The sequence below is a fragment of the Winslowiella arboricola genome (genome assembly GCF_025527015.1).
In the GTDB taxonomy this organism is placed as follows: domain Bacteria; phylum Pseudomonadota; class Gammaproteobacteria; order Enterobacterales; family Enterobacteriaceae; genus Erwinia; species Erwinia arboricola.
The window spans coordinates 1-89,770 of the sequence record NZ_JAODIM010000031.1; the positions used below are offsets into that span (position 1 = coordinate 1).

Sequence of the window (89,770 nt, forward strand, 5' to 3'; positions counted from 1 at the left end):
CTACAGCAGGCATCGTAGGGGCGGCGTTCTCGCCGCCCGTGACGATAAATTGCATCGCCACAAGGATTTTATGGCCAATAATTACCTGCGCATTTTCGCTCAACGTAACGCCCTCCTCCTGTTGTTATTAGGTTTCGCTTCCGGATTACCCCTTGCTTTAACCTCCGGCACGCTACAGGCGTGGATGACGGTGGAAAACGTTGATCTGAAAACCATCGGTTTCTTTTCACTGGTCGGCCAGGCTTACGTGTTTAAGTTTCTCTGGGCGCCGATGATGGATCGCTACACGCCGCCGTTGTTTGGCCGTCGTCGTGGCTGGTTATTGATTTCGCAACTGCTGTTGATTGCCGGCATTGTGGCGATGGGCTTTATGGAGCCGTCACGCAACCTGACGCTGCTGGCGGCGCTGGCGGTACTGGTGGCATTTTGCTCCGCCTCGCAGGACATCGTTTTTGATGCATGGAAAACCGACGTGCTGCCACCGGAAGAGCGCGGTAGCGGCGCAGCGATCACCGTCCTGGGCTATCGGCTGGCGATGCTGGTCTCCGGCGGGCTGGCACTATGGCTGGCCGATCGCTATCTCGGCTGGCAGGCGACTTACTGGCTGATGGCGGCAATGATGGTGCCGGGGGTGATTGCCACCCTGTGCGCCAGAGAGCCCACCGATGCGATTCCCAAGCCGCGCAACCTGGAACAGGCGGTAATGGAGCCGCTGCGTGACTTCTTTAACCGCAACAATGCCTGGCTGATTCTTTCTTTAATTGTGCTGTATAAGCTTGGCGATGCCTTTGCCGCCAGCCTGACCACCACGTTTTTGATTCGCGGCGTCGGCTTTGATGCCGGCGAAGTCGGTCTGATTAATAAAACCTTCGGCCTGATCGCGACGATTGTCGGCGCGCTGCTCGGCGGCCTGCTGATGCAGCGAATGACCCTGTTCCGCGCCCTGATGCTGTTTGGTTTGTTGCAGGCGGTGTCGAATCTGGGTTACTGGATACTGTCGGTCACCGATAAACAGATGTTCAGTATGGCCAGCGCGGTGTTTGTCGAAAACCTGTGTGGCGGCATGGGCACCGCGGCCTTTGTCGCGCTACTGATGACGCTATGCAACAAATCGTTTTCCGCGACTCAGTTCGCCCTGCTCTCGGCGTTGTCAGCTGTCGGTCGCGTCTATGTCGGTCCGGCGGCAGGCTGGTTTGTTGAGCTGTGGGGCTGGCCAACCTTTTACGCGTTTTCGGTGGTGGCGGCATTACCGGGACTGCTGCTGCTGGCAGGCTGTAAACGCACGCTGGAATATACTCAGAACACCGACAGCTTTATGCCGCGCACCGCCTGGCCTGGCGGTTACCGCTGGGCGTTACGCGCGCTGACTGTGGGTTGTGTGCTGCTCGGTGTCTGGCTGCTGGTGCTGGCAATGAGTAGCCTGGGCTGGGTAAACAGTGGCGGATTGCTGACGCCGCTGTTTGAACTGGGTATGGCGCTGGCGTTGTGTGGCATTGTGATTGGTTCGCTGCTCGACTACCTCGCGCTGCGAAAATCAGCGATATAAAATAATCATCAGGCGATAAATTGCGCAAATCGTGATTTATCGCTAGTCTGATTTACGGCAAAGAGCAAAATTTCCCCATTCAGGTCAATTTTAAAAAAATAGCACAATAAAGTATCCTGCCTGTTGGCCGATATTACAAACCGGTGAGTAATTAATTTTGTATAATTAATATCTCTCAAATGATGCAGAGTTGTTAAATATTTGAGTCCGGTATTCGCTGTTTATATCAGCGGCGATTTTTCCTCAGAAAAACCAGGTCAATTCTGTTATATTAATGTCAACTCATTGTGCTCGTTAATATTTTGTCATTTTGAGTAACATCTGTGACACCCTTAGCAAAAGGTGTCAACACCGGCCTGACACAACCTTAAGCTGGTTTACAGTGCCGAAACCTTCCCGTAAAATGCCGCCACACTTAAACGACAATAGAGCCCTTGTCATTGAGGTCGTTAAATGAGACTCAGGAAATACAATAAAAGTTTGGGGATTTTGTCATTAATTGCAGGCACTTTATTAGTAAGTGGCTGTGATAGTGCATTGTTAAGTCCCAAAGGACAGGTTGCATTGGAGCAACGTTCGTTGATACTGACCGCCTTCGGTTTGATGATGATCGTCGTTATTCCGGCAGTCCTGATGGCTGTAGTGTTCGCCTGGAAATATCGGGCATCCAACACAAAGGCAAAATACAGTCCTAACTGGTCACACTCGAATAAAGTGGAAGCCGTAGTCTGGACCGTACCGGTTCTGATCATCGTGTTCCTTGGCATTCTGACGTGGAAATCAACCCACGCGCTGGATCCTGCCAAGCCAATTGCTTCTGATGTGAAGCCAATTGAGATCGATGTGGTGGCGCTGGATTGGAAATGGCTGTTTATCTACCCGGAACAGGGTATTGCAACTGTTAACCAGATCGCTTTCCCGGCTAACACGCCGGTGAACTTTAAGATCACCTCCAATTCTGTCATGAACTCCTTCTTCATTCCTACCCTTGGTAGCCAGATTTACGCTATGGCGGGTATGCAGACTAAACTGCACTTAATTGCGAATGAACCTGGCACGTTTGACGGCATCTCTTCCAACTTTAGTGGTAAAGGCTTCTCTGGCATGAAGTTTAAAGCCATCGCCACCGCTAACCAGGCTGACTTTGAGCAGTGGGTAGCGAAAGCGAAACAGTCGCCGAACACATTAACCACGATGGATGAATTTGAAAAAATCGCTGCACCTAGCGAAAACCATCCAGTTGAGTTCTTCTCTACCGCTGATCCTGAATTGTTCAAGCAAGTTATTGGCAAATTCAAGATGAGCCACGGGAAGATGGACATGTCTGAGCACGAAGGCATGGACATGAGCGAAGCATCCCATGCTGGAGCCGAGGAATAAAACGATGTTGGGAAAATTAACCCTGGACGCAGTACCGTTACACGAGCCAATTATCGTGATTACGGTTGCCGCCATCATTCTTGGTGGTCTGGCAGTAGCTGGCGCAATCACTTACTTCGGTAAGTGGAAATACCTGTGGACCGAATGGCTGACGTCTGTTGACCATAAACGTCTCGGTATCATGTATATCATTATGGCTTTCGTCATGTTGCTGCGCGGCTTTGCCGATGCGGTAATGATGCGTAGCCAGCAGGTGCTTGCTTCGGCAGGCGAGGCCGGATTCCTGCCGCCTCATCACTACGACCAGATCTTTACCGCCCACGGCGTGATTATGATCTTCTTCGTAGCGATGCCGTTTGTTGTCGGTCTGATGAACATCGCTGTTCCTCTGCAGATTGGCGCACGCGACGTGGCCTTCCCGTTCCTGAACAACCTCAGCTTCTGGTTTACTGCTGTCGGTGTGGTTCTGGTTAACCTTTCACTGGGTGTGGGCGAATTCGCGCAGACCGGCTGGCTGGCATACCCACCACTCTCCGGGGCAGAATACAGTCCGGGGGTCGGGGTCGATTACTGGATATGGAGTCTGCAGTTATCCGGTATTGGTACGACATTAACCGGGATTAACTTCTTCGTTACTATCCTGAAAATGCGTGCGCCGGGCATGACCATGTTCAAGATGCCAGTCTTTACCTGGGCATCACTCTGCACCAACGTTCTGATTATCGCTTCCTTCCCGGTTCTGACCGTGACGCTGGCGTTGCTGACCCTTGACCGTTATCTGGGCTTCCATTTCTTTACCAATGATATGGGCGGCAACATGATGATGTACGTCAACCTGATTTGGGTTTGGGGTCATCCGGAAGTGTATATTCTGGTTCTGCCGGTCTTTGGTGTGTTCTCCGAAGTGGTTGCAACCTTCTCTAAAAAACGTCTGTTTGGTTACACCTCTCTGGTATGGGCGACAGTAGTCATTACTGTGCTGTCCTTTATCGTATGGCTGCACCACTTCTTCACCATGGGTGCAGGCGCGAACGTTAACGCCTTCTTCGGTATTATGACGATGATTATCGCCATCCCGACCGGTGTTAAAATCTTTAACTGGCTGTTTACCATGTATCAGGGCCGCATTCAGATGCACTCTGCTATGTTGTGGACTGTTGGCTTCCTGGTCACCTTCTCTGTGGGTGGTATGACCGGTGTTCTGCTGGCGGTTCCTGGTGCTGACTTCGTTCTGCACAACAGTCTGTTCCTGATTGCGCACTTCCATAACGTCATTATCGGTGGTGTGGTCTTCGGTTGTTTCGCGGGTGTGACTTACTGGTTCCCGAAAGCATTCGGTTTCACTCTGAACGAAACCTGGGGTATCCGTGCATTCTGGTTCTGGATTATCGGCTTCTTCACCGCCTTTATGCCACTGTACGTGCTGGGCTTTATGGGTATGACCCGTCGCCTGAGCCAGGACATCGATCCTCAGTTCCACCCGATGCTGGTTGTTGCAGCCTTCGGCGCCGCGCTGATTGCATGTGGTGTGGTTTGTCAGCTGATTCAGTTCTACGTCTCTGTACGTGACCGTGAGCAGCTGCGCGATGTGACCGGTGACCCGTGGGGCGGCCGTACTCTGGAGTGGGCAACCTCTTCTCCACCGCCGTTCTATAACTTTGCGGTTATTCCTGAAGTTCACGAACGTGATGCTTTCTGGGAGATCAAAGAGAAAGGTGAAGCGTACAAGCAGCCAGCACATTACGAAGAGATCCACATGCCGAAGAACAGCGGCGCGGGTGTCGTAATTGGTTTCTTTGCTCTGGTCTTTGGTTTCGCTGCTATCTGGCACATCTGGTGGTTAGTCGGTCTGTCGTTCCTCGGTATGATCCTGAGCTGGGTTATTAAGAGCTTCGACGAAGACGTTGACTACTATGTACCGGTTGCAGAAGTCGAGAAAATCGAGAATCAGCACTTTGACGAAATTACCAAAGCAGGCCTGAAATAATGTCAACTGAAACTCTGAAACACCACGACGCCCATGCGGAGCATGGGCATCACGATGCAGGAGCCAATAAAGTCTTTGGCTTCTGGATCTACCTGATGAGTGACTGCATTATCTTCGCAACCTTGTTTGCGACCTATGCAGTAATGGTTAACAGCACCGCGGGCGGCCCGGCTGGCAAGGATATTTTTGAACTGCCATTCGTGCTGGTTGAAACCGCCCTGCTGTTACTGAGCTCCATTACCTATGGCTTTGCCGTTATCAGCATGGGTAAAGGCAGCAAATCAACCGTGATCGGTTGGCTGGCACTGACTTTCCTGTTCGGTCTCGGCTTTATCGGGATGGAAATCTATGAATTCCATCACCTGATTGCTGAAGGCTTTGGTCCGCAGCGCAGTGGTTTCCTGTCAGCGTTCTTTACGCTGGTCGGCACCCACGGTCTGCACGTGACCTCAGGTCTGATCTGGATGCTGGTACTGATGTATCAGATCTCCCGTCGTGGCCTGACCGAAACCAACCGTACACGCATTATGTGTCTGAGCATGTTCTGGCACTTCCTTGACGTGGTATGGATCTGTGTATTTACCATTGTCTATCTGATGGGAGCCATGTAATGAGTCATTCTGTAAACGACCATGGTGCAGCTCACGGTAGCGTGAAGTCTTATATGATCGGCTTTGTTCTGTCGATCATTCTGACCGGTATTCCGTTCTGGATGGTAATGGATGGTGGGGCAACCCACAGTACTATCCTCGCTGTCGTTCTGATTTGTGCGGTAGTTCAGGTGCTGGTGCACCTGGGTTACTTCCTGCATCTGAACACTAAAACCGAAGATGGATGGAACATGATTGCCATTGTGTTTGCGGCACTCATTATCCTGATCGTTGTTGTTGGCTCGATATGGATTATGTGGAACCTCAACTACAATATGATGGTTCACTAAAGAGTCGCCTGTGATGATTAAGCAATACCTGCAAGTAACGAAACCAGGAATTATTTTCGGAAATTTAATTTCTGTCATCGGGGGATTCCTGCTCGCCTCAAAAGGCAGCATCGATTATTCCCTGTTTCTCACCACCCTGGTCGGTGTTTCGCTGGTGGTCGCATCGGGTTGTGTTTATAACAACTTTATCGACCGTGACATCGACAAAAAAATGGAGAGAACGAAAAACCGAGTGATGGTCAAAGGACTTATCTCTCCGACAGTAATCCTGGTGTATGCAACCGTTCTGGGTATTGCTGGCTTTGCGTTGCTGTACCTTGGCGCTAATCCACTGGCCATGTGGCTGGCGGTGATGGGCTTTGTGATTTACGTGGGCGTATACAGTCTGTATATGAAGCGTAACTCAGTGTATGGCACGTTGATCGGTAGCCTTTCCGGCGCAGCGCCGCCGGTTATTGGCTACTGCGCAGTAACCAATGAGTTTGATGCCGGAGCATTGATCCTGCTGGCGATCTTTAGCCTGTGGCAGATGCCGCACTCCTATGCGATTGCCATCTTCCGCTTTAAAGATTACCAGGCAGCCAATATTCCGGTGCTGCCGGTAGTGAAAGGCATCTCTGTGGCGAAACACCATATCACGGTGTATATCATCGCGTTTATGGTCGCCACCCTGATGCTGACGCTGAGCGGTTATGCCGGTTACAAATATCTGGTGGTTGCTGCGGCAGTCAGCGTGTGGTGGTTGGGAATGGCATTACGCGGTTACAAGACGTCGAACGATGGTGTCTGGGCGCGTAAACTGTTTGTCTTCTCAATTGTCGCCATCACGGCTCTTAGCGTGATGATGTCAGTCGACTTTATGGCTCCGGCCTCGAAAGATTTACTGACCTACGTCTGGTAACGGCGGAAAGACATCACTAAGGGCGCGTATTACCCCCGGGTATATCGCGCCCTTTCTTTTTGTTACCTCTTAATGTTTTACCCGCCCTGCGCAGAACCTTAAAATACGGTCGGCAAATTAAGAACCTATACCAACAGGTTATTTCGTAATGCCTGTTGGTATAGACTCTCACTGAGGTTTTAATGAACGATAATAAAATGACTCCGGTCGAGCTACGCGCGACATGGGGTTTAGGAACGGTTTTTTCCCTGCGGATGCTGGGAATGTTTATGGTGTTACCGGTCCTGACCACGTATGGCATGGCATTGCAGGGTGCCAGTGAAACGCTGATTGGCCTCGCGATTGGCATCTATGGTCTGGCGCAGGCACTGTTTCAGATCCCGTTTGGTCTGCTCTCCGATCGTATCGGGCGTAAGCCGCTGATTGTTGGCGGCCTGTTAGTGTTTGTACTTGGCAGTATCATCGCCGCCTGCACCACTTCGATTTGGGGGGTGATTCTTGGCCGCGCATTGCAGGGTTCCGGCGCGATTGCCGCGGCGGTGATGGCGCTGCTGTCCGACTTAACGCGTGAACAGAACCGCACCAAGGCGATGGCGTTTATTGGCATCAGTTTCGGCATTACCTTTGCTATCGCGATGGTCGTCGGGCCGATTGTCACCCATGCCTTTGGATTGCATGCGCTGTTCTGGATGATTGCGCTGCTGGCGACGCTGGGCATTGTGATCACCCTGCTGGTGGTGCCCTCCTCCCCGCATCATGTCTTAAATCGCGAGTCCGGTATGGTCAAAGCCAGTATTCGTGAAGTGCTGGCCAACCCGCGCCTGCTGAAACTGAACTTCGGTATCCTCTGTCTGCATATCCTGCTGATGTCGAGCTTTGTCGCCCTGCCCGGCCAGTTTGAACAGGCGGGCTTTCCGGCTGAGCAGCACTGGAAGGTCTATCTGCTGACCATGCTGGTGGCCTTTGCCGGCGTGATCCCTTTTATCATTTACGCCGAAGTGAAGCGCCGGATGAAGCGGGTATTTATCAGCTGCGTGGCGCTGATTCTGATTGCCGAAATTGTGCTGTGGGGCGCAGGCGGCCACTTCTGGACCTTAGTGGTCGGTCTGCAACTGTTCTTTATCGCCTTTAATCTGATGGAAGCGATTCTGCCCTCCCTGATCAGTAAAGAGTCTCCCGCAGGCTATAAAGGCACGGCAATGGGGGTCTACTCCACCAGCCAGTTTATCGGCGTGGCGATTGGCGGCAGTCTCGGCGGCTGGATCTACGGCAACTTCGATGGACAGAGCGTATTTCTGCTTGGCGCGGTACTGGCGACGCTGTGGTTATTTGTCAGCTTCAGCATGAAAGAGCCGCCGTATGTCAGCAGCCTGCGGATTACGTTGCAGGAAGCGCAGGGTAGTTTTGAAAAAGTGGAGCAGCGTCTGAAGGCGCAACCGGGCGTGAGTGCCGTGTTTATCGTGCCGGAAGAGAAAAGCGCTTATGTGAAGATTGACAGTAAAGTGACGAATCGCGTGGAGTTAGAGGCACTGGTGGCTTCGGCGTAATCGTTACAGTGGGCGGCGATAACGCCGCCCCTACAAGATTTCAGAAAATCCGTCGCCCTTTCTGTTAATCGCGGAAGTTTTTAAACTGGAACGGCTGCCCCAGCTCTCCTTTCTTCACCAGCGCCATCGCGCTCTGCAAGTCATCACGCGACTTACCATTTACCCGTACTTCTTCGCCCTGAATCTGCGACTGCACTTTAATTTTGCTATCTTTAATCAGCTTAACGATTTTTTTTGCCATTTCGGGTTCGATGCCCTGCTTCATTTTGGCTTCGACGCTCCAGGTTTTACCGCTATGCTCAATCTGTTCCGCGACGTCGAGGGAGGCGCCTTCAATGCCACGCTTCAGCAGCTTCTCGCGCAGAATATCCACCAGCTGTTTCACCTGGAAATCCGATTCGCTGATAACTTTGATTGATTCGTTTTTCTCATTCAGCTCATAGCTGGCGGTGACATTACGAAAATCGAAGCGCGTGGACAGCTCACGGTTGGCATTTTCCACCGCATTGCGTACTTCTTGCATGTCGATTTCAGAAACGATATCGAAAGATGGCATGATTTCTTCTCCAGATTCTAAAGTGACATGCATAATACTCGCTTGTGGCGGTCAAATAAAACCGCCAGCGGAGAAAGCTATAATTAAAGCTGTGTGCTGCTAAATGGCACAGCAAAAACCCGCACGCGGGGAGGAAGAATGAAAATTACCGTTCTGGGTTGCGGTGCGTTAGGGCAGATTTGGCTGTCTGCGCTGGATCAACAGGGACATGAGGTACAGGGATGGTTACGCGTTCCACAGCCCTACTGCTCAGTGAACGTTATCGATCTCGACGGCCAGGTGATTAATAAGACCTATATTGCTAACGATCCGCTGTTTCTGGCTGAGAGTGAACTGCTGCTGGTGACGCTGAAAGCCTGGCAGGTATCGGAAGCGGTACGTAATCTGCAAACGCTGCTGCCGCAACACTGCCCGATACTGCTGCTGCATAACGGTATGGGAACCATCGATGAACTGAAAAGTCTGCCGCAGCCAATTCTGCAGGGTATCACTACCCATGCGGCAAAACGTGATGGCACGGTAATCATCCATGTTGCTAACGGTATCACCCATATTGGCCCCGGCACACCGGAGAGCGCCAGCCTGAGTGAGCTGGCCGACACCCTGCATCATGCGTTGCCGGATGTCGCCTGGCATAATCATATGGCCTCCACCAGCTGGCAAAAACTGGCGGTTAACTGCGTGATCAACCCGCTGACGGTGATCTATGACTGCCGCAATGGCGATTTACTGTCGTATCGCGATGAGATCAGCCGTTTATGCGAGGAGATTGCCACGGTCATGGAACGTGAAGGCCAGCACACCTCGCGCGACAGTCTGGTGGACTATGTGCTGGCGATTATCGACAGTACTGCCGCCAATACCTCGTCGATGCTGCAGGATATCCGCAGCCAGCGCCGCACCGAAATTGAATATATTACCGGCTACCTGCTGCGCCGGGCGCGCGCGCAGGGTATTACCACCCCGGAAAACAGTCGTCTGTATGAATTGGTTAAGCGAAAGGAGCAAGATTATGAACGCGAGCGCATCGGTGCTGGTTTGCCTGGCACATGGAACTGAGGAGACGGAAGCGGTCACCACCATCGATTTACTGGTGCGTGGCGGCCTGAAGGTCACTACCGCCAGCGTGGAGAGCAACGGCGAGCGCGAGATTGTCTGTTCCCGTGGCGTACGCCTGCTGGCGGATGCGCCGTTGGTGGAAGTGGCGGATAACGATTTTGCCGCAATTGTGTTGCCAGGCGGGCTGAAAGGCGCAGAAACCTTTCGCGACAGTCCGTTGCTGGTGGAGAGCGTACGCCAGTTTCACCTGTCCGGCAGGATTGTCGCCGCTATCTGTGCCGCCGCCGGTACGGTACTCGTGCCCCATAATCTGTTCCCGGTCGGCAATATGACCGGTTATCCCGGTCTGAAAGAGACCATTCCGCAAGGAAAGTGGATGGATAAGCGTGTGGTGTGGGATCCGCGCGTCAATTTACTTACCAGCCAGGGACCGGGCACCGCGATCGACTTTGCGCTGAAACTGATCGACCTGATTGCAGGTAAAGAGAAAGCCCATGAGGTGGCATCACAACTGGTGCTGGCGGCGGGAATTTTTGATTATCGCGAATGGGTGGAATAACCCAAACGCGCTGGAACATCCCAGGGGAGCCGTTTTCGGCTCCCGTTGCAAACCATCAGCACGGGCGGCGAGAACGCTGTCATTACGGCCTGTGCAAACCATTGGCACGGGCGGCGAGAACGCCGCCCCTACAGTTTACGGGCGATAGACTTTAACGTTATTAAAGCCCTGCTCGTGCAGATAGAGCGCCTGCAGGCGGCTCATCACGCCACGGTCGCAGTAGAGCAACCAGGTTTTACTCTGGTCGAGATCGCCAAACTGGGTGCTGAGTTTGTAGAACGGCAGTGATTTCACTTCCATCCCTTCGATATTCAGCGGCTTGTCGTCCTGCTCGTCAATCGAACGAATATCCAGCACCACGTCATTACCACCGAACGAGGCGACAGTTTCAACTTCAACCACCTCTTCCTGCGCTTTCTCGGCGATTTCGCGAATATCGACATTGTTAGCCTGCTCAATCACCTGATCGAGAATAGCAAAATCGAAATTCAGCTCTTCCGCTTCGATTCTGGCTTTCACCGCTTTCACCGTCGGACTTTTCGAAATCACACCGCAATATTCCGGGATAGTACGGGCAAAATCTTCAGTGCCGATCTGGCGCGCCAGATTGATAATGTGCTCTTTATCATGCGAAATCAGCGGACGCAGGATCAGGGTATCGCTGGCGTTATCAATCAGACGCAGGTTGGTCAGCGTCTGGCTGGAAACCTGCCCCAGCGCTTCGCCAGTGACCAGCGCCTGCACGCCGTAGCGTTCAGCAACGCGTGAAGCCGCACGCACCATCATACGTTTCAGCACCACGCCCATCTGGCCGTCGTCGATTTTTTCGAGGATCTCGCCGACCACGGGTTCAAAGTTGATAGCGACAAAACGCACGCGATGCGAACTGCCAAAACGGTTCCAAAGATAGTGTGCAACCTGACGTACCCCAATTTCATGGGCAGCGCCGCCAAGATTAAAGAAGCAGTAGTGCACACGGCAGCCGCGACGCATCAACATATAGCTGGATACGCCGGAGTCGAAGCCACCGGAGATCAGCGACAGCACATCTTCCTGGGTACCAATCGGGAAACCACCAATACCTTCGTGACGTGCGGTGACCAGAATCAGCCGATCGTCTTCGATTTCGAGGTTAACCGTCACTTCCGGTTTATTCAGCTTCACCTGCGCGGTCGCGACATGCTGATTAAGACCACCGCCGACATAGCGCTCGACATCCTGGGAGCTGAATTCATGCTTGCCACGACGTTTTACGCGCACGCAGAAGGTTTTGCCTTCAATACGTTCACGGTTCATCTCCAGCGTCTGCTCGAAGATATTGTGCACATCGGTGTATTCGCGATCTTCGACCGCCAGGATATGGTGAATGCCTGGGATACGCGTGAGCAGATCGACAATAGTGGCACGACGCTCTTCATGTTTGGAGCGCACTTCAATATGATCCCAGTGACGTACAACGGCGAGGGAATCATCATGGTTTTTAAGAACGTTTCGAATATTCCCCGTCAGAATTTTGATAAAGCGCAAACGCACAGATTGGCTTTTGATCGTGATTTCGGGGAACAATTTAATGATAAACTTCATGGCGGCAAGGGTTCACTGGACAATTAAGTGCTAAAAATCGAAGCACTTAGCTGTTAAAATCAAGAGTATTGCAAAATGGCCTCAGCCCTTTGCATCCGAGGCGCAAAAGTATATCACCTTTGAATGGCGACTGCTTCAGCAACCGCCGCCCACATCATTATTTTGCGAATTAATTTTAGTCGGCTACCATAACCGATTGCATGATGATGAAAAACCACTGAGCAGAGTCGTATTATGCCGAAAAAAGCCGAACAGCCCGCCAGCTTCGAAACTTCACTGCAGCAGCTTGAACAGATTGTTACCCGTCTGGAAAGTGGCGATCTGCCGCTGGAAGAGGCGCTCAATGAATTCGAACGTGGCGTCCAGCTGGCGCGTACCGGTCAGCAGAAATTGCAGCAGGCCGAACAGCGCGTACAAATCTTATTGAGTGACGATAAAGACGCAGAACTGGCCCCTTTTACGCCGGACAGTGAATAATGGATTTCTCCAGGTTACTCAACGCGTATCACGATCGCGTTAATGCCGCGCTGACCCGGCTGTTAGGTCCACTCCCTTTTCAGAGTTCTCCTCTGGTTAATGCCATGGAATATGGGGCATTATTAGGGGGTAAAAGATTACGTCCGTTTCTGGTTTACGCCACCGGCGAAATGTTAAAAGCCGATCCGGCCAGCCTTGATGCACCAGCTGCCGCAGTGGAGTGTATTCACGCCTATTCCCTGATTCACGACGATTTACCGGCGATGGATAACGACAGCCTGCGTCGTGGCCAGCCAACCTGCCATATTAAATTTGGTGAAGACACAGCAATTCTGGCGGGAGACGCCCTGCAGACGCTGGCGTTTTCGATCCTTGCCGATCAACCGATGCCGGGCGTCAGCGCGCAGGATCGTATCGCGATGATTTCCGAACTGGCGCAGGCCAGCGGCGTTGCCGGCATGTGCGGCGGCCAGGCGCTGGATCTGGCGGCTGAAGGTAAACAGATTGATTTAGCGGCGCTGGAACAGATCCATCGCCATAAAACCGGCGCCCTGATCCGTGCCGCCGTGCGTTTAGGCGCACTGACCGCCGGTGAACGCGGACGTCAGGCGCTGCCGGCGCTCGATCGTTACGCCAGCGCCATAGGTTTAGCTTTCCAGGTACAGGACGATATTCTGGATGTTGTGGGTGATACCGCGGTGCTGGGCAAACGCCAGGGCGCCGATCAGGATTTAGGTAAAAGCACCTATCCAGCGTTAATGGGGCTGGAAAATGCCCGTGCAAAAGCCTGGGATCTGTATCAGGAATCCCTCAGCGCTTTAGACACGCTTGCTGCGCAATCTTTAAATACAACGTCATTACAAACGTTAGCAAGCTTCATAATTGAACGCGATAAATAACAGCCACGATGAGTCTCTGATGAGTTTTGATATTGCAAAATACCCAACATTAGCCCTGGCAAATTCGGTACAAGAGTTACGCTTATTACCGAAAGAGAGCCTGCCAAAGCTGTGTGATGAGCTGCGACAATATTTGCTCGCCAGCGTAAGCCGCTCCAGCGGACATTTTGCTTCCGGGCTTGGCGTGGTCGAGCTGACGGTTGCCCTGCATTACGTCTATAACACGCCTTTCGATCACCTGGTGTGGGATGTAGGTCACCAGGCTTATCCGCACAAAATTCTCACTGGCCGCCGTGAACGCATCGGCACCATTCGCCAGAAAAACGGTTTGCACCCTTTCCCGTGGCGTGAAGAGAGTGAATATGACGTGCTGAACGTCGGTCACTCCTCGACATCGATTAGTGCCGGACTGGGTATGGCGGTAGCGGCTGAAAAAGAGGCCAAAGGCCGCCGCACCGCCTGTGTGATTGGCGATGGCGCGATCACTGCCGGTATGGCGTTTGAAGCGATGAACCACGCGGGCGATATCAAACCCGATCTGCTGGTGGTGCTGAACGATAATGAAATGTCGATCTCGGAAAACGTTGGCGCACTGAATAATCGCCTGGCGCAGATCCTCTCCGGTAAAACCTATGCGCGTCTGCGTGAAGGCGGCAAAAAAGTGCTGACTGGCCTGCCGCCAATCAAAGAACTGGTGAAACGCACTGAAGAGCACCTGAAAGGCATGGTGGTGCCGGGTACGCTGTTTGAAGAGCTGGGCTTTAACTATATTGGCCCGGTAGATGGCCATGATGTGCTGGCGCTGGTACAGACGCTGAAGAATATGCGCAGCCTGAAAGGGCCGCAGTTCCTGCATGTGATGACCAAAAAAGGCAAAGGCTACGCCCCGGCCGAGAAAGACCCAATTAGCTGGCACGCGGTGCCGAAATTCGATCCGGCCAGCGGCCTGCTGCCAAAAAGCGCGGAAGGTCTGCCGAGCTACTCGAAAATTTTCGGCAACTGGCTGAGCGAAACCGCCGCCGATGACAGCAAATTAATGGCTGTCACCCCGGCAATGCGTGAAGGTTCCGGTATGGTAGCGTTTTCCCGCGACTATCCGGCGCAATACTTTGATGTGGCGATTGCTGAGCAGCATGCAGTGACCTTTGCCGCCGGCCTGGCGATTGGTGGCTATAAGCCGGTGGTGGCGATCTACTCCACCTTCCTGCAACGTGCCTATGATCAGCTGATCCATGATGTGGCGATCCAGAAGCTGCCGGTACTGTTTGCTATCGATCGTGGCGGCATTGTCGGCGCCGACGGCCAGACCCACCAGGGGGCGTTTGATATCGCCTTCCTGCGCTGTATTCCGGGCATGGTGATTATGACGCCAAGCGATGAAAACGAATGTCGCCAGATGCTGTATACCGGTTATCACTATGCCGACGGCCCGAGTGCGGTGCGCTATCCACGCGGTACCGGCACTGGCGCCACGCTGGAGCCACTGGCGGCGCTGCCGTTAGGCAAAGGCGTGAAGAAACGCGACGGTGACAAACTGGCGATCCTTAACTTTGGCACTCTGCTGCCGGAAGCGGCGGCGGCGGCTGAAGCGCTGAACGCCACGCTGGTCGATATGCGTTTTGTTAAACCACTCGACGAAGCGCTGATTCTGCAACTGGCGGCCAGCCATGAAGCGCTGGTGACGCTGGAAGAAGGCGCCATCATGGGCGGCGCCGGTAGCGGCGTTAATGAGCTGCTGATGGCCAAACGTCGTCCGGTACCGGTGCTGAATATTGGTCTGCCCGACCAGTTTATTCCACAGGGTACCCAGGATGAAGTACGTCATGATTTTCAGCTGGATGCTGAAGGTATTCGTTCACAAATCAGCAACTGGCTGGCGTTGTAGGGGAGTCACTCCCGGCTCCCCTGCCTATACTTTGCACCTCCGGGCGGCGTGAATGCCGCCTCTACGCAAACAGCAGGAGCCATCATAATGAAAACCATCCAGTTAGGCAGTACCGACCTGCAGATTTCCCGTCTCTGTTTAGGTTGCATGACCTTTGGCGAGCCCAATCGCGGCAACCACGCCTGGACACTACCAGAAGAGAGCAGCAAGCCGCTGATTAAGCAGGCGCTGGACGCTGGCATTAACTTTTTTGATACCGCAAACAGCTACTCCGATGGCAGTAGCGAAGAGATTGTTGGCCGGGCGCTACGCGAATACGCTCGTCGCGATGAAATTGTGGTCGCCACCAAAGTCTACTTCCCGCTGAGTAATCTGAGCGGCGGCCTGTCGCGCAAAAACATTCTGCAATCAATCGATGACAGTCTTGGCCGGCTGGGGATGGATCACGTCGATTTGCTACAGATCCACCGCTGGGATTATGACACGCCGCTGGAAGAGACACTGGAAGCGCTGCACGATGTGGTGAAATCCGGTAAAGCACGTTATATCGGCGCCTCGTCGATGCACGCCTGGCAATTTGCTAAAGCGCTCTACACCGCCGATCTGCATGGCTGGACGCGCTTTGTCAGTATGCAGGATCAGTACAATCTGATTCAGCGCGAAGAGGAACGCGAGATGCATCCGCTCTGTCAGGCGGAGAATATTGCGGTGCTGCCATGGAGTCCGTTAGCGCGGGGACGTCTGACCCGTCCATGGGGCGAAACCACGGCGCGCTCGGTATCCGACGAAGTTGGCAAAACCCTGTATAGCCAGAGTGAAGAGAATGACGCAGCTATCGCACAACGGGTAGCGACCATCGCTGACGTGAAAGGTGTCAGTCGTGCGCAGGTGGCGCTGGCGTGGATGCTGAGCAAACCGGCAGTGACCGCGCCGATTATTGGCGCATCGCGTGCCGAACAGCTGGACGATTTGGTCAAAGCGGTAGAGGTTGAACTGAGCAGCGAGGAGATTGCCGAGCTGGAAACGGTGTATCAACCGCACCATGTGGTGGGATTCGAGTAATCAATCCGGGCGGTAAAGTTTTACCGCCCATCTGTTGGCCGGTTAATTAAAAGCTGTAACCGAGGCCTACTGTCCACATATTTAGATCTATGCGTTCATCTTTGGCATCATACCCTTTCTTTTGCGCCAGGCTACCCCGCTCATAACCTGCATCAATGACGAAATGCTTCGCCAGATGCAGCTGTGCTCCAACTCCGCCGCTAAAACCATACAGTCTTTGTTTAGCGGTATAGTCACCCCAGGTATACTTGACCCCGCCGCGGCTCACGCCGACCAACGCGTACAGCGTTACCAAATCTGCCAGCGTTACCGTCGGCCCGGTCGTCACGGAGTAATAGCTGTAGTTATTTTTTGCCCCCATCCCGAGATCATAATCTTTACTGGTCGTGGTAAAAGATCCTGCCCATCCGATGGGAAATTCGCTGTTGCTGTAAAGGTATTTGGCGTTAACGCCCTTAGATTCTAAGAAGTTGCTTTGAACATAACCGGCAGAAAATGTATGGTTACTTTCGGCTTTTACTGATGTTGCAACGACCATCAGAGCAACGAGTGGCAGGATGAATGGGGTTTTGCGCATGCTTTGTCCTTTTATTAAACGATCCATGAGATTCAGAAAAGACGATGATCTTTTTCCGAAGCGCATAATAACCAGATCTGGTAACGCAAGGCAATAGTCACTCAAGTAAACTACCACAAAGGCAGAGACAGGAAAACTAGCGGAAGACTGCGAAAAATCCCCCGCCTGGCAGCAGGGGAGAAAACATCACAATGGCCAGTGATGTCCGAGATAATAGAGAATACCGGCAGAGATAATCCCGGCGATAATATCGTCGACCATAATCCCCATCCCGCCATGCACATTGCGGTCAAACCAGCGAATCGGCCATGGTTTCCACATATCAAGAATGCGGAAAATCACAAAGCCAGCGGCCACCCATTGCCATGCCATCACCGGCAACGCCATCAGGGTGATCCACATGCCGATAAACTCATCCCAGACGATACTGCCGTGATCGTGAACACCCATATCTTTGGCGGTGCGATGGCAGATATAAACCCCGAGCGAAATGCCGAGCATCACCACTAACGAATAGATCTGCAGCGGTAAAAATGTCATCGCCCACCAGAATGGGATCGCCGCCAGCGATCCCCAGGTACCCGGAACCCAGGGAAGCAGGCCGCTACCAAAGCCGGTTGCCAGCAGATGCCAGGGATTACTCATTTTCAGGCGGCTTTTGGCTACGTCTTTATCGCGCGTCAAAATGGTCAAATCCTTTCAGGTTAAACTCCACCGGCTTGCCCTGCTCCATCAGCGTCAGCCCTTCCGAGGCTGGCGCCATCTGACCGATACAGGTATAAGGCACGCCAAGGTGGCCGAGCGCCACATCCAGCGCGCCACGGTTAATTTCCGGTACGGTAAAGCACAACTCATAATCTTCACCACCGGCCAGCGCCCAACGCAGCGCCTGCTCGCGTTCGCTATGTTCCGTCAGGGTGGCGGAAAGTGGCAGCGCATCAAGATTAATACGCGCGCCGCAGTCGCTGGCCTTCAGCACATGGCCAAGGTCGGAGATCAGGCCGTCGGAAATATCGATCGCAGAACTGGCCAAATCACGCAGCGCCTGGCCCTGTAAAATACGCGGCATTGGCCGTAAATGGCGCTTAATCAGCGCCTCACAGGCGGCCGGATCGGCAATGCGGATAGCATGCTGTAATAACGCCAGACCTGCCGCGCTGTCGCCCAGCGTGCCGGTAACAAAAATCCAGTCGCCGGGGCGCGCGCCAGAACGTTTCAATGCCCGTCCGGTCGGCACCAGGCCATGAATACCTAACGTCAGGCTGCGCGGGCCGCGCGTGGTATCACCGCCAATCAGCTGCATATCGTAATAATCCAGCAGCTCAAACAGGCTGTCGCTAAACGCCTTCAGCCAGCTTTCATCAATATCAGGTAAGGTGATCGCCAGCGTTAGCCACGCCGGATCGGCGCCCATAGCCGCCAGATCGCTGAGGTTTACCGCCAGCGCTTTGTAGCCTAAATCGGCCGGATGGATATCACGTAAGAAGTGGACGCCTTCAACCAGCGTGTCGGTACTGATTGCCAGGGTCTTTTTTTCCGGCACATTCAGTAACGCGCAGTCGTCGCCAATGCCTTTTTCCACATCGCGACGAGAGCTTGTCACACGGTTAAAGTAACGCGCGATAAGTTCGAATTCGCCACATGCCATAAATGCGTTCCGCTAAGACGTAAAGAAAAGGCCGGAGAACCGGCCTGAGGTGATTATTTTTTGTTCGGGCGAATATAAGGACCGGCTTTATCCAGTACGCCATTGACGAATTTGTGGCTGTCATCAGCACCAAATACTTTCGCCAGTTCGATACCTTCATTGATGGCCACTTTATACGGCACATCAGCACGCTTGCTCAGTTCAAACAGCGAAATACGCAGGATGGCTCTTTCAATCTGGCCCAGCTCTTCAAGCTGACGCGACAGATAAGGCTTCATCAGACCGTCGAGGTATGCGCTGTTGGTCGCAACGCCGCCCACTAACTCACGGAAATAGTTAATATCAACGTCTTTGACGTCTTGTTCCGCCAGAAACTGGTATTCAACATCAGCGATGTCGTTTTTCGACAGCTGCCAGGAGTAAATCGCCTGGACAGCGCACTCACGGGCACGACGACGTGCAGCAGGTTTCACAAAATTCCCCTTCCAAAAAAAATCAGGCTTTGATGGCTTTCAATACATTAATCATTTCGAGTGCAGTCAGCGCCGCTTCTGCGCCTTTGTTACCCGCTTTGGTGCCCGCACGCTCAATGGCCTGTTCGATGTTTTCGGTCGTCAGAACGCCGAAGGCCACCGGAATGTCGCTGTTCATTGCAACATTCGCCAGACCAGAGCTTGCTTCACCAGCAACATATTCGAAGTGCGCAGTGCCGCCACGGATCACAGTGCCAAGGGCGATAACCGTGTCGTGTTTACCGGCTTTAGCCAGCGCACGCGCAGTCATAGGTAACTCGTAAGCACCCGGAACCCAGACAACAGTGATGTTTTCATCTTTTACCTGGCCGATACGCTTCAGCGCGTCGATGGCGCCGCTCAGCAGGCTTTCGTTGATGAAGTTGTTAAAGCGCGCAATAACAATGGCAACGCGCGCATCAGGAGTGGCAACTGCAGCTTCAATAATCTTCATATTCGTCCTTTCAGGGTTCTGTTTGGCCCCGCAGGGGGGCGGATTCTATCATACTCTTTGTCGGTCTGCTTCCGCTTTTCCGCAGGCCGCTAGCGAGGGGTCAATGTCAGACGTAAGTCTGGCCCAACCTGACGCACATCGCTAAAAGAAAACTCTGGTGCATCAGCCAGTTGCGTTAATCCCGGCAGCTGGCAAAGGCCACGGGCGCTGTCGCCCAATAATTTCGGCGCGAGGTAAATAATGACTTCATCAACCACTCCGGCGCGTAACAGTGCACCCGCCAGGCTGGCGCCCGCTTCCACCCACAGGGTGTTTAGCTGGCGTTTGCCCAGCAGCATCAGCAACGACACCAGGTCCAGCTGCTGATCGATGGCCGGGACTTTCAGCTGCTCGACGCCTTCCGGCCAGCTCAATCCATCCGCCTGCAGGCGCGCCAGAATAGTGCTGCCGGGCTGGCTAACCAGACGATGCTGCGGTGTGACGCGGTTCTGACTGTCAATAATCACCCGCATTGGCTGGCGTAAATCCGCTTGCGCATACGCCGCCTGGCTGGCGCTGTCCAGCTCCGCCCAGCGTACCGTCAGCGCAGGATCATCCGCCAGCACCGTGGCGCTGCTGCTGAGAATTGCCGAGCTTTGCGCACGCAGACGTTGCACGTCACGACGCGCCTGCGGCGAAGTGATCCACTGGCTTTCGCCACTGGCCATCGCGGTGCGGCCATCAAGCGAAGCGCCAAGTTTCAGCTGCACCCAGGGAAAGCCGGTGCGCATCCGTTTTAAAAAGCCGCGATTAATCGCTTCGGCTTCATCCATCATCAGGCTATGACTGACCTCAATTCCGGCCTGTTGTAAACGATACAGTCCCCGTCCGGCGACTTCAGGATTGGGATCCTGCATCGCGGCCACCACCCGCTGCACGCCAGCGTTAATCAGCGCATCGCAACAGGGCGGCGTGCGGCCAAAATGGCTGCAAGGCTCCAGCGTGACATAAGCGGTGGCACCCTTCGCCTGCTCACCGGCCATCCGCAGCGCATGCACTTCCGCGTGCGGTTCACCGGCACGCTGGTGCCAGCCTTCACCGACAATCTTATCGTCGCGCACAATGACGCAGCCGACGTTCGGATTCGGCGTGGTGGTAAACAGCCCACGACGCGCCAGCTCCAGCGCACGGGCCATATAGAATTCATCGCGCATGGTCTAATCCTGTAGTCGGGCGATCTCTTCGCCAAATTCCCGGATATCTTCAAAACTGCGATAAACCGAGGCAAAACGAATATAGGCCACTTTATCCAGCTTCTTCAGCTCGTCCATCACCAGGTTACCGATCATTTTGCTCGGTACTTCACGTTCACCGGTAGCACGCAGCTGGGTTTTGATATGGCTGATAGCATTTTCCACGTCGTCGGAATTCACCGGACGTTTCTCCAGCGCCTTCATCAGGCCGCTGGTCAGCTTATCTTCGTTAAAAGGTTCACGGATATCATTGCTTTTCACCACCCGCGGCATCACCAGCTCTGCCACTTCAAAAGTGGTAAAACGCTCGTGACAGACCAGACACTGGCGGCGGCGACGCACCGAGGTGCCCTCACCGACCAGACGGGAGTCAATCACTTTGGTATCCACTGCAGAACAGAATGGGCAATGCATGACGCTTCCTGATATTCACGAAATTGGTCAACAGTGTAGCGCGAAGTGCCGGTTAACAAAATAACCGCCTGTGGCATTCCGAATCTTTCACTGAAGTTAGCCACAAATGCCAATTACGCGGCACGCTTCAACGGCTTAGCGATAATTTCCGCTATGCTTAACGCTATAAGGCAGTCACACTGTTTTTATCTCAGTGCAGGGAGCTAAACATATGAAAAAGACCACAGTTTTCACCATTAGTATGCTGACATCAGTGCTGCTGCTGTCAGGTTGCGCCGCGCCAAAGCCACCCGCGGTGGATAAGCTGCATAACGAAGTCGGAAAATTAAATCAGCAGATGCGTCAGCTGACCGCTCAGGCCACAGTGCTTGAACAGCAAAATCAGTTAAATAGTGGTGCACCACAGGGAGCCTGGCTGCTGCCGAATGCCAACACCGCCGTATTGCTGCAAAGCAATGTCGGTGAGCTGCGCTTATCGTTAAGCCATGTCGAAGCTGAAGCCAATGGCACCCGCGCGCTGCTGCATATCCGTGCCGCCGGAGAACAGCCGCTGGTGCCGCTAACGGCGTTAATTGAATGGGGTGAACTGGACCCGATCACCGGTAAACCGCTACCCGCTGACCGCCAGTCGCAGAGCATTGAGCTACCCTCCTCGCTGCTGCCAAAAGCCGAAACCACGATATCCCTGCGCTTAAGTGGGATTCAGCCGGAACAGCTGGGTTATGTGCGCGTACATGATATTGTGCCGCAACAGATTACAGGCAAATAAAAAAAGGGGCGGCGAAAACGCTGCCCCTCCGTAGGGGAGCCGTTACCGGCTCCCGCTGTCAATGGCTTAAGGCAGAATCGAAGGCTGATCTGCGCCCTCTTTTTCCACTTTCTGCTGCAACAGGTGCTCACGTTTCATCCCCAGTTTCAACGCCAGTGCGGAAGAAACATAGATGGAAGAAATCGTACCAATAGCCACACCAATCAGCATGGTCAGCGAGAAGCCTTTCAGCAGCGCGCCACCAAAGATAAACAGGATCAGAATCATCACCAGCGTGGTGATTGAGGTGATCAAGGTACGGCTCAGCGTCTGAGTCAGTGACACGTTCGTAATTTCGTAAGAGTTACCGCGGCGGATCTTGCGGAAGTTCTCACGAATACGGTCGGAAACCACAATCTTATCGTTAAGCGAGTAACCAATCACCGACATCAGCGACGCGACAATTGTCAGGTCGATCTCGATGCCGAACAGCGCCAACAGACCGCAGGTGATGATAACGTCATGCGCCAGCGCCAGAACGGTGCCCAGCGCCAGACGCCACTCAAAACGAAAACCGATATAGATCAGAATCGCAATCAGAGCTGACAGCAGCGCCATCGCCCCCGCCTGCGCCAGATCGCTACCGACGGTTGGCCCCACGAACTCGATACGCTTCACGGTGGCGTTTTGCTGGGCAGTCTGGTTAATGACCGTGATCACTTTGTTACCCAGCTCCTGCCCCGCAGGCCCCTCAATCGGCGCCATACGCACCATCACATCACGGCTGCTGCCAAAGTTCTGCACCAGCGGCTCCTGGAAGCCAGCGGTCACCAGCGCTTCACGCAGGGTATCCAGCTCGGCCGGTTTCTCCAGGTTGATCTCAATCACCGTCCCGCCGGTAAAGTCGAGACCCCAGTTAAAGCCCTTCACACCGACGATGACTACGGCCGCCAGAATCAGCAGGCCGGAGATGATAAAGGCCAGTTTGTCCCAGCGCATAAAGTCGATAACTTTACGCCCGTGGTTCAACTGCTCAATACTATATTCCTGTGCCACAACGCACTCCTCAGATAGACAGCTTGTTGATGCGTTTGCCGCCGTACACCAGGTTAACGATGGCACGGGTGCCGACGATAGCGGTAAACATGGAGGTTGCAATACCAATCGCGGTGGTGATCGCAAAGCCTTTAATTGAACCGGTACCGACCGCATAAAGAATGATAACTTTAATCAGCGTGGTGACGTTCGCATCGACGATACTGGAGAAGGCGCCTTTATAACCTTCATGAATCGCCTGCTGCACCGAGCGCCCGTTACGCAACTCTTCTTTAATACGTTCGTTAATCAGTACGTTCGCATCCACTGCTACCGCGAGCGTCAGCACAATACCAGCAATACCCGGCATGGTGAGCGTCGCGCCAGGCAACAGCGACATAATGCCAACAATCAGCACCAGGTTCACCAGCAGCGCACTGGTGGCGATGATGCCGAACTTCTTATAGAACACCAGCATAAAGAGGACAGAAGCGAACAGACCCCACAGGCAAGCTTCCAGACCCTGAGTGATGTTCTGTGCCCCCATGGTTGGACCAATGGTGCGCTCTTCAACAATCTGGATTGGCGCAATCAACGCACCGGCACGCAGCAGCAACGACAGCTGACGGGCTTCATTCGGATTGCTGATGCCGGTAATACGGAAGCTGTTACCCAGACGCGACTGGATATTCGCAACGTTAATCACCTCTTCCTGCTTCGCCAGAATCGCGCGACCGTTGGCATCTTTCTTACCGCTGTCTTTATACTCAACAAACAGCGTCGCCATTGGTTTACCGATATTGTCCTTGGTGAAGTTGGACATCAGGTTACCACCTGCGCCATCCAGTGAAATATTCACCTGCGCCTGGTTGTACTCATCGGTACTGGAAGTGGAATCGGTAATATGGTCGCCGGTCAGGATCACACGCTTGTACAGCACGACAGGCTGGCCTTCACGGGTGTTTTTCACTTCCGAATCACCTGGTACACGGCCACTGGCTGCCGCAGACTGATCGACAGTAGTATTAACCAGACGGAATTCCAGCGTGGCGGTTGCGCCCAGAATCTCTTTCGCACGCGCCGTATCCTGGATACCTGGCAGCTCAACCACGATACGGTCAGTTCCCTGACGCTGCACCAGCGGCTCGGCCACGCCCAGCTGATTGACACGGTTACGTAAGATGGTGATGTTCTGCTGAACCGCATACTCACGCGCTTCACGCAGACGTTCGTCGCTCATGACCGCACGCAACGCATTGCTGCCGCTGCTGCTGATAACCAGATCGCGATGACGGCTGGATAAATAACTCACCGCATTGTCACGGGCAGAAGCGTCACGGAAACGCACTTCAACACCGTAGTTAGCGATTTTAACCACGTTAGTGTAAGGAATAGATTTGTCACGCAGGTCGCTACGCAGGCTATCGGTATTCTGCTCTTGCAGTTTACCCAGCGCGGTATCCATGTCGACTTCCATCAGGAAGTGAACACCACCACGCAGGTCGAGACCGAGTTTCATCGGTTCGGCCGCCAGCATGCTCAACCAGGTTGGCGTTGCTGGTGCGAGGTTAAGTGCGACAACGTAATTCTCGCCAAGAACCTTCATAATTGCTTCACGGGCGCGCAGCTGCACATCGCCGTTGGCAAAACGCGCCATAATGGCACCATTTTCCAGCGCAATCGATTTGCTCTGGATATTGTCTTGTTTTAATGCTTCCTGGATCTGACCCAGCGTTTGTTCACTGGCGGCGACACCGCGCGCACCAGTGACCTGAACAGCCGGATCCTCACCATAAAGGTTGGGAAGTGCGTACAACAGGCCGACGAGGATCACGACGACCAGCATGATGTACTTCCACAAAGGATAACGGTTTAACACGGCAGTTCCCTTAGGGAAAAACTAAAATTACAGCGCCTTCATCGTACCTTTCGGCAGAACGGCAGCCACGAAATCACGTTTGACCACAACTTCCGTCGTATCGTTCAGCGCAATTGCTACATAACCGGTTTCAGCCACTTTGGTCACACGACCAACCAGACCACCGGTGGTCAGCACTTCATCACCTTTGGCGATGGAATCCATCAGCTTCTTGTGCTCTTTCGCACGCTTCTGCTGCGGGCGCAGGATCATAAAGTAGAAAATCAGACCAAACACCACCAGCATGATCACCAGAGAGTAAGGACTTGACTGAGACGGCGCGCCAGCTGCTGCTACTGCGTCAGAAATGAAAAAGCTCATTAAATTTCCCTCATTATTTAATTATCAGACGGTTAAAGGCGGAACTGCCTTGCCCTTCTGTTCATAGAACTCGGTAACAAAGTGCTCTAATTTACCCTCTTCGATAGCCTGGCGTAAACCCGCCATCAGGCGCTGGTAATAGCGCAGGTTATGAATGGTATTCAGACGCGCGCCTAATATTTCGTTACAACGGTCGAGATGATGCAAGTAGGCGCGACTGTAATTGCGACAGGTGTAACAATCACATTGCGCATCCAGCGACGTGGTGTCCGCTTTATACTTCGCATTGCGGATTTTTACGATGCCATCGGTCACAAACAGATGGCCGTTACGCGCGTTACGTGTCGGCATTACACAGTCGAACATATCAACGCCGCGACGCACGCCTTCCACCAGATCTTCTGGCTTGCCGACGCCCATCAGGTAACGTGGTTTATCCGCCGGGATCTGCGGACAGACATGCTCGAGAATGCGGTGCATATCTTCTTTCGGCTCACCGACCGCCAGGCCGCCCACAGCGTACCCATCAAAGCCGATCTCTACCAGCCCTTTGACCGAGACATCACGTAAATCTTCGTAAACACTGCCCTGGATAATGCCGAACAGCGCATTTTTATTGCCCAGAGAATCAAAGCGATCGCGACTGCGGCGCGCCCAGCGCAGTGACATCTCCATCGAACGTTTCGCATAATCCCAGTCGGCCGGGTATGGCGTACATTCGTCGAAGATCATCACGATATCGGAGCCGAGATCGTACTGAATCTCCATCGATTTTTCCGGATCGAGGAAAATCGCATCGCCATTGATTGGGTTGCGGAAATGCACGCCGGCTTCGGTGATCTTGCTCATCGCGCCAAGGCTGAACACCTGGAAGCCGCCGGAATCGGTGAGAATCGGCCCTTTCCACTGCATAAAATCATGCAAATCGCCATGCAGCTTCATGATCTCCTGCCCCGGACGCAGCCAGAGGTGGAAGGTATTGCCAAGAATAATCTGCGCGCCGGTCTCCTGCACTTCTTCCGGCGTCATGCCTTTTACCGTGCCGTACGTCCCGACCGGCATAAAAGCAGGCGTCTCGACCACGCCACGATCAAACACCAGACGGCCACGGCGCGCGCGTCCGTCAGTAGTATCAAGTTCAAACTTCACATTGCTCTCCGAACCAGCAGAGAAACAGTCTGCTGGCGCTAAACATCGCGCAGTGCGCGATTAACCTTGCCGCCAGGCGCATCCCGGCGGCGTACAATTAGTTGCCGACCACTTCCTGTTCGGCTTCAGGGTTACGGCTGATAAACATCGCATCGCCATAACTAAAGAAACGGTACTGCTCCGCCACCGCCTGCTGATAGGCATGCATGGTATGACGGTAACCGGCAAAGGCAGAAACCAGCATAATCAGCGTCGATTCCGGCAAGTGGAAGTTGGTCACCAGCGCATCAATCACCTGATAGTGATAGCCTGGATAGATAAAGATTTTGGTGTCATCGAAGAATGGCGCAATCAGTGCATCCTGACAGGCCTGCGCTGCGCTCTCCAGCGAGCGCACCGAGGTGGTACCGACCGCCACCACGCGATTACCGCGCGCTTTACAGGCCAGCACCGCATCGACAACCTCTTGCGGCACTTCGGCGTACTCCGCATGCATAATATGGTCTTCGATGCTGTCAACGCGCACCGGCTGGAAAGTGCCGGCGCCGACATGCAGCGTGACAAACGCCATCTCCACGCCCTTCTCACGCAGCGCGTCCAGCAGCGGTTCATCAAAGTGCAGACCGGCGGTCGGCGCGGCGACTGCACCTGGGCGCTGACTGTAGACCGTCTGATACAGCTCGCGGTCGGCATCTTCATCCGGGCGATCGATATATGGCGGCAGCGGCATATGGCCGACGGCGTTCAGGATATCCAGCACCGCGCGCTCATCGTCAAACGCAATCTCAAACAGTGCATCATGGCGCGCCACCATCGTAGCTTTGACACTTTCATCTTCACCCAGCAGTAGTTCAGCGCCAGGCTTCGGCGCTTTGGAAGCGCGCACATGAGCCAGCACACGCTTGTCATCGAGCATACGCTCAACCAGCACTTCGATTTTACCGCCGCTGGCTTTACGCCCGAAGACACGCGCCGGGATCACCCGGGTATTATTGAATACCAGCAGGTCGCCCGCATTGAGTTTGCTCAGTAAATCGGTGAACACGCCATGGTTCAGTTCGCCGCTCGGCCCGTCAAGAGAGAGCAGACGACAGCCGCTACGTTGTGGCTGCGGGTAATGGGCAATCAAAGATTCAGGTAACTCAAAAGAAAAATCGGCAACGCGCATGGTAAACATCTTCAGGTATGAAACAGGCGGCATAGTCTAGCCGAAAAGCCCTGAATTCTAAACAACTGGTTGCGGGTCGCGCGAACGCGACCTTTAGAGGATTTTGTAGGGGCGGTGTTTTCGCCGCCCCTGTTAATGGTTAGCAAAATGGTTATACTGCCCGCCATGAACTTCCTTGCACACCTTCATCTGGCCTCACTGGCCGACAGTTCGCTACTGGGCAACCTGATGGCGGATTTTGTCCGCGGTAATCCGCATAATGAATGGCCGCCAGCGGTGGCCAATGGCATCGCGCTGCATCGCCGTATTGACGTGATGACTGATTCGCTGCCTGAAGTGCGCGCCGCCCGGCAATTTTTCCGCCCTGAAACCTACCGTGTGGCGCCGATTACCCTTGATGTTATCTGGGATCATTTTCTCGCCCGACACTGGCAGCAGGTGCAGCCGGAAATTTCCTTGCCAGCTTTTTTAGCCCAGGCGCAATCTGTGATCCAGCCCGAATTACTCGCTACCCCGGAGCGGTTCCAGAATCTTAACCGTTACTTATGGAGCGAGCGCTGGATGGAGAAATACGCCGAGGCGCACTACTTAGAAAATGTCTTGCGCGGAATGGCGGCGCGTCGCCCACGGCTGGCGGCGCTCAGTGACTCCTACGAAGATTTCATCATGAATTATCATCAGTTTGCCACACTGTTCTGGCAGTTTTACCCGCGCATGATGCAGCAAGCCGCTGCGCAGCAGCTGTAAATTAGCCTGATATAACCTGATGCTTGCCCTTTTGGCAAAAAGGGCTATTGTATGAGCACGCCTTAATTATTTTCTGTTTTCGATAGGCACAGCCTATCTGAGTAATCGGTGCTATGCACTGGTTCGCGATGGCATCAAGCCTCTATACTTGCTGGCGTCAAATCACATTAATCTCACACTTTTACAGGAGTGAACATGGTCCTGGTAACTCGTCAAGCCCCTGATTTTACTGCAGCAGCTGTTCTTGGCAGCGGCGAAATCGTAGAAAACTTCAACTTTAAAAAACACACCGCTGGTAAAGCCACCGTTGTGTTCTTTTGGCCAATGGACTTCACCTTTGTATGCCCGTCTGAGCTGATTGCTTTTGACAAGCGTTACGAAGAGTTCCAGAAGCGTGGCGTTGAAGTTGTTGGTGTTTCCTTCGACTCTGAGTTTGTGCATAACGCATGGCGTAAAACTCCGGTTGATAAAGGCGGCATCGGCGAAGTTAAATACGCGATGGTTGCTGACGTTAAGCGCGAAATTCAGAAAGCTTACGGCATCGAACATCCAGACGCAGGCGTTGCGCTGCGCGGTTCATTCCTGATCGACAAAAACGGCGTTGTACGTCACCAGGTGGTGAACGATCTGCCACTGGGTCGTAACATCGACGAAATGGTGCGTATGGTTGACGCACTGCAATTCCACGAAGAGCACGGTGAAGTTTGCCCGGCACAGTGGGAAAAAGGAAAAGAAGGTATGGGCGCATCGCCAGAAGGCGTCGCTAAATACCTGTCTGAAAACGCAATTAACCTGTAATTCAGGCTGATTGTAAAAAAAGCTCGCTGCGGCGGGCTTTTTTTTATCTTTTTTTTACTGCACTATTTCGCCTGATTAAATAAATCCCTGTCTGAACGCTGCACTCCGCGAATGCCGCTTCCCTTTGAAACAAAAAATATTTTTTTAACCAAAAGTCATCATTCAGATCCGCTATTTTATTGGTTTTTTTATTTATCACTGTTGATATAACATTATCTGAAAACCTGCGATTAATCCTCATTTTCAGCGCTTCACTTGGCAGTGGCCAGCCAAAAGAATAAGGTAAAAAACAACGTATCCCTTTTTTAACATTACAGATCCAATATTAAACAAAAAACTTATTCAATAAAAATAACCTGATAAGGGGTAAGTTTATGTCCGTGCAAAAGAAGTTTCCCTACCGGCCAGATATTGATGGACTGCGTGCTATTGCGATATTACTGGTGGTATTGTTTCATTCCGATGTCACCCGCATTAGTGGAGGATTTATTGGTGTTGACGTATTCTTTGTTATCTCCGGTTTTCTTATCGGTGGCATCATCAATAAAGAGATAGCCAGTGGCGAATTCTCATTTTATCGTTTCTATATGCGACGTATTCTGCGTATTGCACCAGCACTATTCTTTATGATGTTCTGCATCAGTGCCATCTGTTACCTGCTACTTTCCCCTCTTGAGTTCCGCGAATACGCAAAATATGCTACCGCCGTTTTCCTTTCCGTGCCTAATATCGCTTTACTTAATGGATGGGATTATTTCAGCTCTGCTGCGGATCTGAATCCGCTATTAATGACCTGGTCATTAGGCATAGAAGAACAGTTCTATTTTATCCTGCCGGTGATCCTGATTTTTGCCAGCTGGCGCAGACTGTCGGCGAAAAAAATAGTGCTGGTGATTATCCTGCTGTCGCTGCTGGCCAGCATTATCCTTACGCCAGCGGATGGCATAAGCTCCTTTTACCTGCTGCATACCCGGGCATGGGAACTGGGCGCAGGTGTGCTGCTGGCGCTCTGGAATCGGCAGCCACTGGCTGGCAGAAGCGGCGACTTGTTGTCGCTAAGCGGTATGCTGATGATCATGTTAGCAGCGTTTATTTATGATCGCAGCAGTCAAACCCCCGGTTATCTGGCGTTACTGCCGGTAGCTGGCGCGGTGCTGGTGATTGCCAGCGCTGGCCGCATTAATCAGCTGATTCTGGCAAACAAACCGATGCGCTTTATCGGCAAGGTATCCTACTCATGGTATTTATGGCACTGGCCGCTGCTCAGCATCGCCCGCATTATTAGTGATACGCCACTGACGACTGCCCAGGGATTGACCCTGAGCGTCGTCGCGCTGTTAATCGCCATATTTTCCTGGCGCTGGATTGAACAGCCTTTTCGCCGCGCGGCCAGCCCGCAGCAAAAAAGGATTATTATTAGTTATTCGGTAATTTGCGCGCTGTCAGCAGGCGCATTATTTACCGTCTGGCTGAATAATGGCTTACAATATCGTTTTAGTGAACAGGTTAATAATAGTGAAAGGCTAAAGGCTATTTCGCAGGATAATCCCTGCCTGCTGGATTTTGGTGCTAATCTGCCGTCTAAGAATATCCAGTGCATGCCTGAATCGACGGCGGCAAGTATTGCTCTGGTGGGCGACAGTCATGCCGCCGCATTAAGATCCGCAATCGAACGTTATGCCAGCCATAAACAAAAACCGCTGTATCAGCTGACCAAAGCCGCCTGCCCTTTTCTGATTGGCGCCACCCGTGTCGCCATTGACCATCCCGACCACGCCGAGCAATGTCGGGTATTTAATCGTTCGGTTATGCAGTTACTGATGAGTAAGAATATTGATGAAGTGATTGTCACCGCCTACTGGTCGGCAGGAATAACGCCGCTCCCAGGCTATGGCTATCAGGCCGACGGGGGGCAAGGGGAAGATAATTATCAGGCGCTAACTACCGGGATGAATAATATGATTACGCGGTTATTAGCGGCAAAGAAAAAAGTGACCATTTTAGAAGATGTACCCAATTTCGATTTCGACCCGATACGAATCTATAATAATCACCATATTCCATTGCGTAAAACGTTAAATAACCTCATCAGCAAATGGAATGGCACACCTGCACTGATCGATCGCACGCCATTTTTTCATCTGACCGATAAGAAAGTGAATCATATCCTCGGCTGGTGGAAACCGCTGGGAGTCAACGTGGTCAGACTGACCGACAATCTGTGCAGCCAGCAGGGTTGCATGATCTTCAGCAACGGCTTGCCAATCTATTTTGATAAGCACCATGTCACCGCCACTGGCAGCACTATCGCCCTTGGCAACCATTTGCATTAGAGATGTGACAAATACGCGCGCTGGGTTAAGCTTTGCAGCAGTTAATCTCAGGAGCGCGTCATGGCTACGGATAAAAATTGGGTCACAGCAGCCGATGTTGCACGCCATGCCGGTGTCTCTCGCTCGGCGGTTTCGCGCACATTTACTGCCGGCGCATCGGTTTCTGATAAAACGCGTCAGCGTGTGCTGGCCGCCGCCAGCGAACTCGGTTATCAGGTCAATATTATTGCCCGCACCATGATAACCGGCAGCAGTAACTTTGTTGGTATTGTTACCGCCGGGTTTGATAACCCGTTTCGCAGCAAGCTGCTGGCGCCGCTGGTGCACCATCTGGCGCTACAGGGTTTTATGCCACTGCTGATGAACGCCGATGATCCACAGCAGCTGGAACCCTCGCTGCGCCAGTTGTTAAGTTATCATGTCGCTGGCGTGATCCTGACTTCCGGTGCGCCACCGCTATCGCTGGCGGAAGAGTATCTGGCGAAAAAGATCCCGGTAACGCTGATCAACCGCCATGCGGAACTGCCGGGAGCCGATCGCGTTGCCAGCGATAATGCTCAGGGGGCACAACTGGCAGCGGCGCATCTGCGGTCTCAGGGCGCGAAAAATATCGCTTTTATCGGTGAAAATGCGACTAACTTCAGTACGCAGCAGCGCTACAAGGCTTTTTGCGCGGCTCAACCTGAGCAGCAGATTGTGGCGTTTTTCTGCGCGACAGCTGGTTATCAGGCGGGCCGCAATGCGGCGGAAGAACTGCTGCGAAACCATCCGCTGTTGGATGCTTTTTTCTGTGCTACCGATATGCTGGCGATGGGAGTGATTGATTATCTGCGTGAGCAGCAAATCCCCTCCGGCCAGATTAAAGTGATGGGTTTTGATGATATTCCGCAGGCGGCATATGGCGCTTACCAGCTCACTACGCTGGCGCAGGATACCGATCTGCTGGCCAGCCATGCCGTTGATTTATTGATAAAACGCATCCAGAACTTTGCGCGCCCTGGGGTACAAATGGCAATCCCGGTACAACTGATTATCCGCCAGTCGGCCTGAATGAAAGATCTGTTTTATGTGGTAACGATCACGGAATATATTTTTCATTAATACCATTATCTCTGCCAGTTACGCCTTTGTGCGTTTTTTTAGCCCGCTTAATGCACACGTGTGCAAAAAATAATGAGGTCACTATGGAAACACTTACGCCACTTGAGATCGACGCGCGTTATCACTTCGCCTGTGAAGTGGCGCAGGCCGCGGCAAATCGCGCTTTTGGCTTTTATCAGCAACGTAATCAGCTGGAAGTCGAGCATAAAGGCCAGGATCTGCAGGACGTGGTCAGCATCGCCGATCGTACCGTGGAAGAGCTGGCGCGCAGTATGATTCGTTCGCGTTTTCCCGATGATGATTTTCTGGGTGAAGAGAGCGGCGGCGGCAATGAAAATGCGCGCTGCACCTGGGTGGTCGATCCGATCGATGGCACCAGCTGCTTTCTGAACGGCCTGCATAACTGGTGCGTATCGATTGGTATTGTCGTCGATGGCGAGCCGGTCATTGGTGTGGTTTACGACCCTAATCATCGTGAACTGTTCCGCGCCCGCGCCGGTCAGGGCGCATATGTAAACGATGCGCCAATGTGCGTGCACAGCGGCGCGGATCTCCGCGCAGGGGTGATGGGGGTAGGCACCTCACATCGCGTAACGCCGGAAACCTTTGTGCCCTTTATCAGCGCACTGCTGCATGAAGGCGGGATGTTTATTCGTAACGGCTCCGGGGCACTGATGACCGCATGGGTCGCCGCCGGACGTCTGATTGGCTATTACGAACCCCATATGAATGCCTGGGACAGCCTGCCGGGAATCGTGCTGGTACGTGAAGCGGGCGGCGTCACCAATGATTTTCTCGCCAACCATGGCCTGCTGAATGGCAATCCGCTGCTAATGGCCAGTAAAACCCTTTATCCACAACTCACCACCATGATCACCCAAAAATTAACCTAACCATCACTGCGGATACGCTTTCAATCTGATTATGTACTCTACACATTAAAACAGTGCGCAAGACACAAACCGTTCAGGGATCAGAACAACATAATTCAGAAAGAGCCTGCCTCCGTGCTAAACGGGAGTTAACACCATGTCTGGAATATTTGGTTTCTTTAAAGCGGCCCGGCCGGTACCGGCCAGCGGTCATTTCAACGAAAAGAAGTTCACTTTTTTACGCTGGCAAACCTTCCTGGCGATGACGCTGGCCTATGTCACCTTCTATGTCTGTCGCCTGTCATTTACCGTAGCTAAAACCGCGCTGGTTGAGATAGGTATTTCCCCCACCGAGTTAGGCATGATTGGCTCTGCGCTATTTTTCAGTTATGCCATCGGCAAGTTAGTGAATGGCTTTATTGCCGACCATGCCAATGTGGTGCGTTTTATGAGTCTTGGCTTACTGATTAGCGCCGGGATGAATTTTATGATGGGCACTACGACCAATGCGCTGCTGCTGACGCTGTTCTGGGGGATTAACGGCTGGGCGCAGTCAATGGGCGTCGGTCCCTGCGTAGTGTCGCTGGCGCGCTGGTATGGGAATAAAGAACGCGGCACTTTTTACGGTATCTGGTCCACTGCACACAATATCGGTGAAGCGGTGACCTATATGGTAATTGCCGCGGTGATCGCCGGTTTTGGCTGGCACTTTGGCTACTTTACCACCGCCATGCTCGGTGTTGTCGGCATCGTGGTCATCCTGCTGTTTATGCAGGATTCTCCGCAGAGCGCGGGCTATCCACCGATCGGTGTTATTCGAAATGACCCGGTGGAGCCGACGGAAAGTGAAGGTTCCGTGTTTAAGAACCAGCTGTTCTCGCTGCGTAACCCGGCACTCTGGACGCTGGCGCTGGCCTCCGCATTTATGTATATCGATCGCTACGCGGTCAACTCATGGGGTATTTTCTTTCTGCAACAGGCCAAGCAGTACAGCACGGTGGAGGCATCGGGCATTATTGGCGTTAACGCCATTGCCGGAATTGTCGGCACCATCCTGGCGGGCTGGCTCTCCGACCGGTTATTCCCGCGCAATCGCAGTATCATGGCCGGGTTTATTAGCCTGCTAAATACTGCCGGTTTTGCGCTGATGATCTGGCTGCCGCGTAATTACTACAGCGATATTATCGCCATGGTGATTTTTGGCGCCACTATCGGCGCGCTTACCTGCTTCCTCGGCGGCTTAATCGCCGTTGATATCTCATCGAAAAAAGCGGCTGGTGCAGCATTAGGCACCATTGGCATTGCCAGCTATGCCGGCGCAGGACTGGGGGAATTTCTTACCGGGGTGATTATTGATAAAACGGCGGTCATTGAAGGCGGAAAAACCCTGTATAACTTTGACAGCCTGTCGGTATTTTGGGTTAGCAGCGGAATAACCTCCGCACTGCTCTGCTTTATTACCGCCGCAATTGTTGCCCGTCGTCATCAGTTACAACAAAAAACCGCGTTAAGTCACTAACGACCAGTACAGCTTAATTATCTTTTAAGGAACTGATTATGTTGATCAATCAGACGGCAGCGCTACGCCTTTTTTTCACTGGATTACTTGTATTGCTGAGCACCAGCGTCGGCGCGCAACCACACTATGTGTTAGAGAAGGTCGTGGAAATCAGTCGCCATGGTGTGCGCCCGCCAACCCCCTCCAATACCCAGGCGATGGCAGCCGGCACCGCGCGCCAGTGGCCGCAATGGCTAACGGCAGATGGCGAACTTACCGGCCATGGCTACAGCGCAGCTGTCATTAAAGGCCAGTATAACGGCAGCTACTATCGTCAGTATGGCCTGCTTACTCGCGGTTGCCCGGACAACGGTACACTGTTTGTCTGGGCCAGCCCGCTACAACGCACAAAGGCGACGGCCAAAGCGTTAACAGACGGTGCATTTCCTGGCTGCGGCGTGCCGATACATTCGATGGTGGCGAAAGACGATCCGCTATTTCAAAGCGATAAAATGGCGCTGGCGAAACTGGATGCAGCAAAAGCCCGCGCCGCGATTTTGCACGCCATGGGCGGCAGCGTCGCAGCAGCAGAGCAACGCTTAGCCGCCGAAACGGCACGTCTGAAACAGGCGGTATGTCAGGCAGCGCAACCTTGCCCGGCATTCGACCAGCCCTGGCAAGTGAAGCAGGAGGATGATGGTCGTTTTACCGTATCGGGACTGAGCACCCTTGCTAATATGGCGGAAACCTTTCGCCTCGCGTGGAGTGAAAATCAGCCGCTGGCGCAGGTTGCTTTTGGTCAGGTGCACTCGGCCAGCGAGATTGCCGCGCTGATGCCGCTGCTGACGGCAAAGTATGACTTCACCAGTGACGTGCCCTATATCGCCCGGCGTGGCGGCTCGATCCTGATGGATCAGATCAGCAAAGCCCTGCAGCAAGGCATTGCGCCACAGCACAATGCGCCGCCAGATGTACGCTGGTTACTGTATGTCGCGCACGATACCAATATTTCATATTTGCGTACCATGCTGAATTTCAGCTGGCAGCTGGGTAACTATCCACGCGGTAATATTCCTCCGGCCAGCAGTCTGGTGTTTGAACGCTGGCGCGACAGCAGCAGCGGGAAACGTTTTATCCGTATCTATTTCCAGGCGCAAACCCTCGACCAGATTCGAACCCTGCAAACAATTGATGTACGACATCCACAACTCAGGCAGGAGTTAACGTTGCAGGGGTGCCAGTTAACCGCTGTGGGAATGCTCTGCCCTTATGACGCAGCGATAAAGCGGATCGCAGGCAGTATCGATCGAACGGCGGTCAGCAAAGTGGATTACAGCGGGGAAGAATAGCAACTGGCCGGGTTTATACCCGGCCAGTAAGTGTTTACTTACGGCTTACGCGCTGTTTAATCACATAACCCGCCAGCAGCAGCACAATCCACACCATACCAACATACAGCGACACGCGGGTATCCGGGAAGTAACCAATCAGGCCAATAATAAACACGAGGAACGCCACACCCACCATCGCAGTAGCCGAACCACCCGGCACCGCGAACTTCAGCGCTTTTGCCTCTTCGCGGCTCAGTTTGCGGCGGAAAGCAATCTGCGAGCAGAGGATCATAATCCACACCCACACCGTGGCAAAGGTCGCCAGTGAAGCGATCACCAGGAACACTTTTTCCGGCATCAGGTAGTTCAGATAGACGGCGACCAGCATCGCCAGCATCATCACTACCACCGTCACCCATGGAATACCACGACGTGATACCTTCATAAACATCTTCGGTGCATGGCCCTGCTCCGCCATGCCGTGCAGCATACGGCCAACGCCAAATACATCGCTGTTAATCGCCGACAGTGACGCGGTGATCACCACAAAGTTAAGGATCGATGCCGCGGCGGCAATTCCCAGATGCTGGAACGTCAGCACAAACGGACTGCCGGAAGTACCGACCTGGTTCCACGGGTAAATCGACATAATCACAAACAGCGTGCCGACGTAGAACACCAGAATGCGCAGTGGCACCGAGTTAATTGCACGCGGGATCGACTTCTCCGGATCTTCCGCTTCCCCGGCGGTGATGCCGATAATTTCAATGCCGCCATACGCAAACATTACCATCTGCAACGACAGCAGCATGCCAACAATACCGTGCGCAAAGAAACCGCCATTGCTCCACAGATTATGGATGCCGGTCGGCTGGCCACCGTTGCCAATGCCCCAGAGAATGATGCCAAAACCGGCAAGGATCATAATAATGATGGTGGCGACTTTAAAGAACGAGAACCAGAACTCCACCTCACCAAACACCCTGACGCTGAGCAAATTGATGCCGCCGATAATCAGCACCACGCTTAGCACCCAGATCCAGTGCGGCACATCAGGGAACCATACCCCCATATAGATACCGAAGGCGGTGACATCCGCAATGGCGACAATCAGGATTTCAAAACAGTAGGTCCAGCCGGTGATATAGCCCGCCAGCGGGCCGAGATAATCCTGGGCATAGCGCGAAAACGAACTGGCTTGCGGATTGTTAACCGACATTTCACCCAGCGCGCGCATAATAATATAGGCAACCGCGCCGCCAATAATGTAGGCCAGCAGCACACTTGGCCCGGCCATTTTTATCGCATCGGCGGAACCGTAAAACAGCCCGGTGCCAATTGCCGATCCCAAAGCCATAAAACGGATATGGCGTGTGCTCAGTCCGCGTTTGAGCTTGTTTGTTTCTTGCATAGCGACTTATCACCTGTGGAAATGAAAAAACCACGGGCAAGCCCGTGGTTACAAAAAAACTGCTGTCTTACTGCTGGTGCGCTGTCACCTGCTGACGTCCCTGCACACGATCATACACCGCGGCCAGAATCAGCATCGCCAGTGACGGCGGCAACCAGGCCAGGCCCTGATCGGCCAGCGGCAGATGCTGGCTCCAGAGTGGCAAAATATCTTTAAAGTTGGTGGTCTTAATCGCATCGATAATCCCGAACAGCAGGCTCACCAGCATGGTCGGGGCAATGATACGGCTGTTTTTATGCCACCAGCTCAGGGTAAAACTTAATACCACCAGCACAATACAGGGCGGATAGATGGCGGTCAGCACCGGAATCGAAATCTGAATCAGATGGCTCAGACCCAGGTTGGAGACCAGCATCGAGAACAGGCCGAGAATAAACACCAGCGTGCGATAAGAGAGCGGCAGATACTGGGCAAAGAACTCGGCGCAGGCGCAGGTCAGGCCCACCGCGGTGACCATACAGGCGACAAAGATCAGCGCAGCAAGGAAGAAGCTGCCCATATCGCCAAAGGTCTGCTGCACATAGGCGTGTAAAATTGCCGCGCCATTTGCATTCTGATCCACCAGACCGGCGCTGCCGGAACCCAGTTTAAACAGGCTGAGATAGACCAGTGTCAGACCAATGCCGGCAATCAGGCCGGCGAGGATGGTGTAGCGCGTCAGCAGGCGGCTGTCACTGACGCCACGTGAGCGTGCGGCATTAACGATGACAATACCAAACACCAGCGCGCCCAGCGTATCCATGGTCAGATAGCCATTAACAAAACCGGTGGAGAATGCAGCGCGCGAATAATCCGCGCTGGCAGGCGCAATCCCACCCGCAGGCCACATCAGCGCGGCGAGGCCCAGCACTGTCAGCGCAACAATCTTCAGCGGCGCCAGAATATGGCCGACAGTGTCGAGCAGTTTGCCCGGATAGAGGGAGATGCCCATCACCAGCACAAAGTAGACCACGCTGTAGATAAACAGCGGCAGCGGACCGTCACCGGTAATTGGCGCAATACCGACTTCAAATGAAACCGTTGCAGTACGCGGAGTGGCGAACAGCGGCCCCACCGCCAGATAGCAGACCGTAGCCAGCAACAGACCCGCCGCTTTCCCGATTGGCGTACTCAGCGCATCAATACCGCCGCCAACACGCGCCAGCGCAACTACGGTAATCACCGGTAAGCCTACCGCGGTAATCAGGAAGCCCAGAGCCGCAACCCAGACGTGTTCACCGGACTGAATGCCGACCATTGGCGGGAAAATAATATTGCCGGCCCCGACAAACAGGGCAAAGGTCATAAAGCCCAGCGCGAGAATATCTTTTGGAGCTAAACGATGTGTCATAAAGCGGTATTGCCTGTAACGAGTGGTGCGTGAAAGTTGTGTTTAAACGTTGCGAATCCGACAGCACGCGGAAAATTAACAATAATTCAGACAACTACAGAGCAATATGCTTACTGAAGGCCTGGCGTGCAGGTGATTTGAGCTGGTTTTCTTCTGTTCACAGGGGATGAATCGACAACGGCGCTAAGTAAAACGTTTATAGCGGGTAAAGGCAATACGGAATCGGAAAAGCAGAGTGATATAGCGGATAAATTCGTAAAAGCAGTGTATCACTTCAGCATATAACTGAACTGCATTACATGATTTGTATTTTTTCTGCACAGCTCGGGGTTAAATTGGTCATTTATCGGATTTTAATGCACAAAAGGCGCGGAATTCCGCGCCTGTCTGCACAAGTTTACGCCAGTTACCAGACGCTTTTAGCGATATCGACTACCAGACGCAGTTTTGCCCACTGCTGCTCTTCCGTCAGGCTGTTGCCCTCTTCGGTAGAAGCAAAGCCACACTGCGGACTCAGGCAGATCTGGCTGCGATCAACAAATTTCGCTGCTTCAGCAATCCGCAGCTTCACGGTTTCCGGATCCTCCAGCTCGCCATTTTTCGTGGTGATCAGTCCCAGCACGACCTGCTGATTGCCCGGCTTGATAAAGCGCAGCGGCTCAAAGCCACCCGAGCGCTCGTTATCATATTCGAGGAAGAAAGCATCCACATTGACTGAGCCAAACAGAATTTCCGCCACCGGCTCGTAACCGCCTTCCGAGATCCAGGTAGAACGGAAGTTACCGCGGCAGACATGCAGACCAATGGTCAAATCGTCTGGTTTACCCTCGATTGCCTGATTCAGCACCCGAGCGTAAGTGCGCGCCAGCTGCTGCGGATCTTCACCGCGTTCACGGATCTGACGTTTCTGATCGTCAGAGCAGAGGTAAGCCCAGACGGTGTCATCCAGTTGCAGATAGCGGCAACCAGCATCGTAAAAGGCTTTGATCGCATCGCGATACGTCTGCGCCAGATCGTCAAAATAGGCGTCCAGTTCAGGATAAACCGTGGCATCAATCGCTTTACGACCGCCACGGAAGTGCAGCACGCTCGGGCTTGGAATCGTCATTTTGGCGACGGCATCACCACTGACGCCTTGCAAATAACGGAAGTCAGCCAGCATCGGATGATCGCCAAAACCCAGTTTGCTGACAACACGGATGCTGTGCGCTTTAGTCTGCACGCCATTAAACTGAATGCCCTGCTCTGACTCATAACGCTCAACCCCTTGCAGGCCGTCGAAAAAGTCAAAGTGCCACCACGCACGGCGAAACTCACCGTCAGTGACCACCTGTAAACCGCAGGCGCGCTGATGAGTCACCACATCACGAATCGCTTCGTCTTCGATGCGACGCAGCGCAGTGGCGTCAATCTCACCGGCGGCAAACTGCTCGCGCGCCTGTTTAATCGCTTGTGGACGCAGGAAACTGCCGACGGTATCGGCACGGAATGGCGCGGTGGATCTTTGCATGTTCATTAACTCCTGGCTTATGCGCGCGGCACATAATTTACCTGTGAAATAGTTTCTCTTGGTTATTCTTAGACTTCTGGATGTCTATATGTCTGAATCAAGAGTGACATGAGCATTCTTCAGGCGCAATAGAGGAAATTTCACGGGTGATGAAGAAAATTCATGATCACACCAAGATTGAGTATGTAGCTTTTCTTGCCGTAGTTATGACTGACCACATAAAAATGAATGCTAATGCGTGTTAAAATAGCGTTGTTGTTTATGGAGTTAACGGAAAATCTCGGTCCAATACCTGATGACCACTACCCAATGGAAGGGGAAAAAGGATGAGTACAAGAAGCGAAATTATTGATGGCAACCTGGCACAAAGAAGTATATACGGATTGATATATACGGAAGTATTGGGCTGGGTGGATCTCGGACATGCGCAGGGTACTGACATCCGCAATTTGTGGGCGCAAATGCTGCGTGGTGAATCCCAAAGCAGGTCAACTTATGATGTTACATATAAACAATCGATGGTTGGCCTTAAACGTCGCCTGACGGTGGGAAAATCAATCACCTGGCGTCTCAAAAAAGGCCTGTCATATCATCAAAAGCAAAGTATTGCTCTTGCCATGATGATTACAGTAGCCCGAAGATTTGAGGGGCTTCAGAGCTCTTTCCCTTTCAACTGGGCTACAGATAGCGGATTCAGCGCTGAAGATCTGGTATCGGACCTGCTCGGCTTTTATCGGGTTATGACGTGTATGAATAACGTGTTCAGCTATCTGAAACCGTTAAGCAAAGAAAAGGCTTTGAAACGGTGGGATCATTACGGAAAAATAGGTTCGTGGAAAAATGAAACTTTCAAACCGCTGCTATTCCCTGACCCGGATCATTCCCCCAACGGCAGACCACACTTTGGGCAATTACCAAACTTCATGAGAACCGTCACTCCTTATAACAGGTGGACATCTGAGGATGTGGGTATTGTTGACCCTAATCGCGGCTTTATCTATTTTGCCAGGGGAGAACCACGGGCATGAAAAAGTCACTAAAAATTACACTGGCCGTTCTGGTGGTATGCGTAATTGGTCTTTTCTATGGCTTGCAATATTTCAAGATGGAATTCGCGGACGGTGCTGATTACACGGAACAGGATAAGCGGAAGTATGATTTTTATACTCCGGAATTGCTGAAAAATATGCCTCGCGTTAGCAACATCTACAGCTTCCATTACAGCAATGTGTCTGGCCCCAACCCCGCACTGATTTATCAGGCGAGTTTTTCCGGCACAACAGATACCAGCAAAATTGACACCTATCTTGAAAAAAACGGGTATAAAAAAGGAGAAATATGCAATACCAGCGGAGATTGCTGGACCGGCAAGGATCCCAATATAACCGTATCGGTGGGCATTGAGGAAAACCCGAGCGCCATACGGGTCGAAATGGTAGATAAGGCGGGATACGATTGACGAGATAAGGCAAGAAATAGTGAAAAATCCAACTAAGTAACCTTCACCAGCCCGGCTGAATCCGGGCAGTTTTTCGATGGCGCGTGACACTCTTTCCCTGTAAGTCGCCTGCAAATCGATTCGTTATCTTACCCTATGATAACAACGGCCTGAATGATTTTAGAGAGTATAAATCATTCAATTAACGCCTGCGCCTGACGCAGTTGCTGATCGGAAAGCGGTAAATAGCCTGCTCGTTTTACCAGTGCCTGCCCCTGCGGCGAAATTGCCTGCAACAGGAAAGCGCGCGTAAGGGGTTCCAGCGGTTTACCGGGAGGTTTGTTGACATAGATATACAGCGGTCGGCTCCAGGGATAACTGCCGTTACGAATATTTTCGATGCTGGGGATCACCGCCGCCGCGCCAGCACGAGATATCGCAAGGGTTTTTACCCCGCTGATATGAAAACCGATACTGGCGTAACCAATCCCATTTAACGTGGTGGCCACCGCCTGCACTACCGCCGCTGAGCCGGGGTATTCACTGACATCACGACGAAAATCGCCGCCACACAGCGCCTGTTGCTTAAAGAAACCCCAGGTGCCCGAGGCAGAGTTACGGCCAAAACGTTGCAATGCACGCTGCTGCCACTCAGGCGATTTTAGCTGCAGGTCGCCCCAGTTTTCCGGCACCGAGGTCGCGCCGCAACGGCGTGTCACCGAAAACAGCGCATCAAGCTGCTGACTGTCGACCGTGGTCAGCGGATTATCCTGATTGACCACCACCACTAGCGCATCCATCGCTACCGGCACCGCCAGCGGCGCATAACCGTATTTATCGGCAAACAACTGACGTTCCCCGGCCTGCATCGGACGGCTCATCGCCCCCAGTTGCGCAGCACCAGCGGCCAGCGCGGTGGGCGCAGTAGAAGAACCGGCTGCCTGGATCTGCACATTGACGCCGGGATACTGACGATTAAAGTTCTCGCCCCACAGCGCCATCAGGTTGCCGAGGGTATCGGATCCGACGCTGGTGAGATTCCCCGCCAGCATCCCCTCTTTGGCCGATGCCGTGGCTGACAGCAGCAGTAGCGCCATCAGAATCAGTTGTTTCATGCTTTGCGCCTGTTAATGGTCAACGCGTAGCATTCTCCGGTAATTCCACCTGAACAATCAACCTCGGCGCCAGCGTAAAGCTAAAGCAGGTCTGAATATCCGGTACGCTGGTAATATCCAGCCGCGAATTGTGGTGGCTTAACGCATGCTTGACGATCGCCAGCCCCAGACCACTGCCGCCGGTATTGCGCGAGCGCGCTTTATCCACGCGATAAAAACGCTCGGTAAGCCGCGGAATATGTTCCGCAGTAATGCCGGGGCCGTTATCTTTCACCGCAAAGTGTGCGCCGCTTTTATCGCGCAACCAGCTGATATCGATGCGGGTGCCGGACGGCGTATGGTTAATTGCGTTATACACCAGGTTGGAAATCGCGCTGCGCAGCTGATCGTCGTTGCCATACACCTGCAGATGCGGGTCGGTATGGAAATGGATCTCCTGACGACCATTGCTGAGGGTTTCCGCTTCGCGTTGCAGCAGACGCAGCATCATCGGCACATCCACTTTCTCCTGCAAATCGATGGCTGGCGCCGCTTCAATGCGCGACAGCGTCAGCAGCTGTTTCACCAGGCTGTCCATGCGTCGCGTCTGCTCCTGCATGGTTTGCAGTGCTTTGGTGCGCGACGGGCCTTCCAGCACCGCGTCGTTCATCATCTCCAGATAACCCTGTAGCACCGTCAGTGGCGTACGCAACTCATGGCTGACGTTGGCAAAGAAGTTACGCCGCGCGCCTTCCAGCTGATGCTTCTGTGTAACATCACGCGCCACCAGCAGCCACTGCCCTTCGCTGTAAGGCATCACGCGAAACTCTAAATGACGATGATTATTCAGTACCAGGGTTAGTGGGCGGGCAAAGTCGCGCTGGCGCAGATAGCGGGAAAACTCGGGATAGCGCAGCAGGTTAAGGATATTCTGGCCATTATCCTCCGGCCAGCGCAGCCCTAAATGTTGTTGCGCTAAGCCGTTACACCAGAAAATATTGCCCTCTTCAGTGGTCAGCACCACCGCATCCGGCAGGGACTCCGCCCCACTACGAAAACGCTTGATCAAATTACCCAGCTCGCGTCGTCGTCGACGGTTACGCAGCTGCATCTGATACAGGCCGTAAAACAGCGGTTCCCAGCTGGCTCGCCCGGCGGGCGGCGTCATGGTGCGGTCAACCCACAACCAGTGTGATAAACGCAGCAGATTATAGAAATGCCAGCCCAGCATCCCCAGCACGGATACTAACAGCCACCACGGCAAATAGCCGAACAGCAGACCCAGTATCAGTGCTGGCAGACAGGCCAGCAACAGCTCCAGCAGTAATCTCTTCCAGGAGAGGCGTTCCAGCACGGTTCAGACTCCGATCAAAAACGAGCGGAGAAACGATAACCCGTTCCGCGCACCGTTTGAACCATTCGATCGTGGCCGGTGACTTCCAGTGCTTTACGTAAACGGCGAATATGCACATCGACAGTGCGATCTTCAACATACACATTGGTGCCCCAGACATGGTTCAGCAGCTGCTCGCGGCTGTAAACACGCTCGGGATGCGTCATAAAGAAATGCAGTAATTTATACTCGGTTGGCCCCATATCCAGCGGCGTGGTTTCGGCCATCACCCGGTGCGAGGAGGGATCAAGGCTTAACCCCTGCATCTCAATCACCTCTTCCACCGCCATCGGCGAAATACGGCGCATCACTGCTTTAATCCGCGCCACTAACTCTTTCGGCGAAAACGGTTTGGTAATGTAATCATCGGCGCCCACTTCCAGCCCACGCACCCGATCTTCTTCTTCGCCGCGCGCCGTCAGCATCATAACCGGAATATCGCGCGTCATCGCTTCGCGCTTCAGATGTTTAATAAATTGAATACCGCTGCCACCAGGTAACATCCAGTCAAGAAGGATCAGATCTGGCCAGGGTTCGATAAGTAAATTCACCGCACTGTCATAATCTTCCGCCTCTATCGGTTGATAGTCATTTTGCTCAAGGACGAAACACAACATCTCACGGATTGGGGCTTCATCTTCGACTACCAGAATGCGCTTAGCCATTATTGCTCCTGCTGATGTGACCGATTTGTCACTGGGATTCGCGGCGTCATTATGCGTCAGTTTTATGACAGATTTATGAAAAATGCACGGGTCAAAATTGCCTTTGTCACAGTTTTTTGACCGCTGACTCAGCATTAGCGCAGCCGATTTTTTTCACTCTGTTTATAATCGGCCTTTCACGTTACCGTTTTATACCCTAAATAATTCGAGTTGCAGGAAGGCGGTAAGCCCGCTTAACCTGGGAGCATAGACAACTATGTGACCAGGGTAAGCGGGAGCGGCCAACGCACCTGCAGCTCGAAGTATGACGGGTATACAGGGAGATTTATGCGCATTATCCACACCGCCGACTGGCACCTCGGCCAGTTCTTCTACACCAAAAGCCGTGCACCGGAACATCAGGCGTTTCTCGACTGGCTGATCCATACGGTAGTAGAACAGCAGATTGATGCGGTGATTGTCGCCGGCGATATCTTTGATACCGGCTCGCCGCCGAGCTATGCGCGTGAACTCTATAACCGTTTTATTGTGCAATTGCAGCAAACCGGCTGCCAGCTGGTGGTGCTGGGCGGCAACCATGATTCGGTGGCGACCCTGAATGAATCGCGCGATCTGCTGGCCTGCCTGAACACACGGGTGATTGCCGCCGCCAGCGAGAATATTGCCGATCAGGTGCTGCTGCTTAATAACCGTCAGGGCCAACCCGGCGCATTGCTTTGCGCCATTCCGTTTCTACGTCCGCGCGATATTCTGCGCAGCCAGGCCGGACAATCGGGTCGTGAGAAGCAGCAAAGTCTGCTGGAAGCGATTAGTGAACACTATCAGCGCTGCTATCAGCATGCAGTGCAGCAGCGCGAAGAGCTGGACCTGCCGCTGCCGATTATCGCCACCGGCCATCTGACCACTATGGGCGTAACCAAAAGCGACGCGGTGCGCGATATCTATATTGGTACGCTGGAGGCTTTTCCGGCGCAGGCGTTTCCGCCCGCTGACTATATTGCCCTCGGACATATTCACCGCGCCCAGCGCATCGCCGACAGCGAGCATATCCGCTACAGCGGTTCACCAATCCCGCTCAGTTTTGATGAAACCGGCAAGGCGAAAAGCGTGTTTCTGGTGGAGTTTGCCGGCCAGCAACGGCTGCGGGTAGAGGCGCTGGAGATCCCGCTGTTTCAGCCGATGAGCATGATTAAAGGCTCGCTGGCGGAAATTGAACAACAGCTGAAGCAGTTTACCGATGCCAGCAGCCCTGTCTGGCTGGATATTGAAATTGTCACCGCAGATTACCTTAACGATATTCAGCGACGCATTCAGGAGCTGACTGCCGATCTGCCGGTGGAAGTGGTGCTGTTACGGCGCAGCAGGGAACAGCGTGACAAGGTTATCGCCCGGCAGAACAACGAAACCCTGAGCGAACTGAGCGTCGAAGAAGTCTTCAACCGACGGCTGGCGCAGGAAGAGAGCAGCGACCCCGAACGACTGCAGCGGGCGCAACAGCTGTTTGCCATTACGCTTGATGCGGTGCGCAATGAGGTACAGCCATGAAAATTCTGACCCTGCGCTTTAAAAACCTCAACTCACTGAAAGGCGAGTGGAAAATTGACTTCACCGCCGAGCCCTTCGCCAGCAATGGCCTGTTTGCGATTACCGGGCCGACTGGCGCGGGCAAAACGACCCTGCTCGATGCTATCTGTCTGGCGCTCTATCATCAGACCTCGCGTCTCGGCGGTATCACCCAGTCGCAGAACGATCTGATTACCCGCGATACCGCGGAATGCCTGGCGGAAGTGGAGTTTGAGGTAAAGGGCGTCGCCTGGCGCGCATTCTGGAGTCAGAACCGCGCACGCGGGGCGGTTGACGGCAACCTGCAGGCGCCACGCGTCGAGCTGGCGCGCTGCGACGACAACCGCATTGTCGCCGATAAAGTGAACGACAAGCTGAAAATCACCGAAACCCTGACCGGCCTCGATTTTAATCGTTTTACTAAATCGATGATGTTGTCGCAGGGCCAGTTCGCCGCCTTCCTTAATGCCAAAGCCAGTGAGCGCGCGGAGTTGCTTGAAGAGCTGACCGGCACCGATATTTATGGCCGCCTGTCGGTAGAAGTCTTTGAACGCTATAAAAGCACCCGTATCACGCTGGATAATTTACGCGCGCAGGCTTCCGGCATGGCGCTGCTGGATGAAGAGACGCGCCAGACACTGCAACAGCAGCTGGAACAGCTGATTGCGCAGGAACAAGTGCTCACTCAATCACTTAATGCGTACCAGCAACAGCATAAGCTGCAACAGGATATTAGTGCGCTGCAGCAACAGCTTACCGACGTGGAAATGCAGCAACAACAGGCCAGCACCCAGCTGCACAGCCTGAGCGAACAGCAGCAACAGGCGGAAAATGCGCGTAAGCAGCTGAATGAGCAGCGCCAGCAGCAGGAAACGCTGATTAACGATCAGGTATTGCCGCTGGATTTGCGCATCGCCGCGCTGGATAAGCAGTGTCAGGATTTCAGTAAAACCCTTACTGAACAGCAAGTTGCCTGTCAACAAAAACAGCAAAACCGGCAACAGCAGCAGCGGGAAATACATACGCTGGAACAGCAGCGCCAGCAGCATCAGCAATGGCGTCAGCAGCATGCCCAGGTCGCCGACTGGGGGCCATCGCTGTTGCAGTGGGGCGATCGTCTGGCTGCGTTACAAAAAAGCGAGCAAGCACTAACTTCGCAGCGAGAGCGTGAGCAGCAACAGCTGGAGAGCATCAACACGCAAAATCAGTCGGTTGTGCAGCAGGAGCAACAACTTGCGCCATTGCAGAAACAAACCGATGCAGCACAGCAGCAGCTGACCCAGGCGCAGCAGGCGCTGGATAGCCTGCAACAGCAGCAGCCCGAGGCGGCGCTGCGTGCATCCTTAGCGCAACTGCAACAGCAGCGTCCGCAGCGCCAACAGCTGGCGCAGATATCTTTGCAGCTGGTACAGCAATATCAGCAACAACACAAAGTGCAGCTGGCAATCCAGACGCTGACGCAGCAACTGGAGCATGATGAGCAACAGCTGACCGTGCTGCGCAATGGCTATAAAGAGAAAAAACAGCATCATCTCGATTTAAAAGCCCGTTGCGATCTGGAGAAACAGATCACCGACCTGGCGCAGCACCGCGCCACGCTGCAACCCGACCAGCCCTGCCCGCTGTGTGGCTCCCGCCAGCATCCGGCGATTGCCGAATATCAGGCGATTGAGCTTTCAGTCAGTCAGCAGCGTCTGCAACAGCTGGAAAACGAGCTGCAACAACTTTCGGAACAAGGCAGCGCTAAAGGCGAGCAGGTGCGGCTGAGTAAACAACAGCGGGAAAAGCAGCAACAAGAGCAGCAGCAGTTACAGGCTGATATCGAACAGCTGCTGCAACGCTGGCAGGCACTTTGTCAGCCGCTGGCGCTAAGCATCGGGCCGCAGGACAATACCGCGCTAAGCGAATGGCTGGCGCAACAGGAACAGCAGGAGAGCGTACAGCAGCAGGCGTTGCAGCAGCGGGATCAGAGCGCTCGCCACTGCCAGCAGGTCAGAGAAAATCTGCATGAAAAACAGCAGGCGCTGCAAAAATTGCAACAGTCATTGCAACTGGCGCGCCAGCAACTCGCTTACGCACAGCAGCATCTGGCGGAGCAGCAAAAACAGCAACAAGCTGATTCCGAACAGACGCAGCAATTACGTGATCAACTCAGCGCTCAGCTGGCGACTTATCACTTCACCCTGCCCGCTCAGCAACAGACCGGGCACTGGTTAGCTGAACGTCAGGCACAGTGGCAACAGTGGCAACAGAGTGAGCAAGCGCTTACTGAACTTGGCCCTAAACTGGCGGCATTACAAAGTCGTCAGGAGAGCGCAGGCAGCGAACTGGCAGAACGCGAACAGCAATTGCGTCGCAGTGAAACTGAGCTTAACACTGCCCGCCAGCAACTGGCGGAACAGCAACAGCAGCGCCAGCAACTGTTTGGCGATCGGCAGATCGCCGCGGTACGCCAGCAGCTGCAACAGCAAGCGGAACAGGCCGATGCGCAGTGCGCCGCAGTACAACAACGCTGGCTGACGGCACAGAACCAGATAAATACCCTGACCGGACAGCATAACTCACTAATTAGCCAGCTCTCGGCACTGCAATTACGCCAGAAAGAGAGTGAAACCGCGCAGAGTATGAAGCTGTCGCCGCCACAGCTCGCGGAAGAGATAGAGGGCTTGCGCCTGCAAATTCGCGACAATGCGCAGCAGCAGGGCCAGGCGCGTCAGCAGTTAACCAGCGATCAGCAGCGGCGTCAGCAGCAGCAAGGACTATTGCAGCAGATTGCCGACGGTGAACAGCAGCTGGCGGACTGGGCATGGCTGAATGAGATGATTGGTTCTGCTAAGGGCGATAAATTCCGGAAATTTGCTCAGGGTCTGACGCTCGACCATCTGGTATGGCTGGCCAATAATCAGCTGGCTCGTCTGCATGGTCGTTATCTGTTAGAGCGTAAATCGCAGGAAGAGCTGGAGTTGCAGGTGATTGACACCTGGCAGGCCGATGCCCAGCGTGATACCCGCACGCTCTCCGGCGGCGAAAGTTTCCTCGTCAGTCTGGCGCTGGCGCTGGCGCTCTCCGATCTGGTCAGTGATAAAACCCGTATCGAATCGCTGTTCCTGGATGAAGGCTTCGGCACGCTGGATGCCGAAACCCTTGATACCGCGCTCGATGCCCTTGATGCGCTGAATGCCAGCGGCAAAACCATTGGCGTCATCAGCCATGTCGAAGCGATGAAAGAGCGCATTCCGGTGCAGATTAAAGTGCGCAAAGTGAATGGCTTAGGTTATAGCAAGCTGGAGTCACCGACGGCCTGAAACCCTGGGGGCGCCGCAATGGCGCCCGTGATATCAGATTTTCGCGGCTTTTGCGCGCGGCCCGGCAAGAATGCCGCCATTAGTATTGGCAGTCAGTAAGCGATTGCTGGTGACAACCGCAACATCATGCGCGCCATCACCAACATTATTGGCAATCTGTTTTACCGCCGCACTGACCAGCATCCCCACCAGTCCCTGATTACCATTATTTTGCTCGTTATTCGTCGCGGTGGCCAGGCCACTCCAGATCTGCTTACCGCTGCGCAGATCGACCAGTCTGGCCGTTGCGCTCACCCGCGTTACGCTGTCGATAACAATATATTTGGTGCCGTAATCGGTGATATCGATATACAGCGCCGCATCGGCGTTAAAGATGCTGCGCAGTTTTTCTGCACTGACGCTGCGAATATCGGTGGCGTTGGTTAAACCATTCTGCTGAAAAGTCTCTTCCACCACCGCCACCGGGAACACATAGTAGCCCGACTCGGCCAGCGGCTGTGTCACCAGCGAGGCGAAACTGTGCGCCGCATTGATATCCGTAGAGTGATTTTCCGCAGGCAGCACCAGAATCGAAGCCGGTTTACTGGCGCGGAAAGCAGAATAATCGTACGGCGTTTTTTTCGCACAGCCGGTCAGGGTGATGGCGGCCAGCACGGCGACGAGGGTAAATATTTTTTTCATTATTTTGCTCCCTGCTTATTACGCATCAGGAAATCCATATAGTGAGAAGACTCAGGAAAAGCGGCTTTCTCCGCGCTAAACTGGCTGAAGGCCAGATCAGGATGACCGGTATTGACATATAACAGACCGAGCTGGGCACGCAGTCCTGGAGCAACCGGTTTATTTTTGGCATTCGCCTGCTGAATAACCGCATTCAGCGTCGCAATCTCTTTTTCCGGCGCCGCGCTATGTTTGTAATAGCTATATAACGACGGCTGATATTCGCCCCAGTAATAGATATTTGCGCTTTTTTCAGCACAGGCGGTTAACAGCAAAGCGGTAGCCGCTGTCAGGGTAGTTTTCAGAACGCGCATATTATTCTCCGTTTATTATTTAACCGCACGCCAGGCGCCGGATTCAATTCCGCTGACCAGATGATTCACCGCTTCGCGAACCGCCAGATCCATCACTTTGCCATTAAGCGTGGAGTCATAACTGGCAGTGCCGCCAAAACCAATCACTTCGCGATTAGAGAGTGCATACTCACCGGCGCCCTGCACTGAATACACGACTTCAGAGGTGGCGACGTCGACAATATTCAGATTGACCTTCGCATAAGCGACCTGCGTTTTACCGCGACCCAGAATGCCCCATAGCTGCTGGTCGCCAACTTCTTTACGGCCAAACTCAGTGATATCGCCAGTCACCACATAATCGGCGCCTTTGATTGACTGCACGCTGCGCTTGTAGCCGGCTTCCGCTTTCAGTTCGTCGAGGTTCGCGCGATCCAGTACGTTAAAACGCCCGGTCTGCTGCAGATGGGTGATCAGAATGGTTTTTGACTGGTTGCCGAGATGATCGACACCATCAGAGAAGATGCCATTCATATAAGCGGAGCGATTATCAAATTTCCCCACGGCAATCGGGCTTTTTACCCCCTGATATACCGGCTGACTGGCGGCGGTAACCTGAGGCGCTTCGATGGTGCGTGAAGATTCGGTGGCGCAACCGCTGAGCACTGCGCAGCTGATTAACGTCAACGTAACAAGGCGATAATAGGTTTTCATTTCTGTTCCATGAATAAATTAAAAAAACCAGCACCGCACGATTAATAACTCAGCAAAACCTGTTTTATAAAAGCCAGAGTCAGCAATAAAACAACTTGGTTTATTAGTGATAATTAAATTAACCAATAATTTATATACGTGACTAACTTATCTGCTTTATTTGCTCTTCCACCGATAAATGGCGGCCGCTGCAAGGCAGCAGAGGAATTATCTGTAAATGGTCTGGCAGTGCTGGAATAACCTGTCAGCAGAACGCTAACCTTGTAAGCTATCGGCTGACATTAAAAAATCTTTAGCTATTTGGGTATAAAATGACATCAGCGAAACAGCGAACAGCGATGATGGCGGGCGGCATAGCCGGAGTGGCACTGATGCTGGCGGGGTGTCAGTCGGCAAATCATAGCAGGCAGGCGACTCCCTCAGCGCCTGACGCCCGTGAAGTGCAGGCCTGGGTGGAAAAACAGTGCGTTAAGCCGTCAGAAGATATGTCACAGCAAGATTGCCGCTATTTTTCGCAGATACAGTACCGGATCCAGCGCAATTTCTACGATGCTGAGCAGTTTGCCGGTCGCGAATGTACGCTGACGATTATCTGGGAACCCCAGGGCCGTTATAACGTATTAAGCGCTGTCGGCGATGAGGAGTTGTGCAAAACGGCGTGGGGCGTGGTCAGCAGCGCCGATAATCTGCCGCCGCCGCCGGATAAACTCGCCAAAAAGTTTTTAATCAGGCTGCGGCCTGGGAGTTAACCGGCCAGTTCATCCTGACGCCACTGGCGCGGGCTGATACCGAACCAGCGGCGGAAGGCGCGCGAAAAGGCGCTGACTTCCGAATATCCCAGCAGCAGCGCCATTTCCGAAATCGGCAGCTGTTTTTGTTGCAGATAGTGAGTGGCCATTTCACAGCGCACTTTATCCACCAGCGCGGTAAAACTCAGCCCTTCATCGCGCAACCGACGCTGCAACGACCAGCTCGACAGTCCCATTTTTTCCGCCACTTCATCCAGTACCGGCTCGCCCTGTAACAGCGCCAGATGCACCTGCGATCGCGCCTGATCAACAATATTCTGCTGCGGCGCGCTACAGTTAAGCCGGCGGATCGCATCCTGCATTACGGTAAGCAGGATCGGATCGCTGTCCGGCATCGCCCGCGCCAGATCGCGTTTCGGGATCACCAGCGAATTAAACGGCTGATCAAAGTAGACCGGCGCATCAAACACTTTACAGTGCTCATGCCACTGTTCCGGGCGTGGATGTTCAAAATGCACTTCACGCGGTGACCAGCTTTTGCCGGTGACATGACGGATCAGATTCATAATCATCCCCAGCGTCAGCTCAGCATCCTGACGACGACAGAGAATCGCGCCATGCCTGACCTGATAGTCAAAGCGCCAGCATTCGCCTCTGTCCACCAGCCGTGTCAGGGTGTCGTGCTGATGAAAGGGAAACGCATTGACCACATTCTGTAGCGCCTGCTCAAGATTCGCCGAGCAGAGGCCGACATAACCAATCAGACCTAATGACTGCGGTTTAAACTGCTTGCCGTAGTGCAAACCGAAGTTATCAAACCCGGACGATCGCGCCGCTTCTTCCAGCACCCGACAGTAGTTGATCAGCCCGAGACTCAGGGTCGGACTGGCCAGCAGTTCAGGATCGATGCCGCTGACGCCGAAAATACGATCGACATCGCCGCCCTTATCACAGATAAAATCCCCCAATCCACTGGCTGCGGCGGCCAGTACACCGCGGTTGCTGGCAAACCCGGCGGCCAGCACGCCAGCCATCTCGGGTTGTCTGGTTATGACATTTTCCATCATCGCCTCGCCTTGCGCTGCAAAATGTAGAGTTATGCTGATACAGCAGCAAGTTTCATACCAATCACAGTAGCGAGGATAATCAGCAGGTTAGCTGAGAGAAATCATCGGCCGGGCACCGCCAATGCGCATCCCTGCCCGATGATAGTGCAGATTCAGGCGCCGACCGGCAGCTGTGTGGTGTCCAGATAGCGGCGGCACAGACGCACTGAATGATCGGCCCATTGCGGCCCGAGGCTTTGCGCCATTTCCGTCTCGGCATGGGAACCGGCCCATGCCAGCAGCTGAATACGCCGCTGCATCAGCAGAGTCGGCACCAGCGCCATATCGGCATCGGAAATATGCGCCACCTGCTCGTAGCCGTGAATCCAGTGATCCACCCACTCGGCGGCACGTGGATGGTGTTCCACAAAGCTGATGGCGGCGGCAAGATCGTGCAAGTACCAGCCGAAACCGCAGTCGTCAAAGTCGATCACCCGCGTTTCACCCTTGTGCAGCAGCAGATTGGTCAGGCGCAGATCGGCATGGATCAGACCGTAACGATCGGCCCCTTTGCCATACTCTGCCAGCTCATCGCCAATCCGCGTAATCGCCTGCTCAACAATGGCGCGATCGGCGGTTTGCAGATTCGGTGCGTCCTGCCAGTGCCCCCAATGGCTGTCGGGACTGACCATGGTGTGGTGATCCCAGATAATGCGCTGAAAACCTGCCGGTCGCTGCCACTGTCGGCTGTGCTGATGCAGACGAGCGGTGATATGGCCCAGCTGGCGGAAGGCGCGTGGATCAACATCGGTGGTTGGCATTTCGCCTTCGATCCAGTGAAACAGTACCACATAACGCTCGCCGCCATCCGGCAGCGTCAGCGTCTGCACCGCTTCGCCCTGACGGTTTAGCACCGCTTGCGGCACCACAACACCGGTATCACGCAAGGCATTCAGCCAGTGCAGCTCACTTTCGATATCCGCTTTCTGATGGTAATCACCGCGATGCAGGCGCAGAGCGTAGCGCTGGCCGTTAGCCACCAGCAGAAAAGTGGCGTTTTCAGATCGACACAGCAGGCTCAGTTCGCCCTGCAGCGCCGCCGGGTATTGTGCGAGGGCAGCGTGCGCCAGCGCGGTCAGCGCAGTGTTATCAAGGGTGTCATATTGTTTGGCACTCATAAGTCAGGCTCCGTGGATAACAAAAGTGTTACCAGCATGTGATGCCTGACATCCGTTCGGCTTGACCGCAGACGACCCAATGTTGACCGCAGCGTACAGCGGGCGCTTTTCCTGCCTCTGAGTTGACTATAGATGACAAAACTTAGTGCGCCAGCGTCAAGTTTTCCCGGCCGCGGCGGCGTCATTATCAAACCCTGTTGGCAAGCGAAAACCGGGGCGAGGCGCTGACCTCGAAATAACAAGATAATAGCGGGGAGTGTAATATGACAGTGACAAGTAAGCTCAAGCCCACTCTGGGCACGATACATCTGTGGGGCATAGCGGTAGGTCTGGTCATTTCCGGCGAGTATTTCGGCTGGAGCTACGGCTGGGGCGTAGCTGGCACTCTGGGGTTTCTGCTCACCACCGCACTGATCGCCACCATGTACACCTGCTTTATCTTCAGCTTTACCGAACTGACTACCGCCATTCCGCATGCTGGCGGACCTTTTGCTTACAGCCGTCGCGCCTTTGGCGAAACCGGTGGCCTGATTGCCGGCATGGCAACGCTGATTGAATTTGTCTTTGCCCCACCGGCGATTGCGATGGCGATTGGCGCCTATCTTAATGTGCAGTTCCCGGAGCTGAATCCGAAATATGCCGCCGTTGGCGCCTATATCGTGTTTATGACGCTTAATATTCTCGGCGTAAAACTGGCGGCGATGTTTGAACTCTGCGTCACAGTGCTGGCGGTAGGTGAGCTGCTGGTGTTTATGGGGGTGGTGGCGCCGGGCTTTAGTATGGCTAATTTTGTCGCCAACGGCTGGTCTGGCGGCGACAGCTTCGGTATGCCTGCGGTATCCGGCATCTTTGCCGCAATTCCGTTTGCTATCTGGTTCTTCCTGGCGATTGAGGGCGCGGCGATGGCCGCCGAAGAGGCGAAAGATCCAAAGCGCACCATTCCGAAAGCCTATATCAGCGGTATTCTGACGCTGGTGGTGCTGGCGATTGGCGTGATGCTGCTGGCGGGCGGCGCGGGCGACTGGCGCACCCTGTCGAATATCAACGATCCGCTGCCGCAGGCGATGAAAATGATTGTCGGCGAAAACTCTGGCTGGATGCATATGCTGGTGTGGATTGGCCTGTTCGGTCTGGTAGCCAGCTTCCACGGCATTATTCTCGGTTATTCACGTCAGTTCTTTGCCCTGTCGCGCGCCGGTTATCTGCCACCCGCGCTGGCAAAACTCTCCCGCTTCCAGACGCCGCACCGCGCGATTATTGCCGGTGGTCTGATTGGCATCGCGGCGATTTTTAGTGACAGCTGGATTAATCTGCAGGGGATGACGCTGACCGCGGCGATGATCACCATGGCGGTATTCGGCGCTATCGTGATGTATCTGATGAGTATGCTGAGCCTGTTCCGTCTGCGTCGTACCGAGCCGCAGATGGCGCGCAGCTTCCGTGCGCCAGGCTATCCAGTTGTACCGGCGATTGCACTGGTGCTGGCGGTAGTCTGTCTGATTGCGATGCTGTGGTTTAACCCCTTAATTGGCGGGATCTTTATCGCGATGATGGCGGCCGGTTATATTTACTTCCTGATGACCAAAACCCAGCGCAGCAATGCGCCAGCGGATGCGATGCTGTCCGGCGTCGAGTAAGGGTTACAGCCCTCTCCTGCTGACGGGAGAGGGCCAGTTTATGCTACAGCGGCCAGAGCCAGGCCGCACCACGCACGCCGCTGGAGTCACCATGCCGCGCCTGCAACACCGGGGTTTCACACTCACCACCAAACACCCAGTTTTTCAGCAACAGCGGTACCGTCTGATACAGCCGCGCAACATTGCTCATCCCGCCGCCCATCACAATCACATCCGGATCGAGAATATTAATCACCTGCCCCAGCGATTTTGCCAGCCGCTGCTCATAGCGACTCATTGCCAGTTCAGCGACAGGATCCTGCTGCTCCAGTAACTGAATAATCTCTGCCCCTTTGCGTGACTGACCGCTGAGGCGCTGATAATCGGTGGCGAAACCGGTGCCGGAAATAAAGGTCTCAATACAGCCCGCTTTACCACAGTAACAGGGCACTTCCAGACGGTAACGCAGTTCATCTTCATCCATCCACGGCAGCGGATTATGGCCCCACTCACCCGCATTACCGTTGCCGCCGATATGCGCCTGACCATTTAACGCCACGCCAGCGCCGCAGCCGGTGCCGATAATCACCGCAAACACCGTCGCTTTGCCCGCCGCCGCGCCATCTACCGCTTCGGACACCGCCAGGCAGTTAGCATCATTGGCCACCCGCACTTCGCGCTGGAGTCGTGCCGCAAGATCTTTATCCAGCGGCTGACCGTTCAGCCAGGTGGAGTTCGCATTTTTTACCTTGCCGCTATACGGTGACAGCGTGCCCGGAATACCGATGCCCACACTGCCCTGTTGCGCGGTCTTTTCTTCTGCAAGGGTCACCAGTCCGACAATGGCGTCGACGGTCTTCTGATAGTCGTCACGCGGCGTGGACACGCGGTGACGAAACAGCTCTTCGCCCTGGTTGGATAACGCAATCACCTCAATTTTGGTGCCGCCTAAATCGATACCTATACGCACGTTTTTGTCCTCATTATGCGACGCAGAGACAGTTACATTAGAAGGGCGCAGCTTGAAAGGCAATGAAACCGCGGCGATGTTTCGCTATCATGCGCGCTGACTTTAAGACTTGCGCGCCAGATCGCGCCCCGGCGAAGGAAAACACCATGTTGTGGTTTAAAAATTTGATGGTTTATCGTCTGAATCGTGACATTCCGCTGTCGACGGACGATATGGAAAAACAACTCGAAGCATTTTCCTTTAGTCCCTGCGGCAGTCAGGATATGGCAAAAACCGGTTGGGTTTCGCCAATGGGTTCGCGCAGCGATGCCCTGACCCACGTAAATAATGGCCAGATCCTGATTTGTGCGCGTAAAGAAGAGAAGATCCTGCCATCGCCGGTGATTAAACAGGCGCTGGAAGCGAAAATCGATAAGCTGGAAAGCGAACAGCAGCGCAAACTAAAAAAGACCGAAAAAGACTCGCTGAAAGATGAAGTGCTGCACAGCCTGCTGCCGCGCGCCTTCAGCCGTTTCAGCCAGACCTTTTTGTGGATTGATACAGTTAACAACCTGATTATGGTCGACTGCGCCAGCGCCAAAAAAGCCGAAGATACGCTGGCGTTGCTGCGCAAAAGCATGGGCTCACTGCCGGTGGTGCCGCTGACGCTGGAAAGCCCGATCGAACTGACGCTGACTGAATGGGTGCGTTCAGGCGATGTCCCGGCCGGTTTTGCGCTGATGGATGAAGCCGAGCTGAAAGCGCTGCTTGAAGATGGCGGCGTGATCCGTTGTAAGAAGCAGGATCTGGTGTGTGACGAGATCGCTAACCATATTGAAGCGGGCAAACTGGTTACCAAACTGGCGCTCGACTGGCAGGAACGTATTCAGCTACTGCTGTCCGACGATGGCTCACTGAAACGCCTGAAGTTTGCCGACACCCTGCGTGAGCAGAACGACGATATTGACCGCGAAGACTTCGCCCTGCGCTTCGACGCTGACTTTATTCTGATGACCAGCGAATTGACCGCTCTGGTCAGTAATCTGGTGGAAGCTCTGGGTGGTGAAGCTCAGCGTTAATCATCCCGGGCGGCGAGAACGCCGCCTCTACATAAGCCTGTGAATTTCTGTAGGGTGGCGTTCTCGCCGCCCATGCCGATGATATGCACCATGGCGAGGCCGAAACGCGTTTAACCCTCCTCAGGGCAGCATTATCAGCTCCCGTTCAAATGGCGGGCACATTGCCCCGACCCAGATTTAAAAACTGCATATTAACGCACTAAGTTGCGCTTCCGATCACGGGCGACATCACGCCTGGCGAGTTATCCTGACCTTAGAAATCTGTTACATCGTTGTTAATTACCTCGATATCAAGGTAGCGGAGCGCGTATGACTAGTCGCAAATCTGATACGGTTGATGTAATTCTGCAACAGTGGCGACGGGAAAGGCCTGATATTGACACCAGTCCGATGGGGCCGATTGGCCGTCTGAAACGATGCAATATGCTGCTGGAGCCGAAGATTGAAGCGGCCTTCACCCCTTTTGGCCTGACGCGCTGGCAGTTCGATATGCTGGCCACCCTGCGCCGCTCCGGTGCGCCTTTTAATCTGTCGCCCACCGCACTATTTTCCACCCTGATGATTACCTCCGGCACCATGACGCATCGCCTGAAATTACTGGAAGCCAGCGAGCTGATTGAGAGACTGCCCAATGCCGATGATGCCCGCAGTATGCTGGTGCAGCTGACGGAAAAAGGCTTATCGCTGATTAATCGCGTAGTGGAAGTGCATGTGATTAACGAGAAAAAACTGCTGGCGTTAATTCCGGAGAACACCCTGGCGGAGCTGGATAATGCGCTGTCGCAACTGATGGTGGCGCTGGAGGAGAATCCGGCGGTTAACGGCAAAAAAACGTAGAAGGGTAAGGCTGGCCGGGGATCTCCGGCCAGTGACAGTTTACAGGTAGCGGCACAGATAGGAGGTCGGTTCGGCAACCTGCAGATGGAACTCGCTGTGCTCAGGAACGTTAAATACCGCCCCCGCCTGATAGAGTTTCCACTCGGTTTCACCTGGCAACAGAACTTTCAGTGAACCACTTACCACTGTCATCTCTTCTGCCTGGGCAGTGCCAAAGTTGTATTCACCTTCCACCATCACGCCAACGCTCGCGCGTCCGGTGCTGGCACTGGTGAAACCAATGGATTTCACTTTTCCGTCAAAGTACTCACTAACGTTGAGCATGCAACTTCCTCGAAACCTAAAAATATGTGAAAAGTCAGTGTAGAGGTTTGTTTAACGCTCTGTCACGCAAAATTGCTACGCAATGTCGCACGCCTCACGCCCTGATTACACCAGCAGTTCAGCAGCCAGTTTCGCCACCAGCACATTCGACAACAGCACCGGAATTTCCAGCAATTTCTGCAGGAAATCACGGTGATACTGGTGATAGCCAATACAGTCCAGCACTACCACATCCGCCCCCTGCTCCTTCAGCGACAACGCCGCTGCGCTGAGGGTGTCATCATCGCTGAGATAAGGACTGGCGACGGCAAAACATGGCACTTTGCTGAGGTGGCGCCATTTACTCGCCTGCTCACGAATCTGTTCCTGCACCGGCACCACAATCCCCACCTGATGGCTGTCGACAATCGATTTAATCAGCGGTGGAATAATGCGATCCGGCTCCAGCAGCAGCGCGTTACTGGCGCGCAGCTGGCCGAACTCACCGGTGCAGAGCAGCAGGATAATCTGGTACCCCTGCTCCTCCAGCGCCAGAATCTTGCTCTGCAGGCCGATCTCAACTTTAGCCGCCGACAGACGCGCCTGTGAACCATCCTGCAAACGCGAAACCAGGATCTTTTCATCAGCTTGCGGCGCAAACTGCTGCTCAACCTCGGCGGCCGTCAGCCCGTCGAGTAATCCGGCATGAGCAATCTGTTCTTCCGGCATATGTTCCAGCAGCAGCGGCAGTATGTCACTACGTGGAGACTGACCAATGGTAAGCGTAACCAGTGTCTGCTTCATGATTATTTCCGCGCGCGAAGATGCCCCAGAGAGCCGTACATTGCCACCAGACGCGCATACTCTTCTGCGTCATAGAACTGGCAGGTACCGCGCCCAAACTCTTTTGCCACTTCTACGGCGAATTTCGCCGTCAGCGCAATATCCACTTCATGGCTTGCACCAGTACCACAGCCTGGCACCACTGATTCAGCACAGATTGCCACGCCTACTACCGGCACATCGGTAGCGGTTGAAGGCTGTAAGATACTGTTCAGATGGTAGATACCGTTGCCGTATGGCGTGATGTCCTGGGTGGTAATCGGGAAAGTCACCGCCGGACGGCCGCTGGTCATCTCCATAATGCGCAGCAGATCTTCTGAAACGCGCAGGATATAGCCCTCTTTCACCGTTGGTGACAGCGCGTAACCTTTGTGATTCAGAATGCGATTTCCCTTGGTAGTATCAATGGAAAGAATAGCATCTGCCTCAGCAATCGCTTCATTGCTGCTCATCGACAGATCGTCGATTGGCGAGTCCATAAAATCGACCGGCTCATGCGGACGGGTTGGCGCATCGGGACAGATATGGGTAGTGATAATCACATCGCCCGCCAGCGGATCGCCTTTGCGCTGCATCTCTGCCAGCTTCAGGGCGCTGGCGACCGCCGCCACTGCGCCATCCGCATCGGAAACCAGACCAATACGCGTCGGACGCGCGCCAATACCGCCGAGACGACCAATAATGCCAAGGGTGGCCGCCTTACCGCCGTTCAGTTTGCCATCGCTACCGTGGATCTCGATACGCACGAAATCGGTGCCGCCTTTCTCGCCATCCACCCGATGGGTGGTGGCTTTCACACCGGCATAACCGGCAAACAGATCGACGATATCCTGACCACTGACCCTGGCGTGGTCCATTAACTCAAAAACCTGCAAAGTTTGTTGCAAACTCATTGTTGAATCCTCGTTTTATTTTTTAGCGCCACTGGCAAAGATCGAGTGGAAGAAGCTGTACAGTGCGTCACCGGCAATAAATCCGGCGGCCATCACTTCCATTGGCGTACGGCCACGCTCGCCCCAGACGCGGCTGATAATCAGACGCAGTACGATACCGGCAATAATTGCCCAACCAGCGGCGGCGTTATTAATCAGCAGGCCGGTTGCCAGCAACACGCCCAGCTGGCGTTTTGGTCCGCCAATTAACTGAATAATCGCCCCCGGAATCGCCCAAATCAGCAGGCTCATGGCAATCCCCGGCTCCGCACCGGCCTGAATGGTTTTGGCATATACCCGCGCCACTGGCGGCAGTAAATCCTGTGCGAAATAGCTGTAATGCGCGTACCACACCACCGGAATCGCCACCACAAAGGCAATCAGTGCGGCAATCAGCTGAATCCGTCGTCCCCACAGCTCTTCCTGCAGATTTTTACCATGACCGCGCAGCACAAAACCGGCTTTCAGATCGTAACCCATATCGGCGAAAGCCGGGCCGGTCGCGGCGGTAAAACCGGTTAACACGCAGAGCGCCAGCGGCGGGAAGCCAATCAGAATACCGATAATCAGCGTAATCAACGCCACGGCAAACGCCGGGAACCAGCCGGAGTGCATCGCGGCAATCCCGACAATCAGCTCATGCACAAAGGCGGCAAACGCGGCATAGACGATAAACAGCAGCAGCATCGGCAGTGACATCTCACTCCATAAACCGGCGGCCAGCGCCAGCAGCGCAGCAATCAGCACATAACCTACCGATCCCAGTCCCAGCGCCTTACGCACTTCGCTGTCCGGGCTGGAGTAGCCGCTGTTATCGGTTTTCTTACTGCGGATCACCTGCACCACCTGAATCAGCGCCACCAGACCCGCGCCAACCATCACGCCATGCGGAATATAGTTAGCATTAATATCGATGCCAGCAATCGGCTCAGAATAAGCACGCAGCAGCAGACCAATACCGAACATACTCAGCGCCCAGATATTGCCGATAAACGCTGTACCAAACGCCGCCATCGGGATTTTCAGCATCGAACCCGCAACGCCGCCGACTATCCCCACCACCAGCAGCCACGCCTGTTTACCACCCTTATCACCGGCTTTAATCGCTTCTGCGGCGGCAACGCCTGGCGGCCATGCATTGCTGGCCGGGAACACGCGCGTATCAAACAGACGATAGAGTAAATACGCATCCAGCAGCATCGCCGCCGAGACACCGACAAACATCGGCAGCACCAGCTGCGGTTGCCCCATCACCCACGGCACCGCGATCGGCATTAACAGGCTATTCGCCGCGCCAAAGGTGGCGGAAGAGATAGCGGTTTGCGCCAGGTTTTGCGTATGCACGGAGCGGTAACGCTGGAAGGCTTTCATTGGCATACGCGCTAATAACATTGCCAGCAGCGCGCCAATAATTGAGGTATTAGGTGTTACACCCAGTGTCGTTAATAATTGCACGCCAATAATAGCGCCGAGAACTGAAAGGAGAATCAGCATCACGACGATGCCAATATCCTTTAATGGATTATCCTGCCGCATAGTTTCCTCGTTGAATTACCCTGTCTGTCGGTTTATTTCATTATTATCGGATTGGTAAATAAGGTTAATTCCCCCTCAGGAACGTTGAGAGGAGAATTACCCGAGTCAGTCTCTGCGGACTTTGCTTACGTTGTTATATTGAAAATAAAGCCTGGTGCTGGCTTTTACTGCACTTTGCTTTCCCTGGTGAGGCGCAAAGTACTCACTGACGACCCGGATATTTTTGCAGCCATACCAGATCGCCAAATTTTTCGGCCAGTTGATGCGCAGTGGTCATCAACGCGGTTAAAACCAGTGGTGAATAACGCTGCTGGCCTTCCGTCGAAGGAAAAGAGAGGCAAACGCCAATCGTTTCATCACGATGTTTATTGCTGACCGCCGTTGCCAGCGAACTGATACCCTGCAGTGTTTCGTTACGGGCCAGCGCCCATCCCTGCTGCCGCACTTGCGCCAGCGCCGCCAGTAACTCATCCAGCGTTTGCGGTGAGTTTGGCGAGCTGACCTGCCAGGTATCCTGATACAGCGCACGAATATAGTCGTCGCTGTGACGCGCCAGAATCGCGCGTCCTACCGAGGTTTCCGCCGCCGGAGAACGGCTGCCCGCAGGCGTGACCACCTGAATAAACTGCCGGCAGTGGAACATGCGCATCACAATAATTTCGCGCCCATCCAGCACCGAGATATAGCCGGTGGCATTGGACTCTGTCGCCAGTCGCGCCATCAGGGGCGAAGCACTGTCGACCAGCGGCGTTGACAGATAGCTGCTGGCTACCGATAGCAATACGCGGCCAATATGGAAACAGCGCGTATCAGGATCACGCTCCAGCAGTCCCTGTGACTCCATGGTCGCCAGCAGCCGTGAAACGGTGCTTTTTGGCAGCCCCAGAGATTCGACCACATCGCTGAATGACAATCCCGGCTGACCTTGCATCACGCCGTAACGGGTAAAAAGTTTTAATACCGCAGCGGCATTTTCCAGGGTGGTCATAAAGATGTTCCGATATATGGAACTAAGTTCCTGTTTGATCTGCATTGAAACTAAGACCGATGTCTTTGCCCGTCAAGTTCTCATTTATCACGATGGGTATTTAGCGCAGCACAATATGCGGGGTAAAACTGAATGAGGGGACAATACACTGCTGTGAAAAGAAAAATATGCGGAGATCGCCAAAGGGGGAAAAAATCCCCCGAAGAATATGCTAAATATTATTTCATTGTCTGGCGGGTAATAAGCAAAAGTTAATCATCTGAGAAAAAGTGTTTTATCTACTCTTTCTCAACATCCTCATAGCGCTGCTTCGCATCCAGCGCTTCCTGTTCGGTTTGATGCTCACTAATCAGCGTATTTTCATGAGGGTGATCGGCGCGCAGCTGATACCAGGTGACGGTCTTGTCTGCCGTGCCCTTCTCAACCGCTTCGATACGCGCTTCGCGTGGATATGGAGGTCTTGTCGCCATAATATGTTCCCTCTTATTGTGGATGATAATGTGATATCCAGAGGTTAAGTATAGACAATGCAGGGGATTTTTCCGTAACACTGCATGAGCGGCGTTCTCACCGCTCGTGTCCGGGATTGGCGCAGGGGAAATTTAGCTGGCGCGGGCCAGTGACAGGGTTTGCAACAGCGTCTGCACCACTTGCTCAGGGGTCTGCATCGCATTGATCACATGATGTGCGGCCTGCTGATAGAGTCTGTCGCGCTGGGCCAGCACTTCCACCATCTCATCGGCAATCGGACGCCCGGTCAGCGTGGGTCGCTGATCCTCTTCAGGATAGGCTTCAAGACGCGAGGCCAGCACCTCGGGGTCGGCTTTCAGATAAACCACCCGGCCATGTTCGCGCATAAAGCGACGGTTCTCTTCCGCCAGCACCATCCCGCCGCCGGTAGCGATCACCGTTGAGGGCGCAGTCACCGCCATCAGCGCTTGTGTTTCACGGCGACGAAAGCCTTCCCATCCTTCAGCCGCCACAATTTCGGCAACGGTCTGTTGCGTCGTCTGTTGCAGGAAATAATCGGTATCGCTGAACGCATAGGCCAGCGCCTGGGAAAGCGCGAGTCCAACGGTAGTTTTGCCGCATCCGCGGGCGCCGATCAGATAGATGGGTAACGACATAAATGGCACATCCTCAGCCGCATTATTGGGGGCAACATACTCACCAACATGGGATTAAAACAGGTCAACTTTGCGTCGCATCATACCGTCAATTTTTTCGCTGAGCCAGACGTTACGTCATTTTTGCAGCCAGACGCACAAAGATCCTGGCTAACCAGCTGATTTACCGGCGTAATTTGATGCACATTTTGTGCATTGCCGCCGTTTTTGGTACTGGCAACATCTCCTTACCCGATGCCGATTTACTTTCCCGATACGATTGCCACAATTAGCCTGTCCCTGTTTACGGAGGTTTACCATGCAGAACGAAGAACAACAATTGATTGAGAGTCTGTTTAGCCGACTGAAGCAGGCCGAATCGCAGTCCGCACCGCGCGATGCGGCGGCGGAAAAACTGATCGCCAGCCAGCTGCAGCAACAACCTGCCGCCCCCTATTATATGGCGCAGGCGATTCTGATTCAGGAAGCGGCAATGAAAAAGCTTAATGAGCGAGTCAGCGAGCTGGAGAGTCGCCTGACGCAGGCGCAACAGCAGCAACCACAACAGAGCAGCGGCGGTTTTCTGTCCGGCCTGTTTGGCGGCGGTAGCCGTCCTGCACAACCGCAACAGCCTGCGCAATCCGCCTGGAACAGCGCGCCTGCGCAACAACAGCAGCAACCGGCGTACAACGCCCCGGCAGCAGGTGCGGCGCGCGGTACCGGTTTTCTCGGTGGCGCGTTGCAGACTGCGGTCGGCGTCGCCGGTGGGGTAGTGATGGCGGATATGCTGACCAGCATGTTCCATCACTCGCAGCCGGAAGAGATTGTGAATATTATCAACGAACCGGCGACGCCGGAGGCGGTCGATACCAGCCTCGACACCTTTAATCAGGGTAGTCAGGATCAGTTTTTGAATCATGATGCCAGTCTGCCGCAGGATAACGCCAATGATTACAGCGATTTCGGCAGCGACGGTTTTGATGATAATGATTTCGGCGATGATGATAGTTTTGTCTGATGCGAAAGCGATATGCATGGGCGGCGAGAACGTCGCCCTATAATTTCTCATTTAATTCAATATGTTGCAGGGAATCTGTTTTCGGCTCCCGTGGTCACGCAGGCGACCGTGATAATGTTTACCCGCGTACTATCCACTTATCCAGTTCATTGGCGAACTGCTGGCGATCTTTCTGGCTCAGCGCGCTCGGGCCGCCGGTCTGAATGCCACTGGAACGCATGGTATCCATAAAGTCACGCATCGTCAGACGTTCACGAATGGTGGCATTGCTGTAGCGCTCACCGCGTGGATTAAGCGCTATCGCCCCTTTCTCCATCACTTCCGCCGCCAGCGGAATATCCGCAGTCACCACCAGATCGCCCTTCTCTGCACGACGGACAATTTCATTGTCAGCGACATCAAAACCGGCAGGAACCTGCAGCGTACGTAAAAAACGCGATGGCGGAACATTCAGTGGCTGATTGGCCACAAAGGTAATCTCGACCTGTGCACGATCGGCGGCGCGATACAGCACCTCTTTAATCACTTTTGGACACGCATCGGCATCCACCCAGATTGGCATAACATTTCCTGTCAGGATTGGGGAACGATGGAGATCTTGCCGTTCTTTTCGAGAATGGCAAATTTTATCTGTGTTTATCTTGCCGGCTAACTCTGTTTTAAGCGTAGCTGAAGCTGGATTAAGGTGGAGAATGTCGTAAGCTGGTCGGCAGTGAATACAGAACGCATTAAGGAAATAAGATGCTGGAGAAAAAGATAGGTTTTATCGGCTGCGGGAATATGTCTAAAGCCATTATTGGTGGTCTGGTGGCCGGTGGACTGCTTAAACCTGAAAATATCTGGGTATTTGATCATAAACCCGCGACCAATCAGGCGATGCAACAACAGTATGGCATCACCCCGGCGCAAAGCGCGGAAGAGGTGGCGAAACAGGCTGATATTCTGTTTGCTGCGGTTAAGCCAAACGTCATCCTGAAAGTGCTGAAAGAGGTGGCCAGCAGCCTGCATAAAGAGACGCTGGTGGTATCGATCGCCGCTGGCGTCACCCTCGATTCACTGGCGATGGCGCTGGGCCATGACCGCAAAATTGTACGCGTGATGCCGAACACTCCGGCGCTGGTGAATGAGGGTATGACTTCAGTGACGCCTAACGCGCTGGTCACGCAGCAAGAGACCGATGAAGTGGTGGCGATTTTCAACAGCTTCGGCAAAGCTGCCGTGGTTGATGAATATCTGATTCACGCGGTGGTTGGCGTCAGCGGATCTGCACCGGCCTACGTGTTTATGTTTATTGAAGCGATGGCCGATGCGGCAGTGCTCGGCGGTATGCCGCGCGCGCAGGCATATCAGTTTGCCGCGCAGGCGGTAAAAGGCTCGGCGCAGATGGTGCTGGAAACCGGCAAGCATCCTGGCGAACTGAAAGATATGGTCTGCTCGCCGGGCGGCACCACCATTGAAGCGGTTAAGGTTCTGGAAGAGAAAGGTTTCCGTGCGGCGGTGATCGAAGCAATGCGCCAGTGTATGGCGAAGTCGGAAGCACTGAGCAAAAAGTCCTGATTACAGCGGGCGGGAAATGCCTCTCCCGCCCCGTATGCCGTTACTGATACTGCTCTGCGAGGCTGATGGCCTGCTCAACCGTCATCGGCTGCTGCATCCGCTTGATCAGCTCTGCGGTCAGGGTGTACATACCGCACGAAGCCACAGCGACCAGTTTTCCCTGCTGACCATAGAACGCGATAAACGTTTTCTCCGCTAACGAGCCAATCAGTTCAAACTGATCCCATTCGCTGGCATGACCCAGATATTCATAGCGCGTACCAAAATGTGCGGTCCAGAAAAACGGTACCCGATCAAACGCCTCCGCCGCTCCCAGCATATTCTTCGCCGCCACGCGCCCCTGCTGGTGCGCTACGCGATAGTGTTCAATACGTAACTCGCCATCTGCGGTTGGGTAAGTCGCAATATCCCCTACTGCCCAGATATTATTACCCACCTGCAATTCGGCATCGGTGTGCAGACTGCCATCATCCAGCAGAGCAATATCATGAATAAAACCGGTCGCGGGCGCGATCCCGGTGGCAAACAGCACTACATCGGCTGGCACCACTTCGCCACTTTTCAGCTGGACACCACTGACATGCTGCTCACCCTGTAGCGCCGCCACTTCGCCCTCCACAAAACGCACACCATTCTCTTCATGCAACTGACGGAAAAACGTGGCGATCTGCTCGCCAAATTGCGCTTTAAACGGCAGCGGCTGGCGGGCGATCACCTGCACATCAATTTTCTTCGCGCGTAGCGCCGAAGCCAGTTCCATGCCGATAAAACTGTTGCCGATAATCACCAGCTTCTGCTGACTGTCGACCTCTTTAAGCAGCGTATCGGCCTGCTCAATGCTGCGTAACAGATGAACGCCAAACAGCGCCTTACCGCTAATATCCGGGCGCTGTGGCACCCCGCCGCTGGCGATCAGTAATTTATCAAAGTGCAGTGTCGAACCATCGGCAAAATAGAGTTGCTGCTCACGACTATCGAGCCGCTCCACATCGCCATACACACGATTGACCTGTTGCAGGAACGCCTTATCCAGCATTGAGGGCACTTCGCTGATTTTCATATTGCCGGAAGGAACAAACTTACTTAATGCGGTGCGGTCATAAGGGGCTTCTGGCTCGCGATCCACCAGAATCAGCTTGCCGTTAAATCCTTCATCACGCAGCGTCCACGCCGCCGCGCTTCCTGCCGCTCCGCTGCCGAGGATAACAAATACCGGCGTTTTATCGCCGCCCTGGTGAGGTTTAGTCGTTGTCAGCGGTTCAGGATCCACCTGCACCATGCCATTTTCAATGCGTAAGGCATATCGCTGCAGATGGCTTAGCGCCAGCGGCTCTGCCAGCGAGCCATCACTCAGATTGAATACTGCTTTATGCCACGGGCAAATCAGCTGGTCGTCACAAATCGCTCCCTGCTCCAGCGGAGCGCCTGCATGCGGGCAGCTCGCCTGGTAAGCATTAACGGATTCCCCGTTACGGATCAGCAAAACATCAGTGTCACCCACCGGGGCTTTTACCGGCTTCATCTGCGGCAGATCCTGCAGGACCATAACATTTTGATAGCTCACGACAGCGCTCCTTATTCAGCATAATGGCCAGACGCGGTGATACCCACATCTTTTATATGAATATTATCAAGCCTGGCAGGAACGGAGCGGGGGAAAAGACAAAACGGCAAAATAACCAGTAACATGATGTTTTAACTGTAAATTAAAGTTTGAGGAAATATTAACCGTCGCGAAATGGCGGCCCGGGGCGGGAAATTCTCCGTGACGTAAATCAGGCTGAGAACCAATGCGTGGATCCGCAGATCCACGTGATCTTTAACTTTTTTTCAGGCAATTGCTCATAAAGGTTTTACGCTCATCACCTTTCAGCGTCTTCTCTCCCGCCTGAGAATTACAGGTTTTCATCTTTACCTGTTGCGGCGTCATCTCACTTATTTTGCTGTCTTTGCGCAAGCACTCGCTCATAAAGTTTTTGCGCGCGTCACCTTTCAGCGTCTGGCTACTGGCATGCTGATTACAGTTGGCCATTTTTTGCTGTTGCGGGGTTTTCTCCGCAGCAGCGGCATAGCCGACGGTCATCAGGCTGGCGACCGTTAATATCAATACCTGCACCTTCATATTCGATCCTTATTTCAATTCACGAAGAGGCCACACTAATGCTTTAAACAGCATTAATGCTAAGTCTGGCAGGTATTCTGTTTTCGGCGACAAATAAAAAACAAATTTATAGCTGGATCTCATTATTACTTTAAGTGAGTAATCATGTTAACAGAGGGTAAACGTTTACACTGACCTGGCAGAAAAGTTTAATAACGTGGATAAGTAAGAAGTCGCTGGATATACCCCTGTAATAAGGAAGCATCTTCCGGGGCGGTGGCTGCATCATCTGCCGCTTTGCGCATCGCAACCTCAATGCCGGCATTCAGTTCCAACCGCTGTGATTCCTCCATCTTACGCAGCATGGCGGTGACCACAATTTCTAAGGCTTCAACCTGAGCGGTTAACTCTTTTGCTTCTTCTTCTTTGGCAGCGAGCTTTAACAATAATTCAGCAATGAGGTTTTTCATGCGAATGTCTCGAATGTCTCAGCAGGTTAAAGCAAGAAGTTAACATTGAGATAATTAAAATGGTAGCGCTTTTTAGCGACTATTTTGGTGTATTAAGAAGCACATGCAGCAGCTGACATCGTCGAAACGTTTCTCTGCCAATAATGATTACCTTCCCGATTCACAGATAAACAAAATACAATGCCGGTAAATGTAATCCTGAGAGAATTTTTTATTGAATGGTCAAAATAATACTCCCCCTCACAGGCCTTAATCATCCAGCGAGGGGGAGTTTTGTGACTTACTGTGGGCCACCCATAAAACCACCGCGTGGGCCGCCACCGCCGCCCCATCCGCCGCCGCCGCCGCCGTGTCCCCCACCACCGCCGCCGCCTGGTCCCCACATCGGGAAGAGACAACCACTCAATGCTGTTACCAGCGCCACAATTGTGACTACCTTAATAATACGACTCATAACCAGAACCTCAGTGTGACGATTTCGCGCCGAGTGTATGCCGGGGAATATCGCCCGACAATGCGGAATACTCTGCATAAGGCTGCTTTTTACCGCAGGTAACCACGCTTAACACTTTCCTGTCAGAATTCCGCAATCAGTCTGCATTAGCGGTTACCTGCCGCGGCTTTTTTGCTTAATCCGGGAACGCGATCGCCGTCGCGGAATCGCCGCTAAACGCTTTACTCTGTGTGTTATTGCAGGCAGTGTGAGCGCATAACATTTAATAAGGATCCATGATGAAAACAGCTGCCATTCATACCCTGTCAGAGATCATTGCGCGCCGCGACTGGGAACAGCCCGGCACCACGCAACTTAATCGCCTGCCCGCGCATCCCGCTTTTTGCAGCTGGCGCGATGCGCAACAGGCACGCAATGATGCGCCATCGGATCGACGTCAGAGTCTCAATGGCAGCTGGCATTTTAGCTACTTTGATCAGCCGGAAGCGGTGCCGCAAAGCTGGCTGTTGCAGGATTTGCCGCAGGCAGACAGCATTCAGGTGCCTTCGAACTGGCAGCTCGCCGGTTATGACAGCCCGATTTATACCAATGTGCAGTATCCAATTCCGGTTACGCCGCCGCAGGTGCCACAGCACAACCCCACCGGGTGCTATTCGCTCACATTTTCTGTCGACGACGAGTGGCGCAGCAGCGGGCAGACGCGCATCGTTTTCGACGGTGTTAACTCTGCCTTTTATCTGTGGTGCAACGGCAACTGGGTCGGTTATTCACAGGACAGTCGTCTGCCAGCGGAGTTTGACCTCAGTGATTATTTGCAGCCGGGCAATAACCGTCTGGCGGTGATGGTGCTGCGCTGGAGCGATGGCAGCTATCTTGAAGATCAGGATATGTGGCGGATGAGCGGTATTTTCCGCGATGTCAGCCTGCTGCATAAGCCGCAGGTGCAGCTGGCTGATATTCAGCTGGAAACGCATCTCAGCCCGGAATTCAGCTCAGCCCGCTTGCAGGCAAAAGTGGTCGCCAGCCTGACGCCGGACAACAGCGCTGACTATCAGCTCAGAGTCGAACTCTGGCGCGGCAGCGAGGCGATCGCCAGTCAGCAACAGTCGTTTGGCAGTGAAATCATTGATGAGCGCGGCCATTACGTTGACCGTACGACCGTTAATCTGCAGGTTGCGCAGCCGTTGTTATGGAGCGCCGAAACGCCGCATCTGTATCGCGCAGTAATTTCGCTGCTTGATAACGCAGGTACGCTAATCGAAGCGGAAGCTTATGATGTTGGCTTCCGTCAGGTCACCATTGAGCAGGGATTGTTAAAGGTCAATGGCAAGGCGCTGCTGATTCGCGGCACTAACCGCCATGAGCATCACCCGGAAACGGGTCAGGTGATGGATGAAGCCACCATGGTGCGCGATATTCAGTTAATGAAGCAGCATAACTTTAATGCGGTGCGCTGCTCCCATTACCCTAACCATCCGCTGTGGTATCGCCTGTGCGATCGTTATGGCCTGTATGTCGTTGATGAAGCCAATATCGAAACTCACGGTATGCAGCCGATGAATCGCCTGTCCGACGATCCGACATGGTTCAATGCCTTTAGCGAACGCGTGACACGCATGGTGCAGCGCGACCGTAATCACCCCTGCATTATTATCTGGTCACTGGGTAATGAATCCGGCCATGGCAGCACCCATGATGCGCTGTATCGCTGGATCAAAAGCAGCGATCCAACGCGTCCGGTGCAGTACGAAGGAGGCGGCGCCAACAGCGACGCTACCGATATTATCTGCCCGATGTATGCGCGTGTGGATCAGGATCAGCCCTTCCCGGCGGTACCAAAATGGTCAGTCAAAAAGTGGATTAGCATGCCGGGCGAAACCCGACCGCTGATCCTGTGCGAATACGCGCACGCCATGGGCAACAGTTTTGGTGGCTTTGATCGTTACTGGCAGGCATTTCGTCAGTTTCCGCGCCTGCAGGGCGGTTTTGTCTGGGACTGGGTCGATCAGAGCCTGACCAAAACAGACGCCGATGGCAGCCGCTGGCAGGCCTACGGCGGTGACTTTGGCGACAAACCCAATGACCGCCAGTTCTGCATGAATGGCCTGGTGTTTGCCGACCGCACGCCGCATCCTTCACTGTATGAAGCGCAGCATGCCCAGCAATTTTTCCAGTTCAGCGCCGATCCCTCTAACCCGCTGGCCTTTACCATCAGCAGTGAATATCTGTTCCGTCACAGCGACAACGAACAGCTGCGCTGGCGCATCGAACAAAATGGCGAAATGGTTGCCAGTGGCGAAATAAACCTGTCGCTGGCGCCAGAGGGCAGCCAGCGTATTGAACTGGATCAGCAACCTGCGTTAAGCGGCGAAGTGTGGCTGAATCTTGAGGTGGTGCAACCACAGGCTACCGCCTGGTCAGCGGCAGATCATCGTGCGGCCTGGTCGCAGTGGCGTCTGCCAGCCACGCTGGCGCTGCCGGCAGAAACTCACCCCGCAGTAGCGCCAACCCTGACCGCTCATCACGATATAATTGAAATTGAACATGGTCAGCAGCGCTGGCAGTTTTCCCGCCGCAGCGGCGAGCTGACGCAGTGGTTGCAACAGGATCGCGCTACGTTGCTGTCACCGCTAAGCGATCTGTTTGTGCGCGCACCGCTGGATAATGATATTGGCATCAGCGAAACCACGCGTATCGATCCAAATGCCTGGGTCGAGCGCTGGAAGCGCGCCGGACTGTATCAGCTGGAAGCCGTCACCCTGCAGTTTAAAGCGGATGCACTACGTGACTCGGTTATCGTCGATACGCTGCATGCCTGGCAGTATCAGCAACAGACGCTGTTCCTCAGTCGCAAGCGTTATGAGGTAAATGCACAGGGGGAACTAAGCGTTGAAGTGAGTGTGGAGATCGCCGCTGGCGTGCCTGCCCCGGCGCGCATTGGCGTACGTTGTCAGCTGGCGGAAGCGCCTGCCGAAGTCAGCTGGCTGGGACTTGGCCCGCATGAAAACTACCCGGACCGCCGCAGCGCGGCACAGTTCTCGCGCTGGCAACTGCCGCTGACGGCACTGCATACGCCTTATGTTTTCCCGAGCGACAACGGATTGCGCGGCGGAACGCGTCAGCTGAAGCTCGGCACACTGCAACTCAGTGGAGATTTCCACTTCTCGCTAAGCCGCTACAGCATGGAGCAGCTGCGTGATACCAGCCATCGCCACTTGCTACGGGAAGAAGCTGGCTGCTGGCTGACGCTGGATGGCTTCCATATGGGCGTCGGCGGTGATGACTCCTGGAGTCCCAGCGTCAATGCCGATTTCTTACTTAGCGAACGGCAATACAGCTATCGCTTTACCCTGCGTCAGCCGTAACTCTGGTGCAAATCAGCGGCACGGGCGGCGAGAACGCCGCCCCTACGTCCGCGGTTTCTGCAATGCTGCACTGGCTGTTTTCTGCTGCCGGTAGAGACGCCGTAATTGCCAGGTATTAATCAGCACCACCAGCGCCGTCGCGATAAACACCCAGCGAAATCCGCCAATCGCCGAGACACCGGCGCCAATCAGCGGCCCGACCACGTTGCCCAGATACATAAAAGACTGGTTATAGCCAAAGATACGTCCGGTGACCTGGTCGCTGGAGTAGCGCAGTAGCAGAGTTTGTACTGCTGGCATCATGGCGCCATCGGCAAAACCCAGCAGAAAGCGCAACACGCCCAGCTGCGTGGCATTGGTGACAAAACCCATCGCCAGAAACAGCACAATCGAAAAAGTCAGCGTGGCGATTAAGATCCGTTCGGTGCCGATGCGGTCGCCAAGTTTACCCAACCATGGTGCGGAGATCAGCGCCGACATGCCGGGGATCGCGGCGATAAAACCGCTGAGAAAAGCAATATTTTGCACATCCGGCGCCAGATCGCGCACAAATAGCGTCAGAATCGGGCTGATAGAGGAATTACTTAGCTGAATCACCAGCGTGGTACAAAACAGCGTGATCACCAGCGCTGGATTGCTAAGTGACTGAAATACCGCGCTGCCGCTGAGTTTGTCCTCTTTCTTCACCGCCTTATGGCCAGTCTCTTTAATCAGAAACAGAGTAATCAGAAAACTGACTAACAGCAGAATCGAGGTAAGAATAAACACGCTACGCAAACCGACCCAGTCCGCCAGCAGCCCTCCCAGCATCGGGCCGGCAATCACGCCGGAAATCTGGCCGGTGGCCACGGTGCTCAATGCCCAGCCGCTGCGCTCACGCGGCACCTGCGAAGCCACCAGCGCCATCGCATTGGGAATATAGCCGGAAGTCAGCCCCATCAGCGCACGCAGCAGAAACAGCTGCCAGACACTGGTGACAAACGCCTGCATCAGAATGACCGCGCCCATACCAAAGGAGGCGCGCAGCAGCATCAGTTTACGCCCTTTGCGATCCGCCAGGCTGCCCCACATCGGCGAAACCACCGCCGAAACCATAAAGGTGACACTGAAAGTCAATCCGGACCAGATGGTTAAAGCGCTATGGGATTCAACACCAAGTTGTTGAATATAGAGAGGAAGAAACGGCAAAATTTGACTGATTGCCAGCCCGGTAAAAAAACAGCCGAACCAGACTGAAATAAGATTGACCTTCCAGGATTCCATAGCGAAGTGCGCGTGGCCTCAAATGCTTAGCTGAGCGTTCAGTCTAGCAAGTTGGGAAATGTGACGAGTGACAAATATTGGCAACAGGACAACTTCAGATTTTTAAGCTGAAACGGCATTCAGCTGGCTCTGCCTCACGCTGCGGACAGGCAGATGGCATTATCTTTATGCTTAAAACAAAAAACCCGCACAAGGCGGGTTTTTATTAGCGTTTCGTCGCTGAAGATAAAACTCTTCAGCCGCGATAAATTCGCTTAGATAGCAGTTACGTTAGCAGCTGCTGGGCCTTTCTGGCCGTTTTCGATGGTGAACTCAACTTTCTGGCCTTCATCGAGGCTTTTGAAGCCATCGTTCTGGATTGCAGAGAAATGTACGAATACATCTTTGCTGCCGTCAGTTGGAGAGATAAAACCGAAGCCTTTCTCAGCGTTGAACCATTTTACTAAACCAGTCATTTTGTTAGACATTTGTCTATCCTTCATTCAATTACAAGCCACATGGGCGAAATGGTTTGTCTACAGAATTTATGAGGCACTCAGGAAGGAGTCAGGAAGAAGAGATATCTAAGATAACGCTTGAACTGAAGACTGCTTTACTAAAACTGCTCGCATATTCGGCTCTGCTTAACAAACCGACGACGCATTTACTCATAGCCGCCCTTCAGATGCAAGTTTTATTTCATTTGCCTTAAATAATCATTTATCGCCGTGGAGATTCGGGCTGGCGTTAGCCGCTGGCTGAGGTAATACTTGCAGCTCTGGGATTATGTGATAAACACCCATTCTGTTAAGGATATCAGCATGCTGGAACTGTTTAAGGCGATTGGCCTCGGTCTGGTGGTGTTACTGCCGCTGGCTAACCCGTTGACCACCGTGGCGCTGTTTTTGGGCCTGGCGGGCGATATGAACTTTAGCGAGCGCAACAAGCAAGCGCGCGACGCCTCGCTGTACGTTTTTATCATAATGACCGTAGCGTATTACGCCGGTAACCTGGTGATGGATACCTTTGGCATCTCGATTCCGGGCCTGCGGATTGCCGGGGGTCTGATTGTCGCTTTTATCGGTTTTCGCATGCTGTTCCCGCATAAACCGGCCGGTCAGTCAGTGGAGGCCGAGCATAAACAGGATGAGCTGAATGAGCATAAAGGGGTCAATATTGCCTTTGTGCCGCTGGCAATGCCCAGCACTGCCGGTCCGGGCACCATCGCGATGATTATCAGTTCCGCCTCCACCATTCGCGACAGCACGCAGTTTTCACCGTGGGTGATCACCGTCGCGCCGGTGCTGACTTTTATCGCGGTCAGTGTAATTTTATGGATCAGCCTGCGCAGCTCCGGCGGCATTATGCGTATCGTCGGCAAAGGCGGTATCGAAGCCATCTCACGCCTGATGGGTTTTTTGCTGGTATGTATGGGCGTGCAATTTATCATTAATGGCGTTTTAGAGGTTGTCAGCACTTATTCGCCTGCTTAATGTCAAAAATATTTCATTTTGTTACTGACAACTCCGCAGACGCGTTCTATGTTTAAAAAATCTCCACCTGTTTAACGTCTGGCAAGTGGCGGGCTAACTGTCCTGGTTGCCCGGATCACAATCATATTTGTCCTGTTTATGATCTCATCGGCTTGCCTTTGTGTGGCCGATTGTGTGGCCGATGGCGCTTTTTCGGAGGTTTTTTATGCGAACACATACACGCGGCGCAGGCCGTGCGATTACCGACTACTTTAACAGTCCAGCCTGGCACGCGCCGCGTGAGGCTGAGTTACTGGCGGCAGTAATGACCGAACTGATGCAATCCGGTAAACCGGCCACCAGCAAAGCGATTATCGCGACGGTGATTAGTAAACTGGAACATGAAGTGGATGAGGCGATGTTACAGGGCTATCGCAACGTACTGGCGCAGCTGATGGATGAGAAAGCGGAGTGAGGGTGCGCCGTTGCAGGCTGTCTGAACCGTTGCTGTTCGTGCCCGGCAAGGTTGTTTATTGCCTTGCTGCGCCATAGCACCGGATAATTATCCAACCAGGTAAACAACTAAACATATTTTGCATCATTGCGTCATATTTTGTTATGTTATCACATAACAATCATTTTGCCGTGCGACGCTATGCTGACCTCTTTATCTCCAGCCCCTGACAGGGTGCTGCAACTGACCAATCTGAATCTCTATATTCACCAGCAGCAAAAACTGCATCAACTCAGTTTTTCCCTGCAACGGGGAGAGTGCGTCTGTCTGCTGGGCGAATCAGGGTGCGGTAAGTCATTAACCGCCAGCGCTATTATCGGCGCAATGCCCGCAGCGGCGCGTTTAAGCGGTGAATTGCACATTGCCGGACAGTCGGTGATCGGCCGCCCGGTTGGCCAGCGCTCCCCCGCTACCCGTGCAGCGATGATTTTTCAGGACTCCGCCAGCGCCCTTAACCCGCTGGTCAGCGTCGGTAAACAGCTACAAATGGCAGTGCAGGCCAGGCAGCCGGTTCCGCGCCATGCGGCGCTGCAGGCGGTCATTGCGCTGCTGGATGAGATGGATTTCGCCGACAGCAAGCGGGTGATGGCCTGCTACCCCGCCGAACTGTCGGGCGGCCAACGTCAGCGCGTCTGCATCGCACTGGCGCTGGCCAGCGAAAGCCCGCTGATTGTCGCCGACGAACCCACCAGTGCGCTGGATGTCGCCACGCAACAGACAGTCATGGCGGCATTTCAGCGCCTGGCGCTGCGTCGCGATGCGCCCGCGCTGCTGTTTATCACCCACGATCTGGTGCTGGCGGCTCAGCTGTGCAGCCGGGCGCTGGTGATGTCAGACGGACGTCTGGTGGAAAACAGCACCATGCAGCAGTTACTGAACCGGCCAAAACATACGGCCAGCCAGCGGCTGGTCAGCGCCGCACGCCATGCGGAACAGATGCTGAATGTCTCTACGCCCCCGCTGCGGGGAATTGCCTGATGTCTTCTGCTGCGTTTCTCGCTACCCACCGTCTGAGCTATCAGCCGCATGGTCAGCCGCGTCCGATTGTCGACGCCGTGTCGTTACAGTTACGCGCCGGTGAACGCGTGGCGCTGATTGGCTCCTCCGGCAGCGGCAAATCAACGCTGCTGAAACTGATACTGGCATTGCAAAGCGCCACTGACGGCGAAGTACGCTGCCAGCAACATCAGGTACGTCCCGCATCGGTGCGGGCGCTGCGCTGGTATCGCCAGCAGGTGCAATATATCGCCCAGGATCCGGCCACGACGCTCGATCCGCGCCGCACGGTGGCTGATGTGCTGGCTGAGCCGCAACGCCAGTTAAAAGGTCTGCAACCCGACCAGCTTCAGCTGGCAGCGATTCTGACGCAGGTCAGGCTCGATGCCAGCCTGTTAACGCAGCGCTGCGCCAGTCTCTCCGGCGGTCAGGCGCAGCGCGTGGCGATTGCCCGGGCGATTGCGCTGCAACCGCGTTTTCTGCTGGCAGACGAACCGGTCAGCGGCCTCGATCTGCCGCTCAGACAGCAAATCAACCATCTGCTGGCCGATATTGCCCGTCAGCAGCAGATGGGCCTGCTGGTGGTGTCACACGATCTGTCATCGATTACCTGTCTGTGTGAACGCGTACTGGTGATGGATAACGGCGCTATCGTCGAGGACGCCCCTGTCCGCCAGCTGTTATGTCACCCGCAGCACCCGGCCAGCCAGCGTTTGCTGGACGCCATCCCCCGTTTACCTTTAGCGAATTAAGGATACCAGGTTAATGAAATCTCGCGCCCTGTGGATACTGAGCGTCACGTTGCTGCTTAGCGGCTGTTTTAACGAAAAGGAGGTCAAATCGGATAGCTCACGCATTCGTCTGGCGATGCTGCAACCGCCACGCTCCGGCTTGTCGCCACTGAGTGACGACGCGTTTAAACTGTCGCGCTGGCAGACCGCCGAAACCCTGGTCAATCTCGATGCGTTGGGCGAAGCCAGACCGGCGCTGGCCACCCGCTGGCAACAGCTTGACGATCGCCGCTGGCGCTTTGAATTACGCGAAAATGTGCATTTCCATGACGGCACGCTGCTGACCGCGGCAACGGTAATCCGCTCACTTAATGCCGCCACTCAGGCGGCGCCTAAGCCACGTATTCTCGATGGCGTCACGCTGGAGATTGCCGCCGACGGCGATCATGCAGTGATTATCAGCAGCGCCGATCCCGATCCGCTGATCCCACAGCGTCTCTCCAGTCCGCAGCTGGCGATTCTGGCGGCTAAAGCTTATGGCGCAAATGGCAGTGTTAATCCGGTCGGTAACGGCAGCGGGCCGTTTATTCTCAGTAAAGTAAATGGCACCAGCAGCGCCAGCTTAAACCGCTTTGCGGATTACTGGGGCGAGAAAGCACAGGCCAGCGGTATTGATGTCAGCTTTGTGCCGGATGGCGCGGCGCGCGCGGCGGCGCTGCGCACCAACAGCGCCGATGTGGTGGAGGCAGTACCGGTCTCACAAGCCGCCCTGCTCAAGCCGGAACAGATTCATGAAGTGCCGATGCCGCGCACCAATACCCTGTATCTCAATAGCCAGCAGGGAGCCTTCCGCGATCCGGCGCTGCGTGCCGCCGTGCGTGAGGCGATCGATCGTCAGCAACTGGTGGATAACGTCTATGAAAAACGCGCGGATATCGCGCAGGGATTGTTAGGCCCGGCACTGCCATGGGCGGCGCAGCTGCGTCAGCCGGTTGCGCATCCGCAGGCGGCAGCCAGAGCCAATGGCCAGCTGATCACCCTCGCCACCTTTAGCGACCGCGCTGAACTGCCGGAAGTGGCGGTCTGGCTGGCGCAACAGCTCTCCGCCGCTGGTTTTCAGGTGAAGCAGGTAGTGCGTGAATATGCCCATATTGAAGCCGATGCGCTGGCGGGCAAATTTGACGCCTTTATCCTGTCGCGCGCGACGGTGCTCGACTCCGGCGATCCGGTCGCCTATATGTACAGCGACTTTGCCTGTAAAGGGTCGTTTAACATTGCTCAGCTATGCCAGCCAGCTATCGATCAGGCGCTGCAACGGGCAGCCGCCACACCAGCCGGTGAAGCGCGCCGTAAGGCGATTATGGCGGCAGAAAATCTGATTCTGGCCAGTGATGCCGCTATCCCGATGCTGCACGAACGGGTGATTCAGGGAGAAAGCCCGGCAGTACGCAATGCCGATCGCGATCCGCGCGAACGTCGCCTGATCTCCAGCCAGACCCATCTGGAGCAATAATGCGCTACTTTGTCGCCCTGCTGCCGCTGTGCTCGCGCCTGACCACCCTTGCGGCAATGGTCATGCTGGTCGGGATTTTGCCCTGGCTGGCCGGAGGCGATCCGGCGCTGGCGCTGCTGCGGGCGCGCTCCGGCGATCAGGAGGCCACACCTGAAACCCTTGACGCGATTCGTCACTCGCTGGGGTTATATCAGGGACCGGATGCCCTGCTGTGGCACTGGCTGAAAAATCTGTTGCAGGGCGATGCCGGTAATTCGTGGATCTCCGGTGCGCCGGTGCTGCCGGGCATGCTGCAGGCAACCGGGGTTTCCCTGACGCTGATGGGCTGCGCACTGCTGGTGGCGCTGGTGCTGCTGAGCCTGATCTGTCTTCCGGTACTGCGTGCCGGTCTGACGGGGGTGGCGCGGCGTCCGGCGGGAACCCTGGCAGCGGCGCTGACCGCACTGCCGGAGTTTCTGCTGGCGGCGCTGCTGTTGCTGGTTGGCGCGGTGTGGCTCGGCTGGTTGCCGCCATATGGCTGGACAGGCTGGCAGCACGCGATACTGCCAGCACTGGCGCTGGGTATTCCGGCGGGGGGGTTACTCGGTCGTCTGTTTTCCGACGCGTTAAGCGCCAGTTTTCAGGAGAAGTGGCTGGTCAGCTGGCAGGCGGCGGGCATCCCACATCATCATCTGGCGCTGGCGCTTATCAGGCGCACGCTACCGGCGATGCTGCCGCAGCTGGCGATGGTAATTATCGGCCTGACTGGCGGAGCGATTGCGGTCGAAAAGGTGTTTGCCATTCCGGGCCTGGGTCGCGCCACGCTGGGCGCCGCTGCCGCCAGCGATCTGCCCGCGCTGCAAAGCGGCATGCTGATTCTGCTGCTGCTTGGCAGTGCCGCCGGTCTGCTGGCCAATCTGTTGCAACGCGCAATACTGGGGCCTGCATTAAAATATGGCGCGCTGCCCGCTGTACCGCCGCTGGCATCGGCCAGCCGCTGCGGCTGGTGGATACCGCTGATCGCCCTGCTGCTGATTTTGTTGCTGATTGCGGCCGGTTTACCGCGCGATGCGTTTAGTTCCGTCTGGCTGCGTCTGCAACCGCCATCATGGTCGCTGCCATTTGGCGCCGACGCCATGGCACGCGATATCCTCGCACGCGTGGCGCAGGGGGCATTGCACACCTGCGCGCTGGCGCTGCTGGTAACGCTCTGCACGCTGCTGATCGGCATGCTGGTTGGGTTGTTTCCGCGCGCGCTGGTGGGGCCGATTGAAGTGGCCAATGCCACACCGCCGGTGATTGCCGGTATGGTCATTGCCGCCATCAACGGCCCAACCAGTGCTGGCGCCGCCTTGGCAGTCATTATTGTCAGCTGGGCGCCGCTGGCGGCGCATACCGCCGCGCTGGTGTCCGAGATCAATGCCCAGCCGCATATCCGCATGTTACCGATGCTGGGGGTCGGCCCGTTGCGGCGCGCCTGGCGCTATTTATTGCCGCCGATGCTGGCGCCATTATTGCGCCATGCAATGTTGCGCTTGCCGGGTAATGCGCTGGCGCTGGCCGGACTGGGTTTTCTCGGCCTTGGGCCGCAGCCACCGGCGGCCGACTGGGGGATTGTGCTGGCGGAAGGGATGCCTTATGTCGAACGTGCGCCATGGGCGGTGGTTGCTCCGGCATTAGCGCTGATTCTGTTATCAGTGCTGGCGGTCACCAGTGCCAGTCTCACGGAGCGCACGCGGCGATTAAAGATTTAGCCATAAGTACCAGAACAGCGCAGTTTCACTGCGCTGTGGATTCAGTGCGCGATACAGGGCACGGTCAATGCCCGCCAGCTCGAAGCCATATTGCTCGTAAAACAGGCAGGCGGGGACGTTATTTGACTGCGTTTCCAGCACCAGCCCCGAGAGGTTTTTCTCGCGCGTCCACTGCACGGCGGCGTCCATCAGCGCGCGGCCACAGCCCAGCTGGCGCGCATGGCGATCAACAGCGATATCTTCCACCAGCGCCAGACCATTCCAGTTGCGGCTTACCGCCAGATAGCCCACCCACTGCTGTTGCCGCTGCGCGATAAACAGCGCGCTATCCGTGCTGTCGATGTAAGTACTAAACTGTTGCGGATCGTTAAAGTAGTGCTTTTCGTAAGCCTCAACCCGTTTCAGGTTCTGGCTGACAGGACGGTCAAATACCGCAACAAACTCTTTGGTGACGCGAAAACCATAATCAAGCTCACTCAGTGAAGTAAGCATCTCCGCGCTGGCTGGCAGGACGGTGATTGCAGCATCAGTTTCAGGCATCTTCTCCATCATCCGTTAAACTATGGCGCTTTAGCCATCAGGCTATCGGCCTCGGTAACTGAAGCGGTTTTTGTGCTGCGCTGATACAGGCACAACTCGCGGCCGCGCTGATTATTCATATGCTTCTGTGGATAACGCCCCTGCAACAGCAGTGCAGAGTAACCAACCCGATCGTCAAACAGCATGATTTTGCCTGCCGGTCTGGCATTTTTTAAACCGCTGGCTTTAACACAGGCCTGCACCATGGCTTTATCCGCCGCCGCCCAGGCTTCACTGCTGGACGCAAAAACGGGTGACGCCAGCAGCATGATTCCTGACAGTAACAAAAGTTGCACCGCTCGCATAATTACTCCTGGTCAATATCCCTCTACAGCGTAGCCGAAAGCGCTAAGCAAATGATCTGTTGTTGAAAAAAACGCAAAAAAAATCCCGCACGCAGCGGGAAGATGTGAAAAGACAAGCATTACCTGTTTTCGTGACGAGGAGAGCACTGCTCCAGGACGCACGTTAAGCTAACCCGACGCTATTGCAGCAATATGACAAGCGGCAGGGATGGGAATCTGGGGGAGAGAGTGGAAAGGGGCGAATATGCCCGCCCCTGTTGGCAGCTTAACCGCAATAGACGCTGCTAATGTTGCCGCTGGCATCGCCCATAAAGTTCAGACGATTAAGATTGAAGTCCATGGTCACCGCCGAGTTATGCGGGATCGCCCGCACCGGGTTGGCGAACTTCACCGTATCCAGTGAAGAAAGGGGTTTACCGATATAGCTCTGATACTGCGAGGCGCCGCAGCGATCATTCTCAGCATCGACCGGCTGCGCGGCTGCATCATGCTTTGGCGCAGTGTTACAAGCGGTTAGCGCAAACACAGCGGCTACCAGCAGGGATTTTGTATAAAACTTCACGTTTCACTCCTCTTCTACGTGTTTCAACTTAACAACAGCTCTCAGACTAGCAGAATGCGTTGGCAGATCAGACGGTTTTTTACCCTTTCGTGCCACCGTTTTACAACAATGTGAAAGTGACACGAATTGCTTAATGTTTAATCAGGTAAGGGATATAATTACCTAAGATAATTCTTAGGAGGAAATCATGGAACTCGCGATTTTTATCTGTTTCGCGGCGTTGATGACCTTTATCGCCATCCGCGTGCGTTAAGCCATTTGCTCTGATTGTCAGAGCCCGGGCCGGGTAATCACCAGGCCCGATCCCCGCTGTTTTTACCCTGCGCTGAAGCCGCTCGACAGTTTTCTAACCGGTTGATAATATTGCCTCTCTTTTCAGCCACGGGCTTAAGATGAACGCCAATACCAACCGGGTGACGCTGACGCTGTTTTATGGCGCGATGTTTGTGCTTTACTACCTGATAACGCTGGTGATTTCGCGCTTCCCGAATGTGGCTGAGCTGCGTAGCAGTGGTCTGCTGGTGCCGGTAGTTTGCCTGTTTGAGTTCGCGGTACTGTTCCCGCTGTATCGTTTTTACTGCACACGTCGTGACGATATTCCACCGGGTAAGCTGCAGTTAAAAACCACCCTGTTGTTTCTGGGCGGCCTGTTGCTGCTGATGCTGCTGCAAATCTTCCTGCTGCAACCTGAAGCCTGGCTGGAGCAGCAGTCACAACAGAGTCGTTCTGCGGTGCTGATTCTGCTGTTTACCGCCGTGGTGCTGGGTCCGGTATTTGAAGAGATTCTGTTTCGCGGCTTTCTGTTGCAGGGATTTCTGCTGTGGGCACCGAAAAGCCCGCTGGCCTGCGTCACTCTCACCTCACTGCTGTTTGCCGCTATGCATACACAGTATGTGCATCTGCAAACGCTGGCGATGTTAACCCTGTTCTCGATGCTACTGTGCTATGCACGGCTGAAATCGCGCGGGCTTAAGCTGCCGATTTTTCTGCATATGTTTAATAACCTGCTGGCGCTGTTACCGGCTCTGTATGCCACGTTGTTAAATGGCTAATCCGAACGGTGCTAAAATTAATCCACCCACAGCCACTATTAATTTCAGCCTGCCATCAATTAATGTTTTATAACCATATCGTTTTACTTAGAACAAAAATACATATCGATAGCCCATAATCTACTATTTAAAAATGCTATGAGTCATTTACACTCGCGACAAAAATTAAGGTAAGGAAACGTCATGAAAAGTATCGTTCCGTCAGTCATCGCTATCGCTCTGGCTGCTTCTTTTACTGCTCAGGCTGCCACACCACCAGACACACTGGTGATTGCCCAGTCAATCGATGATGCCAGCAGCTTTGACCCGGCGCAGGGTTTTGAACTGACCTCGATGCAGGCCTTTACCAATATCTATCAGCGGCTGGTGCAGTCAGATCCCAACAATCCGGTCGATCTGAAGCCAACGCTGGCGACCTCCTGGCAACCCGCCAGTGATAACCGCAGCCTGACCTTTGAACTGCGAGATGGCGCTAAATTCTCCACCGGCAATCCGGTGCGTCCCGAAGATGTGATCTTCTCGCTGTCGCGCGTGATCAAGCTGAATCTGGATCCCTCTTTTATCCTCGCTCAGATGGGCTGGACCAAAGACAATGTTGATGCGCAGCTGAAAAAGATCGATGACAAACACGTTCAGATTAGCTGGAACGCGGATATCAGCCCGGCGTTCGTGTTAAGCCTGCTATCGGCGCCGGTAGCATCGATCGTTGATGAAAAAACCGTGCTGGCTAATCAGCAGAAAAACGATCTCGGCAACCAGTGGTTGGGTACCCACTCTGCCGGTAGCGGTCCGTATCAGATCCGTAAGTATATCCCGCATGAAGTGGTGCTGCTGTCGGCTAACCCGACCTCACCTGCTGGTGCGCCCAGGCTGAAAAATATTCTGATTAAAAACGTCCCGGAACCGGCCGCGCGTCGTCTGCTGCTGGAACAGGGCGACGCCGATATTGCCCGTAACCTTGGCGCTGACCAGATGGCCGCGCTGAAAGGCAAAGCGGGGGTTAAGCCGGTCGCCTATCCAATGGCCTCGCTGTATTACATCCAGTTCAATATTGATGCCTCGCCGGCGCTGAAAAATCCTGCGCTGTGGGAAGCTTCCCGTTACCTGTTTGATTACCACGGTATCGCCGATGATCTGCTGAAAGGCCAGTTCCAGGTGCACCAGTCATTCCTGCCGGAAGGTTTCCTCGGCGCGCTGAATGACAATCCGTACAAATACGATCCGGAAAAAGCCAAAGCGATTCTGCAGAAAGCAGGCCTGACTAATGTCAGCTTTAAACTCTCCGTCAGTAACCAACCGCCGTATCTGGATATCGCCCAGGCGTTGCAGGCCAGCTTTGCCAAAGGCGGCATTAAAGTTGAACTGATCCCGGGACTCAGCACCGAAGTCTCCACTAGCGTAAAAGCGCATAAATATGAAGCGACGCTGAATGCCTGGGGCGCTGACTATTTTGATCCCAACACTAATGCCGCCGCTTTCGCTTACAACCCGGAAGATGGCAGCAAAACCCTCGCATGGCGCTCTAACTGGCATATTCCTGAGCTGAGCAAGCAGACGCTAGCCGCGACCGCCGTCAGTGATAACGCGAAGCGCGTGGAGATGTACCAGAGCATGCAGCGCGAAGTGCAGAAGAACTCACCGTACGTGGTGGGACTGCAGGCGCGTAACCTGATTGCGCTGCGCGACAACCTGCAAGGCTATGTGCAGGGAATCAACCCGGATATGGTGTACTACAACCAGGTCAGTAAGTAATGGCAGTAACTTCTACCGAAGCCGGGTCCGCCCGGCGTTTCTGGCGCGGTGGCGGACGTCTCGCCACCAGCCTGATTTCGTTACTGGTCACGCTGCTCGGCTTGCTGGCGTTTACCTTTATGTTGTCGCATCTGTCGCCGGTCGATCCGGTGTTGCAGATTGCTGGCGATCACGCCAGTGAATCGACCTACGCTCAGGTACGCCGTGATTTGGGCCTCGACCAGCCGGTGCTGATGCAGTTCTGGCACTATCTCGAACACCTGGCGCGTGGTGATTTGGGTGTCTCACGCATTACCAATCAGCCCGTGCTCAGCGATCTGATGCGCACTTTCCCCGCCACTATCGAACTGGCCAGCTGTGCGATGATTTTTGGCGCCTTTTTTGGCATCACGCTGGCGCTGCTGGCGGCATGGAAACCGGGCAGCATTATTGATAACCTGGCGCGCCTGATTTCGCTGCTCGGCTATTCGGTGCCGATTTTCTGGCTCGGGTTACTCGGGCTGCTGCTGTTTTACGCGGTGCTGCACTGGTCGGCCGGGCCCGGCAGGCTGGATGATATTTATGTCTACACCATCGAAACCAAAACCGGTCTGATGCTGATTGATAGCTGGCTCTCCGGCGATGCCGACATGTTCCGCAACGCCATTGCCCACCTGTGGCTGCCGGTGGTGGTGCTGGGAATGCTGTCGATGGCGGGCATCACCCGTCTGCTGCGTGCCGCGCTGCTGGAAGAGAGCAGCAAAGAGTATGTCACTCTTGCGCGCGCCAAAGGCGCCGGACGCGGACGTATTCTGCTGCTGCATATTTTCCCCAATGTCTCCGGTACGCTGATTACCGTGCTGGCGCTCTCCTACGCCACGCTGCTGGAAGGTTCTGTGCTGACCGAAACCGTCTTTGCCTGGCCAGGTGTCGGTCGCTATATGACCACCGCGCTGTTCGCCTCCGATGCACCGGCGATTCTTGGCTCCACGCTGCTGATAGGCGGCTGCTTTATCGTGCTGAACACGCTGGCTGATGCTCTCACCTGGCTTACCGATCCGAGAACCCGATGACGCAAAATTTAACTGATGCTGAAACTGTGGCGCCGCGTCGCTATCGCCGCCGCCGGGTGACTACCCTGGTGACTGGCGGCACGCTGGTGGCCATTCTGCTGCTGACCGCACTGCTTGCGCCGCTGCTGGCACCGTTTGATCCCAATGCCCAGCTGATGTCCGCGCGCCTGCTGCCGCCCTCTGGCGCTCACTGGCTCGGTACTGACGGCTTTGGCCGCGATCTGCTGTCGCGGGTGATTTACGGCACCCGCCCGACACTGCTGCTGGTCTCGCTGATTCTGGTGCTGACCATTCCGGTCGGCATGCTGGTCGGTATCGCTGCTGGTTATCTTGGTGGCTGGACCGAACGGGTGCTGATGCGCATTACCGATATCTTTCTGTCGCTGCCAAATCTGGTGATCGCGCTGGCGCTGGTGGCGATGCTAGGCCCGGGCCTGATGAATGGCGCACTGGCGCTGGCGCTGACCAGCTGGCCGCCCTTTGCCCGTCAGGCACGTGCGGAAACCCTCGCCCTGCGTCGTAGCGATTACCTCGCCGCGGCGCGGATGCAGGGCATTACCGGCCTGCGCCTGATGTTTGGTCATATTCTGCCGCTCTGTATGCCAAGCGCTGTAGTGCGCGCCGCACTCAGCCTCGGCGGGATTATTCTTGCCGCCGCGGGTCTCGGTTTCCTCGGTATGGGCGTTCAGCCGCCAACTGCGGAATGGGGCTCAATGGTCGCCGAAGGCAGTAAGGTGATTTTTGACCAGTGGTGGGTCGCTGCCGCACCAGGTGGCGCGATTCTGTTTGCCAGCCTGGCCTTTAACCTGACAGGCGACGGCCTGCGCGACCGACTGGATACCCGCAATGCCAACTGATTCTTCCGCGCTGATTATCGCTGACCGGCTAAGTATTTCGCTGAATGATGGCGCCACGCTGGTGAAAGATCTCTCTTTTACCCTCGGACGTGAACGTGTGGCGCTGGTGGGTGAGTCCGGTTCCGGAAAATCACTGACCGCCCGCGCGCTGATGGGCCTGTTAGCGCCTTCTTTGCATGTGCAGGCGCGAAGCTTAAGCGTTGCCGGGGAAAATGCCTTAACCCTGACTGAGCGCCGCTGGAGCCAGTTACGCGCCAGTAAACTGGCGATGGTGATGCAGGATCCGAAGTATGCGCTGAACCCTGTGCGCACCATTGGCTGGCAGGTTGAGGAGCCACTTAAGCTGCATCAATCCTTTAGCCGCGCCGAACGCCGTGAAAAGGTGTGCGAGATGCTTGATGCCGTGGGCCTGCCGCAACCGGCTCAGCTGATGACGCGTTATCCGCATCAGCTCTCCGGCGGGATGGGACAGCGCGTTATGCTGGCGATTGCGCTGATTGCCGATCCGCAATTTCTGATTGCCGATGAGCCGACCTCAGCGCTCGATCATGCGATGCGCGACCAGGTGCTGGCGTTAATCCGTCGTCTGGTGGAGCAGCGCAATATGGGCCTGCTGCTGATCAGTCACGATCTGCAACAGGTAGCGGAACATTGCGATCGGGTGATGGTGATGTACAAGGGGGAAGTGCTGGATACCCTGCCTGCCGCTGAATTACCGCGCGCCACCCATCCCTACACCCACACCCTGTGGTCCTGCCGTCCGAGCAAAGCGACCCACGGTCAGCCGCTGCCGGTTCTCGATCGCGCGGCACTGGAGGCGACTCGTGAGCATGATTGATCTGCAACAGCTGAGTGTGGCGCATAAGCAGGGCTATGATCTGCGTACCGTGGTGCATGACGTCAATCTGACGATTGACGCCGGTGAGTGTTTTGGTCTGGTGGGTCCCTCCGGCTGCGGTAAATCGTCGCTGCTTTGGGTGATGGCCGGGCTGAATCCGCACTGGCAGGGCTCTATGCAGCTGGCAGGACATCAGGTGGCCGCTGGCAAAGCCTTTACCGGCACGCTGCGTCGTGAAGTACAGATGGTGTTTCAGGATCCCTATGCCTCACTGCATCCGCGTCACCGTCTGCGTCGAACGCTGGCGGAACCGCTGAAACTGCTGAAGGTGCAGGATATCGACGATCGTATCGATCAGGGATTTCGTCATGTTGGTCTGGATCCGGCGATGGCCGACCGTTATCCGCATCAGCTCTCCGGCGGCCAGCGCCAGCGTGTCGCCATTGTGCGCGCGCTGCTGTTAGAACCCAAAGTACTGCTGCTGGATGAACCTACTTCGGCGCTGGATATGTCGGTGCAGGCCGAGATCCTTAATCTGCTAAACGATCTGAAGCGTCTCGATAATCTGACCATGGTGCTGGTCAGCCACGATCCGGATGTGATCGACCATATGTGCGATCGCGCCGCACAGATGGCTAATGGCCGGATTGTCGGTTAAAACTATCAGCACGGGCGGCGAGAACGCCGCCCCTACGCTGATCTGATGTAGGG

Annotated in this window: 87 protein-coding genes; 44 read left to right on the forward strand and 43 right to left on the reverse strand. The window is 54.3% G+C overall.

Going from position 1 to position 89,770, the window contains the following annotated elements; genetic code table 11:
* The first annotated feature begins 70 nt into the window (after nucleotides 1–70).
* The 7 genes from ampG (at nucleotide 71) to N5923_RS01115 (ending at nucleotide 8,301) form a co-directional block, all read left to right on the forward strand.
* Complete coding sequence (gene ampG / locus N5923_RS01085; RefSeq protein ID WP_267141432.1) at nucleotides 71–1,546, forward strand: muropeptide MFS transporter AmpG; 1,476 nt, start codon at nucleotides 71–73, stop codon at nucleotides 1,544–1,546.
* A 453-nt stretch (nucleotides 1,547–1,999) separates the two neighbouring features.
* A complete protein-coding gene (gene cyoA / locus N5923_RS01090; RefSeq protein WP_026111672.1) occupies nucleotides 2,000–2,926 on the forward strand; it encodes a cytochrome o ubiquinol oxidase subunit II in 927 nt (308 codons plus the stop codon).
* Nucleotides 2,927–2,930: 4 nt separating this feature from the next.
* Entirely contained in the window at nucleotides 2,931–4,913 is a 1,983-nt protein-coding gene (gene cyoB / locus N5923_RS01095; protein WP_267141433.1) for a cytochrome o ubiquinol oxidase subunit I, read from the forward strand.
* The gene (locus tag N5923_RS01100) at nucleotides 4,913–5,524 is read left to right on the forward strand and encodes a cytochrome o ubiquinol oxidase subunit III (protein ID WP_267141434.1); all 612 of its coding nucleotides are present in this window, start codon (nucleotides 4,913–4,915) and stop codon (nucleotides 5,522–5,524) included. Before cyoB ends, N5923_RS01100 begins: the two co-directional genes overlap by 1 nt.
* A complete protein-coding gene (locus tag N5923_RS01105) occupies nucleotides 5,524–5,853 on the forward strand; it encodes a cytochrome o ubiquinol oxidase subunit IV (protein WP_267141435.1) in 330 nt (109 codons plus the stop codon). Before N5923_RS01100 ends, N5923_RS01105 begins: the two co-directional genes overlap by 1 nt.
* Before the next feature lie 13 nt (nucleotides 5,854–5,866).
* Complete coding sequence (gene cyoE, locus N5923_RS01110) at nucleotides 5,867–6,754, forward strand: heme o synthase (protein WP_017800929.1); 888 nt, start codon at nucleotides 5,867–5,869, stop codon at nucleotides 6,752–6,754.
* A 182-nt stretch (nucleotides 6,755–6,936) separates the two neighbouring features.
* Entirely contained in the window at nucleotides 6,937–8,301 is a 1,365-nt protein-coding gene (locus N5923_RS01115; RefSeq protein WP_267141436.1) for an MFS transporter, read from the forward strand.
* A 64-nt stretch (nucleotides 8,302–8,365) separates the two neighbouring features.
* Here the strand turns inward: N5923_RS01115 and N5923_RS01120 are convergent, their stop codons facing one another.
* Nucleotides 8,366–8,857, reverse strand: a complete 492-nt coding sequence (locus tag N5923_RS01120; protein WP_267141437.1) for a YajQ family cyclic di-GMP-binding protein — start codon at nucleotides 8,855–8,857, stop codon at nucleotides 8,366–8,368.
* A gap of 138 nt (nucleotides 8,858–8,995) precedes the next feature.
* On the opposite strand from N5923_RS01120, the gene panE reads away from it, so the two are divergent.
* On the forward strand, nucleotides 8,996–9,916 hold the full coding sequence (gene panE / locus N5923_RS01125; protein ID WP_267141438.1) for a 2-dehydropantoate 2-reductase: 921 nt from the start codon (nucleotides 8,996–8,998) through the stop codon (nucleotides 9,914–9,916).
* Nucleotides 9,870–10,475 carry a protein deglycase YajL gene (gene yajL, locus N5923_RS01130; protein ID WP_267141439.1) on the forward strand — a complete coding sequence of 202 codons (606 nt, stop codon included), beginning with the start codon at nucleotides 9,870–9,872 and terminating at the stop codon, nucleotides 10,473–10,475. Before panE ends, yajL begins: the two co-directional genes overlap by 47 nt.
* 135 nt (nucleotides 10,476–10,610) lie before the next feature.
* Here the strand turns inward: yajL and thiI are convergent, their stop codons facing one another.
* Nucleotides 10,611–12,059, reverse strand: a complete 1,449-nt coding sequence (thiI, locus tag N5923_RS01135; protein WP_267141440.1) for a tRNA uracil 4-sulfurtransferase ThiI — start codon at nucleotides 12,057–12,059, stop codon at nucleotides 10,611–10,613.
* Nucleotides 12,060–12,293: 234 nt separating this feature from the next.
* Here thiI and xseB point away from each other — a divergent pair, with 234 nt between their 5' ends.
* The 4 genes from xseB (at nucleotide 12,294) to N5923_RS01155 (ending at nucleotide 16,382) form a co-directional block, all read left to right on the forward strand.
* A complete protein-coding gene (gene xseB / locus N5923_RS01140; RefSeq protein ID WP_267141441.1) occupies nucleotides 12,294–12,536 on the forward strand; it encodes an exodeoxyribonuclease VII small subunit in 243 nt (80 codons plus the stop codon).
* Nucleotides 12,536–13,435 carry a (2E,6E)-farnesyl diphosphate synthase gene (gene ispA, locus N5923_RS01145; RefSeq protein WP_267141442.1) on the forward strand — a complete coding sequence of 300 codons (900 nt, stop codon included), beginning with the start codon at nucleotides 12,536–12,538 and terminating at the stop codon, nucleotides 13,433–13,435. Before xseB ends, ispA begins: the two co-directional genes overlap by 1 nt.
* 19 nt (nucleotides 13,436–13,454) lie before the next feature.
* A complete protein-coding gene (gene dxs / locus N5923_RS01150) occupies nucleotides 13,455–15,320 on the forward strand; it encodes a 1-deoxy-D-xylulose-5-phosphate synthase (protein WP_267141443.1) in 1,866 nt (621 codons plus the stop codon).
* Between the two features lie 87 nt (nucleotides 15,321–15,407).
* Complete coding sequence (locus N5923_RS01155; protein ID WP_267141444.1) at nucleotides 15,408–16,382, forward strand: aldo/keto reductase; 975 nt, start codon at nucleotides 15,408–15,410, stop codon at nucleotides 16,380–16,382.
* Between the two features lie 46 nt (nucleotides 16,383–16,428).
* Here the strand turns inward: N5923_RS01155 and N5923_RS01160 are convergent, their stop codons facing one another.
* The 7 genes from N5923_RS01160 to nrdR all read right to left on the reverse strand — a co-directional run bounded on the left by N5923_RS01160 (nucleotide 16,429) and on the right by nrdR (nucleotide 21,219).
* A complete protein-coding gene (locus N5923_RS01160) occupies nucleotides 16,429–16,959 on the reverse strand; it encodes an outer membrane beta-barrel protein (RefSeq protein ID WP_267141445.1) in 531 nt (176 codons plus the stop codon).
* A gap of 186 nt (nucleotides 16,960–17,145) precedes the next feature.
* Nucleotides 17,146–17,652 (reverse strand): phosphatidylglycerophosphatase A, encoded by a 507-nt coding sequence (gene pgpA / locus N5923_RS01165; protein WP_267141446.1) that lies wholly within the window; start codon nucleotides 17,650–17,652, stop codon nucleotides 17,146–17,148.
* A complete protein-coding gene (gene thiL / locus N5923_RS01170; RefSeq protein WP_267141447.1) occupies nucleotides 17,630–18,607 on the reverse strand; it encodes a thiamine-phosphate kinase in 978 nt (325 codons plus the stop codon). The genes pgpA and thiL overlap by 23 nt, the downstream gene beginning before the upstream one ends.
* Nucleotides 18,608–18,660: 53 nt before the next feature.
* Nucleotides 18,661–19,080 (reverse strand): transcription antitermination factor NusB, encoded by a 420-nt coding sequence (gene nusB / locus N5923_RS01175; protein WP_017800916.1) that lies wholly within the window; start codon nucleotides 19,078–19,080, stop codon nucleotides 18,661–18,663.
* 22 nt (nucleotides 19,081–19,102) lie between these two features.
* Nucleotides 19,103–19,573, reverse strand: a complete 471-nt coding sequence (ribH, locus tag N5923_RS01180) for a 6,7-dimethyl-8-ribityllumazine synthase (protein WP_267141448.1) — start codon at nucleotides 19,571–19,573, stop codon at nucleotides 19,103–19,105.
* Between the two features lie 89 nt (nucleotides 19,574–19,662).
* Entirely contained in the window at nucleotides 19,663–20,766 is a 1,104-nt protein-coding gene (gene ribD / locus N5923_RS01185; protein WP_267141449.1) for a bifunctional diaminohydroxyphosphoribosylaminopyrimidine deaminase/5-amino-6-(5-phosphoribosylamino)uracil reductase RibD, read from the reverse strand.
* A 3-nt stretch (nucleotides 20,767–20,769) separates the two neighbouring features.
* Nucleotides 20,770–21,219 (reverse strand): transcriptional regulator NrdR, encoded by a 450-nt coding sequence (gene nrdR, locus N5923_RS01190; protein ID WP_026111667.1) that lies wholly within the window; start codon nucleotides 21,217–21,219, stop codon nucleotides 20,770–20,772.
* Between the two features lie 211 nt (nucleotides 21,220–21,430).
* Here nrdR and N5923_RS01195 point away from each other — a divergent pair, with 211 nt between their 5' ends.
* Complete coding sequence (locus N5923_RS01195; protein ID WP_267141450.1) at nucleotides 21,431–21,988, forward strand: SadB/YajI family lipoprotein; 558 nt, start codon at nucleotides 21,431–21,433, stop codon at nucleotides 21,986–21,988.
* 66 nt (nucleotides 21,989–22,054) lie between these two features.
* Here the strand turns inward: N5923_RS01195 and secF are convergent, their stop codons facing one another.
* The 5 genes from secF to queA all read right to left on the reverse strand — a co-directional run bounded on the left by secF (nucleotide 22,055) and on the right by queA (nucleotide 27,558).
* Nucleotides 22,055–23,023, reverse strand: a complete 969-nt coding sequence (gene secF / locus N5923_RS01200; RefSeq protein ID WP_267141451.1) for a protein translocase subunit SecF — start codon at nucleotides 23,021–23,023, stop codon at nucleotides 22,055–22,057.
* A gap of 10 nt (nucleotides 23,024–23,033) precedes the next feature.
* Nucleotides 23,034–24,881, reverse strand: coding sequence for a protein translocase subunit SecD (gene secD, locus N5923_RS01205; protein WP_267141452.1), 1,848 nt, complete (start codon nucleotides 24,879–24,881; stop codon nucleotides 23,034–23,036).
* Nucleotides 24,882–24,908: 27 nt separating this feature from the next.
* Complete coding sequence (gene yajC / locus N5923_RS01210; protein WP_017800909.1) at nucleotides 24,909–25,241, reverse strand: preprotein translocase subunit YajC; 333 nt, start codon at nucleotides 25,239–25,241, stop codon at nucleotides 24,909–24,911.
* A 24-nt stretch (nucleotides 25,242–25,265) separates the two neighbouring features.
* Nucleotides 25,266–26,390 carry a tRNA guanosine(34) transglycosylase Tgt gene (gene tgt / locus N5923_RS01215; protein ID WP_267141453.1) on the reverse strand — a complete coding sequence of 375 codons (1,125 nt, stop codon included), beginning with the start codon at nucleotides 26,388–26,390 and terminating at the stop codon, nucleotides 25,266–25,268.
* A gap of 97 nt (nucleotides 26,391–26,487) precedes the next feature.
* Nucleotides 26,488–27,558, reverse strand: a complete 1,071-nt coding sequence (gene queA, locus N5923_RS01220) for a tRNA preQ1(34) S-adenosylmethionine ribosyltransferase-isomerase QueA (RefSeq protein ID WP_267141454.1) — start codon at nucleotides 27,556–27,558, stop codon at nucleotides 26,488–26,490.
* A 165-nt stretch (nucleotides 27,559–27,723) separates the two neighbouring features.
* Here queA and N5923_RS01225 point away from each other — a divergent pair, with 165 nt between their 5' ends.
* From N5923_RS01225 to N5923_RS01255, 7 genes are all read left to right on the forward strand, one after another.
* Nucleotides 27,724–28,305, forward strand: coding sequence for an ACP phosphodiesterase (locus tag N5923_RS01225; protein WP_267141491.1), 582 nt, complete (start codon nucleotides 27,724–27,726; stop codon nucleotides 28,303–28,305).
* Between the two features lie 195 nt (nucleotides 28,306–28,500).
* On the forward strand, nucleotides 28,501–29,103 hold the full coding sequence (locus tag N5923_RS01230) for a peroxiredoxin C (protein ID WP_017800905.1): 603 nt from the start codon (nucleotides 28,501–28,503) through the stop codon (nucleotides 29,101–29,103).
* A gap of 374 nt (nucleotides 29,104–29,477) precedes the next feature.
* Nucleotides 29,478–31,436: an acyltransferase family protein gene (locus tag N5923_RS01235; RefSeq protein ID WP_267141455.1), complete on the forward strand. Its 1,959-nt coding sequence runs from the start codon at nucleotides 29,478–29,480 to the stop codon at nucleotides 31,434–31,436.
* Nucleotides 31,437–31,496: 60 nt separating this feature from the next.
* Nucleotides 31,497–32,486 (forward strand): LacI family DNA-binding transcriptional regulator, encoded by a 990-nt coding sequence (locus N5923_RS01240; protein WP_267141456.1) that lies wholly within the window; start codon nucleotides 31,497–31,499, stop codon nucleotides 32,484–32,486.
* A gap of 134 nt (nucleotides 32,487–32,620) precedes the next feature.
* Nucleotides 32,621–33,430 carry an inositol monophosphatase family protein gene (locus N5923_RS01245; RefSeq protein ID WP_267141457.1) on the forward strand — a complete coding sequence of 270 codons (810 nt, stop codon included), beginning with the start codon at nucleotides 32,621–32,623 and terminating at the stop codon, nucleotides 33,428–33,430.
* A 136-nt stretch (nucleotides 33,431–33,566) separates the two neighbouring features.
* Nucleotides 33,567–34,928 carry an MFS transporter gene (locus N5923_RS01250; RefSeq protein ID WP_267141458.1) on the forward strand — a complete coding sequence of 454 codons (1,362 nt, stop codon included), beginning with the start codon at nucleotides 33,567–33,569 and terminating at the stop codon, nucleotides 34,926–34,928.
* A 38-nt stretch (nucleotides 34,929–34,966) separates the two neighbouring features.
* Complete coding sequence (locus tag N5923_RS01255) at nucleotides 34,967–36,256, forward strand: histidine-type phosphatase (protein WP_267141459.1); 1,290 nt, start codon at nucleotides 34,967–34,969, stop codon at nucleotides 36,254–36,256.
* Between the two features lie 34 nt (nucleotides 36,257–36,290).
* Here the strand turns inward: N5923_RS01255 and proY are convergent, their stop codons facing one another.
* From proY to N5923_RS01270, 3 genes are all read right to left on the reverse strand, one after another.
* Nucleotides 36,291–37,649, reverse strand: a complete 1,359-nt coding sequence (gene proY / locus N5923_RS01260; RefSeq protein ID WP_267141460.1) for a proline-specific permease ProY — start codon at nucleotides 37,647–37,649, stop codon at nucleotides 36,291–36,293.
* A 67-nt stretch (nucleotides 37,650–37,716) separates the two neighbouring features.
* Nucleotides 37,717–39,039: a branched-chain amino acid transporter carrier protein BrnQ gene (brnQ, locus tag N5923_RS01265; RefSeq protein ID WP_267141461.1), complete on the reverse strand. Its 1,323-nt coding sequence runs from the start codon at nucleotides 39,037–39,039 to the stop codon at nucleotides 37,717–37,719.
* 406 nt (nucleotides 39,040–39,445) lie between these two features.
* Nucleotides 39,446–40,549, reverse strand: coding sequence for a cobalamin-independent methionine synthase II family protein (locus tag N5923_RS01270; protein ID WP_267141462.1), 1,104 nt, complete (start codon nucleotides 40,547–40,549; stop codon nucleotides 39,446–39,448).
* 326 nt (nucleotides 40,550–40,875) lie between these two features.
* Here N5923_RS01270 and N5923_RS01275 point away from each other — a divergent pair, with 326 nt between their 5' ends.
* Nucleotides 40,876–41,577, forward strand: coding sequence for a hypothetical protein (locus N5923_RS01275; protein WP_267141463.1), 702 nt, complete (start codon nucleotides 40,876–40,878; stop codon nucleotides 41,575–41,577).
* Nucleotides 41,574–42,008, forward strand: a complete 435-nt coding sequence (locus N5923_RS01280; RefSeq protein WP_267141464.1) for a hypothetical protein — start codon at nucleotides 41,574–41,576, stop codon at nucleotides 42,006–42,008. Before N5923_RS01275 ends, N5923_RS01280 begins: the two co-directional genes overlap by 4 nt.
* Before the next feature lie 173 nt (nucleotides 42,009–42,181).
* Here the strand turns inward: N5923_RS01280 and N5923_RS01285 are convergent, their stop codons facing one another.
* The 3 genes from N5923_RS01285 to phoB are packed head-to-tail and all read right to left on the reverse strand — an operon-like array spanning nucleotide 42,182 to nucleotide 45,139.
* Entirely contained in the window at nucleotides 42,182–43,102 is a 921-nt protein-coding gene (locus N5923_RS01285) for a PstS family phosphate ABC transporter substrate-binding protein (protein WP_267141465.1), read from the reverse strand.
* A 19-nt stretch (nucleotides 43,103–43,121) separates the two neighbouring features.
* On the reverse strand, nucleotides 43,122–44,435 hold the full coding sequence (gene phoR / locus N5923_RS01290; RefSeq protein ID WP_267141466.1) for a phosphate regulon sensor histidine kinase PhoR: 1,314 nt from the start codon (nucleotides 44,433–44,435) through the stop codon (nucleotides 43,122–43,124).
* A 14-nt stretch (nucleotides 44,436–44,449) separates the two neighbouring features.
* Nucleotides 44,450–45,139, reverse strand: coding sequence for a phosphate response regulator transcription factor PhoB (gene phoB, locus N5923_RS01295; RefSeq protein ID WP_017800898.1), 690 nt, complete (start codon nucleotides 45,137–45,139; stop codon nucleotides 44,450–44,452).
* A gap of 327 nt (nucleotides 45,140–45,466) precedes the next feature.
* Between phoB and sbcD the strand changes: the two genes are divergently transcribed.
* Both sbcD and N5923_RS01305 read left to right on the forward strand, forming a co-directional pair.
* Entirely contained in the window at nucleotides 45,467–46,684 is a 1,218-nt protein-coding gene (gene sbcD, locus N5923_RS01300) for an exonuclease subunit SbcD (RefSeq protein WP_267141467.1), read from the forward strand.
* The gene (locus N5923_RS01305) at nucleotides 46,681–50,007 is read left to right on the forward strand and encodes an AAA family ATPase (RefSeq protein WP_267141468.1); all 3,327 of its coding nucleotides are present in this window, start codon (nucleotides 46,681–46,683) and stop codon (nucleotides 50,005–50,007) included. The genes sbcD and N5923_RS01305 overlap by 4 nt, the downstream gene beginning before the upstream one ends.
* Before the next feature lie 33 nt (nucleotides 50,008–50,040).
* Here N5923_RS01305 and N5923_RS01310 read toward each other — a convergent pair whose 3' ends face one another.
* The 3 genes from N5923_RS01310 to N5923_RS01320 are packed head-to-tail and all read right to left on the reverse strand — an operon-like array spanning nucleotide 50,041 to nucleotide 51,734.
* Complete coding sequence (locus N5923_RS01310; RefSeq protein WP_267141469.1) at nucleotides 50,041–50,688, reverse strand: DUF799 domain-containing protein; 648 nt, start codon at nucleotides 50,686–50,688, stop codon at nucleotides 50,041–50,043.
* The gene (locus N5923_RS01315) at nucleotides 50,688–51,041 is read right to left on the reverse strand and encodes a DUF4810 domain-containing protein (RefSeq protein ID WP_267141470.1); all 354 of its coding nucleotides are present in this window, start codon (nucleotides 51,039–51,041) and stop codon (nucleotides 50,688–50,690) included. The genes N5923_RS01310 and N5923_RS01315 overlap by 1 nt, the downstream gene beginning before the upstream one ends.
* A 15-nt stretch (nucleotides 51,042–51,056) precedes the next feature.
* Complete coding sequence (locus N5923_RS01320; RefSeq protein ID WP_267141471.1) at nucleotides 51,057–51,734, reverse strand: CsgG/HfaB family protein; 678 nt, start codon at nucleotides 51,732–51,734, stop codon at nucleotides 51,057–51,059.
* Between the two features lie 311 nt (nucleotides 51,735–52,045).
* Here N5923_RS01320 and N5923_RS01325 point away from each other — a divergent pair, with 311 nt between their 5' ends.
* Nucleotides 52,046–52,483, forward strand: coding sequence for a cell envelope integrity TolA C-terminal domain-containing protein (locus N5923_RS01325; RefSeq protein WP_267141472.1), 438 nt, complete (start codon nucleotides 52,046–52,048; stop codon nucleotides 52,481–52,483).
* Here N5923_RS01325 and qhpR read toward each other — a convergent pair.
* Nucleotides 52,480–53,547: an AraC-like transcriptional regulator QhpR gene (qhpR, locus tag N5923_RS01330; protein WP_407704360.1), complete on the reverse strand. Its 1,068-nt coding sequence runs from the start codon at nucleotides 53,545–53,547 to the stop codon at nucleotides 52,480–52,482. The genes N5923_RS01325 and qhpR overlap by 4 nt on opposite strands.
* Before the next feature lie 155 nt (nucleotides 53,548–53,702).
* Nucleotides 53,703–54,707 (reverse strand): phosphotransferase enzyme family protein, encoded by a 1,005-nt coding sequence (locus N5923_RS01335; protein ID WP_267141474.1) that lies wholly within the window; start codon nucleotides 54,705–54,707, stop codon nucleotides 53,703–53,705.
* A gap of 269 nt (nucleotides 54,708–54,976) precedes the next feature.
* Here N5923_RS01335 and eat point away from each other — a divergent pair, with 269 nt between their 5' ends.
* A complete protein-coding gene (eat, locus tag N5923_RS01340) occupies nucleotides 54,977–56,344 on the forward strand; it encodes an ethanolamine permease (RefSeq protein WP_267141492.1) in 1,368 nt (455 codons plus the stop codon).
* A 43-nt stretch (nucleotides 56,345–56,387) separates the two neighbouring features.
* Here the strand turns inward: eat and mak are convergent, their stop codons facing one another.
* Entirely contained in the window at nucleotides 56,388–57,293 is a 906-nt protein-coding gene (gene mak, locus N5923_RS01345) for a fructokinase (RefSeq protein ID WP_267141475.1), read from the reverse strand.
* Between the two features lie 146 nt (nucleotides 57,294–57,439).
* Between mak and rdgC the strand changes: the two genes are divergently transcribed.
* Together rdgC and N5923_RS01355 are read left to right on the forward strand one after the other, a co-directional pair.
* Nucleotides 57,440–58,351, forward strand: coding sequence for a recombination-associated protein RdgC (rdgC, locus tag N5923_RS01350; RefSeq protein ID WP_267141476.1), 912 nt, complete (start codon nucleotides 57,440–57,442; stop codon nucleotides 58,349–58,351).
* A gap of 309 nt (nucleotides 58,352–58,660) precedes the next feature.
* A complete protein-coding gene (locus tag N5923_RS01355) occupies nucleotides 58,661–59,188 on the forward strand; it encodes a MarR family winged helix-turn-helix transcriptional regulator (protein ID WP_267141477.1) in 528 nt (175 codons plus the stop codon).
* A gap of 39 nt (nucleotides 59,189–59,227) precedes the next feature.
* Here the strand turns inward: N5923_RS01355 and ppnP are convergent, their stop codons facing one another.
* From ppnP to aroL, 7 genes are all read right to left on the reverse strand, one after another.
* Complete coding sequence (gene ppnP / locus N5923_RS01360) at nucleotides 59,228–59,512, reverse strand: pyrimidine/purine nucleoside phosphorylase (RefSeq protein WP_267141478.1); 285 nt, start codon at nucleotides 59,510–59,512, stop codon at nucleotides 59,228–59,230.
* A 105-nt stretch (nucleotides 59,513–59,617) separates the two neighbouring features.
* Entirely contained in the window at nucleotides 59,618–60,295 is a 678-nt protein-coding gene (locus tag N5923_RS01365; RefSeq protein ID WP_267141479.1) for an AroM family protein, read from the reverse strand.
* Between the two features lie 2 nt (nucleotides 60,296–60,297).
* On the reverse strand, nucleotides 60,298–61,227 hold the full coding sequence (locus tag N5923_RS01370) for a DUF1177 domain-containing protein (protein WP_267141480.1): 930 nt from the start codon (nucleotides 61,225–61,227) through the stop codon (nucleotides 60,298–60,300).
* Between the two features lie 15 nt (nucleotides 61,228–61,242).
* Nucleotides 61,243–62,802 (reverse strand): OPT/YSL family transporter, encoded by a 1,560-nt coding sequence (locus tag N5923_RS01375; RefSeq protein ID WP_267141481.1) that lies wholly within the window; start codon nucleotides 62,800–62,802, stop codon nucleotides 61,243–61,245.
* A gap of 202 nt (nucleotides 62,803–63,004) precedes the next feature.
* Nucleotides 63,005–63,790: an IclR family transcriptional regulator gene (locus N5923_RS01380; protein ID WP_267141482.1), complete on the reverse strand. Its 786-nt coding sequence runs from the start codon at nucleotides 63,788–63,790 to the stop codon at nucleotides 63,005–63,007.
* Nucleotides 63,791–64,068: 278 nt separating this feature from the next.
* Nucleotides 64,069–64,260 carry a YaiA family protein gene (locus tag N5923_RS01385; protein WP_267141483.1) on the reverse strand — a complete coding sequence of 64 codons (192 nt, stop codon included), beginning with the start codon at nucleotides 64,258–64,260 and terminating at the stop codon, nucleotides 64,069–64,071.
* Nucleotides 64,261–64,392: 132 nt separating this feature from the next.
* Entirely contained in the window at nucleotides 64,393–64,917 is a 525-nt protein-coding gene (aroL, locus tag N5923_RS01390; RefSeq protein WP_267141484.1) for a shikimate kinase AroL, read from the reverse strand.
* Between the two features lie 298 nt (nucleotides 64,918–65,215).
* On the opposite strand from aroL, the gene N5923_RS01395 reads away from it, so the two are divergent.
* Nucleotides 65,216–65,914, forward strand: coding sequence for a DUF2076 domain-containing protein (locus N5923_RS01395; protein ID WP_267141485.1), 699 nt, complete (start codon nucleotides 65,216–65,218; stop codon nucleotides 65,912–65,914).
* Between the two features lie 118 nt (nucleotides 65,915–66,032).
* On the opposite strand, the gene N5923_RS01400 is transcribed toward N5923_RS01395, so the two are convergent.
* Nucleotides 66,033–66,476 carry a YaiI/YqxD family protein gene (locus N5923_RS01400; RefSeq protein ID WP_267141486.1) on the reverse strand — a complete coding sequence of 148 codons (444 nt, stop codon included), beginning with the start codon at nucleotides 66,474–66,476 and terminating at the stop codon, nucleotides 66,033–66,035.
* A gap of 179 nt (nucleotides 66,477–66,655) precedes the next feature.
* Here N5923_RS01400 and proC point away from each other — a divergent pair, with 179 nt between their 5' ends.
* Nucleotides 66,656–67,471, forward strand: coding sequence for a pyrroline-5-carboxylate reductase (proC, locus tag N5923_RS01405; RefSeq protein ID WP_267141487.1), 816 nt, complete (start codon nucleotides 66,656–66,658; stop codon nucleotides 67,469–67,471).
* Nucleotides 67,472–67,511: 40 nt separating this feature from the next.
* Here proC and N5923_RS01410 read toward each other — a convergent pair whose 3' ends face one another.
* The 4 genes from N5923_RS01410 to N5923_RS01425 all read right to left on the reverse strand — a co-directional run bounded on the left by N5923_RS01410 (nucleotide 67,512) and on the right by N5923_RS01425 (nucleotide 70,496).
* Complete coding sequence (locus tag N5923_RS01410) at nucleotides 67,512–69,035, reverse strand: FAD-dependent oxidoreductase (protein ID WP_267141488.1); 1,524 nt, start codon at nucleotides 69,033–69,035, stop codon at nucleotides 67,512–67,514.
* 255 nt (nucleotides 69,036–69,290) lie between these two features.
* Nucleotides 69,291–69,593: a PsiF family protein gene (locus N5923_RS01415; RefSeq protein ID WP_267141489.1), complete on the reverse strand. Its 303-nt coding sequence runs from the start codon at nucleotides 69,591–69,593 to the stop codon at nucleotides 69,291–69,293.
* Nucleotides 69,594–69,781: 188 nt separating this feature from the next.
* Entirely contained in the window at nucleotides 69,782–70,042 is a 261-nt protein-coding gene (gene iraP, locus N5923_RS01420; protein WP_267141490.1) for an anti-adapter protein IraP, read from the reverse strand.
* 280 nt (nucleotides 70,043–70,322) lie between these two features.
* Nucleotides 70,323–70,496 (reverse strand): hypothetical protein, encoded by a 174-nt coding sequence (locus tag N5923_RS01425; RefSeq protein WP_267145187.1) that lies wholly within the window; start codon nucleotides 70,494–70,496, stop codon nucleotides 70,323–70,325.
* A 278-nt stretch (nucleotides 70,497–70,774) separates the two neighbouring features.
* Here N5923_RS01425 and N5923_RS01430 point away from each other — a divergent pair, with 278 nt between their 5' ends.
* Nucleotides 70,775–73,861: a beta-galactosidase gene (locus N5923_RS01430; RefSeq protein ID WP_267140677.1), complete on the forward strand. Its 3,087-nt coding sequence runs from the start codon at nucleotides 70,775–70,777 to the stop codon at nucleotides 73,859–73,861.
* Between the two features lie 42 nt (nucleotides 73,862–73,903).
* On the opposite strand, the gene N5923_RS01435 is transcribed toward N5923_RS01430, so the two are convergent.
* Nucleotides 73,904–75,124: a multidrug efflux MFS transporter gene (locus N5923_RS01435; protein ID WP_267140678.1), complete on the reverse strand. Its 1,221-nt coding sequence runs from the start codon at nucleotides 75,122–75,124 to the stop codon at nucleotides 73,904–73,906.
* A 254-nt stretch (nucleotides 75,125–75,378) separates the two neighbouring features.
* Nucleotides 75,379–75,591: a transcription antiterminator/RNA stability regulator CspE gene (gene cspE / locus N5923_RS01440; RefSeq protein WP_017800860.1), complete on the reverse strand. Its 213-nt coding sequence runs from the start codon at nucleotides 75,589–75,591 to the stop codon at nucleotides 75,379–75,381.
* Between the two features lie 333 nt (nucleotides 75,592–75,924).
* Between cspE and N5923_RS01445 the strand changes: the two genes are divergently transcribed.
* The 6 genes from N5923_RS01445 (at nucleotide 75,925) to N5923_RS01470 (ending at nucleotide 82,062) form a co-directional block, all read left to right on the forward strand.
* On the forward strand, nucleotides 75,925–76,596 hold the full coding sequence (locus N5923_RS01445; protein ID WP_267140679.1) for a MarC family NAAT transporter: 672 nt from the start codon (nucleotides 75,925–75,927) through the stop codon (nucleotides 76,594–76,596).
* Nucleotides 76,597–76,801: 205 nt separating this feature from the next.
* The gene (locus N5923_RS01450; protein ID WP_267140680.1) at nucleotides 76,802–77,050 is read left to right on the forward strand and encodes a biofilm development regulator YmgB/AriR family protein; all 249 of its coding nucleotides are present in this window, start codon (nucleotides 76,802–76,804) and stop codon (nucleotides 77,048–77,050) included.
* 180 nt (nucleotides 77,051–77,230) lie between these two features.
* Nucleotides 77,231–78,067, forward strand: a complete 837-nt coding sequence (locus N5923_RS01455) for an ATP-binding cassette domain-containing protein (protein WP_267140681.1) — start codon at nucleotides 77,231–77,233, stop codon at nucleotides 78,065–78,067.
* Nucleotides 78,067–78,837 carry an ABC transporter ATP-binding protein gene (locus tag N5923_RS01460; RefSeq protein WP_267140682.1) on the forward strand — a complete coding sequence of 257 codons (771 nt, stop codon included), beginning with the start codon at nucleotides 78,067–78,069 and terminating at the stop codon, nucleotides 78,835–78,837. Before N5923_RS01455 ends, N5923_RS01460 begins: the two co-directional genes overlap by 1 nt.
* A gap of 13 nt (nucleotides 78,838–78,850) precedes the next feature.
* A complete protein-coding gene (locus N5923_RS01465; protein ID WP_267140683.1) occupies nucleotides 78,851–80,329 on the forward strand; it encodes an ABC transporter substrate-binding protein in 1,479 nt (492 codons plus the stop codon).
* Nucleotides 80,329–82,062, forward strand: a complete 1,734-nt coding sequence (locus N5923_RS01470; protein WP_267140684.1) for an ABC transporter permease subunit — start codon at nucleotides 80,329–80,331, stop codon at nucleotides 82,060–82,062. The genes N5923_RS01465 and N5923_RS01470 overlap by 1 nt, the downstream gene beginning before the upstream one ends.
* Here the strand turns inward: N5923_RS01470 and N5923_RS01475 are convergent.
* From N5923_RS01475 to N5923_RS01485, 3 genes are all read right to left on the reverse strand, one after another.
* Complete coding sequence (locus N5923_RS01475; protein WP_267140685.1) at nucleotides 82,051–82,602, reverse strand: GNAT family N-acetyltransferase; 552 nt, start codon at nucleotides 82,600–82,602, stop codon at nucleotides 82,051–82,053. The two genes, N5923_RS01470 and N5923_RS01475, sit on opposite strands and share 12 nt — an antisense overlap.
* A 20-nt stretch (nucleotides 82,603–82,622) precedes the next feature.
* The gene (locus N5923_RS01480; protein ID WP_267140686.1) at nucleotides 82,623–82,946 is read right to left on the reverse strand and encodes a hypothetical protein; all 324 of its coding nucleotides are present in this window, start codon (nucleotides 82,944–82,946) and stop codon (nucleotides 82,623–82,625) included.
* 265 nt (nucleotides 82,947–83,211) lie between these two features.
* Nucleotides 83,212–83,508 (reverse strand): I78 family peptidase inhibitor, encoded by a 297-nt coding sequence (locus N5923_RS01485; protein WP_267140687.1) that lies wholly within the window; start codon nucleotides 83,506–83,508, stop codon nucleotides 83,212–83,214.
* A gap of 392 nt (nucleotides 83,509–83,900) precedes the next feature.
* Here N5923_RS01485 and N5923_RS01490 point away from each other — a divergent pair, with 392 nt between their 5' ends.
* The 6 genes from N5923_RS01490 (at nucleotide 83,901) to N5923_RS01515 (ending at nucleotide 89,717) form a co-directional block, all read left to right on the forward strand.
* Nucleotides 83,901–84,560 carry a CPBP family intramembrane glutamic endopeptidase gene (locus N5923_RS01490; protein ID WP_267140688.1) on the forward strand — a complete coding sequence of 220 codons (660 nt, stop codon included), beginning with the start codon at nucleotides 83,901–83,903 and terminating at the stop codon, nucleotides 84,558–84,560.
* Between the two features lie 183 nt (nucleotides 84,561–84,743).
* Entirely contained in the window at nucleotides 84,744–86,312 is a 1,569-nt protein-coding gene (locus N5923_RS01495; RefSeq protein WP_267140689.1) for an ABC transporter substrate-binding protein, read from the forward strand.
* Nucleotides 86,312–87,364, forward strand: a complete 1,053-nt coding sequence (locus tag N5923_RS01500) for an ABC transporter permease (RefSeq protein ID WP_267140690.1) — start codon at nucleotides 86,312–86,314, stop codon at nucleotides 87,362–87,364. Before N5923_RS01495 ends, N5923_RS01500 begins: the two co-directional genes overlap by 1 nt.
* Nucleotides 87,361–88,221, forward strand: a complete 861-nt coding sequence (locus N5923_RS01505) for an ABC transporter permease (protein ID WP_267140691.1) — start codon at nucleotides 87,361–87,363, stop codon at nucleotides 88,219–88,221. Before N5923_RS01500 ends, N5923_RS01505 begins: the two co-directional genes overlap by 4 nt.
* Nucleotides 88,211–89,059, forward strand: a complete 849-nt coding sequence (locus N5923_RS01510; RefSeq protein ID WP_267140692.1) for an ABC transporter ATP-binding protein — start codon at nucleotides 88,211–88,213, stop codon at nucleotides 89,057–89,059. Before N5923_RS01505 ends, N5923_RS01510 begins: the two co-directional genes overlap by 11 nt.
* Nucleotides 89,052–89,717, forward strand: coding sequence for an ABC transporter ATP-binding protein (locus N5923_RS01515; protein WP_267140693.1), 666 nt, complete (start codon nucleotides 89,052–89,054; stop codon nucleotides 89,715–89,717). Before N5923_RS01510 ends, N5923_RS01515 begins: the two co-directional genes overlap by 8 nt.
* The last annotated feature ends 53 nt before the right edge of the window (nucleotides 89,718–89,770 follow it).

Coding starts and splice junctions, on each gene's coding strand:
- ampG (WP_267141432.1), top strand. CDS start 71: ATGGCCAATAATTACCTGCGCATTTTCGCTCAACGTAACGCCCTCCTC.
- cyoA (WP_026111672.1), top strand. CDS start 2,000: ATGAGACTCAGGAAATACAATAAAAGTTTGGGGATTTTGTCATTAATT.
- cyoB (WP_267141433.1), top strand. CDS start 2,931: ATGTTGGGAAAATTAACCCTGGACGCAGTACCGTTACACGAGCCAATT.
- N5923_RS01100 (WP_267141434.1), top strand. CDS start 4,913: ATGTCAACTGAAACTCTGAAACACCACGACGCCCATGCGGAGCATGGG.
- N5923_RS01105 (WP_267141435.1), top strand. CDS start 5,524: ATGAGTCATTCTGTAAACGACCATGGTGCAGCTCACGGTAGCGTGAAG.
- cyoE (WP_017800929.1), top strand. CDS start 5,867: ATGATTAAGCAATACCTGCAAGTAACGAAACCAGGAATTATTTTCGGA.
- N5923_RS01115 (WP_267141436.1), top strand. CDS start 6,937: ATGAACGATAATAAAATGACTCCGGTCGAGCTACGCGCGACATGGGGT.
- N5923_RS01120 (WP_267141437.1), bottom strand. CDS start 8,857: ATGCCATCTTTCGATATCGTTTCTGAAATCGACATGCAAGAAGTACGC.
- panE (WP_267141438.1), top strand. CDS start 8,996: ATGAAAATTACCGTTCTGGGTTGCGGTGCGTTAGGGCAGATTTGGCTG.
- yajL (WP_267141439.1), top strand. CDS start 9,870: ATGAACGCGAGCGCATCGGTGCTGGTTTGCCTGGCACATGGAACTGAG.
- thiI (WP_267141440.1), bottom strand. CDS start 12,059: ATGAAGTTTATCATTAAATTGTTCCCCGAAATCACGATCAAAAGCCAA.
- xseB (WP_267141441.1), top strand. CDS start 12,294: ATGCCGAAAAAAGCCGAACAGCCCGCCAGCTTCGAAACTTCACTGCAG.
- ispA (WP_267141442.1), top strand. CDS start 12,536: ATGGATTTCTCCAGGTTACTCAACGCGTATCACGATCGCGTTAATGCC.
- dxs (WP_267141443.1), top strand. CDS start 13,455: ATGAGTTTTGATATTGCAAAATACCCAACATTAGCCCTGGCAAATTCG.
- N5923_RS01155 (WP_267141444.1), top strand. CDS start 15,408: ATGAAAACCATCCAGTTAGGCAGTACCGACCTGCAGATTTCCCGTCTC.
- N5923_RS01160 (WP_267141445.1), bottom strand. CDS start 16,959: ATGCGCAAAACCCCATTCATCCTGCCACTCGTTGCTCTGATGGTCGTT.
- thiL (WP_267141447.1), bottom strand. CDS start 18,607: ATGGCATGTGGCGAATTCGAACTTATCGCGCGTTACTTTAACCGTGTG.
- ribH (WP_267141448.1), bottom strand. CDS start 19,573: ATGAAGATTATTGAAGCTGCAGTTGCCACTCCTGATGCGCGCGTTGCC.
- ribD (WP_267141449.1), bottom strand. CDS start 20,766: ATGCGCGATGAATTCTATATGGCCCGTGCGCTGGAGCTGGCGCGTCGT.
- nrdR (WP_026111667.1), bottom strand. CDS start 21,219: ATGCATTGCCCATTCTGTTCTGCAGTGGATACCAAAGTGATTGACTCC.
- N5923_RS01195 (WP_267141450.1), top strand. CDS start 21,431: ATGAAAAAGACCACAGTTTTCACCATTAGTATGCTGACATCAGTGCTG.
- yajC (WP_017800909.1), bottom strand. CDS start 25,241: ATGAGCTTTTTCATTTCTGACGCAGTAGCAGCAGCTGGCGCGCCGTCT.
- queA (WP_267141454.1), bottom strand. CDS start 27,558: ATGCGCGTTGCCGATTTTTCTTTTGAGTTACCTGAATCTTTGATTGCC.
- N5923_RS01225 (WP_267141491.1), top strand. CDS start 27,724: ATGAACTTCCTTGCACACCTTCATCTGGCCTCACTGGCCGACAGTTCG.
- N5923_RS01230 (WP_017800905.1), top strand. CDS start 28,501: ATGGTCCTGGTAACTCGTCAAGCCCCTGATTTTACTGCAGCAGCTGTT.
- N5923_RS01235 (WP_267141455.1), top strand. CDS start 29,478: ATGTCCGTGCAAAAGAAGTTTCCCTACCGGCCAGATATTGATGGACTG.
- N5923_RS01240 (WP_267141456.1), top strand. CDS start 31,497: ATGGCTACGGATAAAAATTGGGTCACAGCAGCCGATGTTGCACGCCAT.
- N5923_RS01245 (WP_267141457.1), top strand. CDS start 32,621: ATGGAAACACTTACGCCACTTGAGATCGACGCGCGTTATCACTTCGCC.
- N5923_RS01250 (WP_267141458.1), top strand. CDS start 33,567: ATGTCTGGAATATTTGGTTTCTTTAAAGCGGCCCGGCCGGTACCGGCC.
- N5923_RS01255 (WP_267141459.1), top strand. CDS start 34,967: ATGTTGATCAATCAGACGGCAGCGCTACGCCTTTTTTTCACTGGATTA.
- proY (WP_267141460.1), bottom strand. CDS start 37,649: ATGCAAGAAACAAACAAGCTCAAACGCGGACTGAGCACACGCCATATC.
- brnQ (WP_267141461.1), bottom strand. CDS start 39,039: ATGACACATCGTTTAGCTCCAAAAGATATTCTCGCGCTGGGCTTTATG.
- N5923_RS01270 (WP_267141462.1), bottom strand. CDS start 40,549: ATGCAAAGATCCACCGCGCCATTCCGTGCCGATACCGTCGGCAGTTTC.
- N5923_RS01275 (WP_267141463.1), top strand. CDS start 40,876: ATGAGTACAAGAAGCGAAATTATTGATGGCAACCTGGCACAAAGAAGT.
- N5923_RS01280 (WP_267141464.1), top strand. CDS start 41,574: ATGAAAAAGTCACTAAAAATTACACTGGCCGTTCTGGTGGTATGCGTA.
- N5923_RS01285 (WP_267141465.1), bottom strand. CDS start 43,102: ATGAAACAACTGATTCTGATGGCGCTACTGCTGCTGTCAGCCACGGCA.
- phoB (WP_017800898.1), bottom strand. CDS start 45,139: ATGGCTAAGCGCATTCTGGTAGTCGAAGATGAAGCCCCAATCCGTGAG.
- sbcD (WP_267141467.1), top strand. CDS start 45,467: ATGCGCATTATCCACACCGCCGACTGGCACCTCGGCCAGTTCTTCTAC.
- N5923_RS01305 (WP_267141468.1), top strand. CDS start 46,681: ATGAAAATTCTGACCCTGCGCTTTAAAAACCTCAACTCACTGAAAGGC.
- N5923_RS01310 (WP_267141469.1), bottom strand. CDS start 50,688: ATGAAAAAAATATTTACCCTCGTCGCCGTGCTGGCCGCCATCACCCTG.
- N5923_RS01315 (WP_267141470.1), bottom strand. CDS start 51,041: ATGCGCGTTCTGAAAACTACCCTGACAGCGGCTACCGCTTTGCTGTTA.
- N5923_RS01320 (WP_267141471.1), bottom strand. CDS start 51,734: ATGAAAACCTATTATCGCCTTGTTACGTTGACGTTAATCAGCTGCGCA.
- N5923_RS01325 (WP_267141472.1), top strand. CDS start 52,046: ATGACATCAGCGAAACAGCGAACAGCGATGATGGCGGGCGGCATAGCC.
- qhpR (WP_407704360.1), bottom strand. CDS start 53,547: ATGGAAAATGTCATAACCAGACAACCCGAGATGGCTGGCGTGCTGGCC.
- N5923_RS01335 (WP_267141474.1), bottom strand. CDS start 54,707: ATGAGTGCCAAACAATATGACACCCTTGATAACACTGCGCTGACCGCG.
- rdgC (WP_267141476.1), top strand. CDS start 57,440: ATGTTGTGGTTTAAAAATTTGATGGTTTATCGTCTGAATCGTGACATT.
- N5923_RS01355 (WP_267141477.1), top strand. CDS start 58,661: ATGACTAGTCGCAAATCTGATACGGTTGATGTAATTCTGCAACAGTGG.
- ppnP (WP_267141478.1), bottom strand. CDS start 59,512: ATGCTCAACGTTAGTGAGTACTTTGACGGAAAAGTGAAATCCATTGGT.
- N5923_RS01365 (WP_267141479.1), bottom strand. CDS start 60,295: ATGAAGCAGACACTGGTTACGCTTACCATTGGTCAGTCTCCACGTAGT.
- N5923_RS01370 (WP_267141480.1), bottom strand. CDS start 61,227: ATGAGTTTGCAACAAACTTTGCAGGTTTTTGAGTTAATGGACCACGCC.
- N5923_RS01375 (WP_267141481.1), bottom strand. CDS start 62,802: ATGCGGCAGGATAATCCATTAAAGGATATTGGCATCGTCGTGATGCTG.
- N5923_RS01380 (WP_267141482.1), bottom strand. CDS start 63,790: ATGACCACCCTGGAAAATGCCGCTGCGGTATTAAAACTTTTTACCCGT.
- N5923_RS01385 (WP_267141483.1), bottom strand. CDS start 64,260: ATGGCGACAAGACCTCCATATCCACGCGAAGCGCGTATCGAAGCGGTT.
- aroL (WP_267141484.1), bottom strand. CDS start 64,917: ATGTCGTTACCCATCTATCTGATCGGCGCCCGCGGATGCGGCAAAACT.
- N5923_RS01395 (WP_267141485.1), top strand. CDS start 65,216: ATGCAGAACGAAGAACAACAATTGATTGAGAGTCTGTTTAGCCGACTG.
- N5923_RS01400 (WP_267141486.1), bottom strand. CDS start 66,476: ATGCCAATCTGGGTGGATGCCGATGCGTGTCCAAAAGTGATTAAAGAG.
- proC (WP_267141487.1), top strand. CDS start 66,656: ATGCTGGAGAAAAAGATAGGTTTTATCGGCTGCGGGAATATGTCTAAA.
- N5923_RS01415 (WP_267141489.1), bottom strand. CDS start 69,593: ATGAAGGTGCAGGTATTGATATTAACGGTCGCCAGCCTGATGACCGTC.
- iraP (WP_267141490.1), bottom strand. CDS start 70,042: ATGAAAAACCTCATTGCTGAATTATTGTTAAAGCTCGCTGCCAAAGAA.
- N5923_RS01425 (WP_267145187.1), bottom strand. CDS start 70,496: ATGAGTCGTATTATTAAGGTAGTCACAATTGTGGCGCTGGTAACAGCA.
- N5923_RS01430 (WP_267140677.1), top strand. CDS start 70,775: ATGAAAACAGCTGCCATTCATACCCTGTCAGAGATCATTGCGCGCCGC.
- N5923_RS01435 (WP_267140678.1), bottom strand. CDS start 75,124: ATGGAATCCTGGAAGGTCAATCTTATTTCAGTCTGGTTCGGCTGTTTT.
- cspE (WP_017800860.1), bottom strand. CDS start 75,591: ATGTCTAACAAAATGACTGGTTTAGTAAAATGGTTCAACGCTGAGAAA.
- N5923_RS01445 (WP_267140679.1), top strand. CDS start 75,925: ATGCTGGAACTGTTTAAGGCGATTGGCCTCGGTCTGGTGGTGTTACTG.
- N5923_RS01450 (WP_267140680.1), top strand. CDS start 76,802: ATGCGAACACATACACGCGGCGCAGGCCGTGCGATTACCGACTACTTT.
- N5923_RS01455 (WP_267140681.1), top strand. CDS start 77,231: ATGCTGACCTCTTTATCTCCAGCCCCTGACAGGGTGCTGCAACTGACC.
- N5923_RS01460 (WP_267140682.1), top strand. CDS start 78,067: ATGTCTTCTGCTGCGTTTCTCGCTACCCACCGTCTGAGCTATCAGCCG.
- N5923_RS01465 (WP_267140683.1), top strand. CDS start 78,851: ATGAAATCTCGCGCCCTGTGGATACTGAGCGTCACGTTGCTGCTTAGC.
- N5923_RS01470 (WP_267140684.1), top strand. CDS start 80,329: ATGCGCTACTTTGTCGCCCTGCTGCCGCTGTGCTCGCGCCTGACCACC.
- N5923_RS01475 (WP_267140685.1), bottom strand. CDS start 82,602: ATGCCTGAAACTGATGCTGCAATCACCGTCCTGCCAGCCAGCGCGGAG.
- N5923_RS01480 (WP_267140686.1), bottom strand. CDS start 82,946: ATGCGAGCGGTGCAACTTTTGTTACTGTCAGGAATCATGCTGCTGGCG.
- N5923_RS01490 (WP_267140688.1), top strand. CDS start 83,901: ATGAACGCCAATACCAACCGGGTGACGCTGACGCTGTTTTATGGCGCG.
- N5923_RS01495 (WP_267140689.1), top strand. CDS start 84,744: ATGAAAAGTATCGTTCCGTCAGTCATCGCTATCGCTCTGGCTGCTTCT.
- N5923_RS01500 (WP_267140690.1), top strand. CDS start 86,312: ATGGCAGTAACTTCTACCGAAGCCGGGTCCGCCCGGCGTTTCTGGCGC.
- N5923_RS01505 (WP_267140691.1), top strand. CDS start 87,361: ATGACGCAAAATTTAACTGATGCTGAAACTGTGGCGCCGCGTCGCTAT.
- N5923_RS01510 (WP_267140692.1), top strand. CDS start 88,211: ATGCCAACTGATTCTTCCGCGCTGATTATCGCTGACCGGCTAAGTATT.
- N5923_RS01515 (WP_267140693.1), top strand. CDS start 89,052: ATGATTGATCTGCAACAGCTGAGTGTGGCGCATAAGCAGGGCTATGAT.